99 protein-coding genes and 3 tRNA genes (1 of these 102 running past the window's edge) are annotated in these 115,343 nt (G+C 40.9%); 42 read left to right on the forward strand and 60 right to left on the reverse strand.

The genetic code is table 11. The annotated features are described in order from the left end of the window. Window positions 1–80 precede the first annotated feature (80 nt). From QA601_03710 to QA601_03730, 5 genes are all read left to right on the forward strand, one after another. Entirely contained in the window at window positions 81–482 is a 402-nt protein-coding gene (locus QA601_03710) for a hypothetical protein (GenBank protein MDG5814171.1), read from the forward strand. Window positions 483–805: 323 nt separating this feature from the next. After that, window positions 806–1,771: a hypothetical protein gene (locus tag QA601_03715; protein ID MDG5814172.1), complete on the forward strand. Its 966-nt coding sequence runs from the start codon at window positions 806–808 to the stop codon at window positions 1,769–1,771. A gap of 2 nt (window positions 1,772–1,773) precedes the next feature. Beyond that, on the forward strand, window positions 1,774–2,340 hold the full coding sequence (locus QA601_03720; GenBank protein MDG5814173.1) for a non-canonical purine NTP pyrophosphatase: 567 nt from the start codon (window positions 1,774–1,776) through the stop codon (window positions 2,338–2,340). Next, window positions 2,340–3,149, forward strand: a complete 810-nt coding sequence (locus QA601_03725; GenBank protein ID MDG5814174.1) for an SIR2 family protein — start codon at window positions 2,340–2,342, stop codon at window positions 3,147–3,149. The genes QA601_03720 and QA601_03725 overlap by 1 nt, the downstream gene beginning before the upstream one ends. Before the next feature lie 242 nt (window positions 3,150–3,391). After that, window positions 3,392–3,904, forward strand: coding sequence for a hypothetical protein (locus QA601_03730; protein ID MDG5814175.1), 513 nt, complete (start codon window positions 3,392–3,394; stop codon window positions 3,902–3,904). 588 nt (window positions 3,905–4,492) lie between these two features. On the opposite strand, the gene QA601_03735 is transcribed toward QA601_03730, so the two are convergent. Beyond that, window positions 4,493–4,705: a phage integrase N-terminal SAM-like domain-containing protein gene (locus QA601_03735; GenBank protein ID MDG5814176.1), complete on the reverse strand. Its 213-nt coding sequence runs from the start codon at window positions 4,703–4,705 to the stop codon at window positions 4,493–4,495. Window positions 4,706–5,101: 396 nt separating this feature from the next. Here QA601_03735 and QA601_03740 point away from each other — a divergent pair, with 396 nt between their 5' ends. The 4 genes from QA601_03740 (at window position 5,102) to QA601_03755 (ending at window position 9,046) form a co-directional block, all read left to right on the forward strand. Then, the gene (locus QA601_03740) at window positions 5,102–5,506 is read left to right on the forward strand and encodes a DUF2007 domain-containing protein (protein ID MDG5814177.1); all 405 of its coding nucleotides are present in this window, start codon (window positions 5,102–5,104) and stop codon (window positions 5,504–5,506) included. Window positions 5,507–5,592: 86 nt separating this feature from the next. Continuing rightward, a complete protein-coding gene (locus QA601_03745; protein ID MDG5814178.1) occupies window positions 5,593–6,051 on the forward strand; it encodes a GNAT family N-acetyltransferase in 459 nt (152 codons plus the stop codon). Window positions 6,052–6,635: 584 nt separating this feature from the next. Continuing rightward, window positions 6,636–7,196: a hypothetical protein gene (locus tag QA601_03750; protein ID MDG5814179.1), complete on the forward strand. Its 561-nt coding sequence runs from the start codon at window positions 6,636–6,638 to the stop codon at window positions 7,194–7,196. Further along, window positions 7,193–9,046, forward strand: coding sequence for a hypothetical protein (locus tag QA601_03755; protein ID MDG5814180.1), 1,854 nt, complete (start codon window positions 7,193–7,195; stop codon window positions 9,044–9,046). Before QA601_03750 ends, QA601_03755 begins: the two co-directional genes overlap by 4 nt. A gap of 556 nt (window positions 9,047–9,602) precedes the next feature. On the opposite strand, the gene QA601_03760 is transcribed toward QA601_03755, so the two are convergent. The 3 genes from QA601_03760 to QA601_03770 form a co-directional block, all read right to left on the reverse strand. Then, entirely contained in the window at window positions 9,603–10,082 is a 480-nt protein-coding gene (locus tag QA601_03760; GenBank protein ID MDG5814181.1) for a hypothetical protein, read from the reverse strand. Between the two features lie 48 nt (window positions 10,083–10,130). Then, window positions 10,131–10,283: a hypothetical protein gene (locus QA601_03765; protein MDG5814182.1), complete on the reverse strand. Its 153-nt coding sequence runs from the start codon at window positions 10,281–10,283 to the stop codon at window positions 10,131–10,133. 405 nt (window positions 10,284–10,688) lie between these two features. Then, entirely contained in the window at window positions 10,689–11,516 is an 828-nt protein-coding gene (locus tag QA601_03770; GenBank protein MDG5814183.1) for a class I SAM-dependent methyltransferase, read from the reverse strand. Between the two features lie 461 nt (window positions 11,517–11,977). Between QA601_03770 and QA601_03775 the strand changes: the two genes are divergently transcribed. Then, window positions 11,978–13,750, forward strand: a complete 1,773-nt coding sequence (locus QA601_03775; protein MDG5814184.1) for a hypothetical protein — start codon at window positions 11,978–11,980, stop codon at window positions 13,748–13,750. Between the two features lie 93 nt (window positions 13,751–13,843). Here the strand turns inward: QA601_03775 and QA601_03780 are convergent, their stop codons facing one another. The 11 genes from QA601_03780 to QA601_03830 form a co-directional block, all read right to left on the reverse strand. After that, a complete protein-coding gene (locus tag QA601_03780) occupies window positions 13,844–14,035 on the reverse strand; it encodes a hypothetical protein (GenBank protein ID MDG5814185.1) in 192 nt (63 codons plus the stop codon). Window positions 14,036–14,071: 36 nt separating this feature from the next. Further along, on the reverse strand, window positions 14,072–14,212 hold the full coding sequence (locus tag QA601_03785) for a hypothetical protein (GenBank protein MDG5814186.1): 141 nt from the start codon (window positions 14,210–14,212) through the stop codon (window positions 14,072–14,074). A 45-nt stretch (window positions 14,213–14,257) separates the two neighbouring features. Continuing rightward, window positions 14,258–15,817: a hypothetical protein gene (locus tag QA601_03790; protein MDG5814187.1), complete on the reverse strand. Its 1,560-nt coding sequence runs from the start codon at window positions 15,815–15,817 to the stop codon at window positions 14,258–14,260. A 13-nt stretch (window positions 15,818–15,830) separates the two neighbouring features. Then, entirely contained in the window at window positions 15,831–16,547 is a 717-nt protein-coding gene (locus QA601_03795) for a hypothetical protein (protein ID MDG5814188.1), read from the reverse strand. Then, a complete protein-coding gene (locus QA601_03800) occupies window positions 16,544–16,927 on the reverse strand; it encodes a type II secretion system protein (GenBank protein ID MDG5814189.1) in 384 nt (127 codons plus the stop codon). The genes QA601_03795 and QA601_03800 overlap by 4 nt, the downstream gene beginning before the upstream one ends. A 356-nt stretch (window positions 16,928–17,283) precedes the next feature. Next, on the reverse strand, window positions 17,284–18,837 hold the full coding sequence (locus QA601_03805) for a hypothetical protein (protein ID MDG5814190.1): 1,554 nt from the start codon (window positions 18,835–18,837) through the stop codon (window positions 17,284–17,286). A 13-nt stretch (window positions 18,838–18,850) separates the two neighbouring features. Then, on the reverse strand, window positions 18,851–19,567 hold the full coding sequence (locus QA601_03810; GenBank protein ID MDG5814191.1) for a prepilin-type N-terminal cleavage/methylation domain-containing protein: 717 nt from the start codon (window positions 19,565–19,567) through the stop codon (window positions 18,851–18,853). Continuing rightward, window positions 19,564–19,947 carry a hypothetical protein gene (locus QA601_03815; protein MDG5814192.1) on the reverse strand — a complete coding sequence of 128 codons (384 nt, stop codon included), beginning with the start codon at window positions 19,945–19,947 and terminating at the stop codon, window positions 19,564–19,566. Before QA601_03815 ends, QA601_03810 begins: the two co-directional genes overlap by 4 nt. Before the next feature lie 323 nt (window positions 19,948–20,270). Further along, on the reverse strand, window positions 20,271–22,211 hold the full coding sequence (gene dnaK / locus QA601_03820) for a molecular chaperone DnaK (GenBank protein MDG5814193.1): 1,941 nt from the start codon (window positions 22,209–22,211) through the stop codon (window positions 20,271–20,273). Between the two features lie 199 nt (window positions 22,212–22,410). Next, a complete protein-coding gene (locus QA601_03825) occupies window positions 22,411–23,922 on the reverse strand; it encodes a glycosyltransferase (protein MDG5814194.1) in 1,512 nt (503 codons plus the stop codon). 130 nt (window positions 23,923–24,052) lie between these two features. Then, window positions 24,053–26,050, reverse strand: coding sequence for an ATP-dependent DNA helicase RecG (locus QA601_03830; protein ID MDG5814195.1), 1,998 nt, complete (start codon window positions 26,048–26,050; stop codon window positions 24,053–24,055). A 252-nt stretch (window positions 26,051–26,302) separates the two neighbouring features. On the opposite strand from QA601_03830, the gene QA601_03835 reads away from it, so the two are divergent. Further along, window positions 26,303–26,530 carry a hypothetical protein gene (locus QA601_03835; protein ID MDG5814196.1) on the forward strand — a complete coding sequence of 76 codons (228 nt, stop codon included), beginning with the start codon at window positions 26,303–26,305 and terminating at the stop codon, window positions 26,528–26,530. Window positions 26,531–26,589: 59 nt separating this feature from the next. Here QA601_03835 and QA601_03840 read toward each other — a convergent pair whose 3' ends face one another. The 13 genes from QA601_03840 to QA601_03900 all read right to left on the reverse strand — a co-directional run bounded on the left by QA601_03840 (window position 26,590) and on the right by QA601_03900 (window position 38,543). Beyond that, a complete protein-coding gene (locus QA601_03840; GenBank protein MDG5814197.1) occupies window positions 26,590–27,024 on the reverse strand; it encodes a 23S rRNA (pseudouridine(1915)-N(3))-methyltransferase RlmH in 435 nt (144 codons plus the stop codon). Window positions 27,025–27,035: 11 nt separating this feature from the next. After that, a complete protein-coding gene (locus QA601_03845) occupies window positions 27,036–27,503 on the reverse strand; it encodes a hypothetical protein (protein MDG5814198.1) in 468 nt (155 codons plus the stop codon). Between the two features lie 116 nt (window positions 27,504–27,619). Then, complete coding sequence (locus QA601_03850) at window positions 27,620–28,780, reverse strand: site-2 protease family protein (GenBank protein ID MDG5814199.1); 1,161 nt, start codon at window positions 28,778–28,780, stop codon at window positions 27,620–27,622. Window positions 28,781–28,916: 136 nt separating this feature from the next. Continuing rightward, window positions 28,917–29,375, reverse strand: a complete 459-nt coding sequence (locus QA601_03855) for a hypothetical protein (protein MDG5814200.1) — start codon at window positions 29,373–29,375, stop codon at window positions 28,917–28,919. 35 nt (window positions 29,376–29,410) lie between these two features. Beyond that, a complete protein-coding gene (locus QA601_03860) occupies window positions 29,411–29,680 on the reverse strand; it encodes a hypothetical protein (protein ID MDG5814201.1) in 270 nt (89 codons plus the stop codon). Window positions 29,681–29,708: 28 nt separating this feature from the next. Then, window positions 29,709–31,928 (reverse strand): PEGA domain-containing protein, encoded by a 2,220-nt coding sequence (locus tag QA601_03865; GenBank protein MDG5814202.1) that lies wholly within the window; start codon window positions 31,926–31,928, stop codon window positions 29,709–29,711. A gap of 20 nt (window positions 31,929–31,948) precedes the next feature. Continuing rightward, the gene (locus QA601_03870; protein MDG5814203.1) at window positions 31,949–32,518 is read right to left on the reverse strand and encodes an RNA polymerase sigma factor; all 570 of its coding nucleotides are present in this window, start codon (window positions 32,516–32,518) and stop codon (window positions 31,949–31,951) included. A 129-nt stretch (window positions 32,519–32,647) separates the two neighbouring features. Beyond that, complete coding sequence (locus QA601_03875; protein MDG5814204.1) at window positions 32,648–33,637, reverse strand: MoxR family ATPase; 990 nt, start codon at window positions 33,635–33,637, stop codon at window positions 32,648–32,650. After that, window positions 33,621–34,655, reverse strand: a complete 1,035-nt coding sequence (locus QA601_03880) for a lysylphosphatidylglycerol synthase transmembrane domain-containing protein (GenBank protein ID MDG5814205.1) — start codon at window positions 34,653–34,655, stop codon at window positions 33,621–33,623. Before QA601_03880 ends, QA601_03875 begins: the two co-directional genes overlap by 17 nt. Next, the gene (locus QA601_03885; GenBank protein ID MDG5814206.1) at window positions 34,652–35,959 is read right to left on the reverse strand and encodes a DUF1015 domain-containing protein; all 1,308 of its coding nucleotides are present in this window, start codon (window positions 35,957–35,959) and stop codon (window positions 34,652–34,654) included. Before QA601_03885 ends, QA601_03880 begins: the two co-directional genes overlap by 4 nt. A 26-nt stretch (window positions 35,960–35,985) precedes the next feature. Next, complete coding sequence (locus tag QA601_03890) at window positions 35,986–36,639, reverse strand: ribonuclease HII (protein ID MDG5814207.1); 654 nt, start codon at window positions 36,637–36,639, stop codon at window positions 35,986–35,988. Then, entirely contained in the window at window positions 36,632–37,252 is a 621-nt protein-coding gene (gene purN / locus QA601_03895) for a phosphoribosylglycinamide formyltransferase (protein MDG5814208.1), read from the reverse strand. Before purN ends, QA601_03890 begins: the two co-directional genes overlap by 8 nt. A gap of 55 nt (window positions 37,253–37,307) precedes the next feature. Next, a complete protein-coding gene (locus tag QA601_03900) occupies window positions 37,308–38,543 on the reverse strand; it encodes a glycosyltransferase family 2 protein (GenBank protein ID MDG5814209.1) in 1,236 nt (411 codons plus the stop codon). A gap of 1,564 nt (window positions 38,544–40,107) precedes the next feature. Here QA601_03900 and QA601_03905 point away from each other — a divergent pair. Next, window positions 40,108–41,073, forward strand: coding sequence for an ankyrin repeat domain-containing protein (locus tag QA601_03905; protein MDG5814210.1), 966 nt, complete (start codon window positions 40,108–40,110; stop codon window positions 41,071–41,073). Window positions 41,074–41,206: 133 nt separating this feature from the next. Here the strand turns inward: QA601_03905 and QA601_03910 are convergent, their stop codons facing one another. The 3 genes from QA601_03910 to QA601_03920 form a co-directional block, all read right to left on the reverse strand. Beyond that, window positions 41,207–42,463 (reverse strand): MFS transporter, encoded by a 1,257-nt coding sequence (locus QA601_03910; protein ID MDG5814211.1) that lies wholly within the window; start codon window positions 42,461–42,463, stop codon window positions 41,207–41,209. A gap of 367 nt (window positions 42,464–42,830) precedes the next feature. Next, entirely contained in the window at window positions 42,831–43,418 is a 588-nt protein-coding gene (locus QA601_03915) for a hypothetical protein (protein MDG5814212.1), read from the reverse strand. Window positions 43,419–43,430: 12 nt separating this feature from the next. After that, window positions 43,431–43,775 carry a hypothetical protein gene (locus tag QA601_03920; protein ID MDG5814213.1) on the reverse strand — a complete coding sequence of 115 codons (345 nt, stop codon included), beginning with the start codon at window positions 43,773–43,775 and terminating at the stop codon, window positions 43,431–43,433. A 547-nt stretch (window positions 43,776–44,322) separates the two neighbouring features. Between QA601_03920 and QA601_03925 the strand changes: the two genes are divergently transcribed. Then, entirely contained in the window at window positions 44,323–44,634 is a 312-nt protein-coding gene (locus QA601_03925) for a hypothetical protein (GenBank protein MDG5814214.1), read from the forward strand. Between the two features lie 47 nt (window positions 44,635–44,681). On the opposite strand, the gene QA601_03930 is transcribed toward QA601_03925, so the two are convergent. The 7 genes from QA601_03930 to QA601_03960 form a co-directional block, all read right to left on the reverse strand. Beyond that, on the reverse strand, window positions 44,682–45,224 hold the full coding sequence (locus QA601_03930) for a DUF4416 family protein (GenBank protein MDG5814215.1): 543 nt from the start codon (window positions 45,222–45,224) through the stop codon (window positions 44,682–44,684). Next, entirely contained in the window at window positions 45,193–46,038 is an 846-nt protein-coding gene (locus tag QA601_03935) for a hypothetical protein (GenBank protein ID MDG5814216.1), read from the reverse strand. Before QA601_03935 ends, QA601_03930 begins: the two co-directional genes overlap by 32 nt. A gap of 83 nt (window positions 46,039–46,121) precedes the next feature. Beyond that, entirely contained in the window at window positions 46,122–46,976 is an 855-nt protein-coding gene (locus QA601_03940; GenBank protein ID MDG5814217.1) for a metal ABC transporter permease, read from the reverse strand. After that, entirely contained in the window at window positions 46,969–47,787 is an 819-nt protein-coding gene (locus tag QA601_03945) for a metal ABC transporter ATP-binding protein (GenBank protein ID MDG5814218.1), read from the reverse strand. Before QA601_03945 ends, QA601_03940 begins: the two co-directional genes overlap by 8 nt. After that, window positions 47,780–48,778 carry a metal ABC transporter substrate-binding protein gene (locus QA601_03950; protein ID MDG5814219.1) on the reverse strand — a complete coding sequence of 333 codons (999 nt, stop codon included), beginning with the start codon at window positions 48,776–48,778 and terminating at the stop codon, window positions 47,780–47,782. The genes QA601_03945 and QA601_03950 overlap by 8 nt, the downstream gene beginning before the upstream one ends. 15 nt (window positions 48,779–48,793) lie before the next feature. After that, the gene (locus tag QA601_03955) at window positions 48,794–49,198 is read right to left on the reverse strand and encodes a Fur family transcriptional regulator (protein MDG5814220.1); all 405 of its coding nucleotides are present in this window, start codon (window positions 49,196–49,198) and stop codon (window positions 48,794–48,796) included. 162 nt (window positions 49,199–49,360) lie between these two features. Further along, window positions 49,361–50,875: an NAD(P)/FAD-dependent oxidoreductase gene (locus QA601_03960; protein ID MDG5814221.1), complete on the reverse strand. Its 1,515-nt coding sequence runs from the start codon at window positions 50,873–50,875 to the stop codon at window positions 49,361–49,363. A gap of 313 nt (window positions 50,876–51,188) precedes the next feature. Between QA601_03960 and QA601_03965 the strand changes: the two genes are divergently transcribed. Continuing rightward, a complete protein-coding gene (locus tag QA601_03965; protein MDG5814222.1) occupies window positions 51,189–52,589 on the forward strand; it encodes a hypothetical protein in 1,401 nt (466 codons plus the stop codon). Next, window positions 52,590–53,363 carry a class I SAM-dependent methyltransferase gene (locus tag QA601_03970; protein MDG5814223.1) on the forward strand — a complete coding sequence of 258 codons (774 nt, stop codon included), beginning with the start codon at window positions 52,590–52,592 and terminating at the stop codon, window positions 53,361–53,363. It begins immediately after the preceding gene. Here the strand turns inward: QA601_03970 and QA601_03975 are convergent. Both QA601_03975 and QA601_03980 read right to left on the reverse strand, forming a co-directional pair. After that, window positions 53,263–54,261: a glycosyltransferase family 2 protein gene (locus QA601_03975; GenBank protein ID MDG5814224.1), complete on the reverse strand. Its 999-nt coding sequence runs from the start codon at window positions 54,259–54,261 to the stop codon at window positions 53,263–53,265. The two genes, QA601_03970 and QA601_03975, sit on opposite strands and share 101 nt — an antisense overlap. A gap of 592 nt (window positions 54,262–54,853) precedes the next feature. Further along, a complete protein-coding gene (locus QA601_03980; GenBank protein MDG5814225.1) occupies window positions 54,854–57,280 on the reverse strand; it encodes a glycoside hydrolase family 31 protein in 2,427 nt (808 codons plus the stop codon). Between the two features lie 329 nt (window positions 57,281–57,609). Here QA601_03980 and QA601_03985 point away from each other — a divergent pair. From QA601_03985 to QA601_04020, 8 genes are all read left to right on the forward strand, one after another. Further along, window positions 57,610–57,683 (forward strand) — tRNA-Arg (locus QA601_03985). A gap of 189 nt (window positions 57,684–57,872) precedes the next feature. Then, window positions 57,873–59,699, forward strand: coding sequence for a PEGA domain-containing protein (locus QA601_03990; GenBank protein ID MDG5814226.1), 1,827 nt, complete (start codon window positions 57,873–57,875; stop codon window positions 59,697–59,699). Window positions 59,700–59,744: 45 nt separating this feature from the next. Continuing rightward, window positions 59,745–60,158, forward strand: a complete 414-nt coding sequence (locus tag QA601_03995) for a hypothetical protein (protein MDG5814227.1) — start codon at window positions 59,745–59,747, stop codon at window positions 60,156–60,158. A 61-nt stretch (window positions 60,159–60,219) separates the two neighbouring features. Further along, window positions 60,220–60,295, forward strand: a tRNA-Phe gene (locus tag QA601_04000). Between the two features lie 252 nt (window positions 60,296–60,547). Continuing rightward, window positions 60,548–62,323, forward strand: coding sequence for an ABC transporter substrate-binding protein (locus QA601_04005; GenBank protein ID MDG5814228.1), 1,776 nt, complete (start codon window positions 60,548–60,550; stop codon window positions 62,321–62,323). Window positions 62,324–62,391: 68 nt separating this feature from the next. Then, window positions 62,392–63,372, forward strand: a complete 981-nt coding sequence (locus QA601_04010) for an ABC transporter permease (protein MDG5814229.1) — start codon at window positions 62,392–62,394, stop codon at window positions 63,370–63,372. A gap of 20 nt (window positions 63,373–63,392) precedes the next feature. Further along, on the forward strand, window positions 63,393–64,463 hold the full coding sequence (locus QA601_04015; protein MDG5814230.1) for an ABC transporter permease: 1,071 nt from the start codon (window positions 63,393–63,395) through the stop codon (window positions 64,461–64,463). 215 nt (window positions 64,464–64,678) lie between these two features. Further along, window positions 64,679–64,993 (forward strand): hypothetical protein, encoded by a 315-nt coding sequence (locus QA601_04020; protein MDG5814231.1) that lies wholly within the window; start codon window positions 64,679–64,681, stop codon window positions 64,991–64,993. Between the two features lie 13 nt (window positions 64,994–65,006). Here QA601_04020 and QA601_04025 read toward each other — a convergent pair whose 3' ends face one another. The 3 genes from QA601_04025 to QA601_04035 all read right to left on the reverse strand — a co-directional run bounded on the left by QA601_04025 (window position 65,007) and on the right by QA601_04035 (window position 69,019). Continuing rightward, entirely contained in the window at window positions 65,007–66,419 is a 1,413-nt protein-coding gene (locus QA601_04025) for a hypothetical protein (GenBank protein MDG5814232.1), read from the reverse strand. 288 nt (window positions 66,420–66,707) lie between these two features. Then, window positions 66,708–68,012, reverse strand: coding sequence for a histidinol dehydrogenase (hisD, locus tag QA601_04030; GenBank protein ID MDG5814233.1), 1,305 nt, complete (start codon window positions 68,010–68,012; stop codon window positions 66,708–66,710). A gap of 218 nt (window positions 68,013–68,230) precedes the next feature. Continuing rightward, complete coding sequence (locus tag QA601_04035; GenBank protein MDG5814234.1) at window positions 68,231–69,019, reverse strand: hypothetical protein; 789 nt, start codon at window positions 69,017–69,019, stop codon at window positions 68,231–68,233. A 162-nt stretch (window positions 69,020–69,181) separates the two neighbouring features. On the opposite strand from QA601_04035, the gene rseP reads away from it, so the two are divergent. The 6 genes from rseP (at window position 69,182) to QA601_04065 (ending at window position 76,202) form a co-directional block, all read left to right on the forward strand. Then, the gene (gene rseP, locus QA601_04040) at window positions 69,182–70,486 is read left to right on the forward strand and encodes an RIP metalloprotease RseP (GenBank protein MDG5814235.1); all 1,305 of its coding nucleotides are present in this window, start codon (window positions 69,182–69,184) and stop codon (window positions 70,484–70,486) included. Between the two features lie 125 nt (window positions 70,487–70,611). Further along, window positions 70,612–71,904: a SpoIIE family protein phosphatase gene (locus tag QA601_04045; GenBank protein ID MDG5814236.1), complete on the forward strand. Its 1,293-nt coding sequence runs from the start codon at window positions 70,612–70,614 to the stop codon at window positions 71,902–71,904. Further along, window positions 71,901–72,512 (forward strand): dephospho-CoA kinase, encoded by a 612-nt coding sequence (gene coaE / locus QA601_04050; protein ID MDG5814237.1) that lies wholly within the window; start codon window positions 71,901–71,903, stop codon window positions 72,510–72,512. The genes QA601_04045 and coaE overlap by 4 nt, the downstream gene beginning before the upstream one ends. Window positions 72,513–72,588: 76 nt before the next feature. Beyond that, a complete protein-coding gene (locus QA601_04055) occupies window positions 72,589–73,965 on the forward strand; it encodes a sugar transferase (protein ID MDG5814238.1) in 1,377 nt (458 codons plus the stop codon). Next, a complete protein-coding gene (locus QA601_04060; GenBank protein MDG5814239.1) occupies window positions 73,907–75,475 on the forward strand; it encodes a hypothetical protein in 1,569 nt (522 codons plus the stop codon). The genes QA601_04055 and QA601_04060 overlap by 59 nt, the downstream gene beginning before the upstream one ends. A 7-nt stretch (window positions 75,476–75,482) precedes the next feature. Further along, a complete protein-coding gene (locus QA601_04065) occupies window positions 75,483–76,202 on the forward strand; it encodes a YkgJ family cysteine cluster protein (protein ID MDG5814240.1) in 720 nt (239 codons plus the stop codon). A 13-nt stretch (window positions 76,203–76,215) separates the two neighbouring features. Here the strand turns inward: QA601_04065 and QA601_04070 are convergent, their stop codons facing one another. The 5 genes from QA601_04070 to QA601_04090 form a co-directional block, all read right to left on the reverse strand. After that, on the reverse strand, window positions 76,216–77,796 hold the full coding sequence (locus tag QA601_04070) for a sugar-binding protein (protein MDG5814241.1): 1,581 nt from the start codon (window positions 77,794–77,796) through the stop codon (window positions 76,216–76,218). Window positions 77,797–77,856: 60 nt separating this feature from the next. Next, on the reverse strand, window positions 77,857–79,032 hold the full coding sequence (locus QA601_04075; GenBank protein MDG5814242.1) for an NAD(P)/FAD-dependent oxidoreductase: 1,176 nt from the start codon (window positions 79,030–79,032) through the stop codon (window positions 77,857–77,859). A gap of 1 nt (window position 79,033) precedes the next feature. Next, window positions 79,034–79,210, reverse strand: coding sequence for a 4Fe-4S binding protein (locus QA601_04080; GenBank protein MDG5814243.1), 177 nt, complete (start codon window positions 79,208–79,210; stop codon window positions 79,034–79,036). A 288-nt stretch (window positions 79,211–79,498) separates the two neighbouring features. Beyond that, entirely contained in the window at window positions 79,499–80,491 is a 993-nt protein-coding gene (locus QA601_04085; protein ID MDG5814244.1) for a hypothetical protein, read from the reverse strand. Beyond that, on the reverse strand, window positions 80,451–81,269 hold the full coding sequence (locus QA601_04090; protein MDG5814245.1) for a glycosyltransferase family A protein: 819 nt from the start codon (window positions 81,267–81,269) through the stop codon (window positions 80,451–80,453). Before QA601_04090 ends, QA601_04085 begins: the two co-directional genes overlap by 41 nt. Before the next feature lie 153 nt (window positions 81,270–81,422). Between QA601_04090 and QA601_04095 the strand changes: the two genes are divergently transcribed. Continuing rightward, a complete protein-coding gene (locus QA601_04095; protein MDG5814246.1) occupies window positions 81,423–81,926 on the forward strand; it encodes a hypothetical protein in 504 nt (167 codons plus the stop codon). A gap of 47 nt (window positions 81,927–81,973) precedes the next feature. Here the strand turns inward: QA601_04095 and QA601_04100 are convergent, their stop codons facing one another. Continuing rightward, a complete protein-coding gene (locus QA601_04100) occupies window positions 81,974–82,750 on the reverse strand; it encodes a class I SAM-dependent methyltransferase (protein ID MDG5814247.1) in 777 nt (258 codons plus the stop codon). 35 nt (window positions 82,751–82,785) lie between these two features. Here QA601_04100 and QA601_04105 point away from each other — a divergent pair, with 35 nt between their 5' ends. Next, on the forward strand, window positions 82,786–84,114 hold the full coding sequence (locus tag QA601_04105) for a ferredoxin reductase family protein (protein MDG5814248.1): 1,329 nt from the start codon (window positions 82,786–82,788) through the stop codon (window positions 84,112–84,114). A 255-nt stretch (window positions 84,115–84,369) separates the two neighbouring features. Here QA601_04105 and QA601_04110 read toward each other — a convergent pair whose 3' ends face one another. Both QA601_04110 and QA601_04115 read right to left on the reverse strand, forming a co-directional pair. Next, window positions 84,370–84,657 (reverse strand): DUF1540 domain-containing protein, encoded by a 288-nt coding sequence (locus tag QA601_04110; GenBank protein ID MDG5814249.1) that lies wholly within the window; start codon window positions 84,655–84,657, stop codon window positions 84,370–84,372. A gap of 2,045 nt (window positions 84,658–86,702) precedes the next feature. Beyond that, window positions 86,703–87,596: a hypothetical protein gene (locus tag QA601_04115; protein ID MDG5814250.1), complete on the reverse strand. Its 894-nt coding sequence runs from the start codon at window positions 87,594–87,596 to the stop codon at window positions 86,703–86,705. Between the two features lie 605 nt (window positions 87,597–88,201). On the opposite strand from QA601_04115, the gene QA601_04120 reads away from it, so the two are divergent. Together QA601_04120 and QA601_04125 are read left to right on the forward strand one after the other, a co-directional pair. After that, a complete protein-coding gene (locus QA601_04120; protein MDG5814251.1) occupies window positions 88,202–88,903 on the forward strand; it encodes an FKBP-type peptidyl-prolyl cis-trans isomerase in 702 nt (233 codons plus the stop codon). A 195-nt stretch (window positions 88,904–89,098) separates the two neighbouring features. Further along, the gene (locus QA601_04125; GenBank protein ID MDG5814252.1) at window positions 89,099–89,440 is read left to right on the forward strand and encodes a hypothetical protein; all 342 of its coding nucleotides are present in this window, start codon (window positions 89,099–89,101) and stop codon (window positions 89,438–89,440) included. A gap of 58 nt (window positions 89,441–89,498) precedes the next feature. Here QA601_04125 and QA601_04130 read toward each other — a convergent pair whose 3' ends face one another. Both QA601_04130 and QA601_04135 read right to left on the reverse strand, forming a co-directional pair. Further along, window positions 89,499–92,144, reverse strand: coding sequence for a CotH kinase family protein (locus QA601_04130; GenBank protein ID MDG5814253.1), 2,646 nt, complete (start codon window positions 92,142–92,144; stop codon window positions 89,499–89,501). Between the two features lie 204 nt (window positions 92,145–92,348). Next, a complete protein-coding gene (locus tag QA601_04135; protein MDG5814254.1) occupies window positions 92,349–94,991 on the reverse strand; it encodes a CotH kinase family protein in 2,643 nt (880 codons plus the stop codon). 690 nt (window positions 94,992–95,681) lie between these two features. Here QA601_04135 and QA601_04140 point away from each other — a divergent pair. From QA601_04140 to QA601_04180, 9 genes are all read left to right on the forward strand, one after another. Then, window positions 95,682–98,807, forward strand: coding sequence for a hypothetical protein (locus tag QA601_04140; protein MDG5814255.1), 3,126 nt, complete (start codon window positions 95,682–95,684; stop codon window positions 98,805–98,807). Window positions 98,808–98,908: 101 nt separating this feature from the next. Beyond that, window positions 98,909–98,980: transfer RNA gene (locus tag QA601_04145), tRNA-Lys, on the forward strand. A 163-nt stretch (window positions 98,981–99,143) separates the two neighbouring features. After that, window positions 99,144–102,578, forward strand: a complete 3,435-nt coding sequence (gene mfd, locus QA601_04150; protein ID MDG5814256.1) for a transcription-repair coupling factor — start codon at window positions 99,144–99,146, stop codon at window positions 102,576–102,578. A gap of 276 nt (window positions 102,579–102,854) precedes the next feature. Continuing rightward, window positions 102,855–103,757: a peptidylprolyl isomerase gene (locus tag QA601_04155; protein MDG5814257.1), complete on the forward strand. Its 903-nt coding sequence runs from the start codon at window positions 102,855–102,857 to the stop codon at window positions 103,755–103,757. Window positions 103,758–103,809: 52 nt separating this feature from the next. Next, window positions 103,810–105,522 carry a peptidylprolyl isomerase gene (locus QA601_04160; protein ID MDG5814258.1) on the forward strand — a complete coding sequence of 571 codons (1,713 nt, stop codon included), beginning with the start codon at window positions 103,810–103,812 and terminating at the stop codon, window positions 105,520–105,522. Next, on the forward strand, window positions 105,506–106,267 hold the full coding sequence (locus QA601_04165) for a class I SAM-dependent methyltransferase (protein ID MDG5814259.1): 762 nt from the start codon (window positions 105,506–105,508) through the stop codon (window positions 106,265–106,267). Before QA601_04160 ends, QA601_04165 begins: the two co-directional genes overlap by 17 nt. A gap of 1 nt (window position 106,268) precedes the next feature. Continuing rightward, the gene (ftsE, locus tag QA601_04170; GenBank protein ID MDG5814260.1) at window positions 106,269–106,967 is read left to right on the forward strand and encodes a cell division ATP-binding protein FtsE; all 699 of its coding nucleotides are present in this window, start codon (window positions 106,269–106,271) and stop codon (window positions 106,965–106,967) included. Then, on the forward strand, window positions 106,964–107,908 hold the full coding sequence (locus tag QA601_04175) for an NAD-dependent epimerase/dehydratase family protein (protein ID MDG5814261.1): 945 nt from the start codon (window positions 106,964–106,966) through the stop codon (window positions 107,906–107,908). The genes ftsE and QA601_04175 overlap by 4 nt, the downstream gene beginning before the upstream one ends. A gap of 131 nt (window positions 107,909–108,039) precedes the next feature. Beyond that, window positions 108,040–109,275 carry a nucleotide sugar dehydrogenase gene (locus tag QA601_04180; GenBank protein ID MDG5814262.1) on the forward strand — a complete coding sequence of 412 codons (1,236 nt, stop codon included), beginning with the start codon at window positions 108,040–108,042 and terminating at the stop codon, window positions 109,273–109,275. Window positions 109,276–109,325: 50 nt separating this feature from the next. On the opposite strand, the gene QA601_04185 is transcribed toward QA601_04180, so the two are convergent. From QA601_04185 to mnmE, 7 genes are all read right to left on the reverse strand, one after another. After that, complete coding sequence (locus tag QA601_04185; GenBank protein MDG5814263.1) at window positions 109,326–109,676, reverse strand: polymer-forming cytoskeletal protein; 351 nt, start codon at window positions 109,674–109,676, stop codon at window positions 109,326–109,328. Then, on the reverse strand, window positions 109,660–110,511 hold the full coding sequence (locus tag QA601_04190; protein ID MDG5814264.1) for a M23 family metallopeptidase: 852 nt from the start codon (window positions 110,509–110,511) through the stop codon (window positions 109,660–109,662). The genes QA601_04185 and QA601_04190 overlap by 17 nt, the downstream gene beginning before the upstream one ends. A 2-nt stretch (window positions 110,512–110,513) precedes the next feature. After that, window positions 110,514–111,380 carry a ParB/RepB/Spo0J family partition protein gene (locus QA601_04195; GenBank protein ID MDG5814265.1) on the reverse strand — a complete coding sequence of 289 codons (867 nt, stop codon included), beginning with the start codon at window positions 111,378–111,380 and terminating at the stop codon, window positions 110,514–110,516. Continuing rightward, window positions 111,373–112,155 carry an AAA family ATPase gene (locus QA601_04200; protein MDG5814266.1) on the reverse strand — a complete coding sequence of 261 codons (783 nt, stop codon included), beginning with the start codon at window positions 112,153–112,155 and terminating at the stop codon, window positions 111,373–111,375. The genes QA601_04195 and QA601_04200 overlap by 8 nt, the downstream gene beginning before the upstream one ends. 161 nt (window positions 112,156–112,316) lie before the next feature. Continuing rightward, window positions 112,317–113,000 (reverse strand): 16S rRNA (guanine(527)-N(7))-methyltransferase RsmG, encoded by a 684-nt coding sequence (rsmG, locus tag QA601_04205; protein MDG5814267.1) that lies wholly within the window; start codon window positions 112,998–113,000, stop codon window positions 112,317–112,319. Between the two features lie 9 nt (window positions 113,001–113,009). After that, window positions 113,010–114,917 (reverse strand): tRNA uridine-5-carboxymethylaminomethyl(34) synthesis enzyme MnmG, encoded by a 1,908-nt coding sequence (gene mnmG, locus QA601_04210; protein ID MDG5814268.1) that lies wholly within the window; start codon window positions 114,915–114,917, stop codon window positions 113,010–113,012. Between the two features lie 25 nt (window positions 114,918–114,942). Continuing rightward, window positions 114,943–115,343, reverse strand: the end of a protein-coding gene (gene mnmE, locus QA601_04215) for a tRNA uridine-5-carboxymethylaminomethyl(34) synthesis GTPase MnmE (protein MDG5814269.1). The gene runs 964 nt beyond the window's last position; the window shows 401 of its 1,365 coding nt (coding positions 965–1,365); its start codon lies off the right edge, out of view; its stop codon occupies window positions 114,943–114,945.

The following is a 115,343-nucleotide window of genomic DNA, read 5'->3' on the forward strand; positions in this document are numbered from 1 at the left end:
ATGCAAAATTGAGCATGGGCAAAAAAGAATTTTATAAATAAAGATAATTTATATATACGATTACATTAAGGAATTAAACAATGAAAAAACATATTGTTCTGACATTAGTTACAATTTTTGGATGGTTATTCTTTTACTTGATTGGACTACCTTTTGACTATTTTGTAAATACACCTATACTATATAAAATATTAATATTATGGCTGGTTATGTTTTCGGTTTTTCCGGTACTTACTTTTATTTTACTTTCATTTCTTGATGGTGACCATTTTCGCAACAGTTTATGGTTTTCACTTTATGCTTCATTTGGGATATTTTTAATCGATTTCATTATTGTTGGTATTGTGCAGCAAAATGGTTTGGGGTTTTTAAAAACACACTGGTTGCAAACAGTAGGATATATTCAAGCCTTAATTATAATCCCTTTAATCGGATTAGCAATTAAAAAATTCACACTACGCCAAATATTCAATGATAAATAATAAAATTCAAAAAGATGATTTGGATAATAATTAGAATCCAGTAAAGTATATGGTATAAGTATTTTATTTACATAAATGTTTGAATTAAAATACTAAAGAGAATAGGTTGTGTAAGGGGGCAAATAGGATAAATTAACTGTTATTAAAACAATCTAATTACAGAATAAAAAAGGAAAAAGAATGCCCATGCTCAACTTCGCATAACAGGCCAAAGTTCTAATAGTAAAGGCCATACTAAAACTTTGGCCGAACCGTTGGTGTAAATTGCATTTGTCATTCAGCACAGAAGAAACCGCACGTCGTGTGCGTAGAAAAAAACTAAGATGATAGATTACAAAAAGAAACCAAAGGCGGATTTGCATGTCCATTTAAATGGACTGGTTTCAAATCATGTGTTTAAAAAGTTGCTTCAACCATATAAAGGGGAATTACCAGAATGGTTTAATATTGATAATGATATGACTCTGAATAGAAATGTTAGTTCGCTAACAGAATATTTAAAACCATGGTATGGCTTCAAATTATTGCCAAGAAATGAGAAAGAATTTGAAATTATGGTAAATTCTGCAATTGAAAATCTTTCTCTTGACAATGTTGTTTATGCTGAAATAAGAAACTCACCATTCAATATTGCCTCTTTGTTTTCAAGTAATCTCGAAAATGTTCTTAATTTACTTTGTGATAAATTTCAGGAGTCAAGTGAAATATATAAAATTGACGCACGGCTAATTGTTTCACTTTCACGATACAAACTTACCTTTGAAAAAGCACATGCATTGTTTGATGCAATAAAAAAAGTAAATAGGCCAGACATAATTGTAGGGATAGATATTTCAGGCAATGAGGATGAAGCCATTGACAATAGTATTGCCAATCTGGTAAAAAAAGCGAAGGACAATATTGGGATTGGTGTAACAATACATGCCGGTGAAACAGGGAAAATCGAAAATATTGAATGGGCAATTAATGAATGCAATGCTGATCGGATTTCTCATGCTTGTGCGCTTCCCATGGATTCAAAGTTAGCTGAAACTATTGTTGAAAAAGATATATGTGTAGAATGCTGCATATTCAGCAATATTTTTTCTGGAGCAGTCTTTAAAGCAGATAGGCATCCTGTTAAATACTTTTTAGATAATCAAATCCCTTTTGTTATTTGCTCTGATAACCCATCGGTTCATAATAAAACCCTTACCGATGAATACAATCTTTTCATCGAATTAACTAAAAATTCTAACTATTTGGAAAAAATGTTTTCAGTAGCTAAGGATTATAGTTTTGGAGGATAAAGATGTCTAAATTTACAATTCGATTTATTTCAAGTAATCAATTCAAGCTCTCTGAATCGGAAAAAATACTAAATCCTATTGGAGTAACCATTATTCCAATTAACATTAAAATAGAGGAAATTCAAACAGAAGACACTCAAACGTTGTTGAAAGATAAAGCACTAAAAGCATTTAGAAAGGTAGGGCACCCTCTTTTTGTTGAACATACTGGCCTATATATAAACCACCTTAATGGACTACCGGGTGGTCTAACGCAAATATTCTGGGATAAATTAGAAGCTGATAGGTTTTCGGCAATTTTTGGAAACATGTCTGATAATTCTGTTTCAGCTAAGACCATAATTGGTTATATAGATGGTAAAAAATTTCATTCCTTCGAAGGTGAAATTTCAGGTAAAATTTCTGATACGCCAAGGGGAGATAAATCATTTCAATGGGATTGCGCTTTTATTCCAGAAAGCGAAACAAGGACATTTTCTGAAATGGGTGAAGAAAAAAATAAAATTTCAATGCGAAAATTGGCTCTTGATAAATTCGCTAATTACCTTAACAGCCAGGGAATTGCCTAATGGAAGAATTAATAAAATCAATTAGAGATAGAAATGCAATATTGTTTGCAGGGTCTGGCCTCTCTGCTGGTTTAGGATTACCCACTTTTAGTCAGCTAATAGACTTCTTAGCAAATGAACTATCATATGATCCCCAAATATTTTCTACTTTTGGGAGTTTTTGGGAATTAGCAGAATTTTATAAAAATGCTAAAGGCAGCATTGGACAATTGCGCAGTTGGTTGGACAGGGAGTGGCATTCTGATAAAATAGATATTACAAAATCTGAACCACACAACCTCATTTTGGAGCTTGATTTTCCACTTATATACACAACAAATTACGACCGCTGGATTGAGTATGCACATAGAGATGCTGGCAAAGAATTTAGAAAGGTAGTGAACGTAGGGGACTTAATCAATCTTCCAGATTCAAAGACACAAATTGTAAAATTCCATGGGGATTTTGATGATGACAATTCAATAGTACTTACAGAATCAAGTTACTTTGACAGATTAAATTTTGAATCACCCCTTGACATTAAGCTGCGCTCAGATGCTTTAGGAAAAAGCATTTTGTTTATTGGTTATAGTCTTAATGATATTAATATGAGGTTGTTATTATATAAACTTCATTTGATGTGGCTGGCATCTCCTAACTCAAGCATTCGGCCTAAATGCTATGTTTTTATGGCAAAACCAAATCCTGTACAGGAGGATATATTCGAAAAGAGAGGGGTAAAAAGCATTGTAAGTAATAGCGATAACCCCGGGGAAGCTTTAATTGAGTTTTTACGAAGACTTGTAAAAAACGCTAAAGGAAAAGTATAGTCAACTGAAATTAATTGGGTGACACAAACGTCCTGTTTGTGAATATTATAGGTGCTGAATGAAAAATGCAACATCCACCAACAGCAAAAAGCCAAAATGCCTGCCGCAGGCGCAACACAGGCACTTCGGCTGTTTTGCAACCCGTTGTCAATTTTTGTTTAGAATGGATATTATAGAAATTTATGCCGGAGCGTGGGCGGACTAAGAGCGCGAGGAGTAAGATAAAAGCGAAAATACAAATTATGATAATTGATAATGAAGAACACCAGACCAAAGAAGTTTATGCATTGTATGGGCTTGCAATGTATTATGCGCAATGTTGCGAAAAATCATTAGTAATGTTACTTTCAAGTGCTTGGGCTTCTCAAGTTGACCAAATGATAACAGATGATTATGATAAATTGTTGCAAGTGAATATGAAAAAAACTTTTGGAAGTTTATTGAAAACATTAGAATCAGAAAACAAAATAAGTAGAGAATTAACAGAGAACATTAACTCTGTATTAAAGATTAGAAATTTTTTAGCACACGATTATTTCTGGGATCGGGCTGGCGAGTTTACAATACATGAGGGAAGAACTAAAATGGTTTCAGAATTAAACAAATATATAGATATTTTTGACGAGTTAGATTTGAAACTAACTGAAATATCAGATAATTGGGGAGAACAAAAAGGGGTTACAGAAGAAATGAAAGCTGAGTGTATGAATAAAATTATTCAGAAAGCAATGCATGATTATTGTAACCAGATATGATAGTTAAAGAATAATATCGCGCGGAATAGAAATAAGAGCCCACGCGGAAAAAGACTTTCGGAGGCATAAATTTAAAAGAACACTAAGGTAGCTAAACAAAAACAACCAACAACATCAAGCGTTTTTTCTGCATTCAAGATGCAGAAAAAACCTGTTGAACGCAGAGCTCAGGCCAGGCACTGTTTGTTATATTATTTATAGGAAAAAGTATTCAGAGCTTCTTTTGAGATTCCGGGGGGTTCAGTCGTGAGACAAACAATTTTTTCTTAAACAAGATACTGTATACGCCGATTTCCATCAACACATCTCTCCCAAGAAGTAATATAAGTACTCAATTTTGGTATAGCAAGCCTACAGGCATTCATAAATGCACATTAATAACAACAACATTACATACTAACTATCGCACATTTCACTCCTATGTTACCATTACAGACCTCCTGCCCGGAGGCATTATAAAGACCAGTTGCAATAACCCGGCATTACATTTTGAACATATCAGTGGATGTTTTCCCGTTCTCTGCAGTATCTGCTCCCACCAGCAGGTGAGGCTTCGGGTAAAATAAATTCACAGAAGCATTTAAGTGTTTAAATATGAATATTTAGAGTACGTATTGCCAGTTTACGCTCAAGCTTAAGATAGAGAAGATACCTGTGAAGCTCATCCTTTGTTAGAGTATCAGGTGAGCGTTTAAGCCAACGTGAAAAAAGAATAATAGGTTCCAGATAATTACGCTGAGTCTTCTCAGAGTAACCCTTGAGGTGAAGATGAGCGATATAACGGACACGCAGTGGAGTCATAAGACGCTCCTTTGACAAGGGTGAGAAATCGCCTTCTACGAGGCAGTTATAATTAACTGGATTAAGCACCCAAGTTAAATTATACCCTGGGCTTTTTTTTCGTTATGCTATAGATGAAAGTTGGATAGGAGGATGGGTTTTTACTGCCGAAGGCTTTGTTCAACAAAGGTTTAGGTGCTGCGGGCTGAGTACTGCCCTTGGCCTACGGCAAATGCCGCAAAAACACGCGGCATTTCACCAAACCTTGAACGTTGTGCGTAATTGTAACCCGAGGAGACAAGATCGCGCGCGGAGAGGGATAGAAACTTGATTGATAGAACTAATTTTGACCAAGTAAGTTAATTCCAGTTTTAAAACTCGCAAATAGAAAAAAACGATAAGGCATTCGAAAAATTGATGACAGATTTTATTCCAATTAGAAATTATAGTGACCCATTACAAGCTTCTATGGCAAAGGAGTTATTGACTCAAAACGATATAATTTGCTATCTGGATACTGAAAACCATAGCTTTGCAAGCTGGGTCTATATTAGTAGTTTAGGTGGTGTTTCTTTGTTAGTCGCAAAAGAGAAATACGAAACCGCAAAAGAACTGATTGAAATATTTGATTTAAAAAGCAATGAAGAAGTTGAAGAAAAATGTCCCAAATGTAGCTCGGCAATTCTTAGAGAACAAAATTCAAACTGGTTTATAAAATTAATTTGGTGCTTAATTTCATTTACACCCGCACCCTACAATAATTCTAGTCGTGTATGCAAAAATTGTGGAAATAAATGGCATGCTGATCTGGGAGATGTTTAGGAGCGCACGAGAAATAAGAGGCGAATCTGGATGCACAACAGGCAAATGGCGGGTGTGTACACCCCAAACTAAGACTGGAAACAAAAATGAAAACATTAGAAATATCCATTTCTCAAATTCAAGATCTAGTAGATGTATACATGAATACATTCAATAATTCTAACTGGAATGAAAATTGGAAACCAACCGATACTGAAATGAGAATAGCAGATATCATAAATACTCCCGGTTTTATTGGTTTATCGGCTATGGATAAAGATCAAATAGTTGGAATGGTCCTGGGAAATATTCACCGATATTCTATTCAGAATCATTATTACCTGCAGGAAATGTGTGTGATTCCGGATTATCGTAACAAAGGCGTTGGATCATTTTTGGTTAGTGAATTACAAAATCTTCTGACTAAGAAAGATGTAGAAAAAATATACCTTTTAACTGAAAGAGAAAGTCTGGCAGAAAATTTTTATAGTAAAAATGGTTTTTATAAGAGCAACAAAATACAACTATTGGAAAAACCATTTCATGATAAAACAGTTATTCCTTAATAACCTTCTAAGCCTTTTATTTTCCTCCCACAGACTATTATATTAGCACTCACGAAGTAGTTATTTGACTCCACAAACCATTTATCCGGGCCCATTTTCTATTATTTCCCCTCCTGAGCCTTTTATACCTACTCAGTAAAACCTCAAGGGTTACCAGTGCCATGAAACGGGTGCCGAATGCCCCGAAACAGTACCCGTGAAGGTAAAAATGTATACAGGTAAAACCAATACAGTACCCGGGAGCTCTAAAACATGGGTGTGGAAACGTTCATAGACAGTGTGGAGGCATTCATGGGCTATGTGGAATGTATTATACAAAAATGCGGTATTTTCATATCTTACTGCCCCTGCTTTAAATCACCGGCTCACCCTGTCCATACCTCTCCCGGGCTCTAAGAGCACGAATAGGTAACAGGTCACTTCCTGCAGGACTAAAACTTATCTCTTGTATTTATTTGTCCGGATTCATACCCTTTTTATATTTTGGAGTAGTTTAATGTAAGTTACAGTGCTTTGTACAGAGTTTCGCCAGACTCATCTCATTTAAAACCAACAAACAACAAAGAGTATCATTCAGGTGACGCATGAAAACAACTTCCCGAAGCATACTACTATTGATTTTTCTTTTTATCCGTGTCAGTGCTGATACCGAAGACTTTAAGAACCTAAAAGTTTATGCCGGTATAACCCATACCACCTATAACAGCGAGTTTGCAAATATCTGGCAGGAAAACGTCCCCTTACTTTTACAGCTCGAGACTAATTATCTCTATTTTGATTTTACCGCCTCATTCTGTTACAGCTACTATACCTCTGAAATAGAAAACTACCAGGGGGTAAAAGTCGATATGGCACTCTCCTATCCGGTTCGGCTCACCAACTTTGCACATATTTCTTTTGGAATCAAGGCTGGTAATTATCTTATGATCTTTGATCTTGAGAATCGACATGCCGCTAAAGAATCGGAATTGTATGTAGGTGCTGAGCTTTCGCTTCATACAACATTATGGCGCAACTTTTTGGCTAAAGTGTCCTATGAACATAACAGAATCTATACTAAAAGAAGAATCGATTTTTCTGAACTGGCTCTACTGTTTGGCTATTCTTTTAAAACACCTCAATTCCTAAAAGAGTTTCTTAAATGAAAAATTCAGATACAATCTACCTGCTTATTTTTGTGCTCTCTATTATATCCCAAGCACTATCCACCCCTCAAACGAGAATGGATAGAGTTACCTATACCCGCGGGGAAATACTCGAGATCGGAGTAAGAAACACTGCTGAACTTATCAAACGAAATCCGTACCTCTCATTTTTTAGCATCGATGACTATAACTTTTATGCCCAGCCTGATAATCCAGCGCTTAATGAACGGTATATCGATGTATTTATAAACCAGCATAGAATTAAGCTGTCAGTTTTAAACACCACCGCCTTAAACGCCATTCCCGTTTCCATATCCTCCATTGATACCGCTGTTTTTTACCCGCCCAATTCGATCGTTGAGGGCAGGTTGTGCAAAAACGGAGCGATTCAGTTAATAGCCGATCTTGACAAAAATTCCGCTATGGGCGGTTTCTCCATAGGAAATGAGATTAACGATCCGGGCCCCTATCTTTTTGTGGAAGAAAAAGCGAGCATAAATGTCGATAAAATAGGTATTGATGGTTGGTTTACCGGTTTTGGCTACTACAACGGACTGGGAGGCGTTCTTAGCGTTCAAAGAGATCAGTACTTTTTTACCGATAAACATATTTACTACCGAAATAACTCCTCGGCAAAACGCTCCCATTACTCCTCTTTTCTTGGTGCCTATGATGACAATGCACTGTTCCTCAATTATTCCAGAAAAGAAGACGCGCTGTTTATAAACACTATCGGTACAGAAGTCACTGCACTTAGTTCATCTTATAATCTGGATTATATAAGGGATTTTGGAATTTTTAGTTTAAACCTTTCCGGTAATCTCACCAAAACTGAACGGCTTGATGAAAACCAATCTCCTTACCTTGATCTCACTAAAAACGAAAATCATTTAACCTTAAGCGCTCCGCTGAATAACCACCAGTTCTCATACACGCTGATAAATGCTAACTACAAGGCAAATGACCACTCTTTGCACCACATCTATCATAACCCTTCCTATCTGTACGAACACGAGAACTACAGATTCGCCCTCGAAACCAAATTCGGAGAAAGTCAATCGGTACGCCTGAGGGTACTTGGTGATTATACAAGACCTCTTTCAGAACGTACATCGCTCTCCTTTAGCACTTCAATTGGCAGAGAAACTTTTTTGGATAACTTTGAGTTTATCAACCTCACAGAGAGAGAGCAGCTGGATATTTTCAGTGAAGATCTTTGTGTTAGCGATAACTTAAGTAAAGATTTCTTTTACCAGGCCAGTTTTACTCCTTCACTGACACACAGAAGAGAAAACTCAGTGTATCGTTTCTTTTTGAGGAACAGTTACTACCGGGACCTTATCTATCAGCGACAGACGTTTGTGATGGACCCTTCAGATTTCAGATTCTACTCTCCTGTGACTTTGAAAAACAGTGATCCGGGATTTACCGGGTTTGCGGGTTTTCAGGTTAGGGGAAATTATAATAAGCTCAATTGGCAAAGTACTTTTGAATATTTGCTTTTTACCGCAGGAAGCTACGAATTTAGGGATCTGTTTGATAAAAGAAGTAACTATTCCTTAAAGAGCTCTTTGCGCTACAATTTCGATGATAGATTTTTTGTCAATCTTACCATAGATATCTTCGGCAAACAATACCATTACAATTACCTGTTAGTTCCTGAATCTTACTCCCACGCTTTGGATCCGGTTGCTTCTGTGGATCTAAACTTCACAAAGTACCTTTTCAGAGATTACCTGAAGACAACCTTTTCATTTCAAAACATTTTCAACCAAAACATTGTGACTCATCCTGTAGGTGCCGGAAGAGATTTCGCTCTGTTTTTTAAGGCAGAAGTTTGGTTGTGGTAGGTATGATGGGATAGTTTTTGCTGTTTGTCCCTGTACCGGCCGATACCGACTATAACCTTCCGGAGGGCAGTGAGCTGAATATTGGAGTGTTGAACAAAAAAACGGTAGGGCATCTGTGACTTTAGGTAACAACCTCGCCTCTGGTTTCTATCACCTGCAGTTCAAAGACATACACCATGGCCCAAAACAGGTCTTCAGGGTTTTTGTGGCGCACTAAGAGTAGCGGGTTTGAGACCCAATACATTTCACTGTATTTAATGGTAAACGGTAAAGATTGTGGAATTCACAGGCCGATATGATAGAACCATTGGTTTTTCATTGCTCCATGCCTGCGGCGTAGCTGATAGTCGCCACCACTTTTTTTCTAGATAGTGTCAATAACCAGCATTGCCACTCGTATAATTTTATGCTTCTAAGAAAGCGTACTATACCAATGACTCTTTTACAGTGTCTTAACCTGAAAAAACGTAGACGATGCTGAAACCAGCTCATCAGTTTCACCAAACATCCTCTCATCTCAGTATACCATCACCCTCGTCTGGATACAAACCGAGTATCAGAGATCTCTTCTCAAACCAAGGAATAAACCGGTTTCAGTTGACCTTATCTTTAGGTTACCTTCATCTCCTAAATGTAATCTGGATAGATCTATCGAAACTTTCACACCACTTCTGAAACCCCAGTTTTGGAAATTTATATCTACACCAATTTCCGGTGAATAAATCGGTTTAATATTGTCCTTTATGTGGAATACAATCTTCTCATATTCAATGTCAGGATAATCAAAATACCCTTCGATTACGTAATCTACTCCAATATGATGATTGGTATATAATGATACAGTAGAATTTATCGGTCTTCGAATTTGAGGATATACGGAAAAACAGATCTTGCTTGTAGTAATTCTTTCAGTATATTCTTGTTTTTTATTACTTGGAATTAACCTTCCAGCTCCATCCGTTTCAGCCAGATATACATATGACTCATGGCTGGTTTGACTATGTATGTAGGATGAAGACACTCCCAGGGCAAACATGCGATTAAAGCCATATTCAAAACCGACTCCACCAGAAATTCCCCACCCTTAATAATCATCATTAAAAAAACCAGAGGTTTTCTCAAGCACAAATGATGGTTGGACAGAGAGAACTGCCCTTAATCCAGTTTGAGCAAAACTTATACTACTGATAAACAGAATGCCACATACTACCATTGGTGGGATCGCGCCAATTTTCATTTCTATTCTCCTTTAACTTCTTTAACATTGAATTTTTATACTATATTAGTTAATCGTATATCTATAACTAATATAAATAAAGTAAGGCAGGTATAGTCAACACATGAATAGCTGAGGAACGGTCGCCCACACTCTTTTCATTCACCCGTGAGCGCAAGCCACCAATCAGGAGACCTACCGTCAGGAAGGGCGGAGGACGGGGGTTCAGTTGATGTAGAGTCGAGGAAAAAAATAAGTTTAGAAGCGAAGTTTATACGGGAATAGCATTGCCAGTGTATGTCAAACATTCCGTGTAGTATACTGTTTCGCTGACAAAACCTGAAGAGGGCTGATTTCGATCTACACAGATTATCATAAAAACGCCTTCGCGGGCTTAAAACGAATTTGTGAGCGCCAATTGTGAATTCAAGTTTTTTCTGCAATCACTATGTCCTGGTAACTCAAGGTTGTTTTTCTTTCACACCAGGAGCCCCAGTGTATAGGTTCAATGATTTTCAGATTCAATTTCCTGTACATATCTCTGACTACTTCTTCTCTGTAAGCAACCGCAGCTTCAGGTATATCCTTGTTTGTGGTTAAACATCCATCTAATTTATAAATAAACTTCTGTGTAGTTAATCCAGATTGGACAAGAGTTTCTGTTTCCTTATTAAAAATAAAGTATGTAATCAGACATTTACCACCTGTTTTAAGAACCCTGGAAATTTCACTAAGATAGTTCTGAAGATCAGCAGGGAGCATATGTGTAAATACTGAGGTTAAATATATGAAATCAAAGTGATTGTTCTCAAATGGAAAACTATACTCTGAAGCTAAAATGGTGCCTTTCTCATTATACGCCTTATTGTATACATTGCTGTGAAGAAAATGGAAATTACTAAAGTTTTTGGTAATACGGGAGCTGCACCAATCAATCCCTTCCTTTACAATGTCAATGCCCCAGTATTCGCCATTTTTTGAAAGGAAGCTTGTTAATGGAATGGCCATACGCCCTATTCCGCACCCTACATCAAGAATTCTGTCAGTGGGCTTTAGACCTGCTAAATTGATGAAATGCTGTTTAAACTCCTGTCCGGTTTTTAAAAAGTCACTATCGCCAACAAAACGCAGGGCCTTTGGGGGTATCATAGTCTCTCTGTTTACTACTTTGTACATTCTTAGTTGGAGCGAGCGAATAGTTTTTTTAATAAACAGCTTTAGTGGTGTAGGTATAAACCTGAATGTTAGTTTCATTTCATTCTCCAGACTTATAGAGTAATATTGAGTATGCAATATACTGAATGTGTGCGAAAGATTAAAGATATATTTGGAATTTGATAGTCAATATTTTGGGAAGTAAACACTTTCAGAATGTCCTCTTTATTCAGTAATCTTTAGAATCGACTTGCCGTCATGTTTTTAAGGGATTCAATGATCAAAGGAAATCTGTTCAGCTCTCCCCGGGCTGGCGAAGTTGCCCGACCGGCTGAAAGGCAATTCCCGCAAACTCGCTGCTATCTACGTATAGCTACAACCCACTCAAATTGCTTGCTCACTGAGAGCTTATCGTAGTATAGTATACTTGCTTGTATAATTAAACCCTCCTATCCCTATCAGCTCTTCAGGAGTTCACGATGGCATATCTTTTGATCCTTTGATTATCATATCTACGCTTCTACTTCATGCTTTTATTTGAAAAGAAAGAGAGGTATGCCATGAAGGTTTTGCGCTCCCTGTGGTTACCGGGTTTATTGGTGATGATGTTTACCACTATCTTCTCCGGCTGCTCCGATTCAAACCCGGCAGACAGTAACGAAAGAATCGAACGCCCCGAAATTACTGAAGACATAGTATCCCCAACAACTCTTGGCCCCGGAGCCTACTCTGTGCACAACAACATTGCTGTGCATGCCCCATTAATTATCGAGCCAGGCACAATCCTAAGCTTCTCCGATCGCTCAGGAATACGGGTCGAGGGTGACGGCTATATCAGTGCAGAAGGTACTGCAGACGAGCCGATTGTTTTTACCGCAAGCTCCGGTAATCCTGAAGGCTGGAGTGGGGTGGGAATATTCAACAACAGCGACAACAATGTGCTCAGATATGTAATTATGGAATATGCCGGTAATTCCTGGAGCTCTGTAAATGGAAGTAACCGTACTAATCTGTACCTTCATGAAAACGCCAGAGCGACAGTAGAAAACTCCGTTTTCAGGTTTTCCTCCGGATATGGTGTGGTGGTCAGATCAAGAAGCGCCCTGTTTACTGCCTTTTCAGATAATACATTTGAGGATAACGCGACAGCGGCAATGCGTATTACCTCTCATCAGATTGGTATGATTCAGGACGGTAACCGTTTTGGTATAGATGCGGCTGCGGGGAGACGCTACATACATGTCGATGATGATGGAGAGCTGACCCGGACTGCCACATGGCCGGCGGTGGATGTTCCTTACCGCTTCTTTGGAAACCATTTCATAAATGAACCCAGTGCTGTTATCACTATCGAAGCCGGTGCTGTTTTGGAGTTTGATAACAGAGCTGGGCTCCGGGTAAACAGTGGAGGACTCAGAGCACTGGGCACCGAAGACGATGAGATTGTTTTCACCAGTGCTTCCGGAAATCCGGGTGACTGGCGTGGCATTGGCATTGCCTCCAATAATGATCAAAACACACTTCTCTACACCGTTGTCGAAAAGGCGGGAAACAGTTTGAGAGCGATCAATGGCAGCAACAGATGCAATCTGTATCTGCACGACTATTCCACCGTAACGATCGAAAATTCTACGTTTAGTAATTCCACCGGCTACGGTATCTATGCCAACGCTTCAAGCTCTCAGATTTTAAGTTTTGAAAGCAACACCTTTGATAACAATGAGACATCTGCAATGCGTATCACATCACACCAGCTTGGTATGATAGGAGAAAATAACGTCTTTAGCATTCACGATTTAACGGCTCCCAGACATGTTTTAGTGGAGCCTGACGGAGACCTGACCCAAAGTGCCACCTGGCGTGCCATTGATGTCCCTTATCACTTCAGTGACAATCACTTCATTGATGAACCCGGGGCCACAATTACTATCCAGCCCGGCGCGATACTTAAGTTTTCCGAACGCTCGGGGCTAAGGGTTAATTCCGGAGCACTTATTGCAGTAGGCACCGAAACTGACAGAATTGTTTTCACCAGTGTTAGCGGCAACCCAAACGACTGGCGGGGAATTGGTATCAACTCCCGTAACGATGATAACGAGCTTCGCTATGTAACCATCGAAAACGCCGGAATAAGTTTGAGGGCAATAAATAACAGTCAAAGTTCCCAGCTCAGGGTGGATACCAACGGGCAACTAAAACTCACTGATGTCATCCTCCGGAATGGTTCTTCCGAATATTTATCTTCAGATGGTATTGTAACCGACCGGCACGGAAATCCGTATACGGATGACAGTGAAGTTATCAGTGTTGGTAATAATATTTTTGGCGATTAGTTTTTTGGGGTGGGTGAAATACCACCCCTGTTTTTTGGGGATTAGCAGGTTTGGTTAGTTTAAGCTCGGTAGTGTGGTATTTACCTATTTTTACTATTCTTTGCGCTTTAACTTTAGTTTCAGATTAACCTTTCTTAGTGATAGCACCACAAGTGAAAGGCCGGATAACAGAGACATTAGCACCAAAGAAAGTGCAATGCCGATCTCTTTAATTATTTTAGCGGGCCTGTTGTGGGGATCGTACATTACATTCCTTTCTGGCAGTGTTTCGTTGTTTATAAACACAGCAAATAGTATTCCGTATTGATTACAATTACCGTACTAATACCCGTGCAGTCGCTTCCCTGTAAAGCTAACTATCAGCGAAGCCAGGGTAGAGGTGATAAATATCACAATAATTATGGCATCAAGGATTGTTTCAGTAATGATACCGGCCCTGTAAGCAGCCACAGCGATTGCCAATGTTGCAGCAGCCTGGGGCAGGGTAAGTGTACCTTTTAAAAGTTGCTAAAACTGATAGGAACCCAAAAGTAACGCATCAATTGTCCCCGTTTCTGAAATCAGCTCAACGGTTCCCGATTTATTGTCCTTATCATTTGGGTTGGTGAATATGCCAAGGTCGCTTAGCTCCGCGAGTACTTCTGTGTTGTAGTTTATATTCAGTACACCATTTGAATTGAAATCGGCATTTCCATGGTGATGAACCGCGCCTTCCACTACCCCTTCACCATTATTTCCAAAATCGTAGGTTATATTACCCCCGGGCTCTACATACGTCATCCCCCTGAACACCCCATCAGTACCAAACTGGTTGATATTTCCCGTACTGCTTACATAGAAGAGGGTGTTTGATTGGTGCCCACTGGTGTAAAGACGATTATGGTTTATATTAAACGTGCCATCCACAATAAAGATTACTCTACCGTAAAAGTAGTTGTCCTGGGGGGCGTTGTTTATACCAGCATGAGTCCCTTCAGGGATTCTTATCACCAAAAACTGATCTCTCCACAAGGGCCAGTTCTCGAATGCGGACTGAACATTGGGCCCCGTTACATCCCACTGAAAACCGAGTATACTTACATTATTGATATACTTTTCAGGTATTTTTTTTATGTCTATAACCGGCTCCCTATCAGGTTCATTTACCATGCCTACCCTGGCAGCAATGTCTGAAATATGCTGCTCTTGAATAGACACATACTCATTAAATTGGGATCTGTTGGCAGTATAGTTAGGTCCCCAGTAACTGACAGATCCCCGGTAAAACAAATTTATTTCACCATTGAAATCAGTTACTCCATCCCCGATATAAACATCATCATATATATTGTGAGTATTATTTACAGCAGAAATCGGTTGTTGAAAAGCAGTAGCTCCTCGAAAATTATTAGCTTCATTTTGCATGTATATTCTTTCACTGTTTATAAAAACGTTACCTGTCACCGTTAATCCTGTCAGTTGATTTACCTCACCATCCGGACTAGCATTTACCCATTTAAGGTTGCCCTCTATTGTTGATCCCGGTTTATTCAATGTAGCACTACTGCCAAAAAAAACATCTCCCCGCACAGTAAAGGAACGGTTAAAATTTCTTGCAGGGCCACTTAGATACAGAGCATTTTTAACCTGGTTAGTAACAACCCGTATTCCTTCAAGCTGATAAAAAGCAGCCGTTGTACGTGGTGAACCGGAGCTCCCTTTTCCGGATCCTTTTATTTTCGCAATCAATTCAGAGGTACTAAAAGCAGCTATTTGCGAAATGATCGTTTGATTTTTACCGATTCTTTCTTCTAACAGGGTAGTCACATTTGTTTCTTCGATAAATTCATTGAGTACTGTTACCGAAGTGTTGGGCTTAATTGAAAGGAAAGATTCTGTGGCACGCAAAGCGTTATTACTTGATATCTTTGCCACCTGCATTGATGAAAAAACTCTCGAATCCCTACTATCACTGCTCATCATACTAGTCATAAAAGTAGTCACAATGCCAATGAATACAAGTGAAGCCAACACTCCTACAATTGTAGAACCATGGGAATTCTTTAGAAATTTTCCACTGATGCCCATAACAGCCTCTTTATTACAGTTCAAAAATCAGACCATTATTAATTACCGGAATCGTAATCTCATAATGCTCTCGTATAATATTATCGTAAAAACTTATAGAAAAATCGCCCATATCGTAGGTGGTCTTTTTTACCGAACTGGCCAGGCCTTTTTCACTATTAAGCAAAATGATCACTTTGATGTATTTCACAAGCTCCTTTTGGGTTACATCCGTTCCATCCACATCCCAGTCGCTCATATCAGTTGAAAAATGAAATCGCAGGCTTTCAACGTTTGAGGCTATACTGTGTCTTGAGTTTCCTGAAGCTGTTCCCCTGACCTCTCTGATCAGTTTATAATTTTCAACATAGTAGGAGATGGTGTCGATCCCTAACCAGGTACCTCCTTCATCTATCCGTCCCATAACCACAGACAGACTATCAAAGGGATATCCTCTTGCAAAAGTGAATGATGAAAGGTCAAGGGAACAGATCTGAACATTTGTGTTAAGCACCAGCTCCATAGAATCGCTATCGGAAAAATGTATCTCTGTTTTGTATCCAGTATTTTTAATATCATCGTAAAGAACCTGCTTTATCTCATTACCGGTTACCCGCAGTGAAGAAACCGTTGTATCTCTTGCCATAAAAAATGATGATCGGTTTACCAGCATAATTACCGGAGCCAGTAGAAACATAGCAAGTGATATGTAAATGATAAGTTCAAGCAGTGTCATCCCTTTTCTGTTCATTTTACTATCCCGGAAAGAGAAACATTATGATCCCGGCCCAACTTATCCCATTTAACCGTAACAAAGGCTTCCTTCATAAAGCTGCCACTGCCGGCCCAGTTCACAGAATAACATGCAGTAAAAGAAACAGCTCCCCTCTCCACTGCTCCAAGACAGGTATCAGCTCCAGCTTCAACAGGATTTGTGAGCGATTGATTATACAGGCTTTCCAAAACGTCAGAGGCAAGCGAATAGGCTATATTCACTTCCCGTATAACTTCTTTGTGTCCTGTTATGCGGGGAAAAACAGAAGCGATAGATATCAGAGCCACAGAAACAAGCAACAGGCTAATTATAATTTCTACAATTGAAAACCCACCATTTTTTGACGTTTTTTCCATCCCACTTCTCCGAAAAGGAATTGTGAAGAGCTTGTGAGTTTAAACGTTTAACTTCCTATATTAACTATACTCCTTATAGTAAGGATTTTCAAGAAGATTTATACTTTTAGTATGTACCCCTACCCCCTTTACATCACAGCTTATCGTCTTTTGTTTCGGTATGTTTAATTAACACTACAGGTTACACAGAACATGGTTTTGCACCGGGTGTATGGTTTTGTACAAAATAAAGAGGTTAAATGCAAGATCCTTACTGTTAAACACCAGTGCAACCACTATAAATACCAAAACCCACACCTATAAATCATCAATAAAAAACGTTCAGCTCAAGCAACACAGAGTGTCTTTAGCAGTTGCTAAAACTGATAGGAACCCAAAAGCAACGCATCAATTGTCCCTGTTTCTGAAATCAGCTCAACGGTTCCCGATTTATTGTCCTGATCATTTGGGTTGGTGAATATGCCAAGGTCGCTTAGCTCTGCGAGTACTTCTGTGTTGTAGTTTATATTCAACTTCCCGTTTGCATTGAATTCTGCATTGCCATGGTGATGAATCGCTCCCTCCACTACTCCTTCACCTGTAGTTCCAAAATCGTAGGTTATATCACCTCCGGGCTCTACGTAGGTCATCCCCCTAAACACCCCTTTCGAGCCAAATTGATTGATGCTTCCCGTGCTGCTTACGTAAAAGAGGGTGTTTGATTGGGGCCCACTGGTATAAAGCTTCTGTTCATTTACATTAAACGTGCCATCCACGATAAAGATTACTCTGCCGTAGAAGTAGTTGTCCTGTGGGACATTATTTATGCCAGCATTAGTATTTTCAGGAATTCGCAAGATTAAAAATTTATTTTTCCACAGCTCTCTGGTCTCATAGGCAGCCTGAACATTGGGCCCCGTTACTTCCCACTGCAAACCGATGGGACTGACATTGTGAATATAATTTCCATCTATTTTACCAATGTCTATGACCGGCTCCTGATCAGGCTCATTTACCATACCAACCTGTGCAGCGATATCTTCAATTTCACCAGGAATAATGGATATATAATCATTAAAGCGGTCACTGCTATAATTTGGCCCCCTGTACCACACTGATCCCCTGAAAAACATATCAACTTGACCATTAAAATGTGTTACACCATCTCCAATGTACACATTGCCAAATATATTATGAACATTGTCAAAAACCTCGATACGTCTCTCAAAACCAGTTGCTCCACGGAAATTATTGGCGTCACCCTGAATATTAAGGTCAGCAGTATTTATAAAGGTATTACCTTCAACGGTTAATCCTGATAATCTGTTTGGGTTACCATCCGGGGAGGTATTCACCCATTTAAAATTACCTTCTATTCTTGACCCCGCTTTATTCAAAGAAGCGCTGCTTCCCAAAAAAACATCTCCCCTTACCGTAAAAGGTTCATTAAAATTCCTTGCTGGACCATTCAGATACAGTGCGTTTTGAATCTGGTTATTAACAACCCGTATTCCGTCAAGCTGGTAAAGGGCTACTGTTTTACGCTGTGATCCTGTTCTTCCCCTGCCTGAGCCATCAACCTTAGCAACCAAATCAGATGTATTAAATGCAGCTATATGCGAAATAATCGACTGGTTTTTACCAATAGTCTCTTGTAGTAAGGAAATACTATTTGGTTCTTCGATATATTCGTTAAGCAACTCTACAGAAGAATTGGGCATAATTGAGAAAAAAGATTCTGTGGCACGAAGAGCGTTATTACTTGATACCTTCGCCACCTGCATCGATGAGAATGCTCTTGAGTCCCTACTATCACTGCTCATCGTACTGGTCATTAAAGTAGTAACCACGCCTATAAATACAAGTGCGGCTAACACTCCTACAATGGTAGAGCCATGGGAATTCTTTAGACAATCTCCACTGATGCCCATAACAGCCTCTTTTTTACAGTTCAAAGATCAGACCATTATTAATTACCGGAATCGTAATCTCATAATGCTCTCGTATAATATTATCGTTAAAACTTATAGAAAAATCGCCCATATCGTAGGTGGTCTTTTTTACCGAACTGGCCAGGCCTTTTTCACTATTAAGCAAAATGATCACTTTGATGTATTTTACAAGCTCCTTTTGGGTTACATCCGTTCCATCGATATCCCAGTCGTTCATATCAGTTGAGAAGTGAAATCTCAGGCTTTCAAGATTTGAAGCTATTTTGTGTTTGGAATTCCCTGAAGCGGTGCCTCGGACCTCTCTTGTCAGCACGTAATTTTTAACATAGTAGCAAATGGTATCGATTCCTAACCATGTACCATTTTCATCTATTCGTCCCATAACCACAGATAAACTATCAAAGGGATATCCTCTTGCAAAAGTGAATGATGAAAGGTCAAGAGAACAGATCTGAACTTCTGTGTTAAGCATAAGCTCCATTGAATCGCTATCAGGAAAAAGCATCTCTGTTTTGTATCCCGTATTTTTAATATCATCGTAAATAACCTGCTTTATCTCATTACCGGTTACACGCAGTAAAGAAACCGTTGTATCTCTTGCCATAAAAAAGGATGATCGATTAACCAGCATCATTACGGGAGCCAGTAAAAACATAGCAAGTGCTATATAAATTATAAGTTCAAGCAGCGTCATACCTTTTCTGTTCATTTTACTACCCCGGAAAGAGAGACCTGATGATCCCGGCCCAACTTATCCCATTTAACCGTAACAAATGCTTCCTTCATGAAGCTGCCACTGCCGGCCCAGTTTACAGAATAACATGCAGTAAAAGATACAGCCCCCTTCTCCACTGCTCCAAGACAGGTATCTAACCCCGCTTCAATGGGAGTTGTGAGCGATTGATTATAGAGGCTCTCCAAAACATCAGTGGCCAGCGAATAGGCGATATCCACTTCCCTGATAGCTTCTTTATGCCCCGTTATACGGGGAAAAACAGAAGCGATAGATATAAGAGCCACCGAAACAAGCAACAGGCTTATAATAATCTCAACAACCGAAAAACCGGCAGTTTTTAGAGCGTTTTGCATCTTATGCTCCCGAAAAAGAGGTGTTCCCAATAACTGCCCTACTCAACAACTTAAACGTTTAACCACCTACTTTAACTATACTATAGTATTCATTGCTTTTTCAAGGAGATTAATAAGCTGAAAAAGGTTCCGGTGCTCTATACAATTGGGATTTAAATTTTATTTAGGGTAAGTTTGGCTAAAACACGTTCTTAGGACTATTTTAAGGCTTTGACCTCTTTGTCAGATAAAAGAATGGTGAAGGTAAGCAGAACTATAGCACACAAGTGATGTGCAAAAAAGGGGTAAGTACGGGGAAGCCAAAGCTTCCCCGTATCTTTAAACTATTTTACTTCTTCAAAATCTGCATCTTCTGGCCCTTCGCCTTTATCCTTTTTAGGTGGCTCTTCACCTGCACCCTCCGGAGCAGCACCTGGCTGTGGTCCGGCAGCACCAGCAGCACCTTCACCGCCTGCGGCTCCACCAGCTTTATACAAAGCCTCCGCCATAGCATGTGATGCCTTGGTAAGCGAATCGATACTGCTCTTTATCGCCTCTACATCATCACCCTTGGATTTCTCCTTTAAATCCTCAAGTGAGGACTGAATTTTACCCTTGTCCTCATCAGATATCTTTCCGTCCAGTTCACCAAGGGTTTTTTCTGTCTGATAAATCAGCTGGTCTGCCTGATTTTTTACATCTATTTTTTCCCGCTCAGCCTTATCCTTCTCAGCATTGGCTTCCGCTTCCTTAACCATCTTCTCGATATCACTTTCGGCCAGCCCGCTTGAAGACTCGATTCTTATCTGCTGCTGTTTGCCGGAACCCTGATCCTTTGCACTGACATTTAAGATACCGTTTGCATCGATATCGAATGTAACTTCGATCTGAGGAACGCCACGTGGAGCTGCCGGTATACCGATAAGATCAAACTTACCAAGTAAACGGTTGTGAGCAGCCATCTCTCTTTCACCCTGGTACACCATAATAGTAACAGCAGTCTGGTTGTCAGCGGCAGTTGAGAAGACCTGGCTTTTTTTGGAAGGAATAGTGGTATTGCGCTCAATAAGCTTAGTCATAACTCCACCTAAAGTCTCAATACCAAGAGAAAGAGGGGTTACATCAAGCAAAAGAACGTCCTTAACACTTTCATCACCGCCTAAGATAGCACCCTGAATAGCAGCTCCCACCGCTACGACTTCATCGGGATTAACCCCCTTATGAGCAGGTTTACCAAAGACCTCCTCTACTTTACGCTGCACAGCCGGGATACGGGTTGTTCCACCCACCAGGATGACTTCATCGATATCAGAAGCACTCATTCGGGCATCAGCGAGGGCCTTTTTACACGGCTCAACGGTTCTCTCCACCAGATCCCCTACCAGCTGTTCAAATTTAGAGCGTGAAATTGTTAAATCAAGATGCTTTGGTCCACTGGCATCAGCAGTAACAAAGGGCAGATTAACATTAGCCTGCATTGCAGATGAAAGCTCAATTTTTGCTTTCTCAGCAGCTTCTTTAAGACGTTGCAGAGCCATGCTATCGCTTCTTAAATCGATTCCGTTTTGCTTTTTAAAATCATCTGCAATGTAATCTATCAATATTTTGTCAAAGTCATCCCCACCCAGATGGGTATCTCCGTTGGTTGATTTAACTTCAAACACACCTTCACCGATTTCAAGGATAGAGATATCGAATGTACCTCCACCAAGGTCAAATACTGCAATTTTTTCATTTTTCTTCTTATCGAGTCCGTAGGCAAGTGAAGCAGCAGTGGGCTCGTTTATGATCCTTTTTACATCAAGACCCGCAATTTTACCTGCATCCTTTGTAGCCTGTCTCTGGGCGTCATTAAAATACGCGGGAACGGTAATAACCGCTTCCGTGACCTCTTCACCGATGTAATCTTCAGCAGCCTTTTTCAGATACTGCAAAATCATAGCAGAGATTTCGGGTGGTGAATAGTCACGATCCCCTACCTTTACCTTCACCGGATCTTCCATGCCACCAACCACGTTGTATGGCACCTTTTTCTCCTCAGACTGCACTTCACTGTGGCGCCTACCCATAAACCGTTTTACAGAGTAGATGGTGTTTTCAGGATTGGTAATCGCCTGTCGTTTTGCTATAGCACCAACCAAACGTTCGCCGGTTTTTGAGAAGGCAACAATTGAAGGTGATGTGCGTCCCCCTTCAGAGTTGGGGATAACCACCGGCTTACCGGCTTCCATTACAGATACGCACGAGTTAGTAGTCCCCAGGTCTATTCCAATGATTTTCCCCATAATTCCTCCTGAATCAGTTATTGTTTAAAGATTGTATTCCACTTTTAGATTCACCCAAGATATGCAATGGCCGTGCCAAAAAAAAGGTGCTCCTAAACTACTGTTTAAGGCACCTTTTTATACGATATCATTTCAGTATCAAACACGTCGTTTCATAATGAAACACTACGGCACACTGATTCCTTTCAAAACGGGACGCTCAACTCCCCTTCAAAAGAGGTAGTTTTATATCAATTAATTCCGGACGACGAAAGTGAATAATTGATATCACACCCACAAACAAAAATCCCGATGCATAGAGCACAAGAAAAGGTGATACCAGAAAGTTTGTATATCCTAAAAACATTCTGAAACTTATCAGACAATACACCCCAAGCAGAATCTCAACGATACAGGTAAGGTCCTTAATAGGCTTGTAGGTCTGTTTACCTGCAGATTGCCCTTTTTTTGGTGTACGGTGAAACGGCGACTTTAATTTAAAGAGCGCTTCAAGTACAGCCTTTCCGTTATTTACTGCCAATCCAGTCCCAATAAGCATCAGTGCAGGTATTAAAAAGATCTGTTTTCGTATCTTATTGCCTACGTAATACTGAGAAACCATATACATAGTAGAAGGCCCACTTGTTGCCAGGATCATTGCAAACACAATACACCCAAACCAAAACGGTGGCAAAAACACCTTAACATAGAAAAGCACCGGCATTGTCAAAACAGCAAGTAAAAACATTAGTGGATGCACTACATAATGGGTCAGATGAAAAATAGCCTGCAGGAGCTTGAAAACAGGCATTCTTTTTTTCCAAAGCAGAGGAATGATTTTCATTGCAGTCTGAATAGATCCTTTGGCCCATCTAAACTGCTGGTTTTTAAATGCATTGATATCTTCCGGTATCTCTGCAGGGACTTCAAGATCTGGGACATATTCAGTTTTCCACCCGGCAAGCTGCATACGGTAAGACAGATCCATATCTTCAGTAAGCGTATCATGCTGCCAACCACCACTGGTTTCAATAGCCTTTCTGCGAAACACTCCGGCAGTACCATTAAAATTCATAAACAAGCCATTCCAGCTTCTTGCTGCTTGCTCAATCATGAAATGGCCATCTATTCCCATGGCCTGTCCTCTGGTAATGAGAGATTCTCTTTTATTAAGATGAGTCCATCTTCCCTGTACAAGACCCAGTTGTGGTTTATCCACAAAAAAGGCCATGGATTTTTTCAGAAAATCTTTGGTAGGCACAAAGTCGGCATCAAAGATAGCGACAAACTCTGCATCGGTGAAATCAAGTCCGTTCTGAAGCGCTCCGGCCTTAAACCCAGTCCTGTCTTCTCTTCGAATGATCTCTACATTGTATCCCTTTTCGCGAAGATCACTAACGGTTTTATCTACATATCCAACCGTCTCATCGGTACTGTCATCAAGTACCTGTATCTGGTGGCGGCTGCGGGGATACTCCATTTTCGCGGCAGCTTCAATTACCCTGCAGGCAACAAGCTTTTCATTGTACATAGGCAGCTGCGTCACCACCAAAGGGTACTCAGATTCATCCCTGTCCTGATAATAGTAGTTGAACGTCTTGCGCTGTGAGGATATTTTCTCTTTGCGTTTTCTTAAAAACAGGTAAGTAAGGACGTAGCACTGTATTCCATAGGATAACAGTATTAATGAACATAAGACATAAAGGGTACAAACAATAACAAGGGCGACCATAGTACCTTAAGCCCTCCTATATTTACTAATGAAGATAAAGGAACACCGTTATTCGTGATTTTAATCACAAAAGAGTGCAATAATATACTTTTTTGATTCTATGAAATGTATAAAAAAGCGACACTAAATGCTATCGGAACAATAATTCTACCTCATTCATTACCTCAGTGAAGAGTTGTGGGTCACAAAACAGCTCTGCCATACCGGGATCATCCCATCCAGACTGCTTAAATCCGTTCAGTTCCCCCGGGCCCCTTAGCTTAAAATCAATTTCAGAAATCTTAAATCCATCGGTTGTCGAGCAAAATTGTTTTAATCTGGTTAAGTTCTCCTCATCAGCGGTGTCTGATAATAAAAAGCAATAGGACTTTTTATCTCCCCGCCCAACCCTTCCTCTTAGCTGGTGAAGCTGGGCCATGCCAAAGTGCTGTGCTCCCTGAATTACAATCACCGTGGCTTCACTGACATCCATCCCCACCTCAATGATACTTGTAGCCATGAGCAACCCATCTTTACCCTCTTTAAAACGCTTAACAGCCAGATCTCTTTCCTCGCTTTTCATCTTTCCATGTACACAGCCGATCCCAACAGATGATAAACCATTTCTGATAAGCTCATCCCTTATCTCTTCCAAACTTTTTGTCGCTTCACCATCCTGCACAGCCTCTATCCGTGGGACAACATAGTACACCCTCCCCCCCGAGTTTATCTGTTGCTGTAAAAAGGAGATCATATCACCTTTTTTGTGCTGTGGAACCAAATGGGTGGAAACCGCGGTTCTGCCCGGTGGAGTTGAGTGAAGTGTAAGCAGATCCAGATCCCCGTAAAGTGTTTTGGCCACAGTTTGTGGAATGGGGGTAGCGGACATCATAAGAAAATCTGAACGATGGTCTTTTTCCTGTAATTGCAGACGCTGTCCCGCGCCAAACCTTTGCTGCTCATCAATAACGATCATGCCTAAAGTATTATACCTGACTGAGGGCATAAACAGGGAGTGAGTACCAACAACAAACTGCAGCGCCCCGGATGATAGATCCTTTAAAATTTCCCTCTTTTCAATACTACTTACACCTGAGCACAGTAGTTTTGCCTTAAACCCCAGTGCTGTCAGCCACTTCTGTACAAGGGTAAATGTCTGTTTTGCCAACACCTCAGTAGGTGCCATCCACGCCACCTGCAACCCTTCATTTAACGCCGGAAGCGTAGCAAAAAACCCCACCAGTGTTTTACCTGAACCTACATCCCCCTGCAACAGCCGGTGCATTCTGTTTTCGGAAGCGGCATCACGGTGGAGAACATTTATACACTCAAGCTGATCAGCGGTTAAAGAGAATGGTAACAAGCCCTTCATTTGTTGCACCAAATCACCAGCTTCCAAACTCCTTCCCGGAAGAGCGTATTTGCGCCTGTTCCACCGTATCGACAGCGCTGTTTTGTATAGCTGTTCGTAGCGGATTCTGTCCCAGTACCTTTTTAACTCAGTTGACTCTGGCTTGTGGATCTGTTTAAGACATTGAAAAAGGTCAGGGAAATTTTTCCTCTTTTCCAGAGACTGAGGTAAAACCCTGGGATAGTTCTTAAGACTATCTAAAATCCAGTCAATTGCCTTTCGAATATTTTTCTGACTTAAGCCAGCAACACGCATCCGCTCTTTTATGGAATATAGAGAAACATACGGTTGCACTGCATGGTTCTCATCCTTAAGCTCTTCTATCATAGGGTGAACCATCTGGTAGCCCCCAAAATATCCTATTTTACCGGTAAGAATAAGTCTCATTTCCGGCTTTATGGTTCTGTTGTAAATCTGAGCACCCTGAAACCATATCGCTTCCATTTTTCCACTCTTATCTTCAACGGAAACTCTAAACCGGGGTTTGCGCCCTCTTTCATATCTAACTTTTCGAACTGTTCCGCAAACAGTGCACACAGCATCCCTGTACTGCTCGAGGTCAGCCATCGCGACAGCCTTACTTCTGTCAATGTATCTGGTAGGGAAGTAATAGAGCAAATCACCGATTGTAGCTATACCATGGGCCTTTAAAGCAGCGACACGTTTGGGCCCAAAATTTGGTATCTGCGATAGAGGAGTGAGAAAATCCAATCTCGATTTTATTGGTTTGCTATCCATTCTTTTTCAAAGTTTCGAAAAATTAGCTGTTCCATAGAATTGTATACAAGATAATTAAAATTTGAGGGTAATGTGAGCACAAACCGCAAACTACCCTACCAGGTATCGTTGAAACAAACAACAACGACTTACTTGTAAGTAGGTTTCATAAAATAAAACCCTTGTTACTATAATATTTCAGTGCCCTGAGGGGTAATATATATAGCCTCTGATGACAGTTTTATTCATTTTCGGTATCAAAGGAGGTGTCGTATGGAGGGAGAAACAGTTGTTGGGTATTTCCATGTCGCAGCAAAACCAAATTACCCTGAAGGGTCTCTGGGAGAGCAACCTATATACTACGAAGGCAAAGAAGTGGGCCATATAGATTTTACCCCGGATGGCCATGGGAATGTAAAAATGCGGCTTGAGGACCTTGAAGGCAGAGTTCAGGAGTTGGGTACTGAAAAAGACCGTACCCGTGATGAATTAGAAGAATAGCAGCTACCTTCAAGGGAACGAGTATGCGCCGGTTAGAAAAAGCCGGCGCATACTCAATCTTAATCCCTGTGGTACTTTCTACCCCTTATAATCGATAGTGCTCTATACATCTGTTCAAAAAGAATCAAACGAGCAAGATCGTGGGTAAAAGTCATTCTGGACAGAGAAAAGCGCAGGTCTGCATACTCTTTAACCTTTTCACTCAAACCATCCGGCCCACCGATCACAAATACCATTCTACTATTATAGTTTTGAATGTTTTGGGCAAACTCCCTGGAGCTAAACTGCTTGCCCTCTTCAGCAAGCGCAAACGAGTAACCCTGACTCTTCTTTAATATGCTCAGTATTTTTTCACCCTCAGTTGCTCTATTACCATCCCTGATCTCTACTACTTCAAGCCTGGCATCAAAACCGATCAGCTTTTGATACTCCTGGATTTTTGTTAATAAATACCTCTCTTTTACCTTCCCCACTGCCACAACTTTAATAAACATACTTTTTCTCTCTACTGAAGCTGAGATGTAACTACTTTCCAGAAGATGTCGCCGCCCTGAGAAACCTCATATTCCAAAAAAAGATACCCGGCCCTGTGACCATCTTCAAAATACGCCAGCACCCAGTAGTCACTTACAAACCACATGTACTCCTCTGAAGGGAAAAACATGGTTCCCCCCAGCACACCTTCATAGGGAATAAGCTCCGGGCGCTCTTTAAGATCTGAAAGCAGCAGGTTTGGATCGGTTATACCCTGTTTCACCAATCCTTCTTTGTGAAATTGTGATAACCCCGGCGGACACCTATCTTCGGTTTCCGAAACCCGCGCCTGAAGACTATCTACTTTTTCCTGTAACTTTGTTGCCCGTATCTGGTGCTCTCTTACTGTTTGCTTTGTAGTTTGAAACATCACAGCCACTACTACCAAAACCACCAATGCAGCAATCAAAGCAACTGAAATTAAATTCTTTCCACGCATCCTGATCTCTTTACGGATAAGTTAAACAAGATAACCGAAGTCAAAACTCCCGACTTCGGTTATATAAGCACTCAGGGTAAATATAATACAGGGTAAAATGGATTGTTGTTGAAGCCTTATTGCTCCGAAGGGGAACGGTTGTTGTTGTCGGGATATTCTAAATTCAGTTCCCTTGAGAGATACTTTAAGAGGTCATGCTGTGCTACGGTCCCAACCAGATCCCCACTGCCACCGAGTACCATTAGCCTTGTTTTGCCGGTTCTGTTCATAAGCGTTAAGGCTTTCATGGCATTGTCACTCTCCTGCACTGAGTTATCCGCTGAAAAAGGTTTTGCATACTCTTCAACCCTATGCCGCTCCCACTCTTGCCTGGGGATATTTTTAAAATCTGTGATGTCGATACATTTTACCTTTCCGTTGTTCTCCACAGGAAAAATATTAAAATGGTACCTGTAGATATAATCTTCCACCAAATGATCAACCGTGGTATCGGCCGAAACCATCACCGGATCACGTTTTGTAAATTTTTCCACCGATTCTCCTTCCAAAGCACCCCGTACCAGGATACTTTCATAGGACATTTTTGAAGCGCTTCTGATAAAAAGGCCGATTAGAGCCCACCACAGGCCACCTACAATTCCTCCCGCCAGTACAGAGAAGATACCGATTGCAACTAAAAGCAGGCCAAAACCGGCCCCAATTCCTGAGGCAACCCTGGTAGCCCACTTTATATTCTTCTTCCAACCCCACAAAATTGCCCTAAACACCCGACCCCCGTCAAGGGGAAAAGCAGGAAGCATATTAAAGATAGCCAATACGATGTTTATAGTGCTTAAGTAGCCCAAAATAGCAAGAACTGGTACGGTGAAGGCCATAGTTTGACCGAGCACCGAAAGCCCCCAAAATGCAACACCAATAATTACCGATGCCACCGGTCCTGCCAGTGCCATTAGTAATTCGGCTTTTGCATGCGGTGGCTCTTCATCCATTTCTGCCACGCCACCAAAAACAAAGAGCGTGATACTCTTCATGGGTAAGCCAAAACGGCGGGCCACTAATGAATGGCTCAATTCATGAAGAACGATTGATATAAAAAGCCCTGCTGCACCAGCTACACCCATCCACCAGTATGTAGCGGATGATAACCCCTCGTGTAATACAGGAAATACTCCCTGAGCCAAAGACCACACAATTAGAACGGCAATTATTATCCAGCTCAAATCGATATATACTTCGAAACCAAGGAGTTTTATTATCTTAATTCGTTTTCCAAACATAGCATCCTCCACTCCTTTTTCCTGTATGTGTTAAGCACACAGGCTGTGAGTTTCGGGCTCAAAGCTTAAACCCGTCTACTGTTGAAAGACGCAAAGACTATACCTGAGAAGAGGAATCGATAAATGGTGAATGTTTTTAGCGGGCTTGCTGTACCTGTTTTTTGTTCTCTTCAATAAGGCACACCGAAAGCCACTGTAGATTTGAAATCCTGGGGACAAGAAGAAGGTCGGTATGAGCCACATCTTCAGAACTAAGTTGTGGATTAGAATAGAACGTCTCGATGATATCGATGCACGCTTCGGATTCCTCCAGATACTCCCTTAAAAGCCTCTGCAGCTCTTTACCGGGAAGCGTGTCTTTTTCAAGGAATGTAGTTTCAAGTTTCTTTACACACTTCTTGAAATGGTTCTTCGTTTCAATACTTTGTTGGGGATGGTTCATTATGTTAGTAAGACACTGCAGAGAATAATCCAAAAGATTTTGTAAGGCAACGTAATTAGTCATATCGGGGGAGTTTACTACAATCGCAGACACCACTTTGGCTTGCGACCTGCTACTCCCTTTTGTTTTTGTTTTCTTAACCGCTGAACCCATTTAAATCCCCATACTAATTACGCTTTCAAAACACTTTATATATGATCGAACACCATATGCTTTACTTCAACACCTTCGATTTTACAGAGAGCGTCTGTAAACTCTCCAAATTTCCCGTCATCACCAAGCAACTCTATGAGGACCAAACCATTTGGAGAGCAGGCGTTATCTGAAGTATCATGAATACCTACTCGTGTCTTAATAAAACACCCAAATTTGGTAAAAATATCCTGTACATCCGGAACATGTTTAACTCTATCGGTAATATGTACCCCTACAATATAGTGCTTTTTGTGCTCAGCCATACTACTCTCCTCTGCTTTTTAAAGTGTATCAGGGAAGCATAGAATCGAATTCCGACCTGTATTCTTTCATCACAAGCTGTGCTTTTGCTTCATCTCCCTTGGCCCTAAGGGCATTGTGAAGATTAATGTAGGCACTTTTTCTGGCGTTTTTCTGTGATGGAGCCATATTTTCCAGAGCTGTTTGGAACATTGCAATCGCTTCATTGTACTTATTTTGCTGAAGGTATATCAGTCCAACCCTGTTTTGAAGCTCTGAAGTTCTGTAATGATTTGGAAATAGTTCAAAATAGTTATGGTAATACTGCACCGCTCTGGTCTGATCTTCCGCGAACTCCAACTCTGCGAGCCTCAACCAGGATTCACCCGCAAAGAGCCCTAGAGGAAACACATCCAGGTACGTGTGAAACACCCGTTTTGCCTCAATTTGAGAGACATGTTCAGATTTTATCTTTCCAATAGAAAAGAGCGCGTCTTCTCTGTAAATATCTCGTACAGTCTCATCTTCATAGAGTTTTGTATAAAGCTCTAACGCCTCATTCCAGCTACCGCTTAACTCATATTCCCTTGCTGTTCTGTATATCTGCTCGACATTTGACAACTGCTGAACCGGCTGATCCTCCTCCCCGGTTTCATCGGTTTTAACCACCGCTGAAGTTTCCCGGAATGGGCGCTGTTTTTGTTCCTGTGCTTTAGCAAGCATGGAAAATTCCAGCCTATTTACCGATTCATCGGCAATAGTAATGAGAGTATCTATGGTTTCATATCCATCCTTTATGAGTTCTACTCTATGATCACCTTCAGAGCGATATAGCGCCAGTGGTGTTGAACCATAGTAGCGACCATCTATTTTAACCGAACAGCCAGGAGTGTTGCTGCGAATAATCAGCACTCTGTAATTTAGGAGCTCTTCAATAGCAGGTATACGGGTGATTTCGCTTCTGGAAACAACTATTCCACCATCTCTTATACTGTAGCTCTCATTTTCAGCGTCATATATGTAGCTCTGCCCGGCTTTAAGTTCAATTGCTTCTGCTCCATTCTTTATAATTACAGAGCCTTCAAGCACCTGGGTTGTAAACCGGTTGTTATCCTCCGGTTTAACACTGAAATAAGTTCCGGTAACACTGATATCGTAATCAGGTGTGGAGACGTTGAAACGTTTACCCGTACGCTGTTCATTAACATAAAACACAGCCCGCTGCTGAGATGTCTTCGACTCGGTAGAATTTGACACCCCTACTCTGTAGCTTGCCATTTCTGTACTCAGGTGTTCGATCTCCAGAGCAGAGCCGTTTTGAAGCTCAATAAAGCCATATTTATTCACCAGTTTGAGAAAACCACCCTCATTTGAACTGTATTGTTTTCGATCGGTGGCCAGGAAATCTACTATCTCAGCATCTGCCCCCTGAGCCTGAAAAACCAGTGTGGGGATAGATTGGGCATAATCGTTTAGGTAATTAAAGCTATTAAAAGTAAGCGCGCCAACGACGAGAATGAAAAGAACAACCCCGATATATTTCACCGAACTAAGCCGGTTAAGATAGTAATCGATCATGATCCAAAACGGCTGGGCTCCAAGACCTTTGCTCTTCTGGTCGCTGTTAATTTTTGAGAAAAGGTTTTCCTCCACCCGCTCCCAAAATCCACATGATGGAACTTTTTCTGCTCTTAAATACAATTCCCAATCACTCAGTGAATCTACTTTAGATACAAGCTTATCGAACTCATTTTCTCTGCTTTCGATTGAAAATGGTGGTTCAAGCTCTTCCTGGGATGCGGCTTCTTCCCATTCGCTGTTGTTTTGCTCCCAAATCTTTATTTTCTCGAAGAGTTTTTCTTCCCGCTGTTCCCATTGCTTCTGGGTACTGATTTTGGGAGTCATTATGATATTTTCCCACTCATCTCTTAATGAGAGTTCAGTTATACTATCATCGAGCTTATCTTCAATTTTTATCCATCGGTTGCGGGGCAACTCTTCCTGTGTATTTATACATTCATTTACCGGTTCTTCATACTCCCGGTATAAATCGATTCTTTTATAGAGCTGCTTTTCTACCCGATCCAAAAGCTCATGGGGAGTGATCTCATCTTTTTTAAGCATTGCAAGAGCACCAAGATCCTCAGCTTGTTCTATACGGGAATCAAGACGCAGCTCTACAGAAGTGTAATCGATGTTGGATTCATCGATATCACTGCGCAAAACTGACTCAAACCAGTGTAATTTGTTTTCTTCTTTTCCTGATCCCATATTCAAAACTCCTGGAACACTTAGTTATCCAGACCGTCCAGAAACTCCTTTATCTGTTTTCTGGCCGTAAAAAGCCTCGACTTAACCGTTCCTTCAGGTATTCCCATTATTGTGGCAATCTCCGCAAGGTCCATCTCTCCATAAATATTAAGTACGATAGGTATTCGCAATTTATAATCCAAAGTATCGAGCGCCTGCTCAACCAAATCCTTCAACTCAAGTTTCCGCAATGATCCACAGTCCATGGAAGGAACCATATTTTCAATTGAATCAAGGTTTACTGTATCTTTTTTGGATATTCTCTTCTCTGCCTGCTGATATCTCCAGCGCCTGGTACAGACATGTATCACCACCCTGTGAAACCATGTCTTGAAAGAAGAATCTCCCTGAAACGTTTTCAATGATAGATAGATCTGAAAAAAGACCTCCTGAAGCAGATCCTCATGATCCCCGTGTGCACCTGTAGTCTTATAGATAAGATTATAGGCGTAGGATCTATACATATGAAAAATTTCCTTAAACGCAAGCTGATTTCCAGCCCTGCATTCTCTAAGCAGCTCCTTACTTGGCTCCAGAAGCGTCTTATTCATACTTCCTACTCCCCCCCAATTATTTCGGATATAGAAAACCCCTGCTTTGACCTTAGTGCAAATAGATGATTAAGCGGTTCGATAATGTGCTACATTGACCTCTCTTTACCCCTAAAAAACATACTCAGGTCACCTACAGGACTTTTCCAGCAATACCTTTATTATATCATTACTCCCCACTCCATCAACATCTCCATGAAACGAGCGAACGATCCTGTGACGTAATACCGGATATGCAGCCCGTTTTATATCACCCTTATCCGGCGTAGCCCTGCCATCCAAAAGCGCATACGATTTGGCTGCAAGTACTAAAAATTGCGAAGCCCTGGGACCCGCTCCCCAACTCAGGTACTTTTTAACCGCTGAAGGACACTGCGCAGAGTCCGGTCTGCTTGAGCGAACCAGTGTAACTGCAGCCTTAACCACCGAGTCAGCCACCGGCATACTCCCTAATAACTCCCTGAATTTCATCACACTTTTTGCATCAACCACCGGGTCGACCTCTTGAGCACTAAACATCGATCGTGCGATCTCTAATTCCGATTGCTCATCGGGGTAGCCTATCTCTATGGAAAACATAAACCGGTCCTGCTGCGCTTCAGGCAGAGGATATGTACCCTCCTGCTCTATTGGGTTTTGTGTTGCAAGCACCCAAAAAGGAACCGGGAGCTTGTAATTGACCCCCGAAGAGGTTACCTCGCTCTCCTGCATCGCCTGGAGCAGTGCAGATTGTGTTTTTGGTGGAGTACGGTTAATCTCATCGGCTAAAACGATATTGCTGAAAACAGGCCCCTTCACAAATTTAAACTCCCGTGCACCGGTGGCCTTGTCTTCTACCAGTATCTCTGAGCCGGTAATATCTGATGGCATAAGATCGGGGGTAAACTGTACACGATTAAACTGAAGATCCAGGCATCGTGCCAGATTCTGAACCAGCATAGTTTTAGCCAATCCCGGAACCCCGGTGATAATACAATGCCCTCCGGAGAGAAAGCAGGCAAGAAGATCATCGATTACAACCTGCTGCCCTACAATTTTTTTGGAAAGCGCACCCTTTATCGCTTTGACCTTTTCTTGTAACTCTTGAATCACCCTGGCGTCATTACTTTGCTCTTTCATACTCATCCGTTTTCATTTTAGAGGATTTTACCTGATTTGCAGCATCATTTATATCCTTAAATGTAATATTTGTACTGATTAGGAAAAACAGGCCAACCGCGGTTACCACCAAAAAGGGTAATGCGTGATAAATGACTACCGCAGCTCCGGCTTTCTCCATAGGCACCTCTAAAAAAACAAGTCCCTGAAGCAATGCTGCGTGAAGAGTACCAACAAATCCCGGTGAAAGTGGAATGGCTGCTCCAAAAGCGGCAAACGCCTGGCCAAACATGCTCTCAATTATTCCAAAACTTCCCGGCTCACCAACTAAAAGAAGAATCACAGAAGAGTAACTGAAAGCAATCGCATAGGATAAAGTAATCACCAGAAACACTTTTTTAAATGAAAACATCCAGTCAAGATTTCCCGTGATCTCTCTACCGGTTTTCACCAAAAAAGCAGCTGTTTTTTGTGGTAAATACGTTGTAAGTTTCCTTGAAAACGATGCAAAAAACACAGGGAAACGCCAATATAGAAAAAATGCAATGATTGCAAGCGAGAATATTCCCGATGCAATAAGAGCATAAATGTGAAGCTGAGGAATTTTCCCGGTAATTAAAACGGGAAGAAAGAAAAATGAAAGAAATACAAGTGAATCGATTATCCTCTCAAAAACAAGAGAGCTTATACTCAGAGTGAGGGTGTAGTTATTTTTCTTCCAGAGCAACACAGCTCTGGCTGCCTCGCCAAGCCTTGCAGGCATGATATTGTTGACCATGAAGGCGATGGTTACAATAGAAAAGAGGCCCTTTCTATGGGTCTTTTCGATATCAGGAAGCAAAATACGCCACCTTAAAGCCCGAAGCCAAAGCGATGCTACCGAAAGAATGACTATCGCCCCAATTATTTTTATATCTGTAGTTTTAATCTGCTCGATCAAAACCCCAACATTTAGATCGGGGTGTCTAAAAAAAAATGCCAAACCTGCGCCCGCAAGCACAAGTCCGGCTACAACTTGCAGTACTTTTTTACCACTCACGAATTTTCCATTCTATTGAACACCAGGCCCGAATATAGCTTTGGGAAAAAGTTGGTAGATTTTTGAGGCATTCTCTCTCCCCCCTTAACTATTTCGTTAATTGTGTCAATTGACATAGGTTTAATAAAGAAACCTCCGTAATACTCTCCCTCGTTATTGAGATTTTCCACCGCAGTATTCGCGTCTTTTACATAATCTACGACATCATGTAATATATGCCCATCAAGTGGCAGTTGAAGTATACGGTTTATCACAATAGCATTTATAACAGAGACATCCAGATGTTTCCATAAAGAAGTTTTATCAGTCATAAACTCCTTTAAAAAACTCTCACCTTTTTCATTTAAACTCAATTCACTTAATTGAGAACTATCACAGTCCCAGTAGAGCATTTTTTTATTACTGTCCTGATTCAGTTTTTCAACAACTATACCACTTTCTGCTTTCCCAAGCTCAGTGACATCAAAATACTCCTGAAGCGCTTTTTTCATCTCAACACTTTTACCACTGTGTTTTTTTCTTACAAGACGATGAAACGGGCGTATAACAAGCCCGGGATCAGCCATGGATACCAGTGTCATCATTGTATGAGAGTATGCTTCTTTACCCTGATCCCGGTAAAAGCGAAGTGCGGTTTCATACCGGTGGTGACCATCAGCAATCAAAATAGTCCTGTCTGCCATTGCGTCTTTAACCCTACTAATAAGCTCTGAATCAGAACTTCTTAAAAGACGGTGTGTTACACCGCTTTCATCGTTAAATTCACCGCAAACTTCTGCCCGTTCGCTAACTTCTGCAATCAGGCTAAAGAGATCGCCCTGATCCGGGACTAAACCAAAGATCTGCCCTGTGTTGGTTTTTGTAGCATCAAGCAGCTCGTATCGATCCTGTTTGGGTCCGGATAAAGTATACTCATGCGGAAAAACGACCTGTTTTTCGAAATCCACAAGCTCCACCATAACAGTGATACCAGTACGAACCTTAACTTTTTCTATTCCACCCTCATTAACTACAAAATTTTGCTGATAAATATACACCGACTCCTGCTGATCCTGCTTGAGTACGCCCTGGGATATAAGTTTATTCAACGTCTGAGCAGCTCTTAGATGACGGTCTTTGTTTTCTTTATCTGATTGTTCCTTTTTATTCTGGATTATCCTTACCGCATTGTACTCATTTTTTTGATACAGTTTTTCAACCAGTTCGCTATCAATCATATCGTATGGGGGCGCACAGTACAGCCCAAGCTCCTCCTGATTTCTCAAGTTATACCTGTAACCTCTAAAAGCTCTAACCCCGGCCATAATTCCTCCTTAACGCCTATATTTGTCTATAAATCAAGTTTTGTCTGGATAAAAAAATGGTTACAAAATGTCCTGCGATGTATAGGAGACAATCCATAACTTTCTATTTTCGAAATATGTTCCTTTGTCCCGTACCCTTTGTTTGTATCAAATTTATAGTGAGGGTAAAGATCATGATAGTCTTTCATCATACGATCCCGCGTAACTTTTGCGACTATTGATGCTGCGGCAATTGATGCGCTCTTACCATCTCCCCCAATCAACGTTTTTTGCTTTTTGATATCAAAAAAAGGAATCGCATGATTCCCATCTATAAGAGCGATACTCCATTTGCATTCAATATTTTCGATAGCTTTTTTCATCGCAAGAAAGGTCGCGTTTAACACATTATTCTTGTCTATCTCTTCAACAGTCGCTATCCCTACAGACCAAAACGGTGCTTTTTCCGTTATTTGGTCATATAAATATTCTCTGGTTTTTTGATTTAATTTCTTTGAATCATCAATTTTTTCTATCTTCTGTTCATAATCCAGTACAACTGCCGCGGCGACAACCGGCCCTGCCAACGGTCCCCTGCCAGCTTCATCAACACCCACAATAAAATTTCCGCTTTCGGATTTTATTTCATAGTCAAACTGATACAGGTCCCCTTTGCTGTTTTTGCAGCACTTTTCAGGCATTCACAACTACCTTTCGCCCCTGTATCCTGACATGACCGCATGCAATCGCTTCAACTGCTTTCCAGTAAACAGCGTGTTCTGTAGCAAGCACTCTTGCCGCAAGGGTTTCACAGGTATCGGTGTCAAAAACTCTTACCGGTTCCTGAATTATAACGGGTCCATGGTCATATTCTTCGTCAACGAAATGTACTGTCACCCCTGTAACTTTTGATCCATAATCCAATACTGCTTTGTGCACATTGGAGCCATACATCCCTTTTCCGCCAAATGCAGGAAGCAGTGACGGGTGAATATTTATGATCTTTTCCTTAAAATGGTGAACCAGTTGCGCGGGAAGTTTTTTCATGTATCCCGCAAGCACGATTAATTGCACATTTTTCTCTTCAAGCTTTTCAATTAACGAAGAGCAATACTCTTTTTCATCTAAATAATGAGATGGTGAACAGTGTAGTACTTCTATGCCATACTTCCTGGCTTTTTCAAAAACCCCCGCGGAGCTGTTATTGCCCACCATCAGTACAAAATTTACATGAAGATCACCAGCTTTTTTTCTCTGTAAAAGAATATCAAAATTACTGCCCTGACCAGATGCAAATACAGCACAATTCATCATTTCATTAAACTCCTGCCGGCAATTAAATTCCTGCTTTTAATACATTGAAACAAAATCAGATGTTTGATTCCTGTGCAATGTGCTCCAAGGAATCCACATCACCACTTTTACTGAGATTATATCGTATTCCAGACCAAACGATTGTATTTGTCATAAACGTTCTGAAATAACTGATTATATGGGTCAATCGCATAAAAGGCTGAAATAATATGAACTTATAAAAACGGGTCATTTTTCCAAGAAATGGATAAAGCGTTGCGGAGAGTGCCTGGCCCAGATAAAAAACAAGAGCAGCCCCACCACCTAAATCAGTAAAACTATACGAGGGTGAAAGCACTGATCCAAGCAGCGCCACTGGTAATAGAAAAATAAGAATTAATACCGAAACAGCCATGGGTAGCGTGGGGAAAAACCATAGCTTTCGCTGATAGGCTTTAAGAAACATTATCTGTCGTTCGAACCATGAAACTGAACCACCAACCGTTTTCAGCAAATCATCAGTTTGAGTAATACATGATGGTACCACAACAGCTTTTTTCGACCCCTTGAAGACCAGATGTGAAAGGCTCATATCATCAACCGCGGCCTTTGACCATTTCTCCTCTACACCAAGCTCATCAAAATCCTTCTTCCTGATTGCCATTGAGCCGCCCCACAAACCCACACCACCAAAAAAGCATGCCGCACTGAAACTAACGTATATAAAGATATTCACATAGGAGTGGGTAAGCTCCCCCAAACTACCTTCCGGAGGATTAAGCCATCTAAAGCCGCTTGTAACTGTAACTTTTTCATCTGCCAGTGGCAAAATAAGCTCTTTTAGCCAGGTGGGGTCTGGTTTGATGTCTGAATCAGCGAACACATACACATTTGATTCATCCGCTTTTCGTAGCCCCGCAATCATGTTGTGATTTTTTTGAGCACACCTGGTGGAAAGCCCTGCTACCACAAGCTTAGCCCTTTTGTCTTTTTCCGTTATGGCCTTGATGTAGGGTACGGCTTTATCGCTCTCTTTTTCTACCACAAAGATTACTTCGTAGTTGTTGTACTCCAACTCCAGAAATCCCATTAAGTTTCTTCCCAGATCTTTTGGAACACCCTTACAGGGGACGATAACGGTACACCGTGGATTGTAGGAATCACTGAATTTGGGACGCATATATCTGTCGTAGATATATCGTTGGTAGAAGATGGTAAATACAGTAGCCACAAACTCTGCAGTAACAATTAGAGCAGCAATAAAAAACAGCATTTTTGTTACCACATTAGGACCCATCAGAGTTTCAAACAAAACCTACCCCCGTTTAAATTACAAATCCATTTTTCAGCAGAGATGGAAAATACGTCATATCAAACTGCGTTATTATATAAATCATCATTTTTATGCCGCAAAGTAGAGGTTTTTATAATTTTTAGATGATAGACGCAAAAAAAGAAGCAGAGGTGTGGATATCTATGCATGCACTCAGTAAGGCATTATTGTTGTTGATGATAACCAACCGGAGACTAAACGTTACGTTCCCCGGGAGCTTAACTCCCGTTTAAAGCAATAGGGTATAAACACCGTTGTTGAGTTTATGTTCTGTACAGCATTAGAAAGCGGTAGTAGCGCCGTAACCTCCGAACACCCTGACATACAAAGATAGAAGCCATAGAAAAGATGATTTCGATTGTAGTAATGAGTACGCAAAGAGTACTTCGACGCTTCGCAAAGTTGAGAGTGGTAAAAAGTCTCCGCAATTAATATTGGATACTGTGCCAAACCCAAACAGGCTTTAACGCAGTTTTTTCTTTTCAATACCCAGCTTAAAGCCGGTATTCGCATTGCCGATCAGCAGGCTTCCGCTCTTTTTAACCGGATGCTTAATAGCAGAATTACGCTTCCGCACTCTGCGTGACGCTAAAACATCCGAAAACTATCCTTTTTTCTATTATCCATCCAACAAAACGCTTTGCTTTCAGTTCGATCAGAGCTACTTCAGCGATGCTTCGCCTTATTTCAGGTTAAAATAGAGCTACTCCATAGGTGATCGGTCTCATTTCAATTTAAAATAGAGCTACTCCATAGGTGATTAGTCTCATTTCAATTTAAAATGAAGCTAATGCAGAGGTGATCAGTCCCATTTTAAATTAAAACGAAGCTAATGCAGAGGTGATCAGTCCCATTTTAATTTGAAATGAAGCTAATGCAGAGGTGATCAGTCCCATTTTAATTTAAAATGAAGCTAATGCAGAGGTGATCAGTCTCATTTTAATTTGAAATGAAGCTACTGCAGAGGTGATTAGTCTCATTTTAAATTAAAATGAAGCTACTGCAGAAGTGATCAGTCTCATTTTAAATTAAAATGAAGCTACTGCAGAGGTGATCAGTCTCATTTTAAATTAAAATGAAGCTACTGCAGAGGTGATCAGTCTCATTTTAAATTAAAATGAAGCTACTGCAGAGGTGATTAGTCTCATTTTAAATTAAAATGAAGCTAATGCAGAGGTGATTAGTCCCATTTTAATTTGAAATGAAGCTAATGCAGAGGTGATCAGTCCCATTTTAATTTAAAATGAAGCTAATGCAGAGGTGATCAGTCTCATTTTAATTTGAAATGAAGCTAATGCAGAGGTGATTAGTCCCATTTTAAATTAAAACGAAGCTAATGCAGAGGTGATCAGTCCCATTTTAAATTAAAACGAAGCTAATGCAGAGGTGATCTGTCTCATTTCAATACATAACAGCTTTTCCTATAACCGGTGCATGATAATTTCCAACTTAGCCCTCATCATAGCACTTAAACTGCGACATAATTATATTACTGTATATTAAAAGACAGTATGGTTTAGGCATATACGCGAGGAGGAGATAGATGAAACCGGTCAGAATATTAGGGGCGATAATTATCACCGTAGCACTTTCTACCCGTGCTGATATAAACGTAAGAGATGATCAGGGCTGGACCCTTCTTCACAGAGCCGCTTATCACAATCAGGTTGATGCCATAGAACGGTTACTTGGTGAAGGAGCCAATATCAATGTGCGTAATAACCATAATGCCACACCTCTTCACTGGGCTGCTCACCAGGGTAATGATGAATCGGTGGAGTTTTTGCTTAGCCATGGCGCCGATGCCAACGCAAAAGACAGAGACGGCTGGGCTCCGCTTCACCGGGCAGCGTATGAAGGTCATGCTCAGAGTGCTGAAATTCTCCTTTCAAAAGGTGCAAACGTAAACAGTAAGAACAACCATGGATCTACTCCGCTTCACTGGGCTGTGTATAACAATCAAATCGATGTGGTAAGGGTGCTTGGCAGAAGTGGTGCTGATGTAAACGCTCAAAACGAAAAAGGCAGCACTCCGCTTCACCGGGCAGCTCTCAGGGGACATGGCAATGTTGCAGAACTGATCATTCGAAACGGGGCAACCCCTGATATTCAGGACAACTATGGCTGGACCCCGCTTCACCGGGCGGCTTTTAACGGACGAACCAAAGCAGTACAGCGGCTGATCTCTTTGGGAGCAGATTTAAACATCAAAGACACCAAAGGCGGCACCCCGCTTCACCGGGCAGTGTATAATGGTCAAGTAAGTACAGCAACGCTTTTGATAGAAAATGGAGCAGAGATAAATGCAGCCAACACCAGTGGCTGGACTCCACTTCACCGAGCAGCTTATGATGGTAACACACAGCTGGTCGAGCTTCTTTTAACCAATGGAGCTGATTCAAGCATCAAAAATAATTTCAATGCCACTGCGCTTCACTGGGCAACCCTTGAGCAGCGCAGCACGGTGATAGAGATGCTTGAAAAGCACGACAATGAAGAAAACAAGTAAGCTAAACTGAGAGGTTGAAGCTAATACTTGTTTGCAGAATTGGTAGTAACCCGGTGATAATCATTAGGTTACAAGGAAAAGGTGAGCTGTAATTACTAATCTCAAAGCAGATATAAGCAGCCCCCCTCTTTTCTCACCCGGGACTCGCCCCTGTCCGGTTAGCGCTCTCCTGAAGCTGCGCTGTTTCTGGCTCTTCAACCTCAGCTGGTTCTTTAAGAAACAAAATCATGCACACTAAAGTAACTGCCGCAATGAAAGCAGGAACCAACCAGTACGCCCGGTAATCAATCACTCCCATGGAATCGGTGAACAGATCAGTTACTCTGCCGGCAGTGAAACTTCCCATAAACCCACCAGCCCCGGAAGTCAGCATCCCAAATAGTTGATGAACCCCTGCCCGTTCCCCTGATGTGCAATACTTATCAAGAGAGATAAACATAGTGATAAAAACAAATGTATAAGCCAGACCATGTATACTAAGACTGGTATACACCATCCAGTTTGATATCGCCAGTGAACAGAGTATAAAACGTATTAACTGAAGTGATACGCCAAGTATCATCACCTTTTTCATTCCCCAGCGAGTAAGAAGAAAGCCTAAGATTCCCATGGCAAAAATTTCCGGTATCTGCCCAAGACTCATGGCAGGCATAATGCTTTCATCGGCAAAACCAATGTGTTTAAGAAAAGGTGATGTCCCAACAGAATAGAACTTATCGATAAAGGCTACACACATTGTAAGAAGAGCAAGGGTTAGAATCTCCGGACGCCTGATAACCTTAAACGAATCCCGCGGAAGAAAGGTCTGCTTTTTAGCATCAGGAATAAAATTACCCTTAGGCAAAAACAGCGTATAGAAGGAAAGTACCAGGGACGATAGTGCCGAAAAGATCATTATGTCCGGAAGGCGGCTTGATTGAGCCAAATCTCCCCCACGCACCCAGCCAAAACTAAACACCCACGCTACAGCGATCCATCCTATTGTTCCCCACACACGAATGTTTCCAAATTTATTGCGCCGATCCTTAGGAGAGTGATGAAATGTAATAGCATTTATCAGAGGCATTGTGGGCATAACTAACAGTGTATAAGCAAGATAGAGAAACATCACGGGGTAAAAACTGCTCTGACGTGAGAAGAACAGCATCACGATTGCCCCAAGGAAATGACAGATCCCCAGTAAACGTTCAGCCCGTATAAGCCTGTCGGCTATGCAGGCAGCAACCAATGGTGAAACGATGGCAGAAAAGGCAGCAATACCCACAATCAATCCAGTCTGAGATCCGGTGAATTTCAAATGATCAGAGAGGTAAAGGCTCATGATAGGAAGGGTAGCCCCTGCCACAAAAAACTGCAGAAACATCAATATACATAGTTTGATTTTTATCACTTTATTCAATATATCACCTCAGTTAGTGAATTTTTCACCAACATTTTTCTTTATCTAAATTATAAAGGGATTACACTGCTCTTTAAGAAACAGACAGAACAACTATCCTGCAGTGTGAAAATACAAAATTGGTTGATGATGTTGTCACTTATTTCAGGGTAGATCTAGTCTGAAATCACCACTGAGCCAGAAATTAAAAAAATTATAAGATTAACAACCACTGAAAACACGGAAGGCACGGAAAGGAGAGTGTGGTGACTCTGCCTGGAAAGGTATAAATGAGGAGCTGCGGTTACAAGTCTTAATTCAGGGTCAAATTGTTCCTATTGTAGCGAGAGGATCGCTTCGCCGCCCAAATCTCTGGCTGTCACCCATCCCCATCTTTCGAAAGAGTGGCACCCCACTTAACTAACCCCGCCCTCTGAATGTCATCTATACCTGAATAAATCTCCTCATCACTATACTTTGGCTTTATACTCTTAATGATACTATAAAGCGAATCTACGCTTATGGGTTCGTGGTTATCTTTTGCTTCATTGGCGGCAAAAAGAAGAGTCGCACGCAATTCAAGTTCCCGGGCATTCATAGTGCCAAAAGTTTCGATGACATGATCGATTTTTTCTCTATTCTCAAGTAAGAATTGCTGTGCTCTTTTTTTCAGGTCTTCTGTCTTAGAACCTGGCTTTAGCTGGTAACCACCAGTTCCAGAATAGATACTTACGACCGTAACTCCGCCCAGGGTTTCAGTTTGATCTAAGTCGATAGTGACATCAACGCAATATGGCCCATAGTTGTAGAGTGTAAAATCGTAGCCGCACTTAACACCATACCCTTCCTGAAGAATAAAAAGGATTTTCTGAAGGCTTGTTTTACCAAATTGAACTGGTTTTTCAGCTAACCTGGATGCAAGCTCTGTAATTAGTGCATAGTGATCCCAGGGAATTATACTGAACATACAATTAACTCCTCACTCTTTTATTTTTTCCTTTATACTTTTACGATGCTCAGGTGATGAATAGATTCGATATTGATTTATCGACCGAAGCCCTTTAATAACAGAGGACACTAATGACAATTTTACAATAGTTTCCTCTTGTGGTATATAGATTGGAATGTCAGATTTCTCAAATTTGTACCAGGAACTTCGTGCCATATCAGTAAAACCAATTTTTTCCTTAAATTGTTCTTCGATCTCTTTAAGTTTGTCGAGTTCTTCAGCTGAAGGACTTTCACTTGTCTCGTATACTTTTCTGTAATGCTTTCTTGTTTTTATGATTTCTGCGTGTTCCCCACCTTTGCCGGCTGTAATCATTCCAAGAACTTTCCAATCATCCCATGTTAAATACTCTTTAACTCTTTTTGCTGTATCAGGTTTTCTGTGTAAAACCGATACCCTTGCAATGAGACTGGCTCATTATTTAAAAATCTCAGCATCTTTTCTTTATCATCCCACCTTCAAAAAGCCACTATGCCTGTCCTTGTTCCTTTATCACTCTTTCTCCAACCCTCTTCACGCTTTTTTTTAACTATACTATAATAATAACTAACGCATTCGGGAAATTCGATCTGAAAAAGCTCAATTGGTCACACATTTCGCACATCATCCCTCAAGCACTAAAGAGTGCATCTCGCTGGTTTCAATCACCAATAACCACCACCCTAAAGGTTCCCCCGAATTCAGATGCCCATTATGTGCTTTCATTTGCCCCTTCCGGGCTATCAGCAATGATTACCGAAGCAGCCGCAACCTGTGCAGTGAACTTACAACCTGAAAAATTCCTTCGCAAGGTTACAAATTATTAGTTTTCTAAAGACGACAAAGAGATAACAGCCTAAAAATTTAGTAGAGAGGATAATGTATGCGAATCAAATATATGCACAAAATGGGCAAAACAGGCGGAGACTTCTTATACTTCAACAAAGAAGATATTCCGGAAGATATCATCGAGATCTTAACAACCAATGAGAAATTTAAAAAATCAGGCTCTTTTGGACAAAAAGGACTTGGCAAACCGGAAGAAATCGAATCCTTAACCATTATAGATAGTGACGGAACTGAAAAATACTCATATCATAATAAGTGTATGCACTACGCGTTTAGTAATGATCAATCGATGCAGCCGGTTTTCAAAGCATTCACTCATTTCATGATTAAGCATAAACAGAGATAAAATCACATAGCAGCGAGCAGATAGGGTTTGTCCCTCACAGTATTCCATCACGCCCTGCTTTTCCTGTACTCTTTCAATTGCACCAGATAGGTAGCTCTTATGGCAAGAAGCTCATTATCATATCTGCCATCCCTGAAATCCGGAAAAGACCACTCAAAGGAACGATACCTGCCCCCTCTGTATCGTCCTGCAAGATCGGCGTAGATACCCTTGTCCAGGTAAACCTTCTGCCCTGCTTCTTTTGCCGAAGCAAGCAGGGTTTTGTTATGATCAAGATATCCCGCATCAAGATTAACCCCTCGTTTGCCTTCGATACAAAGAGAAAATTCGATCTGATTGCACTGCAGTTTGACCTCAACAATATCTTTGGGGTTTCTAAGCTCTTTTAGCGAAACCAAGCGCCTCTGAAGCGGCTCGCCCATCTCCGATTCATAATAATCTGTAACATCAAAATGATGATCATCACCCTGATAATCTATCTCTCCCCACCGCTTTTCAATCTCTTCAAGCGCACGTGTAAAAAGAGTGCTCTGCTTGTAAAGAACCGCTACAAAGTATTTAACCGGGTCTGGTTGGTGTACTGATGCCATTTTTTTTGATCTCCAAAAAAGCCCTGTTTATTATTTGGCTGTCGATTGCAAACTCTTTCGCTATACACATCATCTGCTCTTCCCGACTAAGGGAGATGCGTTTTGATCCATTCTCAGAAAACAAAGAAAGCGTTTTGTTCTGAAGGTATTTCTGTGCTCCTTCTACCCTACTGGTTATAACCGGATAATTCATCATCTCCCAGGCAAAAGAACTCTCCCAGGCTTTGGCAAAAGTGAAAGAATCTACCGGAGCAATCTTATAAACCAGCCTCAGTTTACGATTCCCTCTGTAAACAGTGTAGAGTTCAAGCTTTTGGCCCCCCGAAACCGGCCGTAACTCAATAGTATTTGTTCCCGTGTTAACAGTTGATACTTTATCGTGATAAACGGTAGTAGGAACAAAGAGAAGGTACCCCGGATCAAGAAGCTTTATTGTACCGGATTGCACAATCACAAGACCGCAGTGAGTATCAACCCCATAGTGGCGATTAGCTAACACCGGATGGGCTTCTATACCCAAAGCATTAAACACAGAGATTATTGCTGCAGTTAGTGAAAAACAGGTTCCCCCTGTTCCCCACTTAAGATAATCACTTATCAACTCATCAGGATAGCGCATTGCGGATGATGGACTAACCATTGAACCCGATTTTATTATCTTGGTAAGGTTTTCGTAGGGAATGCAGGAAAAGGCTGCTGACAGTGCGCTGATAAGATGATCCTTATCAGCTTCTGCATCAATCGAAAAGCGTTTTAAAAATCTGTTCAACAGGTTTTGATCTTTAATCGTTAGATGTGGTGAATCGTGAATCATTGTTTTAAGCTCTTTATCTGGATAACTGTGATCTCTTTGGGGTAAGCAAGGATAACCGAACCACTACGCACTTGTTCTCCCATTTATGAAACTGTTCCGGATGAAACTCTCCGGGCGAAGAAAAATGAAACGATATAAAAGGCCATCGCTACAAGAACAATGGTTGCCCCCGATGCTGTAGCCCAATAGTAAGATAAAATAAGCCCGCTGAGACCGGAAACAAAGGAGATGGCAAGTGAAAAAAGGACAAACTGCCGCAAAGAAGCTGATAAGTTACGGGAAGCCGCTGCGGGAAGTATCAAAAGGGAGTTTATTACAAGAATCCCTATCCATTGCACCGAAATAGTCACTATCACAGCGGTAAGCGCAGAAAAAAACAGTTCATACCACCAAACATTTACCCCTCTGCTTCTTGCAATGGTAGAGTTAAAGGAGATCAAAAACAAGTTGTTAAAGAAAAAGATCCACACTGCCAACACAATAAGCAGCACAATGGCCACCGCTATAATATCGGATTGTGAGAGGCTTAAAAGATCCCCGATCAGGTATCTTGAGTAACGGTTGAAGCCACCTCTTCTGGAGAGAATCACCACTCCAAGAGCCACTGAAGCCGCCATCACCAGCCCAATCACGGTATCGATGGAGGCTTGTGTATACCGACGCAAAAACTGTATAACTACCGAAAGGATAACTGCAAAAAGCAACATTGAAGGCAGTGGTTGGGAGATGCCAAGAATTGCCCCTATAGCGATACCGGTAAGTGCGGCATGTCCGATAGCATCCGAGAAAAACGCCATCTGTTTGCTCACCACAAGGCACCCCGGAAGCGCAAAGAGTGGCGATATCAGTATTACCGCCAAAAACGCATGCTGCATAAAACGATACTGTGCCCAGTTGAAGGGAAGTGTTTCAAAGAAGGAATACCACAGCTCAAACATTGTCCTCACCCCTATGGTGATGGGTTCCGCTGTTATTACCGGCGTTAGGAAATGACACTGTACCAAAAATCTCCCGTACTTCAGGGCTGCCAAAAACGGCTTCGCCCGAGCCCTCTACAATTTTTTCCCCGTTTAAAAATACAACCCTGTCAGCATAAGCGGTGCTTATGGCCAGATCGTGTGACACCATAACTATCGACAGATCATGTTCAGTTCGTAGTTCAGAAATCATTTTATAAAAGAGATTGAGTCCGGAAAAATCCACACCACTTAGCGGTTCATCTAAAAGGAGTATATCAGGTCTGGGAGTAAGTGCAAGCGAAAGCATTACCCTCTGCAACTCTCCTCCCGAGAGCTGCCCGATTCTTCGTTTAAGCAGATGCTCCCCCCTTACAGCAGCCAATGCCTTCGAAGCCCTCTCTTTTACGGTTTTGTCTTGAAATAGCCATCGGGGCTTTTTGGTCAAAGATAACCCGAAAAGGTCTTCTACCGAAAAGGGAGCATGAGTATCAAAAGGCATTTTCTGGGGGACATAGCCAATTTTTGGAACAATCGGCTCAGACTTTCCAAAGCGATGAAATTTTAATTCCCCCTCATATGGAATTTCACCTGCAATTGCTTTTAAAAGAGTCGATTTACCCGCTCCGTTTGGACCAATGATAACGATAAACTGTCCACAATGAAAATGTAGATTCACATTGTGCAGTATCGTTGTGCCACCAAGGGTAACTTTGACCTTCTCTAATCTGGTGCAGCAGCTACGACACACACTTTCTTTTATCTGCTTATAACCGTCTCTGTGATCAATCATCGTTTCCACTCAGCGCTTTAATCAGCACCTCAAGATTATTCTCCATTTGATCAAGATAGGAGTCGGGGCAATCGGGGCCGGTTGAAGCGGGATCAAACACATACACAGAAATCCCACTTTCAGCAGCAATTGTCTGTGCTAAATGAGGTGATTCTGTGGGTTCAATAAATATCGCTTTCACCTCATTTTTTCTAATTGTCTCAACAGCCCGTATAATCTCCGCAGCCGAAGGTTGGCTCTCCGGCTCTCCTTCAACGACAGTCGAAATTTCTAACCCAAACTCATCAGCAAAATAGGACAAATACTCATGAATCAATGCGATAGTTCTATGCTCAAGATTCTCTATCTCTTCATGGAATTTGTTTTTAAGACCTTGCAGCCTTTCTATGTAGTTTTCCGCATTTTTCAGGTATATATCGGCATTGACACTATCCCAGCGGCCAAGTTCAGCAGCGATGGTCTCTACCTGCTTAATAGTATTGGATATGCTAACCCACACATGAGGATTTACCATACAATCATCGCTGGACTGGTGTTCTGCACTGCGCTCTTCTGTTTCATGATGATGGTGGTCGTGCCCATGGTGATGATCGTGTCCATGATGGTGATGGTGATGATGAGCAGAGGAGTATTCGACCAGTGTAATACCTCTACTTGCATCAATGACTTTTAGAACTTCCCTGTTTAAATACAACTGCTCAAATGCCCGTTCCATTCCTGCTCCATGAATCACAAAAACGGATGCCTTTTCAAACTTTGCAACCGCATCTGTAGTGAGGTGATAGTCATGGAGGCAACCCAGTGTATTTCCGGTCATATTTTTAACTTTTACTCCCGGCACATCACTAACGATATTCAAGGTAGAAATGTATACCGGATAAAACGAAGTGAGGATAATTTTTTCTGAACCAGTTTCCCCTCCACCACAGCAGAGCAATGTGATGAATGGTAAAATCCACAGGTATTTTGCCACCAACTGATTTGTTTTCAAACTATTATCCTCTTTTCAAAGGTTTATACAGTCAACACAACTGCCGTACAGTTCAAAGCTGTGTCCCTCAATCTTAAAAGCATCCTCATCCACTTTTTCCTTTATAGCTTCAAGGGGACAAAAGTTTAGAGGGATGGTTTTCATACAGTGCCTGCAGACGAAATGATGCACATGTGACGAATCAGAAAGTGTGTATCTGGTGCTGTTTTCAAACTGCCGTTTAACAGCACTTATAAAACCAGACCTTTGCAACTTTTTAAGATTACGATACACCGTGGAGAGACTTAGATTGTCAAATTCGCGACACAGACCATCAAATACCTCTTCGGCTGTGAGAGGTTTCATTGCGTAGCGAAGATATGCAATTATTGCTTTTCGCTGCTTTGTCCGGCGCTCACCAATTAAAGGCGATCTATTCATGACAAGAAACTAATTAAATGTTAGTAGCTATTGCAATCGATTTGCATTAGATATGACAACCTATAGTGCTATTTAAAACAAAGCAGCTTGCCCCTTTATTAAAAGAGACAAGCTAACTAAAACAAAAGGAGGTATTTATGGATTGAACCTTTCCCTGTTTTCTCAGGGTTTTTTGAGAATCGCTTCAGCTACAGCATAACCACTTTTAGCGGCAGGACTAATTCCACCGCCCTGTTTTGACCATGCTGAAGCCAGATAGAGGCCTTTTATACCAGTATAGTTCTCAGGTCTTCTGGGTCCGATCTGATTTACATTTGGAGCATAGCCATAGACGGCACCTCTTTCATTTAAGGTGTACCTTTTCATAGTCAGCGGTGTAGCTGCTTCCTTATATTCTATCAGTTCACCTATTCCCGGCATATAGGCTTCTATTCGCTTTAAAATAGTCTGGCTAACTTCTTCTTTTTTACGTTTATATTCCTCTTTACTTAAGTTTTCCCAATGTTTAATATCATCCACCAGCACACAAGCCGCAACCGGCGCGTTATCCTTTGAAAGTTTAGCATCAATTATACTGTAATCAACCATCACCAGGGTCTTTTGTTCATAGTCGGTAGTTGAATTGGATTTTGCCAATTCTTTGAGATTAGTAACACTATCGGGGAATAAGAAAGTAGAGTAGCTATCATTACCCAGTTCAGTGAGTGGTTTTTTCAATCCCATATAGAGACTGAAAATACTGTGACTTGGTTCATGTGAAGAGTACTTTTTCCTTAAAGATCCGGAAGTCTCTTCAGAAAGCAGTTCATTCATAAGTGAGGGAAGATTGGCATTACAAACCACATTATCAGCGAATATCTGATTTATTTCACCCTTTTTATTACTGTATTCAACACCATTAACGCTCTTTTTTTCACCTAAGACTTTGCTTACCTTCGATTTCAGCAATACTTCCCCGCCCCGGTTTTGGATGTAGTCGACCAGATAACGGGCGATTTGCTGTGATCCCCCCTGAATGTAGGCTCCTCCGCCCGAAAGAAAGCTCCCCTGAGCACCAATATGATGAAGTGATGAATAGACATAGGGATCATCATGATAATAGGCGATGTTTGCGCCAAGGATAAGTTTCAGGTCATCGTTGGTAGTAAGCTTATCCATAAAAGAGCCAAAACTTTTAAACAGATACAGAAACAAACCATAGCAATGTATCAAAAGGGAAGGAATCATATGAAAGCGGGGTTTTCCTTTGGACTGAAAATAGAGGATCTGCTTTCGTATCTTTCTTAACGTTTTTGAATACTTATCAAGAGACTTTTTGTCCTGAGGATATTTTTCCTTAAGTAATTTAATTGCCTGGTCTAAATCATCGGGCAGGGTGAATTGAAGGTCATTTCTCACCACCTTAAAGAATTCCGGTAATCTGATAGGTTGCACGTGTTTTCGAATTTTAAATTCATCAAACAATTTTGAGTTATGGCTTTGAGGATCAAACAGCCCATCTATTGCATGAACGGATGCTTCAAAGACAAATTGCTTACGTTTGAATGTTGCAGCATAACCACCCGGAACTGAGTGCTGCTCTAGAACAACCACTTTTTTTCCTTCTTTAGCCAGCTTTGCTGCGCAAAACAGACCACCTATACCTGCCCCTATAACAATAGCATCATACTTTTGCACTACTTTTTGCCCCTGAGCCTGAATAAAAAATTGACTATTGTGTGATATTTTATGGTATAAAGAACATTAAACATAAAAAAGGGCACCTCTGAAAACAATATTTTGCCCCGACATAAAGTTGCATTCAGCGTTTTTGGGGCTCTAAAACAGCCGTTTTTAGAGCTGTTCATGGGAGTGATACTATCGAAGTTTTCTGCTATAGTCATTTTCCCTAAATACCAGTTGCCCCAATACTTTAAATAAGGTTATTTTTCTATTGTCTCATCATCCCTGACTCCTTAAGTTTCTAATCCTTTCTCTATATTAAGGAATTATGTTCTTTTCAAAAAAATTGAATGATTCTGCTCTGCAAAAAACAGCGGAAGTAGTAACCCTGGTCGGTTTATGGGTTTTGATTTTCGCTACCATTGGTACTCCCTACCCATTTCATTACGATTCGGTGAACTACGCTCTGGCCATAGCCGAAAAGTTTGACACAGGAATCCATCAACCCCATCCCCCAGGCTACCTTTTCCATATTCTTTTTGGCAGATTGATATATCTTTTTGTAGATAATCCCTTCTACGTGCAGCAGTTACAGAATATCTTCTATCTATTGGCTGTCCTTCCCTGCTGGTTGATGATTAAAGGGGTCCAAAAATTTGACCTCATATTCCTGGGTACCTTTCCCCTTATTCTTTTCTTTCCTGCAGTACCAATTATCTTTGCCGCTTCTTTTGCTGCCGGATGCTGGATGGCAGTGGCGCTCTCGAAGATGGACGAGGGCAGTTGGTCACCGCTTATCCCCGGCTTTATCTTCGCTGTTTCCATAGGCTTCAGACAGGATATGCTTATAATGCTTGGCCCCGTTTTTCTGTATTGTTTGATTCGGGGAAGGTACAGAGCAAAGATCTGGCTTAAGCTTGTTGCAATCGGCTTTACAGTTACAATGCTTTGGTATATTCCCACCCTAATCTTAAGCGGAGGTCTCGAGCCCTTTAGTCATACAAATGCAGAAAACACAAAGTTTTACCTCTACAGCTCCGTTCTTTTTGGCGCCCCCTTGCTGGAGAATGTACGCGTTGCACTGAGGTTTCTTCTCTACATGCCAGCCACTTTGGGTCCGGGAGGCATCTGCCTCGTTTTGATTTGTCTCAAAACCCTTCCCAAAAAGAACTGGATCCCTGTTATTTTGGCACTCGCGCCCATTGTTATCTACGGAACAGTACTCCTGCTCCCCTTCTCCTATTATTATGCATCAGGGTTGGGTTTTTTCATTTCATGGGTAACGGTAAAAGGGGGGCTACCCGAAAAAAGAAAGTATCTTCTACTGTTTCTGGCGATACTAAACATCTCCTTCTTTTGTTTTATGCCAAAGGCCCAATATCAACCGTGGCGGGGAACGTATAAAGACAGAACAATTGTGGAAAACATTGCCAAACAACTGTTGTACACAGGTGCCAACAGCAGAGAATCGGCTCTGCATCGAAGAGATATTATTGATTTTGCTCAATCTACAATAGCAAAAAGTGACATTTTTTATGTAGAAGATGATATACTTTGGGATAGAATATGGTGTTACTTGTCCGCTCACAGCTGGAATAACATACATACCCGTGAATTGGAAGAAGCAGAGTTAATACTTGGCTGGTATAACCCCGAATCAACAAAGGAGTTGGTAGCCCGACACAACAACTTAGCTGTGTACCGGTTACCTCAGCAAGAGCCGCAGTAAATGAAAACAAGCACACTTAAACAGCGTATCTATAACAAGCTAACTTCCGAATATTTCTGGTTTTACGGAAACGATACATTAGCCAGGCTGCTCTTTAAAAAACACCTTAAAGCAACAGCGGGAACAGTTCTTAACATTGGGTGCGGACCCACCGGGTTTTCCCTTCAAAGAAAAGGTATGAGGACAATCAGTGCAGATTTCTCCTTTGAAGCCTGCACTATAGCTTCAGCCAAAAGCTATAGCCAACAAACTCAATTTGTATGCTGTGATGCGGAGGCTCTACCTTTTAAAAAGGGGTGCTTTGATGCTGTTGTTGCTCTTGAGCTGTTCGAACATTTAGAAGATGACAAATCTGCCCTGAAGCAGATTATTGCCTGCCTTAAAGAGGGTGGAATTCTACTCTTTTCGGTTCCGGCATTTCAGTTTCTTTGGGGAAGCCACGACAGATGGAATGAGCATTTCAGAAGATACCGTAAAAAGGATATAAACAGGCTCACCAGTCAAACTTGCCTGTTTCCTCTATATCGAACCTATTTTAAATCCGGGTTTGTTGTTCCGCTATATCTCTTCAGGAAATTTAAAGCGCTATTTGGTTTTCTGAAACATTCTCACGATTTTGTTCAGATACCTTCACCACTGAACACTATGCTTAAACACGCCCTAACCATTGAAGCTACCATAGCTCAACGATTTTCTCTTCCTTTAGGAGTGACTCTCTTTTCCGTTTTAGGGAAGGATGGCAAGAGCGATCAATGTGATGCTGAACATGAATAAGGGAACTTTTTTTAACCACCTTGTATATCCGACCAAGATACTCGCCGATAATTCCCAGAAATATTGCATTAAGGCCTATTGAAAACAACAACAAAAATGTCGTGGTGGCAAATCCTTTTGGCCAGGTCCCTATACCCAGTGACCATAGTAAAAAGTAGCCGGAGAACATCAATACGGTCACTGCAGAGATTGCTAAACCCGTCCAGGTAGCAACTCTGAGCGGAACAATCGAATGGTTTAAAATACCATTAAGACCCAGCTTAAATAGTTTTGCCAATGTGTACTTGCTTTTACCCTTGTGCCTGGCACATCGGTCATACCCTATACCGATTTGCTGAAACCCCATCGAAGCAATGACACCTCTAAGATAGGTTTGGTCATCATCCATTCGTTTCAGTGCATCTATGATTTTTCGATCGATCAATCGAAAATCACCCGCATCGGCCGGTATATCGCTTTCACTAAGAAACTTGATCACCGAATACCCCACTTTTCTCAGTTTTTGCATACATGCCGATTCATCTCTTTTGCGCCTGATTCCGTACACAACATGATACCCCTGCTCCCATGCTTTTACAAATTTGGGGATAAGTGAGGGTGGGTCCTGAAGATCACAGTCAAGCTGCACTGCCGCATCACCACGGGCATGAACCATACCCGAAAAAATAGCCTTTTGATGTCCAAAGTTTTTTGAAAGCTTCAGCACCACTACTCGTTTATCGTGTTTTAGGAGCTTTTGAAGTCTGAAAAACGTTGAATCAGTACTCCCATCATCAATGAAAATCATCTCTAAGTCATAGTTTTTCAGTGCTGACTCCCATACCCGGCATATCTCTTTATAGGTAGGTTCAACATTTTCCTCTTCATTAAAGCAGGGAATTATCAGTGAGATTTTCATTGTTTACAGGTCCCTTGTTTGATCCGGTTAGCTCCTTGGCATTTTTAACATTATCTAATAGGTGAACTAAAGGTTCAAGTAAAAAAGTGCTCTAAAACGGATCTAAGTATCTTAAGGAAGGACAGTTAAATGAAATGTGTCTAAGGTGTTTATTAAGGTCGGCTTTAAGAGAGCTGGAGAGAAGATACTATGACCAATATCGCAGCGAAAATCTGGGACTGGCGAAGTCCAGTACTCCCTATACGCTATTTTTTAGAACAGCCGTTTCAGAATTGAACCTCCACAAGTACATCAAGTATCGATAGTGTGCTGATGCAAACCCATCTCGATCTGGAGAAGACTGTAGCTATGGAGTAGTTAAATTACGGGATTTTCTCCCTATCTGTCTTCTTTCCCTACTTTCGTGCCCTCGTACTTTTCGTGCCCCCATCTCTCCTTCTTTTCCTACTTTCGTGCCCTTTCGTGCTTTTCGTGACCTCCTTCTCTCCCTCTTTTCCTACCCGTTTAACGTGGCCACCACCTCTCTTCACAAGTCATCCTCAACTCATCTTTATACTTAATCTTTTTAAATAAATTACTGACTTTGCTTCTTTTATCTCCCCACAATTTCTTCAAATACATCCCTTTGGGCAGCAGTTAATAGCTTCAACACCTCTTTTTTAAACCTAAGTTCCTTATTTTCATAAATATAAATAGCTACCTTCTCCTTAATATCTGTGGAAAGACTAAACGCCTTTAGCAGTGAGATTAACTTTTCCCGTTTCCTCTCTCTCTTTTTGGAGATCACTCCATTTATTGCTGTAAGTGCTATGTTTACAGTACTTTGTGGGTCGATATCGAATAGTGAAACCGAGAGTACCTCTTTTGTTTCATCATACTGAACCCGGTATTTCTGATTCCCGCGATTCACATGTACATTGTCTGTTACTCCATAAAAATGAAGTACATAGCTTCTTTTCTCGGGAATAACCGTCAGGTCACCTTTTGAAGCTTCAATGGTAAATTGAACCTCATTCTGTTCCCATTTCTGCTCAAAAGACGTTAAACAGTAGTGCCCCTCTTTATGCTTGCAACTGATACCGTCATCTTCATAGAGAGTATAGCGATTGTTTTTACCTGTAAAAATATTAATTTCAAGCTGTTGAGGATTTTTTGTATCGTTATGATATGGTTTTGCGGCAAGAGGCACAATTGCTCCGGTTCGGGCATAAACCGGCGTATTTCTTAAACTACCAAACACCTTGGTATACCCTGAGTTAGCAATATATTCGCCCGTTGAAAACTCATACCACCCACCAGGTGGAAACCACACGATTTGCTTTGAAAGCAGTGTAGTTTTTTCAACCGGGGTCACAAATGGAGAGACCATCAGCTGAGAACCAAACATATACTGACCTTTACACTCATAGGCCTCTTCCATAGTTGAATAATCATGATACATCGGCCTGACAAGCGATTCTCCACTACTGTTTCCCAGGTGACACGATGAATAGATATAGGGAATCAATTGATGGCGTAAGTTCATATAAATGCGCAAAATATCCAACGTTTCACTATCGTGGGCCCATGGTCTTCTGTCCTGAAATTCGCTCTTTGCGCAATGAATTCTAAAGATTGGGCTAAACACTCCAAATTGTACCCATCGTATAAAGAGCTCCCGATCCTCTCTGCCGTGATAGTGACCACCCACATCATTGCTCCAATAACCAAAACCAACGTTTGCCGCTGTAGCAGTGAAATAAGGCTGAAAAGAAAGAGAGTCCCATGTTACATACGTATCTCCCGAAAACCCAATGGGATAACGCTGCCCACCCGGCCCGCACCAACGGGAAAAAACAAGAGGACGTTTTCCCTTACGGCTAAGATCATAAAAATGAAGATGATTGAGCATAAAGAGGGGATCGAGTCCTTCAAGTTTACTCTCCTGCCCTTGCTGCCAGTCTATCCACCAAAAGTCTACCCCGGCTTCTTCATGCGGGTGGTGAAGGTGTTTAAAATATGCTTCCATAAATTGAGGATCTGATACATCAAAAGGAATGTTTTTTTGAGTTTCAGGATCCATATCCATTGCCCGGGCCACTTTAGTATAGGCCTTTTCGTGAGGGGCCACACCGTCTGCGGGGTGAAGGTTTAGAGCAGTACGGATCCCTTTTTGTTTCATGAGAGTTAAAAGCTTTTGAGGAGAGGGGAACAGGTCCCTGTTCCAGGTGTATCCTGTCCATCCGCTATGATGTTGATTTTTAACCACATGCCAGTCCATATCGATCACACAAACAGACAGTGGGATTCGATATTTTATAAAATCTGCAACAAGCTCAGTAAGCTCCTCCTGGGTGTACTCCCAGTACCTGCTCCACCAATTGCCAAAGACCCACCTTGGTGGCAGTGGTGGCTTACCACTCAAGCTGAAAAAATCTTTTATGCACTCCTTGTGATCATCTCCGTAGCCAAAAAAGTACAGATCTTTATACCCTGGTGAACATTTTCTTTGTTCGAGCCACCCCAGTTCATTAAAAATCAGGCTTTGGGAATCATCAATCACGCTCCAGCCACTGCGCGAAAGGAGCCCATCAGAAAGTTGTACCCACCCATCACAGCGATCCAGTGTGCGAACGGTTCCTCGGAGATTTTCCGGGTCTTGTTGTCCAAAACACCAGGTTTTCTTATCCTTACTAAGGACTATCTGAAGCGTTTCTTGGCTAAATCCTTCAGTCGTTTCTTTGTAAGTTAAATGAAGGTGATCAGTGATTATTTGGTGTGTTTCTGCCTCTTTGGTGTAAGAAAAGTAAGGAACCGGCTGCTTACGATACCAGAATATCTGTGATGCGCGGTTTTCAAATAACCCCTGCTTATCAAACTCAATACGTATACAGCGAGGTGACAGGACGGTGAAGCGGGCATATTTACACTGAACTATCGACTCCTGAACCACCATAGGCTCTTTTTGAACCAAAAAGTGAGATGGGATGTTTAGGGGACTTCCTGAAGCCTGGGTGTTCTGAAAACTTGTCTCTTCCATATAGTCCTTATTCTGCCTGATTTCAAATACATAGAACCAATACACTCTTTACCATGATACTTAGTTTCAAGATGTGTTTCCAACAGAAAACTTTGTAATGTCGTTTTTTTCCGACTGGTGAGAGGGAAAACATTTTCTAAGCCGGATTTTTTTTTGTGTTAAAGTATTTGGGTGAAATTTTAAATTGCCCGTTCCCAAAACCAGATCTATTTTCTTTTAAAAGCGTTTATTAGAAGTATTTTTCCGGCTACTCAACTCTCGATAGATTTTTATGAGGCTTGAAGCTCAATACTGCCTCTTTATATATTTCCTTTCTGGAATAGAAAAACGCGCCAGTGGCTCAGTTGGATAGAGCGTCGGCCTCCGGAGCCGAAGGTCGCAGGTTCGAATCCTGCCTGGCGTACTTCTTCATTCTGTTTAAGCGAAAAAGTTTGGCAACTAAACATTCAAAAGGGAGGTTATTATTAACTTCCGTTCTAAAACACTCGGCATTTTCAGTGTAATCGAGCCTGTTCTTGATCCCGATGAGGCCTTTGATTCAGGCCTTCTAAACAGTACTGTCAGTTCTATGATCGCCTCGGGAGCAAAAAACGTGGCCGTAGACCTCTCTGCTCTGGATTATATCTATTCAGACGCAATGAATGTTCTTGTGAATCTAAACAAACAGATTCAAAGTGCTAACGGTACGCTTGCAGTGCTTTCCCCTCAGGCTCCTGTGCTTTCTATTTTAAGCAGGGCAGGGATTAACAACATTATTACTATTTTTTCCGCTGAAGAAGAACTGATGCAAAGATCACAGGAGCTAACCGCACCTGCTCAGCCTCCACAGGCCCCTCCACCACCTCCACCATCAGCCACTACGCAAAATATACCCTCCGATCCATTTGAATCGGACAGTATGCGCTCAGAGATCGATTCATTTTTCAGTAGCGATTCTCAACAAACGATTCCGGATCAACCTGTTTCTCACGACCCCTACAACACCTCATTTCAGGATGATGATCCGTTTTTGTACAATAAAAAAGACACTGCTTCAGAGTCACCAAATCAGAGCGACTCTGTACCGTTACAAAATACATGGGAAGAATTTGGCCCATCGCAGCCACAATCGTCCTGGCCCCCTCAAAATCAGCAGCCACCACAAAGCCAGGATTTCAACAATTACAACTCTTCTCAGCCCCCACAGCAGAGAAGTTCTTTCCAGGGCGGCTATCAAAGCCAGGACAGCTCTGAATTAGATTTTGATTTAAAACCGTTAAATGAAGACTATCAAAAGAGTTCACAACCAACGCCTCCTGCACAGCAAGAAGCAGAACCACAAAACCATAAATCCTCCCAAAGTAACCAGTTTCCAACTCCTCAGGGAGATAAATCGCAGGAAGACTACAGAGAGTGTGAAACAGCCCTGTTTGCTGAAGCACCAGCAGTTACTGCGGAAACTGTTGCAATTGATACCTCCGAGATTGATAGTTCAAATTTCGATTCTTTAGAAGATCCTTTTGAAGAAAAAAAGAAGAAGAAACGTAAAAAGCAAATTTTTGACTTCGACATTGATGATGACGATAAACTTCCGGATGATGAGTTCTTTAAAACAAAGTCCAAATCTTCGGTGCTGGCCTATATCTTCCTGTTCTTTTTAATAGCTTCCATTGCTACCGGCGGATATTTCGGGTATGTTTTGTATATTGAACCTGAATTTTTAAGTGGCAGAGCTATAAGCGAAGAAACTCCTTCTGCACCTCAAATCGACCCTTCAGAGGAAGTCGCAGCTGTTCCAGAAGAGGAGGAGGGCGATGATGAAGTGCAGGAGACCCAGGAATCACAGCCTTCGCAGCCACCAGCACAAAGAAGAGCTAAAGCTCAGCCGGCATCTGCTCCTGCTCCACGTAGAGCAGCTGCTCCGCAGCCACAGCCGGAACCCCAGCCACAGCCGGAGCCACAAAGAGCAGCAACTCCGCAGCCCGAGCCTGAGCCGCAGCCTGAACCACGAAGAGCAGCAGCCCCACAACCACAGCCGGAGCCTGAACCGGAACCGCGTAGAGCAGCTCCGCAGCCCGAGCCTGAGCCGCAGCCTGAGCCACGAAGAGCAGCAGCCCCGCAACCGGAACCCGAACCCGAACCGCAGCAAGCTGCAGCTCCACAGCCAGAACCTGAACCGGAGCCGGAACCAGAAATTGAAACACAGCCCGTAAGGCCTCGCCGTTCATCAGAACCGATGGCTCAGATCTTCATCACGTCTCAACCTGCCGTTGCTGATGTTTTCCTTGGTGGTGAGCGTATTGGCAGAACTAACATCGATATGCTCAATCTTCCCGTTGGTACGCACAATCTCAGGTTTGTGAAAGATAATCTTGAAATCGAAAAGGAAATTACGGTCAACGCTGGAAGCAATCGTCCCGAAAACGTGATGCTTCAGTAATAATTTATTAAATCTTTTACCCGTAAACTAGTAGTTGAGGAATATTTGGCAGCAGGAGAAATCATAAAAAAAGTCAGGGAAGGCATTCTTGAGAATGGCGTCGACATTCGTTACAAACTTGGTGCTTATCAGTTTGTTTTAAACGGCCTGGACTTTTACCTGACGAGTCTTGGCGAAAAGCGCCATGTATCGGGCACAGAGTTTTCATTTGCACTATTAGGTTTTGCTCATAATCAGTATGGCCCTGTTGCACAGAGTGTGTTACGAGAGTGGGGGATCAAATCCACAGAAGATTTTGGTAACATCGTTTATAATATGATCCAGGTTGGTATACTGAGCAAACAACCAGAAGATTCTCTTGACCATTTTGTTAATGTAGTAAATTTTGATGACTGGTTTAGTAAACAGGATCCATTTAAAATTGATCCCAACCACATAAAAAGAATAAAAGGTGCTTGATCTTAAGCAGAAGTTAAATTATATTTGATTCTTCTTGTGATAGTTATTTGAAAGTTTGTGTGCCGCTTTAGCTCAGTCGGTAGAGCAAGGGACTGAAAATCCCTGTGTCCGCAGTTCGATTCTGCGAGGCGGCACCATAAATCAGGGCTCACATTTTGTGGGCCTTTTTTTTTATTTTCTGCTGCTTTCCATAAATAGTTCCCAGTATACTTTTCAATCTCTTGTGTCTCAGGCAGTCATGGGTATATATTAGATTAATATCTTTTTTTCCTTGCACAAGAGTACAATGCCGAACGAAATGCGGGACAATCAATGACTTACCAAAAACGTACTCTGGTTCTCTTAGTCGGGATTGCGGGTATTTGTAGCCAAAACATGGGGGTAGATGGATGAAAAGTGTGGCAATTATTTGTGGAGCGATACTCACCGTCATGAGCGGGTGTGCTCCTCAGCAAGATAGTGATGGAATGTTTGAGGCCCAACAGATAGATTTTCTCAGTTTGCAAAATAAAGCAGAGGCATTTGTTCCTGAAATCGGTACCGATGGAGGAGAGATTGTTCTTTCCACCTTTTCTGATCCCAAATCTTTTAACCCTATTACATCAACTGAGACCAGCACTTCTGAGTTTACCGCTCTTATGTTTGAGGGACTTGTTTCATTAAACGCAGTAACCCTACAACCTGAGCCAGCTCTCGCAGAGAGGTGGGAAGTCAGTGAAGATGGTCGGACATACACTTTTTACATGCGCCCCGGTATCCAGTGGTCTGACGGTACCCCAATTAGTGCCTATGATGTAGAGTTTACCTTCAATGAACTTGTTTTTAACAACGACATCAACCCTAACAGTGCCCGTGATATCTTCATCATTGAAGGGGAAAGAATAGAGGTAGAAGCACTCGATAGCGTTCGTGTTGAATGCAGACTACCCTTTGTTTTTGCACCATTTTTACGAACGATGTCCCAGGAAATCCTTCCAAAACACAAACTTGCCCAAACTGTGGAAGCCAATGAGTTTTCTACTGCTTTAGGAATTCAAACTTCAGCATCAGATATAGTAGTAAGTGGCCGGTTTAAACTTGAGTCATATACTTCAGGCCAAAGAGTTATTTTCCGCAGAAACCCTCACTACTGGAAAACAGACAGTGAAGGCAATCAGCTTCCCTACCTGGACAGAGTTGTTTATCAAATTGTTTCGGACCAAAATGTTCAGCTGGTACGGTTCAAAAGAGGTGAAATAGACTATCTTACCGCGCGGGGAGAAGACTATCCCGGCCTGAAGCGAAATGAAGAGGACGGCAATTACACCGTGTACCGGCTCGGTCCGGCAAGAGGAAGTAACTTCCTTGTGTTCAATCAAAACCTCGATACCGATAGCCAGGGCAACACTTACGTTGATGAATCCAAGCTTCAGTGGTTTAGAAATCCCAACTTTCGCAGAGCCGTCTCTTATGCCCTGGACCGGGAGAGTATGATTCGAATCGTAATGAATGGCCTTGGGTATCCCCAGTGGTCTCCCATGACACCATCAGAAGGATTTTTCTTTAATCCTGATGTAGACAAATATCCTTTTAACCGGGAAAAAGCACTCCAAATTTTGGAATCTGAAGGATTCAGTGACCAAAACGGTGATGGGATTCTTCAGGATAAGGACGGTAATCCTGTTGAGTTTACCTTTGTTACCAACAGTGGCAACACCGATCGAATCAGAATCGCTGAAATTATCAGAAGGGACCTTCAGGATCTGGGAATGAGAGTCCATTTCCAGCAGGTTGAATTTAACAGCCTTATTCAAAGAACAAATAATCCCCCCTATAACTGGGATGCTATTCTTCTTGGCCTTACCGGTGGTGATGAGCCCCATTTCGGTAGAAATGTCTGGCACTCCAGCGGCACTCTTCATATGTGGTATCCCCGCCAGAGCAAGCCTTCAACCGATTGGGAAGCACGGATCGATTCAATATACAACGAAGCTGTGCAGATCCTTGATCCTGATGAGCGAAAAGTACTCTATGATGAGTGGCAGAGAATTGCTGCCAGAAAACAGCCGTTCATATACACCGTTTTACCCGAAAGAATCCTTTGCCTTCAGAATCGCTTTGGCAATATAAATCCATCAACCAATGGTGGGATTCTTCATAACCTTGAATACATTTACGTTAAATAAGGCAGCCTATTTTTGCAGCGTAGAAACTTAGAACGTGTAACGGTCGTCAGGGAGTCATAATAACAGTTATGATCGATGAATTGTTTAGACGGGTGATGATCTCTGTTCCCCAGCTGCTGCTGATGTCTTTTATTACTTTTTTGTTTATTGACCTTGCACCTGGAGATATACTTGCCAACTATCGCTTCGACCCCAGAATCAGCGATGAAACCGTAAGAGAGATCGAGGAACGATTTCACTTCGATAAGCCAATCATTATACAGTACGGACATTGGTTACGGAGAGCTGTCCAGCTCGACTTCGGCTACTCTTTTTCAAGACATGCAAATGTTACCAGTGTCATCTCAGAGCGACTCTTTAACACTCTCTTACTATCCTTTTTCTCCATACTTTTTACCTGGCTTATCGCTATACCACTTGGGATATACGCCGCAGTAAAACAGTACTCCATAGGAGACAGGATTCTGTCTTTTATCTCCTATTTTGGGATGTCACTACCCGGTTTTTTTCTGGCACTTTTAGTAATGTATCTGGTTTATCTTGGACGTGATATGCCTTTTCTTTCAGCCATCCCTATTGGTGGCATGGTTTCTTCGGGGTATGAAAATCTAAGTTTTGTGGGAAAGCTTATAGACAGGGCTGCTCATATGATAATACCTGTGACAGTTCTTACTTTCGGTGCATTGGCAGGTCTTCAAAGAATAAGTCGTGGTAATATGCTCGAAGAACTCAGAAAACAATATGTTGTTACAGCACGGGCAAAGGGGCTTTCTGAACATAGAGTTGTGTACCGACACGCACTAAGAAATGCAGTTAACCCTCTAATCACTCTCTTTGGCTACCAGTTCTCTTCACTGCTGAGCGGAGCTGCGCTTATTGAGATCATAGTCAATTGGCCCGGCCTTGGGAGTCTTATGCTGGCTGCTGTTCGGGCACAGGATGTTTTCCTGGTTATGGGCAGTATGATGATTGGAGGAGTTATGTTAATAATTGGAAACATGATTGCAGATATTCTGCTTCTCGTTGCTGACCCAAGGGTTAGAAGGTAGCACCAGGAGAGTATATTTTTATGAAATTTGACCACAGAGTGCTGCATAAATTTCTACGCCACCCGCTGGCAGTACCGGGCCTTGTAGTATTGGCCCTTTTATACTCTGTAATGATTTTTGCAGAATTTGTAGCTCCCTATCACTATGATGATTCAGACAGAGAGCGTTCCTTTCAACCACCAAACAAAATTCATTTTTTTCATGAAGGCAGCTTTACCTTCCCACCGGTAGTATATCCCTACCAATACACCTTTAACCGCTACTATGAAAGAGTGTACGTAGAAGACCAAACCCAACCCCACCGGTTAACCTTTTTCCCAAAAGGCGAACCCGTAAAACTCTGGGGTATCATTCCCATCTCACGGCGCCTCTTTGGGGTCGAAGGTAACCCGGAGAATGTCCGATTCTATCTGATGGGGGCTGATCCGGTTGGAAGGGACCTGTTTTCCAGAATCATTTACGGCTCACGAGTCTCCCTCACGGTTGGCTTCTTTGGTGTCGCTATCACATCTATTCTTGGGTTTCTTATCGGTGGAATATCGGGCTACTTTGGTGGCAAAGTAGATTCCTTTCTTATGCGCTTTGCCGAATGTTTCATGCTCGTACCCTCTTTTTTCTTAATGCTTGCTTTAAGAAGTGCCTTTCCCATAGAAATGTCTTCCGTTCAAATCTATTTTCTGGTGGTGATCATTATGGGGTTTGTAGGATGGGCTGGTTTTGCAAGAGTGATACGAGGTATGGCGCTGTCTATCGGTAAAAGAGACTATGTAACCGCAGCGAAAGCTCTCGGTGCCTCTCACCTGAGAATTATTTTCATTCATATTCTGCCACAGACGTTCTCCTATGCGATTGTTTCCCTTACACTCACTATACCCGCCTATATTCTGGGCGAATCTGCTTTAAGCCTCATAGGACTTGGTATTCAGGACCCTCATGCAAGCTGGGGAAACCTTCTCAGTGCCGCGATGAACATCTCTGACATACAATACCATCCCTGGATTCTGTTGCCCGGATTGTTTATCTTCATATCCGTTATGGCCTTTAACTTTCTCGGTGATGGCCTCAGAGATGCACTGGACCCTAACAGATAGTCATAATCAAGCCTAATAACGATACTTAATCCTGCCAAACTGAAGCACTATCCTTTATTCGTCAACTCTGAGGTACTCTACACTTATATATCTCAATTGATTCCGTGGTCTAAATAGCATCTAAGTGGCTTGTACTACATGAGGTACAGTATTTGTAGTGAATAACTTATACACCCGGCCTCTCATGTTTTGAACATACTGAAAGAGGTGTATATATGCTTAGGAAAACATCGGTTTTAACCGTGGGTTTGATTTTACTGTTCTCTTTGTCTGTTTCTGCAACCCGCCTGTGGGTTATGATAGATGATGGTATTACCTATAAGCCGGTTCCCAACTGCGAGATAACCCTGTTTGATAACGATGATGGAATTGTTTTTTATGCCTATACTAATTATCGGGGGAATGTTTTTCTCAGAGGAGTAGGTGAAGGTGAATACAGAGGAGAGCTAAGAGTTTTCAACAGATACTACCACTTCACCATAGAAATCGACCATACACAAGAGGCAGACACCGTCTTTATCTATAAATGACCACATGCCTGGTTTATCGCAGATTCAAAGCATCTCTGATATGCCAGGCATAAAACCCCCTTCTCCCCGGGCCCATTATGGAGTTCTCCAGAAGCTCCTGTGCTTTTTCTCCCTTTTTCCTGATAAATTCTCTTCTGCTGCTGTAATCAGAATCTGCTTCACTCTGATTAGATAGTAATATTTTCTCTCTCACTGCCTGAAGAAACACCGGGTAGAATTCAAACTCTCTTAAATCGAACTTAAGATTCGGTTCCAAATCCTGTGGTGGATAAGGGTTAATAAGTCTGTACTGATATTTTACCAGTGTTGAATATTTCTTTGTACTGTGATTAAACTCTTTAAAGTTCCTAATCTTGTCCTTATAATGCTCTGAAAGGGTAAAATCTGACAGTTTTTGGCGGTGAAAACACAAGTATTCATCAAGTTGTAGAAACACATAGTAGGAATTATGGGGGTACCTTGATTGAAGAGTGGCAAAGAGGCTGCATTTTTCTGCAGAGGTGTGACCGTAATAGGGGTCCAGAAACTGTATCAAATACAGCATTGCGACACTATTGGTATACTGCCCTCCGTAAGCCGCTTTTCGCAGATAATCCAAGCCTTTTGAAAGGGATATTCTTCGACCACCTATGCTTAAGGCAGCCCTGACGATGCCGGGTGCTTTTGAAAGAGAGCTGTAAAACAGTCCCAGCCCTAAATAGCCGTCTTTAATTGAAGGTTCTGTCTCAACCAATTGCTCAAGAAGGCGCAGCGCCCCAAAACCATCCCGTGCTGCCTGGATTAAACTTCTCTCCATCTTCAGTGTGGCTCTGAACCCTTTGATCCCACCATGTATTAAAAGGTTTATAGCAAGAAGTGAATCGGGTGAGCTGCTCACATCCGAAAGCCTGAGCCCTTCAGGCGCAAGCTCATCTACCTCCTTCAGAAGCTCTAGTCTTGCCTGTTCATCAGGATACTCATTGTTTTGAATCTGGAAAATTTTCATGGACACAAGAAGCAAATAACTAAGTGGGGAAAGATGCTCCTCTTTTTCCAACTCTCGCATCACCAGAGCGATCTGCTCTGCACCATCCCAGTCAAAAGAGTAGATCAGATGGACCATTTTTTCGGCAAGCCTGTTCTGTTCAACCGAAACCCCTGGGTAGAGTGACTGCTCCTGCTTTTGAACATCACCCTTTTTCGCCAATTCAGGTTGTACATCGTAATTTGTGATATCCAGATGCTCTGTAGTTATATCAGTGCTGTCGTAGCTTAGATGCTCTTCGATGTCAGACTGCTTAAGAAGCGTTTTATCGGGAACCTGTGCGGGCTCAGTGAGTTCAACGTTTGCTGCCTTCAATGAAGAGAACTGAACGACAAGCAACACCACTCCCACCACTGCTGAGCGTGCTTTAGAAAATGATCTGTAAAAGGATGATTGTACCATGTTCTACTTTCAAGTTTAATTTTTCACCTGAAAAATACAGAAAGCAAAGAACAGATCAAATTTTTTATCCTTTTTTGTTCTATTTTTTGGAAAAAATCGTTGCCCTTAATGCCATAGACTTTCTTTTTAAACAGCACGTTCTCACATTATTCAAGTAATTATCAGATTGAAATTATTGATAATACAACCAGCTTTTTATGCTAGAGTTAGTTATAAAAAGCCCGGTCCATAAAAGACTCAACGAACCTTCAACTCATTGATAGTCAAACAGTTATGAAGGTGAGGATTTTACATACCCACGCGTCTCTCAACACTTAAAGCATGGTGAACAAAGGCTTCTGATCTGGCAAATACAGACAGAAATGGTGCAACGTGCTTTAATCCTTCAGGTGTCATCTCTGCAACAGAAATCCTTTTTTGGAAACTATCAACACCAAGAGGAGATGCATATCTGGCAGCACCACCGGTTGGTAGCACATGATTAGTGCCTGCCATGTAATCTCCCATTGCTACGGGAGTGTGTGGACCCAGAAAAATTGCTGATGCATTATTTATCTGTTTTAAATCTTCATGGGCATTTTCGGTGATTATCTGAAGATGTTCTGGTGCGATGCTATCTGAAAGCTCAATCGTTTCGGTTCTTGAAGAGGTTAAAAAGATAGTTATAGCGTGTGCGGGTAATTTCTCAAGTGTTTCTTTTGCCGGAGAGCGGCCGATCTCTTCCAGTGTAGCCCTGGCCACATTCTCTGCAACGGTTTTGCTTTCGGTGATACAAATAGCGGTTTCATCCCCTGAGCCGTGCTCTGCCTGTGCAAGTAAGTCGAGCGCCACAAATGTGGGATCAGCGCTTTGGTCTGCAATAACCACCACCTCACTTGGACCAGCCACCGAATCGATATCGACACTGCCATACACCATTCTTTTTGCTTCGGTTACATAACTATTGCCCGGCCCTACAATCTTATCTACCGCACGTATCGACTCTGTACCATACGCAAGAGCAGCAATAGCCTGAGCCCCACCGATTCTGTACACTTCGTTCACTTCAAGGTAGTGAAGAGCATAGGCGATCCCAGGGTCAAGGGTATCTCTTGGAGGAGTAACAGCAACAACTTCCTGCACCCCTGCTATTGTGGCCGGAATCACATTCATCAATACTGTAGAAGGATACACGGTATAACCGCCGGGAACATAGAGCCCTACCCTTTTAAGAGGCTTTATTACCTGGCTAAGTGTGCTTTCATCAGTTGTAATGGTGAAGCCTTTACCACCCTGTTCTTTATGGTACTGTTCTATTCTTTTTGCCGCTTCCCTGATCGCCTCTTTAAGTTTTGGTGAAGCAGACTGTGCACTTTCCGCAATCTCCTCTTGTTGTAAGCGTACGGTTGAAGCATCGAGTTTTCGACGGTCAAACTTCTCAGTGAATTCAAACAGGGCCTCATCCCCTCTTTTCTGAACCGCTTCAAGCACCGCAGAAACAGCACCGTTTACCTCTTTATCCCGCTTTTTTCGGGCAGATTCAATGAGGTGCATAAACCGTTTGCCAGCATCACTGTTTATCTCAACAATTGGAATCTCGTTTCTCTTAGCCATCTCTAATCCTCCAGGGTATATATACTGTATATAGGCTTCATAAGATACTTTTCAATCCCTTTCTCTGGCAAGATAAGAGACAACTATTCGGTCGGGAAATGCATCGTTTTATTCTCTGCCAGTGTCACTACTGTGCTCTGTACATTTTTTAGCAGCAAAGTTTTACCTTTCGAGTCCATTAAACTCTCTGTTTGTTTCAGGCCCTCTGTGCTAACGATCTAAACGGATCTTGGTTCAAGCCCCAAAGCCGCTCTAATCTCCGCAGCTTTTCTTTTTACTACCTCGAGACTCGAGGTAGTATCCCCCGTTTCAAGAATTGGTAAAAGCCAGTTTTTTCGTGAAGAGAGCTGTGGCGGACCACAAAAGCGTAGTAGTTCACTGGTACCGAAGTTGATCCTTACCGGTGATGCCCAGGGGAGAGTGACCAAATCATGGTGATAGTTGTTTCCTGCCGGTACTGATTTACGCCCCTTTTTTATAGAATAAAACTCTTGCTTATTTACCCTAATAACAGTCTCTTGCGGCTCTCCACCCGGCCACTCTACTACCGCAAGGTTCTGAGCCCGCTGCTTGGCTTCATGAAGCAGCAGCGAACCAATAACGTAGCGATGACATACACCCGCCTGGGGATGGATTGGCCAGGGGCACCCATCGAAAACAACTGTTCTGCAGCCATTTATCCAATTATTGTTGATTAAATCAAGCAGTTCCCCTATGGCTGACGGGTCCTCTACTTTGACCGGATAGCCACTTCCGGTCTTTGCATTTACATTACCCAGTTTCTTAAATCGAAAATATCTCCCTGATCCGGTAAGCTTTTCAAATTGTGTACCCGAAAATCCCCTTGCTCTGGCACTACGGTGAATCCGTATATCGGCAAAAAACGGAAAGCCAAACCCCCGCTGTTTTTCGCTCTTCTCCAGTACGTTTAAAAATTCCTTGGACCGTGTACCCCAGCCTTTATAGCCGATCGTGAAAACAAGAGGTGGTTGGGAATCATCTTTCATGCTCATAAAACCTCAAAGCTGCTAAAGTTTCCTGGTACTATTAGTGGCAATCGCAGTGCCACCTGGCACTATATGTTTATTGTATCTAAATGGCACAAAAAATGCTCTCTATTCATACTAAAGTTTAAACCACTAACTTAAATGATTAAAAGTGAATGAGCTATGGAAGTGATATTTACCATAATAGTAGGACTTATCGTTCTTGGGATTTTAGTTTTTGTTCATGAATCAGGGCATTTCATTGCAGCAAAGGCCTGTAAAATAACAGTTCTTACCTTCTCCCTGGGCTTTGGCTCTGCTCTGCTTAAAAGGAAAAAGGGTGACACAGAATACCGAATCAGTGTTATTCCTTTTGGTGGCTATGTGCGTATGAAGGGAAGTAGCCCCGAAGAGAGCAGCGGAGCTTCAGATGAATACAACTCAAAGCCCCTGTGGCAGCGGGCAATTGTTGCCATTGCAGGACCGGCGGCTAATTTTCTGTTTGCCATCTTTTTGCTCTGGGTCGCCTATATTCATGGTATCGAGCGTCCACTTTTTATCGATGACCCTACTATTGGTGCTGTTAGGCCCCAGTCCCCGGCCCAGCAAGCAGGGTTTCGAGCAGGTGATAGTATCATCGCTATAGATAATCAAACTATTGAATCCTGGGAAGATATTCAGACACATCTGCTCAAACGCCATGAACAGTACATTTTTACCGTCATTAGAAATCACCTCCTGGAAAAAGAGATCAGATTCCAACCTCAGTTTGAAGACAATAACCCCACTGCCGGAATCGAACCGGTATTTCCTCCCGTACTAGGGGAAATCCGGCCTGAATCTCCCGCTGAGCAAGCAGGGCTTACTCCCTTTGACACAATTATTCATATAGAGAACGATACTATCATATCATTTCAGCAAATGGTTTTCATTGTGAACGAACTTGGTGAAAAGCAGGATTCCATATCCATTGTGTTAAAGCGAAACGAAACCTACTTAACTAAACACCTTTCACCGGTGTATGATAGTTCTTATCAGAGATTTGTACTGGGTGCTCAGGCTGCTCCTCCTCAAACCCGGCACATTAGCTATGGAGTACTGCCTTCCATTCCCATGGCTTTTGAAAGAAGCTACGAATTCACCACACTCATTTTCAGAGCTGTTGGCTTACTGGTAACGGGCGGAGCGTCGGTGGATGAGATGGCGGGACCTGTTGGCATAGTGCAACTTTCAGGGCAGGCAGCCAGGCAAGATGTCTCATCGATTATGGTTTTCATGGCTGTCATTGGTATTAATCTGGCAATTATTAATCTTTTACCCCTTGTGATCACTGACGGGGGTGTATTACTCTTTATTGGCCTGGAAGCAATACGGGGAAAACCCCTTTCTCCAAAAACTCAGGAACAAATCAATAAAATTGCTGTTCTTTTCTTTCTTGGGCTCTTCTTACTGCTGATTTTTGTAGATTTCAGACGAATCTTCTCCTGAATTCAGCAGCTTTTTTCCGTTACGGATCAAAAAGATGCCAGCTTTTCTTTATGTGGACATTCTTTTGGAAAAGAATTATAATTATCTAAAACACAAGCACTTAATTTTCTAAGTTACTTTTTTTCATGCAAAAAAGAAAAGATCGTTTTTCAGCTCTTAACAACAATAAACAGGATCTCTTTATCCAGAAGAATTCCTCTGAAGATACTGTTGAAGAGACAATGACTGAAAATCACCAGGCAGACATGTCCATGTCCAGGGCTGTTCAGGCAGCATTAATCCCCTCGTTTTTCCCTGCCGTGCAAGAGTTGGATATCTGCTCATTCTATTTACCCGCAGCTCCTCAGCGAGGAGATGCTTATGATGTTATAAAGCTTTCAGAGAAACTCTTTGCATTTCTTATCTTCGATGTAACAGGTAAAGGGATCGCCTCTACCCTCTTATCATCATTAAGCAGAGTTTTGTTTTCAAAGTATCTTCGTGCTAACACTCCCCCAGGAATAGTTTTAAAAAGGGTTAATGAAGAACTCACAGCGAGCTTAAATACCAAAGACTATCTTACTGCTTTTTTGGGATATCTTAACCTTGACAATCACACCCTAACCTTTTCAAACGCCGGACATGCTCATCCCGTTGTCTACAAAAGTGAGTCGGGTGAACTGGTAGAGCTTACAACCCAAAGTACCCCGGTTGCCCTTTTTCAGGAAAGTTATTTTGAAGATCAAAGCATAGTTCTTGAACAAAATGACTTGATTTTTCTATTCACAGACGGGCTGTATGGCATCTATAGTACTACACCAAACCATGGACGAAAAAAACTTCAGGAAAACATTTGTCATTTCGCAAAAAAAGGTTCGCCGCGAGCACTGATAAATCACCTAAAGAGTAGTGCTAAGGCTACAAAGAGGCCCCTGTGTGATGATATATCCGCTGTTGCCATTAAACTGCAGCCTGATTCTGCAAAAATTTTCCTGAAAAAACAATTAGGCTTTGCTCCTGCAGATCATGTTCATATACACTTTATCAGATATTTTGAAGATATGGATCAGTCCGTTTCTACAGTGCTTACAGCAATGGATAACACCGGCTTTAGTGACAGCTCTATAAGAAAAATGAAAATATCCCTCTCAGAGTTGATTGTAAACGCCATTATGCATGGCAATAAAAGGGATTTCTCCAAAAAAGTGGTGATAGGCTACACTGTAGAAAAGCACAGAATCGATATCTCTATTCTCGATGAAGGAAAGGGTTTTGACCCTGACTCTGTTCCCGACCCAACTTTGCCCGAAAACATATTAAAGGACTGCGGACGGGGGATATATATTGCGCGTCACTACTGCGATGATCTACGTTTCAATAGTAGTGCAAACAGAGTGACCATCACAAAATTCTTACATACAGATAAGGATGAAGAGTGAAAATAGGGATTGCCGGATATAGCGGATCAGGAAAAACCAGTGCCGCTTCATACCTTTGCGACACAATTGACTGCGAGCTGATAGACGGTGACGTTGAAGCAAAAGTAATCATGAACAGTAATGATTCCATTAAAAGGAAAATTAAAGCTAGCTTCGGACCGGCTTGTGTTATCAATAACACTATCGATTTTAAAACTTTATCTGACCAGGTTTTTAGATCTGTAAGCGAGCTTAGGGCATTAAACAGCATTGTTCATCCCCAGCTAATTGCTCATCTCAAAGAGCGTATTGAGCAATCAAAGTGTAAAAATGTAATACTTGATGCAGCACTAATTCCTTTGTGGAATGCTGAACGTTGGTTTGATCAATGTGTTTGGATTAGTGCTTCAAAAGATGTTAGATTAGAACGTCTTAAAAAGAAAATTCCTACCTTACCCGAAGGCATGATCATTAATCGGCTTACTATTCAGGAATCTCTTTTTTCCCCAACATCCGATGAGCTGTGGACTGTAATTGAAAACAATAGTTATTTTGGCTACCTTAAAAAAAGGTTAGATGAGTTTTATCGTAGCGTAATTAAATCAGATAAAGTTAGGTACAACAAATGAATACTTATTTAGTACCCTTTTTTTAATCCGGTTGTAATTTGTGTTTATAGTACATTTTCTTTTGGGTTATTAGCAAGTGATCAAGCAGCATTCTTCATTCATAAAACAACTGATTGCAGGGATCGACTGCATTTTTATTTTTGCTGCATTCTATCTAAGCTACAACTTTACCGGTTTGAACAGAAACCTTCTTCCCTTTAACAGCTATTGGATCATGTCAGCAGGGTTCTGTTTCTTTTACCTCTACTTTGCCTGGACCCGTTCTCTTTTTTCTATACTTGATTTCAACTGGATACAGAGCCTTTACAGCAAACTTTCGGTAATCTTTCTTTCATCCGGAATTCTTGGTGCAGCAGTTCTTTACCTTGTGCCCGAAAACAGAAACAGCCGCTATCTGTACATTACTTTTGTTTCATTTTCCTTTATTCTTATCTCCTTTCAAAAAACTGTTTTGAAGATCGCTATCACGTATATTAGACGTAGTAACAGAAATGTTTCTCCTGTTGTTTTCTTTGGCCATGGGAAAAAGGCTGCACAGATTTACCATGATATTACCACGCATCCAGAGTGGGGGATGAAAGTCGTTGAACGACTTTATGTAACCACCCCTCCCCGGCATTTTGAAAGCATCCTTAAAAACAAATACATTGAGGAAATTCTTTTCTGTATCCCCAAAGATTTCCACAAAGATGGTTTTTCTCTGGAGCCGTATTTAAACATTTGTGATGAGATGGGTAGACCGGCAAGAATTTTTCTTAATCTGCCTGGTGACTCTCCCTCATCTCAATGGGAATACCAAAGTTTTCTGGAGCATTCCACCCTTATTTCACACTCCTTCCAATTTGATCCTGATCAGTTGTTATTCAAACGCCTCTTTGATATCGCCGGATCATGTGTCGGTATGTTTTTTTTCCTGATTACCTTTCCCTTTTTTGCTGTCACCATAAAGCTCACCTCCAGGGGCCCTGTTTTTTTTCGCCAAATTCGTGTTGGCAAGAGGGGTAAGCGTATTGTAGTTTATAAGTACCGGTCTATGATTGCCAACGCCGAAGAGAAAAAAGACACCCTCAAATCTTGCAATGAGTGTGAGGGTGCCATTTTTAAACTAAAAAACGACCCAAGAGTTACCCGTTTCGGCTTTTTAATGCGAAAATTCAGTCTGGATGAGTTACCACAGTTTATTAATGTATTAAAAGGGGAAATGTCCCTTGTTGGCACCAGGCCCCCAACTCCCGAAGAAGTACAGATGTATTGTAATTGGCACCACAGAAGAATAAGCATAAAACCCGGGTTAACCGGTTTGTGGCAGGTTAGCGGAAGAAATAAAATTACCGATTTTAATAAGATCGTTAAACTGGACCTTAAATACATAGACAACTGGAGTATATGGCTTGATGTTAAAATCATACTTAAAACCATACCTGTACTGTTTAAGACCGATCACGCCTACTAAGTCCCTCTCCTTATTCTTTATCCTTTTTACATCTCTGCACTGTTTCGCTGTTCCCATTGAAAACTGGCGACTCCCTCTGTTTCAATTATCGGCCGATATGGGCTGGGTTGAAACTTCTCCCAGTGGCATGTTCTGGAAACACCATTCCTATAGCGAGCTAATTTCGATGATTTCGGAACACGAAATCACCGATGATTTAACCAGCTACTGGCGTGTGGAGCCTGCCCTCACCGGTGGATTTCTGTTCAAGGAAGATCATGATGATAACTCTTTCTACAACGCTAAATTTGTAAATGATATCAGATTCAGAAGGCTTTTTTTCCGACAGGCCCTGGATGTAGACAGCAGATATCTGGAAGATCAATACTTCCCTGCTCACAGAGGACGCAATGCCCAGGGACGCATTGAGGAAGCGTACATGCAGTACAATTACAATCACGGCTTTTTACGGCTGGGTCGTATGAACCGTAACTGGGGCCCCTTTGCAGAAAAAAGCATGCTCCTCTCTTCTCATCCCTATACCTATGATGCACTTGAGTGGCAACTCTTTGCCTCCTTCTTTGAATTCAGAAAACTCTTTGCTGCTTTTCCGCTGAAAAGGTCTGAATGGGACACTCAGCTTGGTGACCAACGTGGCGATACAATGAATCGCTATTTTGCCGCTCACGCTCTCAATTTCATGTTAGCCGACTGGATTACCTTTGGCTTTTTCGAAAGCGTCATCTTCGGAAGAGAATCCGGAATCCCAGACTTGTCTTATGTTAACCCTGTGTCTGTCTATTCTGTAATAAATCTAAACAGAGAGAGTGAAGTTAATCTTATGGTTGGTTTTCACTGGGCAATACGAGCCTTCACAGACAAAATAGAATGGAGAGGACAAGTAGCAATCGATGATTTCCAGATCGACAATGCCGAGGATACAGGCAGAGAACAGAACAACGAGCCCAATCACTGGGGTATTTCATCGGCTCTCTATTTCAGAAATCTCCTCCCTTTAAATCTCTCTAATCTCATTAAAGCCCAGTACAAAAAATCATCTCAGTGGCTCTATACAGTGGATGACCGTAATACCCTTCGTGGAGAACGGTATTCCTATCTGGGCAGAAGCCTTGGGCTACCAGAAAATGACTTTGACCGCACTTCACTTAAGTTCGCTGTAATAGGAGAAAACCTGTGGACTGCATCCATTGAAACAGCCTACGAACGAAAAGGGGAAAGGAACATTTTAAGCCAGTGGATGGATTCCCATATGGATGAGGATCTACGGGGGTTGCCTTTTAATTACACCGATAAAAGTTTTCCTTCCGGCGACCATGTACAAAGGACCATTGAACTTTCTACTGAAATCAGCGGCTTTTTCAGAAACCTTGCAAACGGACGCCTGAAATTTTCCAACAGATGGATTCAAAACAAAAACAATAAAAGAAACAGCAGCTACGTATACGATCCTCTGCTCCACTTCGAGTTGAGTTTTCATTACGGCAACTGGACACTGTCTTTACCTGATTAATTTTGTTATGATTGATGCTTTCGAGTTCCAAAAACCACCTTTGGCTGTTCCAAACACAGCCAAAGAGGTATCTAAAGAGATACTATCCCAGCTTAAATTTCTTGTGAAGCAAGATAACCGAAGCTGTCTTGAACAAAACTTTAAAGACAGCTTCGATCACATCCTTAAGCTTTTTGATTTATATCAAAAGCTTGTAGTTGAAAATCATTCAGACAACAAAACCTGTTATAAAGGGTGCCAATGGTGTTGTTATCACTGGGTTGAGGACGTTAACTCTTTTGAAGCTCAGATCATTGCTCAGTATATACGTAACACAATTCCCCACAAAATCGAACAAATTAAAGAACAGTGTGTCAGCGATATCGAATGTATACAGAATCTGGACAGTCTAGTTTCGGACAAAATCGCGGAGGAAAACCTTGGTGATGAGTTTGACCCTACATTCCTGCTGCTTTCATCTTTTTACCAGCTAAAACGCCCCTGCCCCCTGCTTGAAAAAGATGGTTTATGCAGTATCTATCCCGTTCGCCCGCTTACCTGCAGAGTGTATATGAGCTTTTCTGATCCCGGGCGATGCAAACCAGGGCATATAAATGATTCAGATATTCCTACCTATATTCTCGACCTTGAGGAGGAAGCAAACGAAATCATCGATTCTTTGCACTTTAAGTTTCAACGATTTGAAGATGACACAAGTTTACGATCTTTACTTTTAAAACACCTGTGACATTCTGAGTAATTTATTTTTCTGTTGAACTCTCTTCAGTGGATTTGTCCTCTTCCTCCTCTTGGCGCTCTTCCTCAAGTTGTTCCAGTACAGCTTTGAAGTAAACATCAGGGGATCTTTTCATGATTTTGGAAAAATCGCAAGAAAAGGCTTCATAGTTTTCATAGCCACATTCTTTTGCGATCTGCTTTAGATCCGCATCCGGTTGGCGCATTAAAGATTTGGAAAGGGTAATTCTTCTAAAAGAGAGCATATGTTCGAAGGTATTTCCCAGCTCCTTTTCTAAATTTTCAGTGATCTGCTGAGTGGTTAAGGAAGTTTCCTTAGCAAGGCTTTCTATACAAAAGTGAGGATCAGATAATGATCTGTCCATAATCGTAAGTATATTCTCAGTAGTCTCGGAAAATCCTTCTTCTTCCATTTTCTCATAATCATCCTCTTTTTTCTTTTGATGAATCATGTTCGCAACAACGATTATAATAATTATAGAGATTATGATCAAAAGAATCACCATAAATAGCTTCAGAGGAAACATGGCCTGTCTGAGAACGACTCTCCCCCACCCCTGGGGACTATATCTGTTTGTGGGAATCGAACCGGACCAGGAGTAAAAGGAGGGTACCTGCTCCCCTTCATCCAAATCCATTATGGTAACATCGAAGCCAAATCTTCGGGGCGGGAACTCAAGATCTGATAGTACAGTAAAAGGGATCTTTGCTTCTATTGTGTAGCCGGTGTCATTTATCTGTGGTCGCCATTTCATCTCACGGGAAATCCGCACCCCAATACTGTCATCCACAACAAACCGGTAATCATCAATTGAGGGGGCTACAGTATTGCTTCTGGTATTTGGCCCAAAGCGTATACTGCGATGGTTAATCCCTGCAAAAGGAGTGGCGCTTTCATGCAAATCTATATGCAACTCCACATAATCCCCGGGGGTGATCGATGAATCTCTTACAGAGATAGCAAAAAAGAGCCTTGAAGAACTCCATAGCATTTTAAAATGCGCCTTATCTTCTATAGCTTCAACTCTGGCTGATCCCCACTCATCAAAATGACCATCAATGGTAAAAGAATCGGGCTCCAGTGTTTCGATACTTATGTATCTTGAGGAAGAACGTCGCACTTCTTCTCCCCTGTAGATCCATCGGTGCGCTAAGGGTGGTGAATGGATTTCTGTACTGTCGGGATGAAAAAGAATATAGCCAAAGCGAAGGTTAAGCTGATCATGGTTTGGAAAATCAGGCCCGGGAACCCACTCTGCTCTGTAGGGTCCCTCAGCTAATACTGCAAGTGTATCAGTGACGTTCATCGAGTGGTGAACCAAAAGCATAACCGAATCCACCTGACTAAACACTTCAAGCTCATAAGTTATTGTATCACCACTCAGGATACTCAGTAATGGCGGAGACACCACCCGTGCACTATCCGAAGTCATAATGATCCCTTCATCCTCTATGCTATCAGTGGAGATACGAATGAAAGAATCCTGATCGATCAGCGCCATTGTAGATTCAGCATACACTGCATTGGTACACAAAAGCACCGAAAGCCCAATAATCATAGCTATTGTGGTTTTTTCTTTTTTCATAATTAAAAAGTATAACCGGCACCACCACAGCTGCAAGCATATTGTGAGTTGGTTACCGTTTTATCCCCGCAAACACTTTCGATGTTTTAAAAACTTAGGCGCTACTGCCACCAAAAATGAAAACAGTGGTATGAGCGGAATGGTAAATGGTTTTACACGGTGTTTAAAGGAGTTTGAAAGATGAGAGATTTTTTGATACATTGCCGACAACTGGGTATCGGTTGAATTTACCATTATTTCACGTAACAGCAAAAAGAGCTTTTGTTGCCGTCGCTGGTTTTTACGCCACTTCTGAGAGTATACTTTAAAGGCTTTTTGGCCTTTTTTGGGGAAATTTTTTATCGATTCCACAGCATAGTCTGCTGCTTCAAGAGCGTTCATTATCCCACCTGCAGTTAGTGGATTGCACTGCCTGGCTGCATCACCTATAATAAGGACGTTTTTATTGGCAAGTTTAACCGGGCTTACACAAATTGGGATGGAACCGGTAATTAGCTGCTGTTTTTTAGCACCCGGAAGATACTTTTCCATAAAATAATGAAGGTAGTGTTGGGCTCTTGGACTACCGGCTTTGGGATGATAGAGCGCCGCTCCCACTAGAATTGTTTTGTCCTCTTTTGGAAACACCCATATATAGCCCGAATCGATATGTTGGCTACCAGTGAAAAAGTGTAGATAGCCATCATTACAGAAATCACTTTCTACCCTGTACTCTACAGCACTTGCGACTTCATTTAGTGAAAGTGACTTTGTTAACCCTGCCCATTGCCCGACTCTGCTCTCCGGTCCATCTGCTCCCACGATTACATCTGCAGTGATTATCTCTCCTGATTCCAGAACGACTCCGCTCCAGGCACTGCTGTTTCCTGGCAATAACCCGGTAACAGTGGTATTTAATCGTAACTGAGCCCCTGATGCAACAGCCTTTTTTGCAAGAGAGCGCTCCAGCCGGTCCCGATGTAACACCACCCCGGCATCCCTAACAGCTCTTTTGGCAACACCCGTTCCATTAAGGTGCATTGAGAGTCCCTGGATATTACAGGCGATCCAATCCTCATCAATGGATAAGAATCTTGATAGCTCAGCCCTGTTACCGGTAGCTTCACCACAGCGCACAGGCTCACCGATCAGAGCGCGCCTGTCTACAATACACACTCTCTGCCCTGCCCCGGAAAGTTTACTGCCCATATACAATCCTGCTAACCCAGCACCTACTATCACGGTGTCAAATTTCATGTCAGGCGCCTCTTATAGCTGCAACAGGACAAAAAACCTCACACTTACCACACCCAATACAGTTGGATGAGATGACACTTGAAGCCTCAAGTACTTTTATAGCCATTACAGGACAAACTGCTGAACAACCGGCGCAAAAAGTACACTCCTGCTGATCGATGTGAAATGCAGAACTCATTTATTATCTCTGAAGAAGCTAAATTAATGATTGTTAGTTACAATTTATACCGTAAAAAATATAAATGATATACTTTGGTATAATTAAAAATTTCGCTCTGATAAACCGCATGGAATCGAAAAGTAGGGGGTAGATAAAAAAAGTGCGCCGGCGTTGCACCGGCGCTTCCGCTTCACCCAAATTGCTGCAAGAGGGCCTTGCAGGTAGGATAGTAATTGCTGGTACTGATAATATAGCAAATCTTAAGAACCTGTGCAAGATTTTTTTTCTCTTTTCTATAAAATTTTCCTACTTTTGAGGTGAAATCAGATCGCCCCATACCTTTTCATCTATTTTGGCGAGTTTTGAAAACAGTTCCTTTGCTTCTTCTGCCCTGTTGAGTGTTATTTTTAGATCCAATTTCGCCTTTTCAAAAAACGGGGACGGGCTAAATTGCACTTTCCCTCTGTTGGGATTAGATTCACTAACCAGTGTATTCCACCTTTTTTGCATGGTTGAGAACACAGGAAAACGTCTTGAATACAACTCCTGACGCAATTTTTGAATTTTTTGAGGTGAATTCAGGGACTGGTTATCGAGAAAAGAGGCGATTTTCGGCTCAGTCAAAATCTCTCTTACACTCCTGTTTTCATTGTATGCAATCTCTGGTAACCACTGAAGAAGCTCCCTTTGCATCTGACGGGAAAAGGAGAGCGAGCCAAAGAGTTGTGCCATCTTCTTTCTGTCGTTTGCTTCTAAACTCAGCAAATCCTGAAGATTGGTAAGATCTATCACTCCCCTGTCTACCATTTCTACTATTTCGGTATCAGCGTCGCTTAGCAACTCAAGAGTATGAATCTGCTCGGTTTCAATCCCGCAAACAGAAGCTGCTTCAAGGTACTGAACCTGATCGAAGGTCTCCCTGATCCAGGCAAGTGTGGCTATTTTTTCCTTAAGACTTTTGGGGCGATCACGGTTAAGCATTATGCGCAGAAGTGTTTCGTCCTGAGAGGAGAGTTTTATGCTTATACAGTTTATTTCACTACTCTCTTTTTGAGTACTACGCAGAAATCGTTTCACTCCATCTATAATTGTATGGCTTTGGGTGTCCGTTTCATTTACCACTACAGGAAATAGTGTTGAGACGCCATCCCCACACTCTTTAATATCATAGAAGGTGTTTTTAGGTATAGTTATATTTTGCGGCTTCAGCTGTTTGATCTGGAGCCCGGAATTGAACTTTTCCATCAACTGATCGATTCTAGACTGCATCTGCGATTGACGCGTATTTTCTGTAGTCATCTAAATGTCCTCTTTTCAGGGCTCCGTTAGCCACTATAGTTGCTTTCTGTTCTATCACTTTTTTAACAGCTGTTCTCTTTTCTGCGCTCAGATCAGCTCTTCCAAGCAGCTTTTGCAGCGCGCAGATCCTTAGCTTATCCTGACAGGGAGTAGATGATGAGAGTTGATCGCTATGTCCCCCGTATCTCACCAGATGAACCTTATTTACCAGCCCCACTTTTTCTTTAAGCGCGATTCTCAGCCACAGATCATAATCTTCACACGCCCTCAGTGTTTCATCAAAGCCCCCGTGAGCATCAAACAGTGTACGCTTTATCATCACACAGGAAGGAGAGATCATGCACCGGTGCAAACTAACACCAAACAGATCTCCATCCCGCTTTAAATGACTGCGCGGGGGATTTACTCTCACTCCCTTTCTTACCCACAGTTCCTGGGACTGAAAAATAGTACATGATTTGTGCTGATCGGACCACTCCAACTGCTCTTTTAGTTTTTCCGGTTTCCACTCATCATCTGAATCAAGAAAGGCTATCCATTCACCACAGGAGTGCGCGACTCCAAAATTTCGTGCCGCTGATACTCCACTGTTTGTATCAAGAGAAAGCACTGTTACAGATTTATAGTCCCGGAGCTGTTTTAGAGTATCATCACTGGAGCCATCATCGACTACTATGAGTTCAAAATCTTTATAACTCTGCTTTAGAACAGAATCAACTGCCCTGCTGATCAGTTTTGCTCTGTTATAGACCGGAATAATTACACTTATACGAGGCATAGTTCTTAAAATACTCTTTAATACTGCTTCCACGCTAATCCCAAAACAAATATTCACCCCTGCACTGTCCCTGTAGTATCTTCTACTCTCCTGTTTTTTCCCAAAAGGATTGAGAATTGCTCCTTACAGTAAGATGGAAAGGAGATTAAACTTATGGAAAACATTAAAACCACTCATAATAGTTATACAGTAGCTCAGGTTACACCCTTGGAGTCTTCAAGCATCTTTACCCTTATCTCCTATTCAGTCCTCACCCTTGGTCTCTATATTCCTGTGTGGTTTCTTCTGAATAAAAAGGCTTTGAATAATCTACAATCTGAGGAGAAACTTAGAGGGGAAATCTTTGTCCATACACTTATACTGGCCAGTATAAGTTTAATTATCTGGTTTGTATTTCGTATACTATCCTTAGATCCCACACCAGGAATCGCAAGCCTTCAAAATGTTACCCGTATTCTTGATATAGTGGTTTTTTTGACAATCACTGCCCAATGTTTTAAAGTCAAAAGAATGCTCAATGATCATTTCAACACCCACAAAAAGTTTGATTTTAAATTTTCTGATTTAGCTACATTTTTTCTTCAAATCTTCTATCTCCAACACAAAATCAATAAATTCAATGCAATAGCAACCTCCTCAAAACAGACTGGCAACTAAAGCACCGAGGCTTTTAGGTACTTTTAAGCACCCAAAAGCCCCTTGTATTAAAGCATAGATGGCGAGCGAACCATACACACAAGGTGTTCACTATCACTGTCGTAATTTTCTCCGTTAAAGCCGCCAAATGATCTGTAGATAAATAGACCCGCTTTACGGACTGGTTCCAGAAAATCGGTTAAGCTATATGGGTATTGAGTATGTATCTCCCACGCACCGTCGGGATAGTCAAAACGGGTGTAGGCGGTTTTAGTCATTTTGTCGTATACTCTGTGCTGAATAAAGCGATATCCATCCACATTACGAACCATCTTCCCAAAATGACGATTAACATAGAGCGGCTCGGTATTGGAGTCGAAGAGAAAAAAACCACCCGGAACCAATGCCTTTGATATCATTAAAAAAAGTTCTTCCAGTTCCTCGGTTCCCTTAAGGTAGTTAATCGCATCAAAAGTACAGGTGATCAGGTCATACTGTTTCTGAGGTTCAAAACGTCGCATATTCTTTACATAGAAATTTGCGCCAGGCACTTTTCTGGATCGTGCAACCTCAATCATTGCCGCAGAAAGATCCACCCCATCAACCTTGTGTCCCTGTTCGGCAAGATAGTTAGCCAAAACCCCTGTACCACAACCCAAATCCAGTATATTGGAACAGGACGGACAGTGTCTTGAGAGGGTGTTCTCTATGAGGGGTTTAAATGTTTCCACACCATCAGCCCAATCCTGATCATAGTACTTGCATAGCCTTTCATATTCTTTGAGCCGTTCCACCATTTTCCCCCTTTTTTCTGATGAGCATAAAATTTGCTTTTTTTTGTCCATAGCTCCTCAATATTAACCTTTATAGAAAGAAAAAAATGGGTCGTATAGAGAATGTCTTACCGGGCAATAGCAAAAGAATTGAAAAGTTAAAGGCGTTTCTTATCATATGCATTGTTTTTACCTCTATTGCGCCCCTGTTTTTCTTAGATACAGAAGAGCCCTCTGCCTATCTACTGATTATCAAAACACTTGCAAAAATCGGTTCATTAAGTGCCACCGTTCTCTTTTTTTGGCAATTTCTACTGGGTTTCAGGGGAGGAATTCCAAAAATCATTCATGATCTTGTATGGACGATTAACCTGCATAAAAAATTGGGGAAAGTCGCGTGTTACCTTCTAATCCTTCATCCCATCTTTATCACTCTCTATTACCTGCTTTCCTATGACCAATTTGTCCTTTTTCCCGATTTCGATGACCCTTTTATACGGTTTGTGTATGTAGGGGTTGCAGCATTTGTGCTGCTTATCGTTATCTTTTTAACCAGCGTTTGGCTCAGAAAGTTTCTTAGTTCTGTTCAGTGGTATGTTATTCATCTCTCCTCTTACATTTTTCTCCCACTTGGCCTTTTACATGGTATACAAATAGGCTCTACAGTAAGAATGACTCCTTTAAGATATGGTTTTCTTACCATTTCGGCCCTTTATGCTCTTCTTCTGTTGTACCGAATCATTTTTCGTTTGGGAGCATATTCCAAGGAGTATAAAGTCGTTGAGGTACAAAGTGTTGCTCACAATGTCGTCGAAGTCGATCTTTTGCCTGTTAAAGAGGAGCTTATACCAAGACTGGGGCAGTTTATCTACTTGAGGCGCTGTTGCTGGTTTGGTGGCAAACCATATACTGTCTCAGGATATGATCACCGATCCAGGATGCTCTCTGTAACGATAAAAATTCAAAGTAAGCAAAAAAGCCTGGCCAGTACTATTGCTCCGGAAGAGCAGGTTTTTCTGGATGGCCCTTACGGGGTTTTTTCCTGGAAAGCGATGAGCAGTAAACGGCCACTGGTAATGATTGCAGGAGGGATAGGGATAACTCCCTTTATACGCATTATCCGTCATTTAAAACTCTATCCCAGAGAAGCCTACCTTTTCTATGGAAATGAAAAGTATGAAGACATCGTGTACAGAGATGAACTTGCGATAAGTGACCATGTAACAGTAGTGAATGTACTCCATAGTGAGCCGGACTTTAGAGGTGAAAAGGGATTTATAACAACTTCCCTCATAAAAAAATATACTAAGCAGGGAATTCATCGCTATGAACACCTTCTATGCGGCCCACCCGTTATGATCAGAACTGTTGAAAAGGGGTTGTTAACAGAAGGAGTAGACAGAGAGCAGATACATCATGAACTTTTCGGCTGGTGAGTGGGAGTAAAACCCGTACTATTTTTATCTTCGTGCTTTTGCTGGCTCACAACCACCCCATCTGTGAACAAGGTTCCCTTTATTCCCAGTTCGTGTTTTTTCGTGCCATTGGTGGTCAAATCCCCATCAGCCCAACCCTAATGAAACTATAGTGACATGATTTAAACAGCATAGGAAGGGAACAAATACCCTTCCTACACTTCCCAGACGAATCGTTCTTACTATATTGGGTGCTTTATTCGCTGCACTTACATGTTATTTGGGCTCATAGGTCCCGCAATCAGGGTGATCTGTAGCCATTACCACATGAATTCCGGAAGCAGTACATTCAAAACTTTTATTGTATTCACAGTCCTCCACCTTGCAGGCGCCAACACCGCCTATCACATCTTCATACCCACCCTTATTTGCGGAGTTATAGAAAGTATCGCAGCACGGTTCTTCATCACCCACTGTAATAGCCAGTGTATGACAGATCCTGTCTTTGTTATAAATACACTGAGTCGCTTCACAATCGATTACCCTGGACATATCCTTAGCCATGGAAATTCCTCCTTTTTTAGGACACAAATGTAGAGCATAAATACTACACTCAACCCTGCAACATTCATGCCTCGTGGCCTGATCTTTACTCTCCATTTCAGTCTCTTTTCATAAAATCATGACCATCCTGGAAACAACACTTTAAACACAATCAATCCAAAAAAGCGTTTTAATTTTGAAACGCTTTTTTTTTAATCTTTTTTCCATCAGAGCGGGTTAGATATATATTAACATAACGATTGATCATTCTGTTAATTGATACATCTAAAGATCGGTTTTTAAAATTGGGGTAATTTTTAGAGTAGGAAAGTAATTTTTCTGGATTAGTATAGAAATATACTAAAGATATTGTGTTTGATGATATCTTTAGATGGTGAGAGAATTAGTTGCCCCTTTTCTCTCACCTATTCTTCTTACCTAAAACTACATGGTAACGACCTTATCATCAACACTCATAGGTAAACGCAGTTCTAAAAAAATGAGCTGCGTTTTTAGTCTATTGAGAAGAATATTACTTCTGTTCAACCAGGTCTTAATCAGTTAAAACGATTCTTTTTTGTCGAATGATACCGTGCATAAATATGGCAATCCTTATGATGGAAAGCAGACGTTATCTTTATGACGTTTTTAATAATCCTCAATTTTTGAAGTGTAAGAAAATTATTTAATAGTGATCTTTGTGAAATCGCTTTAGTAATTGATGTATACATCTCAGAAGAAACTTACGTTAAAAAAATCACCTCCCCATCATTCCCTCCCATGTGAAACAACTACCTTTACGATAGTAGCTGAATAATTAGCCATCGAACAATCCACTTGTGTGCCACAATGTGTCCTTTTCCCCCACTTTCTGAAATGCAGAATATGATCTTCTGTATCCAAAAATGTCATACCTTGCGGGCCAAATAGCGAGACTTGCGACACACGAAAGGAGAAGGAAGATGAGAGGTTAGTTTATGGGCCAGCCCTGACTTCACACCTCTGAGTTTTGTTTATTCTCATTTCCGTGCCTTCCGTGTTTTCAGTGGTTGATACTCTTAGGATTTTTTACCACGGAAGGCACGGAATACACGGAAGAGGAAAGGAAAGGAGGGTCAGTTTATGGGTCTACTTCTGTCTTCTGACCTCTGTCCTCTGTCTTCTGGTACCCACGGAAGAGAAAAGGAAAATGAATGATTTTAGTTTATGGGCCAGCCCTGACTTCACACCTCTAAGTTTTGTTTTTTCTCATTTCCGTGCCTTCCGTGTTTTCAGTGGTTGTTATTCCTGATTAGTTTTTCCCGTTCCGTCTGTATTACCTATTTCGTGGAGAGATTAGTTTATGCTTCAGTGGAATGGCAGGTCTTGCGCGTGGATTACCATGTCTTGCGAACAAATACCTATGTCTTGCGCTGATAATTAGGGATTCTTGCGCTCAGAATGGCAGGTCTTGCGCACAAATTACCATGTCTTGCGTACAAAATCCTATGTCTTGCGCTGATAATTAGGGATTCTTGCGCTCAGAATGGCAGGTCTTGCGCATAAATTACCATGTCTTGCGAATAAAATCCTATGTCTTGCGCTGATAATTAGGGATTCTTGCGCTCAGAATGGCAGGTCTTGCGCACAATTTCCATGTCTTGCGTACAAAATCCTATGTCTTGCGCTGATAGTTAGTGATTCTTGCGATCAGAATGGCAGGTCTTGCGCATGATTTACCATGTCTTGCGTACAAAATCCTATGTCTTGCGCTGATAATTAGGGATTCTTGCGCTCAGAATGGCAGGTCTTGCGCATAAATTACCATGTCTTGCGAATAAAATCCTATGTCTTGCGCTGATAGTTAATGATTCTTGCGATCAGAATGGCAGGTCTTGCGAGGGTTTTTGCATGTCTTGCGGTGATTATTGGAATTCTTGCACCCTGATTAGTTTGTCTTGCGGTATTTTATCCTGTGATACAATTGGAGTTATAAATCTTGTACAGATTAAGGTTCCGTCTATATTCCAAGCGGTTAATAACCAGTGAGAGTTTTAAGCGTCTGCTGACCTTTTTTGTGGGAATGCTTAAGAAGCCGATCTATTTCTTTCTTTAGTTCCCGGTTTCTTTGGTTTGGAATATTTAATACGCATACGCCGGAAGTAATCACTTTTGTATTTGTCCTTTTTTCCCGGTGTATCAAAGTAAACCGCATCAAGCCAGGTATCTATCTTTTGCTGTGCCTCTCTGCATAGCATTATAATTTTGTTACGATACACGATACTTTCATGGCGTCTATGTCTGGATGCATCAGCCCTGTTTAATATGATCTTTAGTTCACTTGCCCAATCCATGATCCTGTTAAGGTAATCTTCATCGATTCTGATTCCACCTATAGTGATTACTGAAACCAGTTCAATAACCATCAACAACAGTTTGGTTAGCGACAGAAGATCCTGTACACTATCCATATTCGTTTTTCCTTCAGAGATCTCCTTAAGGACACTAACGTAGCTACTATCTAGTGACACTATAATTTTGCAGGCTGCAATAAGACGGTCCCGTTCTTTTTTAACCGAGTCTTTACATTTCTGCCACTCTCGCAGTGCGGTGGAAACATTGTCTCTGTTCACCACGACAGTGGAATTAGATCTGAACAGTTTTTTGTGCAGTTCTTTAAATTCGTAAAATAGTGACCAGTTGAAACCGGCTTTTATCCAACACTCCTTATCCTCTTCCATATTTGCCAGATTTTTTCCAAACTCCGAAACAAACACCGTGACCGGCATATGGGGTTTAAGAACATCGTTATTTGGAATCGAATCAACTTTTCTCTGTATAGTTGCGGATAGTTCGCGAAGGTGTATGGGTAGCTCGTTTTCTACTGAAATACTGCCCTGAATTGTATGCTCAGACACATTTGGCCCCGGCTTTAATGAGAATAGTGATGAGGTGTTAAAAGTGAAATGTGCTTTTACCATCAGTCTTCTTACGGTAGCAAAAAGCACCTTTATAAAATATTTCCGGAGAGAGACGATGTAAAGTATTCTATAGTTTGGGTTCTCACAGCAAAAGCCCATTGGAAAGATAAAATCGCACCTGTATATCCCGCTTACGTATCGGTCGTTTTTTTCTTTTAATCAGGCATAGCTATAACTGATGAGAAATGAAAAGAACTGTCGCTGTGTCCATCACTGAAAATACCTCCCATGCTGTAGTTTCTGGCCTATATGGCATATTGGATTTGAACCTGAGCCAATGAAATCTGCTCGTTTCCATCCCTGTGCCCGGAGTGTGTAACTATAGCAGCACCATTAATACCAGAAATGTTCACCAACTTGCTGTGCTTCTTGTGTACTATATGTTACTGACTTTCATAGTAAGGTCAGGTGAACAGACAAGGTAGGGGCCTTTTTACCTCTCCAACTCGCCTCAACATCAAAACGGGACAATATTTTTGATGGAGATACAAATACCCTCAGATCAGTTCTGGATTTTTGTTTCTTTTCATCTTTATGTATATTAGACCGAACACTATGTTTTACAATTTTTCAGTTATCTTTTCATCTTATGCAGAGGAGTTTTCATGAAGGGTAGAATTGCGGTTATAGTATCCGCACTCATCGCTTTTTCGCTATCATCTTGTAATGCCAATGATCAAATTGGTGATCTCACCGAGTTTGAGGATCAGGTCAGTTACATGGTAGGGCGCGATATTGGACAATCATTAAAAGATCTCAACACCGATTTTAATATGGACATTTTAATAGCTGCTGTTAAAGAAGTTCTGGCTGATCAACCATCCCAACTTCCCGATTCAGTTCTCGCGCAGGTAGGTGCCCGTTTCTCCCAGGAGCTTCAGGCTAAGCAGACCGCAGAGCGCAATAAGCAGCTTGAGGAAAACAAAAAGGAAGGTGAGGCCTTTCTTGAAGAGAACAAAGAGAATCCCGATGTGATCACTACCGAAAGTGGTCTTCAGTACAAGATTCTTGAAGAAGGTGATGGCGCAAAACCAACATCCGAAGACAGAGTGAAGGTACATTACCATGGTACTCTTATAGACGGCACTGTGTTTGATAGTTCCAGAGATCGGGGAGAGCCGGCAACATTTCCTGTAACCGGGGTAATAAAGGGCTGGACCGAAGCACTTCAGCTGATGAATACCGGCAGCAAGTTTAAGATCTTCGTTCCTTCTGAACTCGCCTATGGCGAAAGGGGTGCTCGTCCCCCGGTAGGTCCAAACACCACGCTGATATTTGAAATCGAGCTGCTTGAAATAGTGGAATAATGCATTTATAACAGATTTTGAATGTCGTTTCTAAGGCTGCGGTAGTATACCGCGGCCTTTTTTGTACTAAGACCTGGATACAATTTTCAAATAATGGTGCCTCAACCTCCACTACAGTGGCGCAGCTCAATTATTATATTTCATTATATATAATCAAAAGCATCGAATTACTTCTAACTACCGGGTCAACCAGAAATGTATTTCAGAGAAAATGATAGCGATAAAACAGAAAAAAAGCTGCTTTTAGCGGTAAAAAACATGCGAAAGTGGATACTGGTAACGATTCTTTCTGCTATTCCATTTATAGTTACCGAACATCCTACCCTAATTCTCCCACCTGCAACAGGACTGTTTATTTTTTCTTTGTTACAGGTAAAACTCTATTTAGATCACAAGGCCTGCCTCAATATTGTGCAGGGGGGTGAGTTTTTAAAGCTTACTTATGGCACCAGCGCATTCTTGCTGTGCATCATATTCTTTCTTCTTGCAGCGGGTGCGGTTTTTTCCTGGGCCTACTTTTTTCTTTACGTGTTTTAAAACAGCAAGATTACCTGTCATACCTCACATCTAACTAAAAAAGATGGTTACCCTGGTTTTATCTGGTGATTAGTACTCTGCGATCCAAAACTCTTCCATTCAACTCAAATCGCAACAGATAAAAACCGTTGGCCAATCCTGCTCTGTCTATTATAAACACATGGTTTCCTGCACCAATTCGACCATCCGCTAATTGAGAGATTGTTCTTCCTCTCAGGTCATACAGTGTTATTTTCGCCGCGGATACCTCGGATACTGAAAACCTGATGGAATGATCTGATATAGCGAAATGTTCGAGATTAGGCAGAAGCTGACGTTTATCCTTGAAAGCTATAGCACTTGTTTCCTCGCGGAAAACGGCTTCTATATGCATTTCCTCTGTTGGATCTATTACCAGAATTCCTTCCGGATGAGTCTCCCCGTTTACTACCCAGCTACTAAGTTCATACCCCTCCCCCGGTACTGCCTTCAGGGTTATTCTGTTTCCTCCATAGTAGAGCCCTTTCCAGGGGTAGACGCTTTCATCTGCGCCAGGTAAATCTGAGTTCACATGAAGTGAATTGATTTTTATGTGTCCTTTTGAGATATCTGTACTCAGTGTTACTTCACTTGTGCCATGTAGATTAAACATTTCAATTAAATGCTGCGGCAGCACGCTATGTCTGATCTCTGCCGATTGCTTTATAAAATCCACCTCTTGCTGCCATTCAGTGATACTTTTATTATTATGCCAACGCCGCAGATGAGCCGGAATTTCGGGCCTCAACAGTGAAGCGATTGAATCGACAGTAGCAGTAACTCTGGTAAGTTTAAAATAACTGTTCATCAGATCCGCGACTCTATTGATAAAATCGGCTTTGAATGTTTCATTTTGCATAAGATTAATAAACATTTGATTAACAGATCTGGGATTCATGATATATGTAAGCATATTGGTGTCAGGTTCCGCGTGAATAGAACCGAGGCCATGATCAAGATCATAAAGCATCCAGCGCCACCTTCCATCATGCCCTTCAGGCGCATCCGGGTCGTACTCCGTTCTTAATCTCCAGAAATCATTGTTGTTGTGAGGCCAATCCACATTAGCGATAAAAACCTGTACAGCGTATAAATTGAGATAGTTCTCTGTGTCCATCATCGTCTGAACCATCTCATAGTTTTGAGATTCGGCCATGTCTTCTTCTGTAATAAATTTAGTCATAGAGTTGTAATGTGTCGCGCATCCTTCTTTTACATCTGCTTCTAAAGTAAATCTGTTCCTTGCTGTCAGAATATCTACGTTATCCGGATCCACTCCAAACAGTTGTTCCAGGTAATGTTCATCCATTCGCTCTCTAATGTGCTTTATTCCCCAATATTCTCCGTTAATAAAAACTACAGCAGGAGAGAAGCTTTGTTTTTCAAGATTAAGCTGATTGACCATCGTATGCATAGCGGCATCTCTCATATGCGCTCTTTCAAAGTCGTTTCCCGCAGCCCTCAACAGAAGCCTTCTGTATTCATTATTTTCCCGTTCAGGGAAAAAACCATGGTCCATTATCCGTGTCTCATACCTGTTTCTTGCATACACCCTGAGGGTTTTTTGAGGATATCGTCTTGTCCATCCCCCATGAATTCGGTAGCCCACATTTTGAGATAACTTCAGCTGACCATCCTCGTCAAAATATTCTAAATAGCCGGCCCTCTCCCAGACATCTCCCCGCAGGGAATAATTTCCCGAACCATCAATTTCTTCATTATAGCTGATTCCCGGAACATATATACCTGTTGTGTCATCGAAAAAGTTTTCCATCTCTGTAATCACTGATACTACAGGTAGAGAATACTTTTCCTGTGCTTGCGGAAATACAAAATAGGTGCCCGAAACAGATCTGCTTGTAATCCGGCCCTCTTTAAAAGCCGCCGCTCTTACAATAGTTCCCTTTTTTACACTCTCTGGAGTAAAAAAGGGAGGACTTCCTTCGGTGACTTTTGTAGTAGGTATATCGGCTATCACATTTGGCTGATCACTACGGTCGGTGATGAGTATAGGTGTTTGGTAAAGTGAAGATTCTTTTGTGGGTTCGGAGCCATCCAGTGTATAGCGAATCTCTACTTGTGAATCAGCGTGATAAATTTGAAGTTCAAAATCACTGTTATAAAAACCCGGGTTGGTAAAGAACCGTGGTGGGTCAAGTTTTTCCCTGTAAGGCTCAGAGACATTTGGTCTGTTTGGGGTAGGACTATTAAATAAGTGCCACCCTCCCTCTCTGTTTCCATCGGGATACCTTCCTATGGAAATATCGGTTGGTATTTCAGTTGCAGGTAACTCATCGACCCGTTCTTCACCAGGATGTGTAAGAATCACCCATTCACCGGATCTACTGATTCTGAAATTTGAATGCAACTCTGCCCCTGGCTCTACGCGATCTTTTCCCGAAGCCCATACCAGCAAAAAACTTTGTGCTTCTATGGTGGTATCGGGAAAAATCCACATGAACGGATCATCTCTTCTGTCCGAAAGTCCGTATCCCTCTAAATTTATGGGTTCATGAGAAGAATTATAGAGCTCTACCCAATCTTCGTAATCCCCGTCCGCGTCTCTAAACGTCATGGAGTTTGAGGCCATTATTTCATTGAGATGAAGATCCTGAGTGAAACTTACCTGTACTGTGCTTAGAATCGTAAAAAGTGCCAGAACTGTTCTCGTTAGAGCTTGGTGCATAAAGAGGATAATTTTCCCTTTCCATAAGTCCCAAATCAGAGTCATACAATAGTGCAGGACTACTACTTGAAGCGGGTATTTGTCTTGTGATTGATCTTAAAGCAACAATTACTTTGTTTATATATAAATGATTCATAGCTTTCAGACAAGACTTTTTTGACTGAAAGCTATGAACGAAATGATCCCTGCTTGTGATTTGGTAATTTATTGCACTAAATTGATACGATTATTTATAACTCTGTTGTCCAGCTCAATTCTAAGAAGATAGGTGCCACCAGTTACTTTGCTACTGTTTAAATCGAATATATGGCTGCCGGCATCCAGTTTACCCTGATGTAGTTGCTTAACCATTCTTCCCCTTAAATCAAACAGCTTTATTTGGGCTACTGTACTTTGAGAAAGAGAAAAAGACAGAGCATTTTTGTTGAATCTAACTTTTGGTACTTCAGTTACACTTCTCGTATTCCCTATTCTGCTCGGCTCTTCGGGCGCTTCCTGGAAAAACGCCTCTACTTGAATATCTCTTAGTGGCTCTATTTCAATTTCCTGTCCTAAATACTCATGTCCGTTTACAATCCACCTGTACACCTGATATCCTTCCTTTGGAGCACCCTTGAGCCTGATTGGATTTCCTGAGAAATAGCTTCCTCTCCAGGGATACACAGATTCTTCTGTGTTAGGAAGATTACTGTTAATGGTCAAAGAGTTTATTTTTATGTACCCATAGGTAGTGTCGGTATCAAGAGTAACTTCTCTCATCTCTCCCAGACCAAATCGCTCTCTGAGCTGATTTTCTACCACTTCCTGCCGTTGCCGCGAAAACTGGCGTATGTCACGAATATCATCCCGCCAATCCTCCATACCCCTGTATTCAAACCAGCGATTTATGTGCCGCTCTATTTCCGGTTCAATTAAAGCCTGAATACTATCCATTACCCCTAACATGTGATCACTGGTAAAGTAGCTGTTGAGCATATCCGCAACATGATTAATGAACTTAAATCTAAAATCCTGATTTTCCATAAGGTTTATAAAAAGCCCGTTATCCACTACCGATTCATCCAAAATTTGATCCAACATATTGGTATACACATCATTTTGCCACAGACCTAACCCAAAATCAAGATCATAAAGCATCCAGCGCCATCTTCCATCATGACCTGCAGGAGCATTGGGGTCATAGTCTGTACGAAGTCTCCAAAAATCATTATTATTGTGAGGCCAGTCAGTATTAGCTATAAAAACCTGTATGGCATAGTAGTTTAGGTAGTTTTCCACATCCATATACGTTTTCACTTTTTCATAGTTATCTCTAACTCTCATATCATTATTCACTATAAACTGTACCATTTCATCATAATGAGTTGCACACCCATGCTTCACCTCAGCTTCAAGTGTACTGCGTCCCATTGCAGTAAGATGGTCCACATTATCCGGATCTACCCCATGAACCATCTCTAAATAGTGACGGTCAAACCGATCGCGAATATTTTTGATTCCCCAGTATTCACCATTAATAAACACTACTGTAGGCTTAAAACCCTGAGTTTCCATATCCATATTTGCTACCATAACCTGCAGCGCGCCATCTTTGAAATGAGTCCTTTCAAAATCATTACCCGAGTTTCTTAATAGTATCCTTCTGTACTGATCATAGGGGCGATCAGAAAAGAACTGATGTTCAAGAATTCTGTTTCCATACCGGTTTCTCGCATAAACCCGCAACGATTTCTGAGGAAAGCGCCTTGACCACCCTCCATGGATCCTGTATCCAACGCCCTGAGAAAATCTAAGTGAACCATCATCCCCAAATAATTCAAAATTTCCTTCTCTCTCCCATTCATCACCGCGCATGACAAAATTTCCTGTAGCATCCTCACCTTCGATATGATTATATCCCGGAACATATATCCCTTCACTATCACTAAAGAAATTATCGCTCTCAGTTATCACCGATATTACCGGAAGAGAAAACTTCTGATTTCCTTCAGGGAAAACAAAATAGGTCCCCGATGCTATGGGGCTTGGTACATACCCATCCTTAAAGGCCGCGGCCCTTACCACTGTTCCTTTATCTACCCTCTCCGGAGTATGAAACTGTGGACCCATTACCACCCTGGTTGTAGTAATGTTAGCAATTTCATTCTCCTCATAGCTTCGGTTACCAATTGATACAGGACCTTCATACAAGGGAGAATTTTCATTTGGCTCCGATCCATCGAGAGTATATCGGATCTCAACTTCTGAATTTGGATGATTTATGCTCAGGTGAATGTCGCTATTATAAAAGCCCGGGCTTTGAGAAAACTCTGGTGGATCAAGTATTCCATCATGGCTTTCTGTTGTGTTTGTTCTCAGAGGGGTCGGATTTTCAAAAAAGTGCCACCCACCTTCTCTGTTACCATCGGGGTATCTTCCTATAGAAATATCGGTCGGTATCTCAGTTGCGGGTAGTTCATCAACCCGCACTTCATCGGGGTTAGTCAGAATCACCCATTCCCCGGACCTGCTTATTCTAAAGTTTGAATGCAGCTCTCCGCTGGGATCATCACGATCCTTTCCTGATGCCCACACCAACAAAAAACCCTGGGGTTCTATGGTGATAGCTGGAAAAATCCACATAAAAGGATCATCTCTTCTATCCGAAAGTCCGTAGCCTTCTAAACTTATTGCCCGGTTTGAAGAGTTGTAGATCTCTATCCAATCTTCATAATCCCCGTCTTCATCACTACAGGTCATAGAGTTTGAAGCCATAATTTCATTTAAATGCAGCTCCTGGGAATAGGAGTGAAAAACAAGGAAGGATAAAATCATCGAAGCCAAAATTAATCGCTTAATCAGAGTCATACGTCTCCTCAGAAAAGTTCAGGTTTTCTTATTACCAATTATCTCTCAAATTTTTAGTGATTGGTTTACCCTCTTTAGTTTAATCATTAATCAGGCATTCTTTTGATCTCAAAGTCAGCTTTAGCCCTGCTCCAAGCACTAAATTATTGTCTCTTTGGTGATTAGCTTAATTTGGCCTTCAGACAGGAACCTGGAGATCCAGGGGATTTATTAAAGCTGAAAAAGTTGTAGCTTTCACGCTTCTCTTGTGACTAAAACCTGATTTTTCCTCTTGCAGGAATCATTTTTATGAATGTCTAACGCTGCCAAAAATGGTAAGATATGGCAAATGGTATACCCATTTTGGGATATGCGGCTTCTACGGGGTTTAAAAACATCGCGGTTTTGACCTTATAAAGAGCCTTAATCATTTCAGGGAATTGTTGTATCGTTTGGAAGATAATTATAAGTCTGATAATATCCGCTGTCTGCGTAAAGGGAAACGCTCTGGATACCACTCTGACGGGTGATGGAACTCCGGGACCGTATACTTTTGGAACCGGTTTTATAGATTCCTCTTCAATAGAGGTTTCCTTTAAAAATGTTCTTGCCAGTCCCCCCTGGACCTTTCTGCCTGCTCATAATGCCATTCTCTTCTCTCAGCCCATCGACAGTGGTACTTCATTTACCGTCAGGTATTCAAACCGATATGTGGGATTACAGCGGATTCACTCTCTTTTTCCCCGCCGAACTATAAACGTTACGGATACCTCTTTTTCAATACCTGAAAGCACTGTAACGCTTAGTGAATCAGATGTATATGAAGGTATTGAAGTCTCCGGGTTTAAATCGTTTGGTGTTTCCGTTGGCAGTTTTGGTGAAGTGAGCCTTGAACAGGGCCTTGATATTTCTGCTGGTGGTGAAATTCAGCCCGGCACTCAGCTGCGTGCCCATCTCACCGATCAGGGATCATCAATGGAAGGAAGCACCCGGGAGATAAGTGATTTTGATATGATCTATGTTTCCCTTACCAATCCTCTGTTTAACATAACCCTCGGCGATCAATTCGCCAGATGGCCTTTTGAGGGGATTCTTTCTGGAAATAAAAAAATCAAGGGGTTATCTGCATCATACACTCCCTCTTTTGGAACCGTATCAGCATTTGGATCGTTATCTGAAGGAAGGCGTACGGTCCAAACTATCCGGGGAAGAAGTGGCACTCAGGGTCCCTATTACCTTACCGGCCGGGGTGAGCCGGGAATAATTTCGCCGGTGGATGGAACGGTTAGAGTACAGATGAACGGAAAAGTTTTAGAGGAGGGCAGGGATAATCACTTTGTAGTAGATTATGATTTTGGAACTATTACATTCACCCCAAGGGTGCTGATAAGGGATGATGCCATAATAAGAGTAGAATATGAATACAAAACCTATGATTATAGAAGATCTCTCCTGGGGGGAGATGTTGGTTTTTTCAATTCCGACTCCTCATTAGCATTACGCGGTGTGCTCTGGACAGAAAGTGACAATAAGAACCACCCTGTTGACCTCGTTTTGAGTGATGATCACAAAGAACTTCTTAAAGATGCGGGTGATCAAAAAATATATGCCCCTGTCGCCATACCTGTTTCTCCTCTGGAGTTTTCCGAAAGAAGCTCGATGTTTCCCCTTTATAGGAAACAGAAAGACACTCTCACCGGAGAAGATATATTCATTCACGTTCCTCAAAACCCTCCACCACCGGATAGTATCAGAACCTTTTATGAAGTTTATTTTTCTCGTGCAACCGGTGATAATACAGGGTCTTATGAAATTGATACCACCAGAAGGCATCCAAATCAGGACATTTATCGATATGTAGGTTCCGGCAAAGGAGAATACACCCCCTACTCACCTGTTCCTGCCCCCATACGAGAAACTGCCGGTGAGCTTGAAATGGCCTATAGTTCACCCAACTTAAATATTAACATAAACTTAGCCGGAAAAGAGCATAACAGAAATCTTTTCTCTGATATCGATAATGACAACAATCTCTCTTCAGCAGCTAAGGTAAACTTTTCTGCTGGCAATCTCACCAGAGAAAACCCCAGTGTTTCTTTGGATGGAAGCTATTATTTCAGGTCCAGAAACTTCTCTGATGAATTGCTTTCTGCCCACGACAGAAGACAACGGTGGGGAGAGGAATCAACTGAAAACGAAGATATGGTTCAAAACCAGTATTGGGAATCAAACATTGGGTTTTCCCCATTTTCATCCCTGATTTTCAGAATCGGTGCGGGCCAAAGTTTCAGAGATTCTCTCAGGGAAACAGAGAAGATACAATCAAACACTGACCTCTATTTTTTTGAGGAGAGGCTGGGTTTAAATCATACTGCTACTGTTTTCAGACACCATCTGTCTCATACTCATCTGACACATCGCCAAAACAGCCGTATTTCTCTGAGACTTAACACCATGGATTTAAGCCTTATTCACCGGGATGAATGGTTTCTGGATACGCTGTCTGCAGGAAGAGGAAAAGTGACAGGAGGTGCTGAGTTTACCTTTCATCCTCTAAACCTAACACAACGGTTTGAATATTCACAATTTAGAAAAGGTGAGATGTTTCCCGGTGTGGTGGATACCGGTTATTCTGTTGGATGGGATCAATCCTTTAGCCACTCCCCTGTTGATGGCTGGTCTCTTACGGGTGAGAGCAGATGGCACAGAGTAAAACATCATGGCCAAAGCAGCTCCTCTACCCTACTGCTGTATCTTTTAAGCGAAGTCCAACCCCAGCAAAGTGGGTTTTCCTCCAGACAGGAGTTCCGTAGTAACCAGGAGCAGGCCTCATTGTTTATTCAGGTACCGGTGTATGCTGGCAGAGGTTTGGGAACACATGTCTATGACAGTCTAAGAAACGAATATGTGCCACGTAAAGCCGGTGATTATCAGATGAGAGAGATGGAGGTATACGACAGAGTATCTGAACAAAGGATTCGTAAAAGCACATTCAATGCTGACTGGTACTTTTCCCCGCAAAGACCGGTGGATGGTATACTTGGCGATCTATCCTACCAGGGGGTTGTAACTCTTGAGGAGCACGTTGATGCGGCCAATTCTAGTCTGAAATCGAGGTTTCCCGGAATTCTTTCCCTTTCATCTAACCGGAACAACAGATGGGATGATGATGTTCAATACGCTTTTTTGTCTTACAGACAGGATGTTAACTGGAATCCCAATATAGCATACAGAGCAAACCTTTATCTTCTCACCTCACTTCGTCAGCTTAGAAGTTACCGGGAAAAAACGGTAGAGCCAGGACTGTCAGCGCAGAGAAGATTCAATTCCCTCACTCTGGATGCTAACGCTAAATATGTTCGTATCAACCGGGAGGATTCATCGGGCTATTTTCGTTCAAATAATAATTTTGAAATTCACGACGTGAGTCTTGAACTGATTCAAAGGCAAAGACTTGGCCATGATTTTGAGATCTATTTAAGGGAAAATTTGGGCTTTGCCTATAAAAGCCAGAGATATTCATCGGCGCCGAAAATAAGTGACAACCTTTATTTCCAGATCCGACCAGGCATCAGTTGGCGTTCTGGTGGCAGAGGCTTTGCTGAATTTTCTTATACTTTTTCCCGTGTTCCTCAATCCGGAGATCTGGACTACCGAATGGCAGGCGGGTTTTCTTCAGGTACTTCTCATGTTTTCTCTCTTTTTGCCGATGTCCAAACGGGAAACAACTTCTCTGTGGGAGGAAGCTACAGGGGTGAGGTTAATAAACCATATGGCAGTTCAACTTATGGAGATTTTACTCATATTTTCTCGATTCAGGCACGGGCTTTTTTCTGAAAATATGAGAGGTCTGTAACCGAAATAGTGAGGATTTTGATTGCTTTTTTTATCTTAGATATTTATATTGTTTGGGCTTTTTCAAATATGGAATTGGTAATGGGCTAGTAACTCAATGGTAGAGTATCGCCCTTTTAAGGCGAGAGTTGAAGGTTCGAGTCCTTCCTAGCTCATTTTTCTAACCTTACCAAAGCCCCCCAAAAAAAGATCCTTACAGTTCTTGGATAAATTCCTAAAGACATACAATACACAAATTTTTTAATCAGAACTTTTTATAGTAATTTCACATTCTGATAAGTAACTGTATCCCGGATTCTCAACAGGAAATCGTTTTTAATGAAAATCGACAACTTTTCTAATATATGGAACAGTGGAACGCTTCCACAGATAACTGAGTACCTGAGAGAAAAACCTGAAACCGCTTTTTTCAACGGTTTATGCGGCTCTTGTGATGCTATGGTCCTCAGTGACCTTTTTATACAGTCCGAATCTTCAATACTGGTGATGGTAGAAAACAGTAAAAAGGCAGAAACCCTTGCCGAAGAGTGCAAAACGTTTCTCAACACTGATCAAATACTGGTGTTTCCAGGAAGAGATTCTGTTCCCTACAATATGAAATCCCCCTTTGGGCCCACCGTGGAAGCCCGTTACAGAGTACTCTCCAAGCTGCTTAATGGGGAAAAAACCTTAATAATCACTCCATACACCTCGCTTTTGCAAAAAATTATTCCCGGGCGTAACCTGTTCAATAATACTATCCGCCTTGAATCGGGGGTTGATCTATCCATCTCCTCACTTGCAAAGTGGTTAACCGACAGTGGTTTCCACCGAGAAAATCAGGTTACTGATCTGGGTACCTTCTCTATCAGAGGTGGAATAGTTGATATCTATCCTTTTTTGGCTGAAAACCCCTATCGTATTGAATTTTGGGGAGATACTGTAGAGTCCATACGAGAGTTTGATGTGTTTTCACAAAAAAGCCGGGCTCCAAAAAAATATATCGAAATAGTTCCCATGAAGGAATTCTGTTTCTCCGCTGAGCAGATCGACTCTGCAATTGAAGAGATGCTTAGTTTTGCAGAGGTAAAAAATTTAAACTCCGCAGCCGTGCATAAATTAGAACATCAGTGGAAAGTTGTAGGTGATTATGAAGGCATAGAGTGGTTTTTTCACTGGTTTGATGTTAAGTCTTCATCCATACTGGACTATCTCCCCGCAGATGCGGTGATTGTGTGGGATGATATAGTTCCCCTGGAGCGCAGACTTGATGAAGGACGACAAAATTATTACCGGCATCTTGAGCGGTCTCCTGAGCTGTTTAAGAATTTTTTATCCAAACCAGATAATCTCCTCTTTTTCGATGAGGAGATTGAAGAAGAACTTTCATTTTATCATCAGATATTTGTCGACACTCTCGATTTTCCACCAAATAGTAAGGAATTTTCGTTTTCCTTTAGCGAACAGCCCAATCTTCAGCGTGAACTGAATCCAATAGTCGAAAATATTGAGAACTTTTCCAAGCAAGGGTATCGGACCATTGTACTCAGTGCAAATCTGGGACATGCTGAGCGTTTTGTAGAGCTTTTAGGTGAAGAAACCCACACAATCGAAACATATATCGGATTCCTGAGTCACGGATTTATAAGCCATACACAGAAACTGCTCCTGTATAGCGAAAATCAGATATTTAACCGTACTCACAAACCCATCAGAAGCAAAAAACAGAAAAGTGGTATTCCAATCACCAGCTTTGATCAACTTACCCCTCAGGACTTCGTGGTCCATGAAGAGCATGGTATTGGTAAGTTTATTGGAATAGAGCGCATTCAAACTGCCGATACCGCCTCTGATTGTATGGTTATTCTTTATGCTGATCAGGCAAAGGTGTATGTACCAATTGAAGACTTTTACAAGGTCCAGAAGTATTTAGGGAAAGAATCCCTTGCACCATCTCTTTCCAAACTTGGTTCCTCTTCCTGGGAAAAATTAAAAACCCGTACCAAAGAGCATCTGCGCGAAATGGCCAAAGAGCTTATCGAGCTTTATGCCAAACGCCAGTATCTTGAAGGAATACAGTTTGCCCTGGACAATCTGTGGCAAAAGGAGTTTGAAGATTCCTTTATATATGAAGAAACTACAGATCAGCTTAAAGCTATAAAAGAGGTAAAGGAAGATATGGAATCTTCCAGACCAATGGACCGGCTGATTTGCGGTGATGTTGGATTTGGGAAAACTGAAGTGGCTATGAGAGCAGCATTCAAAGCGGTAATGTCAGGCTATCAGGTTGCAATACTTGCCCCCACGACCATTCTCGCAGCACAGCACCTTTCTACCTTTTCCGAACGTATGTCACCTTTTCCGGTCAAGCTGGCTGGTCTCAGTCGTTTTCAGAAAGCAAAAGAGCAAAAAGGCACCCTTCAAAAACTTGAAAATGGTGAAATTGATATTGTTATAGGCACCCACAGAATCCTTTCACAGGACATTAAGTTTAAAAATCTGGGGCTGTTAATTATAGATGAAGAGCAACGTTTTGGGGTAAAGCACAAAGAAAAACTGAAACAATTTCGCTATTCCGTTGATGTTCTTTCCATGACTGCTACTCCAATTCCACGTACTCTGCATATGTCACTTATTGGAGCCAGAGACCTATCGATTATCACTACTCCTCCAAGGAATCGTCTGCCCATCGAAACTACTGTGGCAGAAAACCATGATGAACTAATCAAAAATGCCATTGAGAACGAACTCGAAAGAGGCGGACAAATATACTTTGTTAATAACCGTATTCAAAACATCCCACTTCTTCAGGACAAACTTGAGCAACTTGTACCAAAGGCAAAAATCGTTAGCGCCCATGGGCAGATGCAGGAGCAGGACCTTGAAATCATAATGAAAGAATTTATTGCCGGCCGTTTTGATATCCTTATTTCTACTGTAATAATAGAAAATGGTCTGGATATTCCCAACGTTAACACTATAATCGTTAACCGTGCTGATACCCTTGGTCTCTCACAACTCTACCAGTTAAGAGGACGTGTGGGCCGCTCTTCAGAACAAGCGTATGCTTACTTTTTAACCCCTTCCTTTAAACAGGTTAATGATATCTCATTAAAAAGACTTAGAGCATTGGAACAATATACTGATCTTGGAAGTGGTTTTCAGATAGCTATGCGTGATCTTGAAATACGAGGGGCAGGTAACATATTAGGAACCAAACAGCATGGATTCATTGCTGCAGTGGGATTTGAACTCTATTGCAGACTTCTTAAGGAAGCTGTTGCAGAGTTACAGGGCAATAAGCCAAAGGTTCCGCAGATCGAAACAAAACTGGATATCTCCCTTGAGGCCTATATTCCTAATGAATACATCTCTGATGGTGCAACTCGCATAGCAGTTTACCAGGAGCTTTCTTCCATGAAGTCTTCCAAAGAAGCCTCAGAAATTGAAATGAGCATTTTAGACCGCTTCGGTCCCTTACCAGAACCGGTAAAGTCTCTTGTTACTCTTATGAAAATCAAAACACTTGCTCAAATCTGTGGGTGTAGCAAAGTAGTAATCAAAAAGGATAGCACTTTAATACTAAATATTGATGGTGAAGAGGATGTTGCGAAGAATAGAATCAAAAACTTCTTTGAAGCTTGTTCCTGCAATTTTGAAATAAGTTATGATAAAGAGATTCAATTGAAAACTTCTCTTATTTCCGATCAAACTGATGTTAGAGCTCAGGAGGTGCTCTCTATTCTAGAAAGCACCGTCTCACAAGTCGCGTAGAATCTTACATAAACCATTATTTATCTTTATGTATGTTCTATTATACTATATAATTCCCTCTGTAGGATTCTCTTTCAGAGTTTTAAATTTTTGCTTTCAAAAACTCTGAAATAAAACGACAAACAGAGTCGAATTAAGTTGTTGAATACATATTTTTTACACTTTTTATCTCAAAAAACGTGTAAGAGAAAAGGGTTTTCTATTTAGGGCTTTTTGATTATTAAAAATGGCACATTTGTTTGTTAGAATAAAGCCTGTTTAAAGGATTTTTAAATAATGCTGAATAAAGTCACTCTGGCACGGTTTTCGCTATTCTTTTATGGTTTTTCTCTCTTTGTACTACTTTTTATTCTGGTTGGATGTAATAACGAACCTGATAGTCCTGTAGTAGCGCGGGTAGGTAATTCGGTTCTTACTCTTGATGAGCTTTATGAAAGCATGCCGCCTGAGTACAGTGAGCTTATTACCCGCGAACAAAATGTCGAATATATTCGTCAGTGGATTGATACAGAAATACTATACCAGGAAGCTAAAAGACAAAGAATTCACAGAGAACCCAATATTAGAGAACGTCTTGAACGAATGAAAAAAGATCTTCTTTCAGCGGAAATGATCAGCAGAGGTGTAGGGTATAAAGGTCATTCAGTGATAACAGAAGAGGATGTTAGAAATTATTATTACAAAAACAGACACGAATTTATACGGGAACATGATGTTGTGCAGTATATAGAAATTGTGGTAGACAATCTTACCATCGCAAACCAGATCAGAAGAACTTTAAATCACGAAAACTTTTTGGATGTTGCCTATTCAAGATCGAAATTTCCTGTAAATGATCCAAAAAACGCGCCCTATATACCACTTGAAAGTATACATCCATCAATACGTAATGCGATACATAGTTCTCCGGTCCCTACTATTACATCACCCGTAAGAACAGATAAGGGCTACCATATAGTTAAAGTATTAAACAGATTGGAAAAAGGTGATATCGCAACATTCGATGAAGTTCAACATCAAATTTCCAATTACCTTTCTAACTACACACAACAAAAAGAGGCCAAAAATACTCTTGCTGAGTTGCGTCTAAGAAATGATGTGGAACTAAACTTTGATATCATCCCCGGTTCCCGGAACTACCTAGAGTATGAGGATGTCTCAGAAGAGTATTCTGAATAAATTTTATTGGTTCAGCCGTAACTAAAACGCCTTACTATAAGGAGAATTATTTGTGAAATTCCTTACCGTGACCATTCTTATTATTACTTCTCTCTCCTTTTCTTTATATGCACAAGAAGAGATAACTACTGAAAAAAACCAATCCGTGCAAACTGAAGCTGAAGTAGCTGAAGCTGAAGTAGCTGAAGCTGAAGTAGCTGAAGCCGAAGTAGCTGAAGCCGAAGTAGCTGAAGCTGAAGTAGCTGAAGCTGAAGTAGCTGAAGTAGCTGAAGCTGAAGTAGCTGAAGCCGAAGTAGCTGAAGCCGAAGTAGCTGAAGCCGAAGTAGCTGAAGCCGAAGTAACTGAAGCCGAAGTAACTGAAACTGAAGTAACTGAAACTGAAGTAACTGAAACTGAAGTAACTGAAACTGAAGTAACTGAAACTGAAGTAACTGAAGCTGAAGTAGATGAAACCGAAGTAGATGAAGTAACAGAGGCTGAAACAGCTAATGCCGAAATAACCGAAGATAAAACTGAACCAACTACCAAAACAGATGAACCCACCCGTCTTGATGGTATAGCTGCTGTTGTTGGAGATGAAGCTATTCTTCTTTCTGAACTTGAAAGTTACACGCTTCTTCGCCTTAATAACGAGCAGATAAATCCCATGTCTGTAGACCTTGAGAAGATCCGCCAACAGTTTCTTAATGATCTAATCGATAATAAAGTTCTTCTTGTTCAGGCTAAATCAGACAGCGTTTATGCTGTAAGTGATGAAGAGGTAGAACGAGCTTTAAACAACCACATATCTACTCTTTTAAGACAAAATAATCTTACCATGGAAGGACTTGAGAAAGAGATCAAAAGACAGCAAGGCATTTCTCTTGTCCAATTCAGAAGACAGATGAGATCTGCTATTCACGAACAACTACTCATGCAAAGACTTCAGCAAAGCATCTACTTTGGTACCAATATAACCAGACGTTATGTAGAGAACTTTTATGAAGAATATAAAGATAAGCTACCTACGGTTGGAGAAAGTGTTAATTTATCCAAACTATCCATACGAATGAGCGCATCTCAATCGCGTACGGAGAATGCTTTTAGAAAAATCAATGAGATAAAAAACAGATTAAATGCCGGAGAAGATTTTGCGGAATTAGCTAAAGAATATTCCGAAGGACCGGAAGCTTCTAATGGTGGTGAACTCGGTTTTATAGCCAGGGGAACAATTAATGAAAGAGCGTTTGAAGATAAAGCGTTTTCACTCTCACCAGGTCAGATTAGTGAACCTTTTAAAACCAGACTTGGATTTCATATTATCGAAGTTATTGAAAGAAGGGAAAGAGGGGTAAGAGTTCGCCAGATATTTTTAGATCTAACTCCCGGAGAAGAGGAGATTGAAAGCGTTAAGGCCAAACTTACTTCCATTAAAGAAAACATTACTACAGCTGAAGACTTTAAAGAAGCTGCAGAAAAACATAGTTTTGACAGAGTCTCAAGAAGCAGAGGTGGTGAAATTGGATGGGAAACGATCTCTGATCTTCCTTCCTCAGTACGTAGGGCCGTAAACTCTCTTGGGAAGGGTGATATCAGTGAACCTGTACAGGAAAACAACATCATTTCTATCTATAGGGTCAATGACAGAGTCGAAAACAGAAGTCTTACTTTAGATGACGATTATCCTTTCATTTCAGAAAAAGCCAGAGAACTGAAAACTCAGGAAACTCTTCAGGAACTGGTTGAAAAGTGGCGAGAGGAAACTTTTATTGACATTAGAATCTAATTCTTCAGAGTATAGTACTCTTGCATCAATTTATGACAAAGTTATGTGTCATGTACAATATGACTTGTGGGTCAATTTAATAAATAAAATTACCAGAAGATACTGTACAGGCACAGACACTTCTATTTTTGAAATTGGTGGTGGTACCGGTGTACTGGGAAGATCCCTTAAAGAACTTGGGTATAAATATTATGGAAGTGATCTTTCTTTTGCTATGTGCAAAATAGCAAAAGAAAGAAGGGATCTTCCATTTTTTTGTGCAAATGGAACTAATCTGCCTGTAAACAAAAAGTTTGATTTAGTTATTTTTCTCTATGATGGCATCAATTATCTCCACACAACTAACTCATTTTTATCACTCTATAATGAAGTATTCCGTATATTAAAACCTAAAGGGCTTTTTCTTTTTGATGTAACTACAAAATTCAATTCTACCAATAATTTTATAGATTTTTTGGATTACGAAGATTTTGGGAATTTTTCCTATATACGTCACAGTTATTTTGACAAGCATACTTCTTGTCAGTACAATGAATTTACAATTTATAAACAAAAGTCGAAAAACAGTCCTTTATATTACAGGTACAAAGAAAAACATACGCAGAAAGTGTATCCTATTCATTTTTTAGAAAATACAATTCCAAAAAAACTGTTCAACAAAATTGGCATATGGGATGGGTATTCTTTTAATAGGTATTCTTCTTTATCCGAACGGGTTCATTTTTTATTACAAAAGAGTGGTTAATATGATACAGTTTTCTCATGTAACTAAACACTTTGATGATCGTTATCCTGCTCTTAACGATCTTTCTTTTTTTATAGATAAAGGTGAATTCGTATTTTTAACCGGAGCAAGCGGTGCGGGGAAAACCACTCTTCTTAAGCATATCTATATGGAAGAATTGCCTTCAAGTGGACAGGTTCTTGTATGTGGGTATGACTCAAAATCCATCAAATCCAAAAATCTCCCCTACTTACGACGCAAGCTTGGAATAGTTTTCCAGGATTTTAGATTGTTACACGATCGTAATGTTTTTGAAAATGTTGCCTTTGCATTGAGGGTAACCGGCAAATCAGAAAGAGATGTAAAAAGGAAGGTTTTTGAAGTACTATCCAGAACCGGACTCAGTCATAAATGCTCCAATTTTCCCAACCAACTCTCCGGAGGAGAGCAGCAAAGAGTATGTATCGCAAGAGCAATTGTAAATGAGCCTTGGGTGCTTTTAGCTGATGAGCCAACAGGAAATCTAGATTATGCGGTATCCAAAGATATTTTTGAATTACTTCAGATTATCAATTCCTGGGGTACTACAGTGATTATGTCAACCCATGATCTTCAACTCATTAAACCGTATCACTACCGATTAATTGAATTATCTTATGGTAAGCTTACCAAAGGTGCAGACAGTACTTTAAAACCTAAGTTTAAAGGAGCTACTCTATGATCCTTGTGACCGGTGCTGCTGGTTTTATTGGATTTCACGTTACTCAGGAATTATTAAACAGAGGTAAAGAAATTGTCGCTATAGACAGTGTGAATTCTTACTATGAACCTACCCTGAAAGAAAATCGCTTAAAAATTCTAAACGATAATAATAACTTTAATTTCCATAGATTCGATCTCTGTGACTTTGATAAGCTAAAAGCCGTCTTTGATAAATATAAGCCAAAAATTGTTTGTCATTTAGCCGCACAGGCAGGTGTGAGATACTCTCTAAGCCACCCCTTTGCTTACCAAAAGTCTAATAATGAGGCTTTTTTAAATATTATCGAACTCTCAAAAAATTCGAATGTTGAAAATTTTGTTTACGCCTCTTCTTCCTCTGTGTATGGATCAAATACTAATTTACCTTTTTCAGAAAACGACAGAGTTGATAATCCTATCTCTCTATATGCTGCGACCAAACGATCAAATGAACTTGTCGCGCACTGCTATAGTCACCTCTTTAATTTAAACTGTTCAGGACTTAGATTTTTTACAGTCTATGGACCTTGGGGAAGACCAGATATGGCCCTCTTCATTTTTACAAAAGCCATTATTAATAACCAACCTATTGATGTTTATAATAATGGTAAGATGAAAAGAAATTTTACCTATATAGATGACATAGTAGATGGCATACTAAGAGTTTTAGAAACTCCTAAAGAATATGAACTATACAATATTGGTAACAACAGAGCTGAAGATTTACTTCATTTTATTTCTGTTTTAGAACAAAAACTCGGTAAAAAAGCTACCTATAATTTTCTGCCCATGCAGCCCGGGGATGTTAGGGCTACTGTTGCAGATATAGAAAAAATTCGTGCACTCGGTTTTGAACCAAAAACTAATATCGAACAGGGTATAGAAAACTTTGTAAAGTGGTACAGGGAATATTATAGTTAAAAACTTGTATTTTACTATCATTAATTTCCCTATAAATTTTTACTTATGCATTTTAGTATAGTTGATTTATCTTTTTGGTATTAAACTATTTAAGGATAGTAAAACTGTTACTCTTTTGAAGGAGAAAAAGAATGTACAAACCCCGGATTTGTGTAGTTGGACTTGGCTATGTAGGACTTCCGCTTTCCATAGAGCTTTCAAAGTATTTTAATGTTTGCGGTTTTGATATCAAACAGTCTCGTATTGATAATCTCAGGAATTTTATTGATCCTAACAATGAAATTAGCCCCGATGATCTAAAAAAAAGTAAAATTGAATTCTCAGATGATCCTTCAATTATAAAAAGTGCCGAATTTATAATTGTAGCTGTTCCAACCCCAATTGATGATCATAAAAATCCAGATCTTACTCCCCTGTATAAATCTTCTGAAACAGTGGGAGCAAATCTTCAAAGAGGATCAATTGTGGTGTATGAATCTACTGTGTACCCCGGCGTAACAGAGGAAAAATGCGTTCCGATTCTCGAACAATTTTCAAAATTAAAATGGAAAGAAGATTTTTTCGTTGGTTACTCACCAGAAAGGATTAACCCTGGTGATAAAGTAAACACTGTTGCTACTATAAAAAAAGTTATTTCCGGTGACACAGAAGAAACAACAGAAAAAGTAGCTCAGGTGTACGAGAAGGCAATTACTGCAGGTGTCCATAGGGCAACTACCATTAAAGTAGCAGAAGCAGCAAAAGTTATCGAAAATACTCAACGAGATATAAATATCGCTCTTATGAATGAGTTAAGAATAATTTTCGATAAAATGAATATTTCAACAAAAGATGTTCTGGAAGCAGCAGGGACAAAATGGAATTTTCTTAAGTTTGAACCAGGACTCGTCGGTGGACATTGTATAGGAGTGGACCCCTATTATCTTGCATACAAAGCTGAAGAATTAGGTCATCATCCTCAAATTATTATGGCAGGAAGAAGAATTAATGATGCTATGGGTAGATATTTTGCCCGCGAACTTATTAAAACAATGATACACAGAAAACTAAAGGTAATGGAGGGTAAAGTATTAATCCTCGGTATAACTTTTAAAGAAAATGTTCCTGATGTAAGAAATTCAAAAGTTGTAGATATAATACAGGAATTAAATGATTTTGGTGTTCAAACAGATGTTTGGGATCCTGTTGCTATTGCTTCAGAAGTGAAACAAGAGTATGGTGTGGAGTTAATCACTGCTCCTTCACCACATGAGTATGAAGCTGTAGTGCTTGCGGTTAAACATGATAAATTTGTAAATGATGGGATCAATTATAATGATTATTTGGTAGAGAAGGGATATTTTTACGATATAAAGCAGGCTATGTAAATTTTTAATTGAAACTAAACGGCCTTTTTGGAGGCCGTTTTTTTTTATTATTATACGTTTGCTTTTTTGCTTTTTTCCATTGAAGAATTCCCATGAAATACAGCACCATCATTAATAACCAAATCTTTAGTTTTTAAATCACCATACAGAGATGAACCTGATTCCAATTCAATTCTCTCTTCAACCATGAGATTTCCTTTTACTTTGCCACCAATAATGACGCTTTTTGCCTCAATATCAGCTTCAACTACTCCTGTATTTCCAATAAACAGTGCTTCTCCAATTTCAAGTTTTCCTTTAAAAGTACCATCAATTCTAAAACTATGAGGAACTTTTGCAGTACCTTCAAAAACTGCTCCCTCCCCTATCATAGTCAATAATCCTTTATTTCCTTTGTCCATTTACTAGTGGCTCCTTTTTTCCTATAAGATAATCTTCCGGATTAATATGCTTTCCGTCCTTTAACAATTCATAATGCAAGTGCGGTGCTGTTGATAGCCCTGTGTTTCCAACAAGAGCTATTGTCTGTCCCCTGTTTACCCGATCACGGTCTGACACCAAAATCTGAGAACAATGTCCATATTTTGTAACAAATCCAAAATCATGCTTAATGGTAACCATTAAACCAAAATATTTATCATTTTTTACTTCCTTTACAATACCAGGTGCAGTAGATCTAATAGGTGTTCCGGTCGCAGCTGCAAAATCGATTCCTTTATGAACCTTACCTGTATCTGAAAACCTCCTGGTTATCCAACCATCAACAGGCAATATATTAGGTATAGAAGAGCCATTATAATTTACCGAAGTTGTAAAACCTTCTCTTGTAGTAGTTATTGGAGATCGGGTATTTCTTATTCTGCCAGAAACAGGGATTTCCTGATTTGCATTTATTGTAAGTGATTTATCTTCAGATGTTAAATCTAAATCAGCATGACTTGCCAAGCGATGTAAATAAGAGGTTAGATATTCTATAGTAGCTATTTTTTCATTAGATAGTCTCATCTGCTCATTTTCTTCAACAAGCCTTTTGTTTTCTGTTTTTAAAGTACTAACAAGTTGGAGTTTCAATCCTATTTCACCCGTTTTATAGAGAAGTACAATTAGACTTGTTAGAAACAATATAAAAAATACCAACAATGATATAACTATATACCTGTGAAGAGAGAGGGAAAATGTGCGCCCATTTCCATCAGGTATAAACATCAAAGTATAATGCGATTTTTTCTTTTTCATATTTATTTAATTAATAAATCCACTACTCTTACCAGATCATCTTTACTGAAATAATGTAATTCCAGTTTACCCTTGTCTCCATTGACCCCTGGTTTGATTTTTACAGAAGTTCCATACTTATATTGTAATTTTTCTATCAAATCAGCTATATCAGGATCTACAGGCTCAGGATTTAACGACGGTTTTGTTTTGGGCTTATCATCCCTATTATCCTGAGAAATTTTCTCTACATCTCTTACTGACAATTTATCATCAACAATCCTCTTTGCCATTTTCAGTTGCTGATCTTCTTTTTCGATGGAAAGTAGTGCTCTTGCATGCCCCATACTGATTTCAGCTTTTCTAACCATCTGTTGTATTTCATCAGGCAAATTTAAAATTCTTAGAGAATTGGTTATTGCGGCTCTACTTTTACCAATCTGTTTTGATAATTGATCATGGGTATAACTACACTCAAGGATAAGTTTCTGATATGCTATTGCTTTTTCTATCTCATTAAGTTCTTCGCGCTGAATATTCTCTACCAGCGCCAGTTCAAGCATTTCTCTGTCTGTAACTTTATTTTTCAGTATACAGGGAACTTTATCCCTGCCAAGAACTCCAAAAGCTCTAAAACGACGTTCACCAGAAATTATTTCGTAATGATTATCTTTTTTCCTTAATACAATCGGTTGCAATAGACCTTGATTTTCAATACTTGTAGCAAGATTTTTTATCTCTTCTTCATCAAAATCTATTCGAGGCTGATAGGGGTTAGTCTTTATTGATTTTCTTTCAACATATACTATATCACTATCTTTTACATTCTCTTCATCCTGAGTAGGAATTAAGTTTGAAAGACCCCTACCAAGAGCTTTCCTTTTATTCATTTTGCATAATTTCCTTGGCTAAGTTTAAATAATTCTCTGCTCCAGAGGACATGATATCGTACAAAATAATTGGTTTAGCAAAAGAAGGAGCCTCACCAAGTTTTACATTCCTGGTCACAACTACATCGAATACTTTACCGGAAAAAAAGGATTTCACATCTTCTGCAACCTGCCTTGAAAGATTTAACCTTCCATCATACATCGTAAGAAGTGCACCTTCTATAACCAGTAAAGAATTTAAGTTTTTCTGAACCAGATGAATCGTATTAAGAAGTTCAGCTAATCCTTCCAGTGCATAGTATTCACACTGAATTGGAATAAGAACACTGTTTGCTGCTGTTAAAATATTTACTGTTAAAAGTCCAAGTGAGGGGGGAGAATCAATAATTACATAATCATAATCATCTTTAACTTCATGAATTGCTGAGCGTAACTTTTTCTCTCTGGCCATCTCATTCACCAACTCAATTTCTGCCCCTGCAAGATCCGGTGTTGCCGGTGCTACATCAAGGTAATCCATACAAGAAGCTTTTACCCTGATATCCCTTAGGGTCAAAGGACGCTCATCTATTTCGGTACCTGTTATAACATCGTAAATAGAATACTCTATATCATATTTATCGAGCCCAAGACCAGTAGTAGCATTTGATTGAGGATCCATGTCGATAAGGAGAGTTTTCCTTTCAGCAGCACAAAGACATGCTGAAAGATTAATCGATGTAGTAGTCTTTCCGACTCCACCCTTCTGATTACATACTGCTATAATCTTTCCCACAAAATCCCCTTGTTCAATAACTTGTACACAGGTTATCAACAGCGTTTTTAACTATTGTTGATATCTTATATCTCTTTAAAAATCATTACAAATCAATATTTTACATCTCTGTCAGAGAAAAATCCATATGGATACCTATTTTTTTTCACCACTTTTCCACATCAATGTACTAATTCAAGTGAGACGAGGTTTAACCCCATTATTTGATTACCCAAATCATACTCCGCTATTTCTGATATTCTGATTCCATCAGTTTCTTTATTATTGGTGATAAAATCAAGTTCATTAGCAAACTGATCAGTTTTAAAAGTATACATATGCCCATCAGATGCTACGAGAGGTTTTGCCACTCCTGAAAAGTTCTGAAGTGTTTCATACTCCCTGCTTATTACATAATCAAACTTTTTACTTTCTTTTTGAAGCCCACTTACTTCATCTTCATTTATTTCTATATTTTCATATTCAAGTTCATTTTTAACAGCCTTTAAAAAGGAACTCTTTTCAGCATCAGACTCCTGCAACACAAAACTCAGATCAGGTCTGAATATTCTTATTGGAATTGAAGGAAAACCGTTAGATGCTCCAAGATTAAGAACTGTTGCCCCTTTCTTAAAACCGAATAATAACAGAGGCTGTAGCGAATCACAGAAATGACGTAAAAATAAAATCGACTCATCAGATTCAGGAATCAAACCTGCTGTATCATTCCATTTATACAACAAACAAATATATGTTAGTATCTGTTCCCGCTGATCAAGATCTGGTGTTAACCCCAGACGTTCAAGTTCCTTCAATTCGTAACATTCTTTCGCTCGATCCAGAAAAGAGTTCAGCAATGCATTCATAGTACTTTCCTATTGTTTCACGTGAAACGATTTGTTATTTCTATGTCTCGAAATACACATAGCCAGAATAGATATATCCGCAGGTGTAACTCCGGAAATTCTTAACGCCTGACCAAGAGTTTTTGGTTTTATGGTAATCAGTTTTGTTCTCGACTCAGACAACATCCCGGGAACAGATTCATAATCGAAATCTTCAGGTATAATAGCTTCCTCAAGTTGTCGTAATTTTTGCACCTGAAGCAGTTGTTTTTTAACAAACCCTTCGTATTTTACATCAGATTCTACACCTAAGCTAAAACTTCTATTTTCTTTAATTTGTTTTACTATTTCTTCAGATTCAGTATTTATCTCTTCTTTCAGAAGTTCTAAACATTCAATCAGGTGATGTATGGTAAACTCAGGTCTTCTTAAAAACTCATCTGCTCTTACAGTATTTTTAATCTCCATTTTTAATGCATTTTGTATTACTTGTCTGGAGATTCTTATACCTGAAAACATTTTTATAGATTTTTTTTTCTCTTCCCAAACTTTTTTTCTGCTGTCATAAAATTCATCTTCTATGAAACCATATTTTTTAGCAATGGGCATGAGTCTTTCGTCACTATTGTCCTGACGTAACATTAACCTGTACTCAGCCCTTGAGGTAAACATCCGATACGGTTCTTCTGTACCTCTTGTTATAAGGTCATCTATAAGTACTCCTGTATAAGACGTCTCCCTTCCCAAAACTATTTCACCCTGGTTTAGAAGATTTAATGCAGCATTCATCCCTGCTATTAATCCCTGACAAGCAGCTTCTTCATACCCGGATGTGCCATTTATCTGTCCTGCAAAATAAAGGTTTTTTACGTATTTAGATTCAAGAGTTGGTCTCAACTGAAGTGGTTGGAAATAGTCATATTCTATACCATATCCAGGTCTGAGAATTCTCGCTTCTTCAAATCCAGGAATACTACGAACCATCATTTCCTGAATTTCGAATGGTAGAGAGGTTGAGAGTCCATTTAGGTACATCTCATAATTGTCCAAACTCTCTGGTTCTAAAAATAATGAATGCCCATCTCTCTCACCAAATCTCAGTACTTTATCCTCTATAGACGGACAGTATCTTGGTCCAACACTGGTTATTTTTCCTCTATACAGAGGAGATAAATGCTTATTTTCTAAAATAATCTTATGTGTCTGTGAATTAGTCTTTGAAATCCAGCATTTCACCCTATTCTGAATCGTTTCCTGGGTGGAAAATGAAAACGGCCATGGTTCCTGATCACCTGATTGTGGGATTAGTTTAGAAAAATCTACACTTCTACCATCTATTCGAGGTGATGTTCCCGTTTTTAACCGACCAGATCTTATTCCTAACTTCTCAATGCTTTTGGTAAGACCTGTAGAGGCCGGCTCTCCCGTTCTTCCTGCTGAAAAAGATTCCAGTCCAATGTGAGCTCTTCCATTTAAAAAAGTTCCAGTTGCTACAATAACAGCTCTGGTTTGTATAACCTGTGTACTATCCAGTTTAATAGCTTTTACTAACCCACCTTCAGTTATTATCTCTGTAACCATTCCCTGGTATAGTGATATTTTTTTATTTTTATCTATTTCTTTTCTAACATACTTTTTATATAAATTTTTATCTGCCTGCGCTCTAGGTCCCCATACTGCGCTACCCTTAGTTTGATTCAACATCCTGAAGTGAATACCAGCTTTATCTATAACTCTCCCCATTAAACCACCGAGAGCATCAACTTCTCTAACTATATTCCCCTTGGCAATTCCTCCAATTGCAGGATTACAAGACATCTGTCCAATGAGGTCCAGATGAGTGGTAATTAATACTACCTGCAACTCTTTTTGTGCGCATATATTCGCAGCTTCGATTCCTGCGTGTCCCCCACCTATAACAGCAATATCGTAATTCATACATACCTTTGTTTCACGTGAAACATTATTTGCCTATACAAAACCTTCCAAATATACTATTCAGTATCTCTTCTGAAGCAGTATAACCAAAAAACTCTTCCATTTTTTGTAGTATAGAATTCAAATAATAAGCTGCAATCTCTTCGTTATCTATGTTGGTGTGTGTTTCGTTTAGTCCCTGTACAATTTCTTCAAGCAAATTTAATTGTCGGTGACTACATACAATATCAGGTGTTTCAATTTCACTTACAATTTGTTCCACTATTTTATTTATGGTTTCATATACTCTGTCTGTATTTATTCCTTCTTTTATACTAACGGGTATTGTTTTAATCTCTTTATCTTGTAATAGGTGCTTTTTATTATTTGGAGACGAAATATCTATTTTATTTAATATTACAATTTTCTGAAGGTTATTTTCTAAAA

Source organism: Chitinispirillales bacterium ANBcel5 (genome assembly GCA_029688955.1).
Classification (GTDB): domain Bacteria; phylum Fibrobacterota; class Chitinivibrionia; order Chitinivibrionales; family Chitinispirillaceae; genus Cellulosispirillum; species Cellulosispirillum alkaliphilum.

Coding starts and splice junctions, on each gene's coding strand:
- QA601_03810 (MDG5814191.1), bottom strand. CDS start 19,567: ATGAACAGAAAAGGTATGACGCTGCTTGAACTTATAATTTATATAGCA.
- QA601_04105 (MDG5814248.1), top strand. CDS start 82,786: ATGGGTCGTATAGAGAATGTCTTACCGGGCAATAGCAAAAGAATTGAA.
- QA601_03715 (MDG5814172.1), top strand. CDS start 806: ATGATAGATTACAAAAAGAAACCAAAGGCGGATTTGCATGTCCATTTA.
- QA601_03980 (MDG5814225.1), bottom strand. CDS start 57,280: ATGGAAGAGACAAGTTTTCAGAACACCCAGGCTTCAGGAAGTCCCCTA.
- QA601_04075 (MDG5814242.1), bottom strand. CDS start 79,032: ATGAAATTTGACACCGTGATAGTAGGTGCTGGGTTAGCAGGATTGTAT.
- hisD (MDG5814233.1), bottom strand. CDS start 68,012: ATGGCTAAGAGAAACGAGATTCCAATTGTTGAGATAAACAGTGATGCT.
- QA601_03710 (MDG5814171.1), top strand. CDS start 81: ATGAAAAAACATATTGTTCTGACATTAGTTACAATTTTTGGATGGTTA.
- QA601_03975 (MDG5814224.1), bottom strand. CDS start 54,261: ATGAAAATCTCACTGATAATTCCCTGCTTTAATGAAGAGGAAAATGTT.
- QA601_04025 (MDG5814232.1), bottom strand. CDS start 66,419: ATGGTACAATCATCCTTTTACAGATCATTTTCTAAAGCACGCTCAGCA.
- QA601_03875 (MDG5814204.1), bottom strand. CDS start 33,637: ATGAAAGAGCAAAGTAATGACGCCAGGGTGATTCAAGAGTTACAAGAA.
- QA601_04175 (MDG5814261.1), top strand. CDS start 106,964: ATGATCCTTGTGACCGGTGCTGCTGGTTTTATTGGATTTCACGTTACT.
- QA601_03870 (MDG5814203.1), bottom strand. CDS start 32,518: ATGAATAAGACGCTTCTGGAGCCAAGTAAGGAGCTGCTTAGAGAATGC.
- QA601_03770 (MDG5814183.1), bottom strand. CDS start 11,516: ATGAAACTAACATTCAGGTTTATACCTACACCACTAAAGCTGTTTATT.
- QA601_03815 (MDG5814192.1), bottom strand. CDS start 19,947: ATGCAAAACGCTCTAAAAACTGCCGGTTTTTCGGTTGTTGAGATTATT.
- QA601_03835 (MDG5814196.1), top strand. CDS start 26,303: ATGGAGGGAGAAACAGTTGTTGGGTATTTCCATGTCGCAGCAAAACCA.
- QA601_03885 (MDG5814206.1), bottom strand. CDS start 35,959: ATGGCCGGGGTTAGAGCTTTTAGAGGTTACAGGTATAACTTGAGAAAT.
- rseP (MDG5814235.1), top strand. CDS start 69,182: ATGGAAGTGATATTTACCATAATAGTAGGACTTATCGTTCTTGGGATT.
- QA601_03855 (MDG5814200.1), bottom strand. CDS start 29,375: ATGGGTTCAGCGGTTAAGAAAACAAAAACAAAAGGGAGTAGCAGGTCG.
- QA601_04085 (MDG5814244.1), bottom strand. CDS start 80,491: ATGACTACAGAAAATACGCGTCAATCGCAGATGCAGTCTAGAATCGAT.
- QA601_04185 (MDG5814263.1), bottom strand. CDS start 109,676: ATGGACAAAGGAAATAAAGGATTATTGACTATGATAGGGGAGGGAGCA.
- QA601_04060 (MDG5814239.1), top strand. CDS start 73,907: ATGTTAAAATCATACTTAAAACCATACCTGTACTGTTTAAGACCGATC.
- QA601_04035 (MDG5814234.1), bottom strand. CDS start 69,019: ATGAAAGATGATTCCCAACCACCTCTTGTTTTCACGATCGGCTATAAA.
- QA601_03935 (MDG5814216.1), bottom strand. CDS start 46,038: ATGATTCACGATTCACCACATCTAACGATTAAAGATCAAAACCTGTTG.
- QA601_04065 (MDG5814240.1), top strand. CDS start 75,483: ATGATTGATGCTTTCGAGTTCCAAAAACCACCTTTGGCTGTTCCAAAC.
- QA601_03930 (MDG5814215.1), bottom strand. CDS start 45,224: ATGGCATCAGTACACCAACCAGACCCGGTTAAATACTTTGTAGCGGTT.
- QA601_04110 (MDG5814249.1), bottom strand. CDS start 84,657: ATGGCTAAGGATATGTCCAGGGTAATCGATTGTGAAGCGACTCAGTGT.
- mnmG (MDG5814268.1), bottom strand. CDS start 114,917: ATGAATTACGATATTGCTGTTATAGGTGGGGGACACGCAGGAATCGAA.
- QA601_03725 (MDG5814174.1), top strand. CDS start 2,340: ATGGAAGAATTAATAAAATCAATTAGAGATAGAAATGCAATATTGTTT.
- QA601_04125 (MDG5814252.1), top strand. CDS start 89,099: ATGTATTTCAGAGAAAATGATAGCGATAAAACAGAAAAAAAGCTGCTT.
- QA601_03850 (MDG5814199.1), bottom strand. CDS start 28,780: ATGTTTGGAAAACGAATTAAGATAATAAAACTCCTTGGTTTCGAAGTA.
- QA601_03915 (MDG5814212.1), bottom strand. CDS start 43,418: ATGTTCAGTATAATTCCCTGGGATCACTATGCACTAATTACAGAGCTT.
- QA601_03755 (MDG5814180.1), top strand. CDS start 7,193: ATGAAAAATTCAGATACAATCTACCTGCTTATTTTTGTGCTCTCTATT.
- QA601_04070 (MDG5814241.1), bottom strand. CDS start 77,796: ATGAAAAAAGAAAAAACCACAATAGCTATGATTATTGGGCTTTCGGTG.
- QA601_04080 (MDG5814243.1), bottom strand. CDS start 79,210: ATGAGTTCTGCATTTCACATCGATCAGCAGGAGTGTACTTTTTGCGCC.
- QA601_03890 (MDG5814207.1), bottom strand. CDS start 36,639: ATGCCTGAAAAGTGCTGCAAAAACAGCAAAGGGGACCTGTATCAGTTT.
- QA601_03845 (MDG5814198.1), bottom strand. CDS start 27,503: ATGCGTGGAAAGAATTTAATTTCAGTTGCTTTGATTGCTGCATTGGTG.
- QA601_03745 (MDG5814178.1), top strand. CDS start 5,593: ATGAAAACATTAGAAATATCCATTTCTCAAATTCAAGATCTAGTAGAT.
- dnaK (MDG5814193.1), bottom strand. CDS start 22,211: ATGGGGAAAATCATTGGAATAGACCTGGGGACTACTAACTCGTGCGTA.
- QA601_03830 (MDG5814195.1), bottom strand. CDS start 26,050: ATGGATAGCAAACCAATAAAATCGAGATTGGATTTTCTCACTCCTCTA.
- QA601_04190 (MDG5814264.1), bottom strand. CDS start 110,511: ATGAAAAAGAAAAAATCGCATTATACTTTGATGTTTATACCTGATGGA.
- QA601_03735 (MDG5814176.1), bottom strand. CDS start 4,705: ATGACTCCACTGCGTGTCCGTTATATCGCTCATCTTCACCTCAAGGGT.
- QA601_04015 (MDG5814230.1), top strand. CDS start 63,393: ATGAAATTTGACCACAGAGTGCTGCATAAATTTCTACGCCACCCGCTG.
- QA601_03760 (MDG5814181.1), bottom strand. CDS start 10,082: ATGTTTGCCCTGGGAGTGTCTTCATCCTACATACATAGTCAAACCAGC.
- QA601_03905 (MDG5814210.1), top strand. CDS start 40,108: ATGAAACCGGTCAGAATATTAGGGGCGATAATTATCACCGTAGCACTT.
- QA601_03795 (MDG5814188.1), bottom strand. CDS start 16,547: ATGAACAGAAAAGGGATGACACTGCTTGAACTTATCATTTACATATCA.
- QA601_03840 (MDG5814197.1), bottom strand. CDS start 27,024: ATGTTTATTAAAGTTGTGGCAGTGGGGAAGGTAAAAGAGAGGTATTTA.
- mfd (MDG5814256.1), top strand. CDS start 99,144: ATGAAAATCGACAACTTTTCTAATATATGGAACAGTGGAACGCTTCCA.
- ftsE (MDG5814260.1), top strand. CDS start 106,269: ATGATACAGTTTTCTCATGTAACTAAACACTTTGATGATCGTTATCCT.
- QA601_04130 (MDG5814253.1), bottom strand. CDS start 92,144: ATGCACCAAGCTCTAACGAGAACAGTTCTGGCACTTTTTACGATTCTA.
- QA601_04115 (MDG5814250.1), bottom strand. CDS start 87,596: ATGGTAAAAGCACATTTCACTTTTAACACCTCATCACTATTCTCATTA.
- purN (MDG5814208.1), bottom strand. CDS start 37,252: ATGATGAATTGTGCTGTATTTGCATCTGGTCAGGGCAGTAATTTTGAT.
- QA601_04120 (MDG5814251.1), top strand. CDS start 88,202: ATGAAGGGTAGAATTGCGGTTATAGTATCCGCACTCATCGCTTTTTCG.
- QA601_03925 (MDG5814214.1), top strand. CDS start 44,323: ATGCGAATCAAATATATGCACAAAATGGGCAAAACAGGCGGAGACTTC.
- QA601_04045 (MDG5814236.1), top strand. CDS start 70,612: ATGCAAAAAAGAAAAGATCGTTTTTCAGCTCTTAACAACAATAAACAG.
- QA601_04180 (MDG5814262.1), top strand. CDS start 108,040: ATGTACAAACCCCGGATTTGTGTAGTTGGACTTGGCTATGTAGGACTT.
- QA601_04095 (MDG5814246.1), top strand. CDS start 81,423: ATGGAAAACATTAAAACCACTCATAATAGTTATACAGTAGCTCAGGTT.
- QA601_03970 (MDG5814223.1), top strand. CDS start 52,590: ATGAAAACAAGCACACTTAAACAGCGTATCTATAACAAGCTAACTTCC.
- QA601_03720 (MDG5814173.1), top strand. CDS start 1,774: ATGTCTAAATTTACAATTCGATTTATTTCAAGTAATCAATTCAAGCTC.
- QA601_04005 (MDG5814228.1), top strand. CDS start 60,548: ATGAAAAGTGTGGCAATTATTTGTGGAGCGATACTCACCGTCATGAGC.
- QA601_04135 (MDG5814254.1), bottom strand. CDS start 94,991: ATGACTCTGATTAAGCGATTAATTTTGGCTTCGATGATTTTATCCTTC.
- QA601_03750 (MDG5814179.1), top strand. CDS start 6,636: ATGAAAACAACTTCCCGAAGCATACTACTATTGATTTTTCTTTTTATC.
- QA601_03860 (MDG5814201.1), bottom strand. CDS start 29,680: ATGGCTGAGCACAAAAAGCACTATATTGTAGGGGTACATATTACCGAT.
- QA601_03945 (MDG5814218.1), bottom strand. CDS start 47,787: ATGATTGATCACAGAGACGGTTATAAGCAGATAAAAGAAAGTGTGTGT.
- QA601_03920 (MDG5814213.1), bottom strand. CDS start 43,775: ATGATTACAGCCGGCAAAGGTGGGGAACACGCAGAAATCATAAAAACA.
- QA601_03805 (MDG5814190.1), bottom strand. CDS start 18,837: ATGGGCATCAGTGGAGATTGTCTAAAGAATTCCCATGGCTCTACCATT.
- QA601_03730 (MDG5814175.1), top strand. CDS start 3,392: ATGATAATTGATAATGAAGAACACCAGACCAAAGAAGTTTATGCATTG.
- QA601_04090 (MDG5814245.1), bottom strand. CDS start 81,269: ATGCCTCGTATAAGTGTAATTATTCCGGTCTATAACAGAGCAAAACTG.
- QA601_04195 (MDG5814265.1), bottom strand. CDS start 111,380: ATGAATAAAAGGAAAGCTCTTGGTAGGGGTCTTTCAAACTTAATTCCT.
- QA601_03955 (MDG5814220.1), bottom strand. CDS start 49,198: ATGAATAGATCGCCTTTAATTGGTGAGCGCCGGACAAAGCAGCGAAAA.
- QA601_04010 (MDG5814229.1), top strand. CDS start 62,392: ATGATCGATGAATTGTTTAGACGGGTGATGATCTCTGTTCCCCAGCTG.
- rsmG (MDG5814267.1), bottom strand. CDS start 113,000: ATGAATGCATTGCTGAACTCTTTTCTGGATCGAGCGAAAGAATGTTAC.
- QA601_03790 (MDG5814187.1), bottom strand. CDS start 15,817: ATGGGCATCAGTGGAAAATTTCTAAAGAATTCCCATGGTTCTACAATT.
- QA601_03765 (MDG5814182.1), bottom strand. CDS start 10,283: ATGAAAATTGGCGCGATCCCACCAATGGTAGTATGTGGCATTCTGTTT.
- QA601_04155 (MDG5814257.1), top strand. CDS start 102,855: ATGCTGAATAAAGTCACTCTGGCACGGTTTTCGCTATTCTTTTATGGT.
- QA601_03940 (MDG5814217.1), bottom strand. CDS start 46,976: ATGTTTGAGCTGTGGTATTCCTTCTTTGAAACACTTCCCTTCAACTGG.
- QA601_03825 (MDG5814194.1), bottom strand. CDS start 23,922: ATGGTCGCCCTTGTTATTGTTTGTACCCTTTATGTCTTATGTTCATTA.
- QA601_03775 (MDG5814184.1), top strand. CDS start 11,978: ATGAAGGTTTTGCGCTCCCTGTGGTTACCGGGTTTATTGGTGATGATG.
- QA601_03740 (MDG5814177.1), top strand. CDS start 5,102: ATGACAGATTTTATTCCAATTAGAAATTATAGTGACCCATTACAAGCT.
- QA601_04100 (MDG5814247.1), bottom strand. CDS start 82,750: ATGGACAAAAAAAAGCAAATTTTATGCTCATCAGAAAAAAGGGGGAAA.
- QA601_03865 (MDG5814202.1), bottom strand. CDS start 31,928: ATGGGATCAGGAAAAGAAGAAAACAAATTACACTGGTTTGAGTCAGTT.
- QA601_03800 (MDG5814189.1), bottom strand. CDS start 16,927: ATGGAAAAAACGTCAAAAAATGGTGGGTTTTCAATTGTAGAAATTATA.
- QA601_03965 (MDG5814222.1), top strand. CDS start 51,189: ATGTTCTTTTCAAAAAAATTGAATGATTCTGCTCTGCAAAAAACAGCG.
- QA601_04020 (MDG5814231.1), top strand. CDS start 64,679: ATGCTTAGGAAAACATCGGTTTTAACCGTGGGTTTGATTTTACTGTTC.